Origin of the sequence: Chitinibacter sp. FCG-7 (assembly GCF_040047665.1) — a bacterium.
Lineage (GTDB): Bacteria > Pseudomonadota > Gammaproteobacteria > Burkholderiales > Chitinibacteraceae > Chitinibacter > Chitinibacter mangrovi.
On the sequence record NZ_CP157355.1, the window covers coordinates 3,375,365 to 3,490,707 of the forward strand.

The following is a 115,343-nucleotide window of genomic DNA, read 5'->3' on the forward strand; positions in this document are numbered from 1 at the left end:
AAATACAGGATTTCAATGGCGCAAAAGAGCATCGAGCTGATTAACAGCAGCCAGCCGATATTGATCAGGGTGGCAAAGAGCTGCCGGATGCCTATTTGCTGTGCCGTCGGCATGCTGCCAATGATCTGCTCCAGCTCACCTTGTGCCCAGTACAGGCTAAAAAGTGCAGTCAGCGGGAAAAGGCACAAAATACCGATAAACGCATATTTGCGCCCCAGCGTAGGGATAAAATTTCGCTCAAACGAGCGATGAAAGTCGGCTAGCCATGTCATTGTTATTTTTTCCGCGCGATGACTGCGCTGTAAACGTCAGGTGAATCAGGTTCAGTGGTCAAATGCCAGTTGCAGATCATCCAGAGACAGATGCCATTTTTTCAGCATGCGGCTAAATACGGCCAGCTCGGCGTCGTTGATTTCTTGATCCGATTTGGCCAGATCAAGCGAGAGCGCAGCCAGTTGCAGGCGTTTTTTCGGGTCGTCAACGGTTTCCAGCAATTGGTCAATATGTTCTTTGTTAACCAGATGCACTGTGCCTTGTTCATCGGCTTCGTCGCCAATATCGTTGCAGTAATCCTGCAAGACCTGAATAAAGCCTTTGCGGGTAATGCCAAGCACGTCGTACACGTGCAGGTGTTCCAGCTCGTCGATTTCTTCCGGGTCAAAATTGCCATCACAAATCATTTGCAAGACAAGCAGGCGAGCCATGGCTTCGGGGCTGTTTACTGGGTATTTTTTCATTTTTCTAGTCCTTGTCGTTCAAGAGCGGTGCGTAATGCAGGCGGCAGGCTACAAATTTGCTGCCGCTGGTAGTCATAAGCAACCATCGTGGTTTTGGCTTGCGCAATCGTGCGCGTTTGCTGGCTGACATCATAGTAAAGTTCAAAGCTGGCACGGCTGATTTCTGCTGCGCCTAAACGAATACGCAACACATCGCCATAAAAAGCCTCGTTGCCAAAAACAATCGCCGCGTCGGCCATAATCAGCCCTTTATCACCAATACGCAGTTCAGATTCAAAGCCTTGCGACTGCAGCCATTGCATTCTGGCTTCATGCAGCATGGCCATTAAAGCGTCATTGCTCAGGTGCTGGCCATAGTTGATATCGCGTATCCGCACTGGCAATTCGGTGCTGAATAAATTGCAGTCAGGTAATGTAAGCGCCAAACGTGCCATGGTGTTTAAATAAGCTAATTCTTAAATGGTTAAGCTGAGTGTATGCTCGTCGGGGCTGATGCTGCAATAGCCCGGGGGTGGATTAGCCTGCTAGACTGGGTAATGTATTTACCGTACAGGGAGATGAAAATGTATACGCGCATTTTGGTTCCGGTCGATCATAGCGATACCAGCGCAGCTGCGCTGGTGGAGGCCGCACGTTTGGCTACGGAGCAGCACGCCGTGATTCGATTGGTTCATGTCATTGATTTGGCTCAGTTTGCCTGGAGTGCCAACGAGTTTCTGGATGTGCCGCAGCTGCAAGCGTCATTGAAAGAGGGCGGTCATAGTTTGTTGCTTGAGCGTGCTGCGGTTTTGCGTGAGCAGGGCATCGAGGTGGAAACAGATTTGCTGGAAATCTGGGGTGGCCAGATTGCCAAAGTATTGGTTGAAGACGCCACCCGCTGGCAGGCGCATCTGCTGGTGATGGGTACGCACGGTTATGGCGGCTTGACGCATTTATTGCTCGGTAGTGTGGCCGAGGGCGTAATGCAGCACACCCGTATCCCGGTTTTGCTGGTCAAGGCTCCGGTCAAATAAGTCGCTAGTTTTAGTATTAATTCATCTTCAGGTAGTCAGTTGCATGAGTATTAAAGCAGTAGCACCGTTGAGTGTGAACGACCATAGCCGCGATATTGCCGGGCTGAAATACGTTTACCCCGTTATCTCGCGCCGCGCGGGAGGGGTTTCCATCGGGATCAATCTGAATCCGAATAATGCCTGCAACTGGCGTTGTGTTTATTGTCAGGTGCCGGATTTGCAGCGCGGCCCGGCACCCGAGACGGATTTGCCACTGCTCGAACAGGAGCTGGACATCATGTTGCAGCAGATTGTCCATGGCTCATTCATGGAAACCTCAGTGCCCGAGCAGGCCAGGCGCATCAATGACATTGCTTTTTCCGGCAATGGTGAGCCGACGACGTCGGCGCAATTTCTGCAGGCCATCGAGATTGTTGCCGCAGCCCGGCAGCGGTATCAGCTGGATTTGAAAACCGTGCTGATCAGCAATGGTAGCCAGCTTGATAAAGATTATGTGCAAGAAGGTTTGCGCCGCATGGCCAGTATGCGTGGCGAGGTGTGGTTCAAGCTCGATCGCGCTCCACGCGATGGCTTTGAATTTGTGAATCAGATTGCACTCAAACGCTCGCAAGTGGCAAGGCGCCTAGCGCTGGCGGCTCAGGCCTGTCCAACCTGGATCCAGACCTGCATGTTTGCCACCGATGGGATCTTGCCCAGCGAGGCCGAAACTGATGCCTACACAGCGTTTCTGGCCGAACAACTGGCGCAAGGCGTCAAGCTCGAAGGTGTGCTTCTGTATGGTCTGGCACGGCCATCGCTGCAGGTCGAGGCCCCCAGGCTGAGTGCCGCACCCGAAGCATGGATGATGGCGCTCAAGGCCAAGTTGGAGCGGCTGGGGCTCGTCGTCAAACTGAGTGTTTAAACCCGTTCTGGCTCGTTGATACTGGCTTTCTTGATCAGTTCGGCCAGCATCTGTGGCTGCTGCTCGCGCAGATAATCGAGCGCGCGAATTTCTTCGCGTTTCAGGGTGGTCAGGTCTATCCCTTCCACGTGCACCACCCTGAGCAATTCCTGCACCGGCTTGGGCATATTGCGGCCGCTTTCGTAACGTGAGCCGCCGCTTTGGGTGACGCCAATCTGGCTCCAGAATTCTTGCTGGTTCATGCCCAGCTTTTTGCGGATCAGTTTGGGGTTTAAATGATTCATGATCAATTCTCCTTGGTGGCGAAATAAGGCGCTCGCGGTGGCGGAGCAATGTTGATGTCATGATAAGAATTCTGCGTCATGCATACACGGCACTATTTCACTTTCCGGATGTTGAATATTGACAATCAAATGGCTCTGCCAAGCGCTTGTATTTTGTGCTGCGATGGCTTGAGTGATTATCCAGGGGTATTGCCTTGCAAGTTAATTAATGAATGGGTTTTGACTATATACCCGTCGACTCGTTAAGGCGTGAATCTAGACCGCTTTGCTTGCAACTGTGATCAATTATGCTGCTGTGTCGTCAAGCAATTCATGATCTGGGCCAAAGATAGCCCTACTTGAGGCGTAAATAGTCTGCCCATGATCGGGGCTGCTGAAATTAAGCTGGTGAGTAAACTTCAATTTGCTGTGCAGGCCAAACCTGGCTGCATGGCCGAAAGGCTGATTTAAACATCAACAGACCTAAGGGTCTGTTGATGTTTGGTTTGCCGTCGCGCTGGCGCGAGTTTTTCGATGAGGCAAGGCGTAGATCGCGCCACATAGTCATTCTATGTCAGCGGTCTACAACGCAGCATCATCGAAAAAATCGCCCAGCCCGGAGGGTTTGGCTGCTTTTGAGCTGACCCTGCGTTGCAAAAACCTTGCATAGAGTGACTATGCTTCGGTTTTTGCGCCTAGCTTCAGCTCAAAATCAGCACAAACGCGATCTGCAAACCAAACGTCAACAGGCCCTGGCCATTTCCTTGTCGCAAAGGGGCGAATCCGCTACTATCGGGGGTTTCCCGATTGTCCCGAATGGCGATCCCTGATATGGCCCAAATCCTGTCCGCTAAAACTCTGTATGACAAACTCTGGCATTCGCATGTGGTTCGCGAAGAAGCCGACGGCACTTGCCTGATTTATATTGACCGCCATCTGGTTCACGAAGTGACCAGTCCGCAAGCTTTTGAAGGCTTGAAGCTGGCCAATCGTCAGCCATGGCGAAAATCTTCCGTGGTTGCCACGGCCGACCACAATACGCCAACCAATGAGTGGGAAAAGGGCATTCAAGACCCGATTTCCCGCCTGCAGGTTGAAACGCTGGACGCCAATATCAAAGAATTTGGCGCGCTAGCTTACTTCCCGTTCAAAGATCAACGTCAAGGTATTGTGCATGTCGTTGGCCCGGAAAATGGTGCGACTTTGCCCGGTATGACGGTGGTTTGTGGCGATAGCCACACCTCAACGCATGGTGCTTTTGCTGCGTTGGCGCATGGTATTGGCACTTCTGAAGTTGAGCACGTACTGGCGACGCAAACGCTGGTGGCAAAAAAATCCAAAGCGATGCTGGTGCGTGTTGACGGCAAACTTGGCACGGGTGTGACTGCCAAAGACGTCGCGCTGGCGATCATCGGCAAAATCGGTACTGCAGGTGGTACCGGCTACGCGATCGAATTTGGTGGCGAAGCGATCCGTAGTCTGAGCATGGAAGGCCGGATGACCTTGTGCAATATGGCGATCGAAGGCGGCGCGCGCGCAGGTATGGTTGCAGTTGACGACAAAACCATCGAATACCTGAAAGGCCGTCCATTCTCGCCAAGCGCCGAGCAATGGGATGCTGCCGTAGCCTCATGGCGCGAACTAGTGTCGGACGAAGGCGCAGTGTTTGACGCCGTGGTTGAATTGCGCGCCGAAGACATCGAGCCGCAAGTGACCTGGGGTACTTCACCTGAGCAAGTGCTGGGCGTATCGGGCAAAGTGCCTAATCCAGCTAATGAAGCTGATCCGGTGAAGCGTGGCAGCTACGAGCGTGCCCTGCAATACATGGGTCTGAACGCTGATACTCCGCTGACTGAAATCGCGATTGATAAAGTCTTTATTGGTTCCTGTACCAATAGCCGGATCGAAGACTTGCGCGCTGCAGCCAGCGTGATCAAGGGCAAAAAGAAAGCCGCTAGCGTTAAACTGGTATTGATCGTGCCGGGTTCCGGTTTGGTTAAAGCGCAAGCTGAGGCTGAAGGCCTGGATCAGATCTTTATTGAAGCCGGTTTTGAATGGCGTGAGCCAGGCTGTTCGATGTGTCTGGCGATGAATGCCGACCGCTTATCGCCGGGCGAGCGCTGCGCGTCGACGTCGAACCGTAATTTTGAAGGTCGTCAGGGGCAGGGTGGGCGTACTCACCTGGTTAGCCCAGAAATGGCCGCGGCAGCAGCGATTGCCGGCCATTTTGTTGATGTGCGTCACTTTAACTAATCTGGAGGTCACTCAAATGCGTGCATTCATGCTTTCTTGTTTGGTTCTGGCGCTAACAGCCTGCAATACCGTATCAGGGATAGGGCAAGACATTAAAAAGGGTGGCGAAGCCATTGAAAAGGCGGCGAAATGAAACCTTTTGTGCAACTGGATGGCTTGGTTTGCGCGATGGATCGCGCCAATGTGGATACTGATGCGATTATCCCCAAGCAGTTTTTGAAATCGATCAAGCGCTCCGGCTTTGGCCCGAACCTGTTTGACGAATGGCGCTACCTCGATCAGGGCGAGCCGGGCATGGATAACAGCACCCGCCCATTAAACCCTGGTTTCGAATTGAATTTGCCGCGCAATCAGGGCGCGCAAGTGCTATTGGCGCGGGATAATTTCGGTTGCGGTAGCTCGCGTGAGCACGCGCCGTGGGCGATTGAAGACTTTGGTTTCCGCGCGCTGATTGCGCCGAGCTTTGCCGATATTTTCTTTAATAACTGTTTCAAAAATGGCCTGCTGCCGATTGTGCAGCCCGCAGCCGTGGTTGATCAGCTATTTAATGAAGCCAAAGCCGAAGGCTATCGCCTTTATATCGATCTGCAAGCGCAAACGATTACCACACCAGCTGGTCAGGTATTTAGCTTCGAAATTACCGAACACCGCAAACACTGTCTGCTCAATGGTCTGGACGAAATTGGCCTGACTTTGGCGCACCGCGATGAAATTGCGGCATTTGAAGCCAAGCGCCAGACTGAGCAGCCTTGGCTGTTTGCAAAATAAATCAGGAATGCAGCCCTTTTTGCCAAAATCGGGCTCATTTTTTAGGCTTTATCAATATTATTCTTGGAATTTTGCCGTATTCTTTGACGGTCGAATTCATATTTTGGAAAGTAACCGATGATCCTGCATAAATTCAAAAATCAAAGCGATCTAGATCGTGCCGCCGCTGACCTGATTATTTCCATGGTTCGCAGCAAACCCAATGCCATTCTGGGGATGGCCACAGGCGGTACACCGGTGGGCCTGTATCAGGAAATCGTTAAAACGTATAAGGCAGGTCTGGTGAGCTTTGCCCACGCCAAAACGTTCAATCTGGATGAATACGTCGGCTTGCCAGTGACACATCAGGAAAGCTATCGCAATTTCATGCAGCGCAATCTGTTTGACCACATTGACATCAAACGCGAAAACACGCATGTGCCTGATGGCAATGCCGCTGACGTCGATGCAGAATGCCGCAGCTACGACAAAATGATGTTCGAGCAAGGCCCGGTTGACCTGCAATTGCTCGGTATTGGCGGTAACGGCCATATCGGTTTTAATGAGCCGGATGAGCATTTGTCACGTGGTACTTACAAAGTGACTTTGAAACAAGAAACGCGCGAAGCCAATAAACGCTTCTTCAACCACATCGACGAAGTGCCAACGCATGCCGTAACGATGGGCATGGGAACGATTATGCAGGCGCGTGCGATTTTGCTGGTGGTTAAAGGTGCTGAAAAAGCCGAGATCTTGGATCGCACGCTAAACGGCCCGATCACCACGCAAGTGCCAGCGTCATTGCTGCAAACGCACCCGCGCGTGATTGTGATGACCGATTGCGACGTGAACTACAAAGTATCGTTCTAAGCGAGCGAACTAGGCAAAAAGAGGGGCTTGCCCCTCTTTTTCTATGTATATCAGCAGTAATTAATTGTACGTTGCTGGTGGGTATTGCTCTGTAGCTCTTGGCTGGATTGCTCTACAGGCATATACCCATGTATTGTCAATGAAATTGCAATTAATGACCATCTAATAAGACCACGAGATAAAAATGAAAGTATTGATTCTGCCCGGTGATGGCATTGGCCCTGAAATCGTAGCGCAAGCGCGCAAAGTCCTCGACGTATTGAAAGCCGATGGCCTTGATCTGGAACTGCAGGAAGCACCATTGGGCGGTGCGGCTTACGATCAGTACGGCGCGCCGTATCCTGAATTCACGCAAAACCTGGCGCGTGAAGCCGACGCAATTTTGCTCGGCGCTGTGGGTGGCCCGCAGTACGACAAACTCGATCGCCCGTTGCGCCCAGAGCGTGGCCTGCTGGCAATCCGCAAAGATTTGAACCTGTTTGCCAATCTGCGTCCGGCGATTTTGTACCCGGAATTGGCCAATGCGTCGACGCTGAAGCCAGAAGTGGTTTCCGGGCTGGATATCTTAATCGTTCGTGAATTAACTGGCGACATCTATTTCGGCCAGCCACGCGGCATTCGCACCAATGAAGCGGGCGAGCGCGAAGGCTTTAATACCATGCTGTACGCCGAGAGCGAAATTCGTCGCATCGGCCACGTGGCTTTCCAGGCAGCGCAAAAACGCGGCAAGAAACTGTGTTCGGTCGACAAAGCCAATGTGCTGGAAACGACCGAATTCTGGAAAGAAATCATGACCGATCTGGCCAAGGAATATCCAGACGTTGAACTGAGCCATATGCTGGTCGACAACGCCGCCATGCAATTGGTAAAAGCGCCGAAGCAGTTCGATGTGGTCGTGACTGGCAATATTTTCGGCGATATTCTGTCTGACGAAGCATCGATGCTGACTGGCTCTATTGGTATGCTGCCATCGGCTTCGCTCGATGCGAACAATAAGGGCCTATACGAGCCTAGCCACGGCTCGGCGCCGGATATTGCGGGCAAAGATGTGGCCAATCCTTTGGCGACGATTCTGTCTGTTGCGATGATGTTGCGTTACACCTTCAATAATGAAGCGGCTGCACAGCGCGTTGAAAATGCGGTGAAGAAAGTGCTGGCGCAAGGCTTGCGCACCGCCGACATTTACGAAGCTGGCACAACTAAAGTCGGCTGCTCGGCGATGGGCGACGCAGTGGTTGCTGCGCTGTAATTGATCGTTTGCCGCCAATGCAGAAAGAGCCCGTTTGGGCTCTTTTTTATTGCTGCTCGCATGTTTCAAGCCGTGTTGATGCCGCCTGTCTGGCGCTGTATCAGCGTTGTTTGTCCGTATTCACAAGCCAGTAAGAGCGAGACAAGGTCTGCTGATAAGCGGTTGACGATAAAGAGAATTTGCTAAGGATCGATAAATTTTTTTCATGTCTTGGCTACCCTTTATTGGGCTGTAGGAACTAAAGTACAGCAAGCACCCCCTCTATTTAAGGAGCTGGAGATGACGCATTATGTAGACGGTTTTTTGTTGCCAATCGCCCTAGAGAAACTGGCGGATTACCAAAAGATGGCCAATACCGCCGGTGCGGTCTGGAAGGAGCACGGTGCCATCGCCTACTGGGAATGTGTGGGCGATGAACTGGAGATCCCGGATATGCTGTCTTTTCGTGCTGTTGCAGGCTGCCGGGACAATGAAACCGTTGTGATGGCCTGGATTATTTATCCCTCGCGTGAAGAGCGTGATCGTATTAATGCCTTGGTGATGGCTGATCCACGCTTAAGCGGGATGTGCGATCAGGAAAATCCACCTTTTGATTTTAAACGCATGGCCTATGGTGGTTTTAAATCGATCGTTCGCTATGAATAGCTTGTTGGAAAAATACCTTGCAGGAGTCATCATCATGCGTAAACCGGCTTCCCTGATGCTTGCTTTGATGCTTAGCGCTGGTATGGCGCAGGCCGAAACGATTTTGCTCACCTTGCAGGAGTATCCGCCCTATATGGGCGAAAAACTGCCTTATCAGGGCTTGCTGACGCGGGTGGTGGTGGCGGCTTTTGCCCAGCAGAAAATTAATGTGAAGCTTGAGTCGGTGCCGAATCGGCGGGCCATTGATGGTGTGCGTATGGGCTTGTATCCCGGCGGTTTTGGCTGGGCGAAAAACCCTGAGCGGGAAAAGGATTTGCTCTATACCGATCCCGTGTTGTCGTTGCGCATGGTTTTTTGCCAGCAAAAAGGGCGTGAAATCGCCTGGAAAAAACTGGAGGATCTGGCGGGCTACAGCATCGGCATTACTTCCGGCAATTTTTACTCCGAAGAATTTGACAAGCTCAGCAAGGCCGGTGTGCTGCAAATTGATACCAGCAATAGCGATGTGAGTAATTTCAAAAAATTGCACGCCGGTTATATCGATTTATTGCCGATTGATATTGAAGTGGGTCCCTATGTGCTGGCCAAGAATCTGAGTGCAGCCGAGCGCGATAAAATCTTCTGTCAAAATCAGGCGTACTGGACCGCGCCTTTGCATGTGGTGTTTAGCCGCAAAAACCCGAATTCTCCGCGCTGGGTGAAAAGCTTTAATCAGGGCTTGCGCGCATTGAACGAGAGCGGGCAACTGAGCAGCCTGATTGAAAATACCCGGCGCGAAATCAATCAGGCCAATTAATTGCACGATTCACGCCGCCTTTGGCTCGTGTTATCCGCGCCGACCGAGTAAAATATTCATTCCGCCGCAGCATGTTTGCTGCGGTTGTTTTTATTGATACATGGAGTGAGTATATGTCTAAAGCCCTTTCTGTTGCGCTAGTAGGTGCAGATACCCCCGCAGCACAAACCGTATTAGATGTATTGGGCGAAATGCTGGCTGATATGTCCTTCGCCATCGCTGCGCTGTATCCGCTTTCTGACGACGAAGACGCGGGCACGGTTGAGCTTCGCGACCATGTTTTACCGGTGATCGACGTTGAAGTATTTGACTGGAGCACGGTTGAGGCGGCGGTGTTTGTTGGCGTGCCCGAGCTGGCGGCCAAATACGCTGCGCAAGCCGCGCAAGCCAATGTGGCGGTGATCGACCTGACCGGCGCTACGCAAAGCAAAGTGGGGCAGCCGCGTCGTGGCCAGATTGTCAGCTTGCCGCATGTGCTGACCTCCATGATCTCCGCCACGCTGGCGGCATTTAAAACGCTGGGGCAGCTCGATTTTGCTGCGGCAACGGCCATGGTGTCGGTGTCGGAAGACGGCAAATCGGCGATTGAGGCGCTGTCGATGCAGACTCGCCAGCTGTTTGCACAGCAAGAAGTCGAGCTGGCGGGTTACCCCAAGCGGTTGGCGTTCAATGTTTTGCCAACGGCGCAGCGCGGTGAAGAGGCGCGTATTCACGCCGAATTGGCTGCAGCAGGGCATGCTGTTAATAGCTTAACCGTGAGCCGCGTACCAGTATTTTTTGGACATGCTGTGAGTGTGACGGCGCATTTTGCTGCGGCACAAACATTGGCAGCGCTGGAAGAGGCGATCCATGGCGCACCAGCACTGTATTTGCTGCAAGGTACAGGCGCAGCAGGCGTGGCCACGCCACAGGACGCGATAGGTGGCGACAAGGTGTGGGCAAATCAGTTGCAATTGTCAGAAGATGGCCGCACTGCGACGGTCTGGCTGGTGGCCGATAATGCGCGTCTGCCAGCACGTGCTGCAGCTTTGTTGCTGGCTCTGGTGTAAGGGTCGTGCTTTTGAGTTAATGCAACGCGGACTGAACGGACCAAAAAGCCCCGATTGAGGGGCTGCAGGCTGCAGAGCAAAGTGATTGCAATATTTTTCAAGTCTCGGCAAAGCCGAGCCTGGGAAATCAGGCGTTGAATTCGCAGCCTTTATGCTTTATTCCCACCCCTCCCGTCCCCTCCTTGAGTGGAGCCTCGCTTTGCGAGTGGGGGCTAAGCCCCGATTTCGGGGCTTTTTTTATGGTTTAGATTGTGTGCGATTCAAGGGTATATCGCGCTCCGCTATCCAGGCCAAGGTGTTTGACCAGATACGGCATCAGGGTATTGAGGTCTTGTTCCAGTGTCCACGATGGATTGAACACAAACATCCCCGAGCCATGCATGCCAAATCCATCGGCGCTGGGCGTTTGTACCGTCAGGCTGACGTGTAGCCATCCTTTGCATGGAATTTTTTTCAGTTTTTCAAGCATTTCTTTCACTTCAACTCGTGCCAATTGCGGATACCAGATCGCGTAAACGCCAGTGGCAAAGCGCTCCAGCGCCAGCTTCATGGTGTCGGCGACGCGCACATAATCGTGTTTGTCTTCATATGGCGGGTCAATCAGCATCAGTGAGCGGCGCGGCGGCGGCGGTAATACACCTTTGATGCTGGCAAAACCATCGGCGTGGATTACCTGTGCGCGTTTGCCTGCCGAAGCGAAATTATCGGCCAGCAATTTCGCGTCACTGGTGTGCAATTCAAACAGGCGCAATTTATCGTCAAAGCGCTGCAAGGCCTGTGCCACAAAAGGCGAGCCAGGGTAAAACATCAGATGATCTTGCCCTGCATTGAGTGTTTTAACGATTTGCACGTATTTTTTCAGCGCTTCGGGTAGATCGTTGCGCTGCCAGATTCGCGCAATGCCGGTTTCAAATTCGGCATTTTTGGTCGCGTAGCCTTCGGTGAGCGAGTAAACGCCAGCACCCGCGTGCGTGTCGATATACCACCATGGTTTTTCTTTTTGATTGAGGTAATCAAGGAGCAAAACTTCAACGGCGTGTTTAAGGACGTCGGCATGATTGCCGGCATGAAAGGCGTGGCGATAACTGAGCATGGCGCATTTTCCAGTCAACAGAGGTTTTTGTTCGCAGGCAAGGTGTGCCGCTGATTGGTGGTGCAAGATCCAGAATTCGGGCGTGTTGCGAAGGCTGAATCCGAAAAAAGGCAGCCTAAGCTGCCTTTTTGCATATTAATGGTGTGGCTTAGCTGAAACGGCCGCCACCACGGTTGCCGCCAGCAGGTTTGCCACCGTAGCTGCCGCGATCACCGCCGCGGTCGCCGCGTGGTGCGCCACCGTCACGGTTTCCTGCGTAGCCGCCACGTGAGCCGCCTTCACGACCACCGCCGAAGCCACCTTCACGCGGCGCGCCGTCGCGTTGGCCGCCGTAACCGCTGCTGCGTGGTGCGCCATCACGATTGCCGCCAAAATTGCCGCGTGGTGCTGCATCGCGGTTGTAGCCGCCAGTGCGATCGCCTGCGTTGTCACGCGATTGGCCTGAGCCAAAGCTGCGTTGTTCACGCGGTGCGCGCTCGCCGTAGCCGCCACGGCTTTCATTGTGGTGTGAGCGCTCACCGAAATTGCCGCGTGATGCTTCGCTGCGATGGCCTTCAGGGCGATCGCCGCGTGGTGCGCGATCACCATAGCTGCCACCTTCACGGTTGCCTTGGTAGCCGCCGCTGCGCGGTGCGCCGCCATCACGATTCCCTGCGTAGCCACCACGACCACCACCGCCGTTGCCTGCACCGTAACCGCCGCGACCACGACCGCCACCGTTGCCAGGACGGCCACGATCACCACCGTGACCACCGCGGCCTGGCTGGAAGCGCGCTTCCAGACCTTCGATTTCTTGCGTGCCAAATTCGATATTGTATTGACGACGGATTTTGGTCAGCAAAGTGAAGTCGCTCTTGGTCACCAGAGAAACGGCTTCGCCTGAGCGGCCAGCACGGCCGGTACGACCGATACGGTGGATGTAGTCTTCCGAGAAGCGTGGCAAGTCAAAGTTGATGACCAAGCTGATGCCGGCAACGTCGATACCACGGGCAGCAACGTCAGTGGCAACGAGCATATCGATGTCGCTGCGACGCAGGCGATCTAGCGTGCGGCGACGGTCGCGCTGTGCCAGGTCGCCGTGCATTGCGGCGGCTTTAAAGCCTTCCATTTTCAGCCATTCAGCCACTTCATCGGCAGAGATTTTGGTTGCCGTGAAAATGATCGATTGCTGGCCTTCGTTTTTCTTTAGCAGCGCAGCAACGAGCTTCTGTTTGTGTTCGTAGCCGTCAGCGTAGTGTACTGACTGCTCGATTTGCGCTTGCATTTTTGCTTCTTGTGCCATTTCCACTAGCTTGGGTGAACGCAACATCGGGCCAGCAAAGCGCTGAACTGACTCAGTCAGTGTCGCAGAGAACAGCGCGGTTTGGCGCTCTTTTGGCAGCTGGTCAACAATCGCTTCAACTTCGTCGATAAAGCCCATGTCCAGCATGCGGTCAGCTTCGTCCAGCACCAGCAATTCGAGGCGACGGAAGTCGATGCGGCCGCTGCGCAGCAAGTCGGTCAAACGGCCTGGTGTGGCAACCAGTACTTCGTACGGTTGCGCCAGCATTTTGTTTTGTACTGGGTAAGGTACGCCACCGACAACGGTCACCACTTTGCAGCGTGGAATCTTGCGGCAAAATTCAGTTGCTACTTTAGAAACCTGTTCGGCCAGCTCGCGAGTCGGTGTCAACACCAGAATGCGCGGGCCACGAGCGTGGTGAGTCGATTCTTTGGTTAGCTTGTGCAGTGCAGGCAACAGGAAGGCGGCAGTTTTACCGGTACCGGTTTGCGCAGATGCCATGATGTCGTTGCCAGCGAGCAATTCGGGAATCGCTGCAGCTTGAATGGGGGTTGGCTTGTTGAAGCCCTGAGCTTCCAGAATCTCGGTAATTTGCGAAGCCAGACCCAGTGTTACGAATTCGTTAGGCGTGTCTGTAGCGGTAGCAGCGGTATGCGGCATGTTGGCAGTCCTTGTGGTATGGCTGGGAAAACTCACCAGCACAACATCGACGCCAACCAGGAACAACCGCTAATCACAATGGCTTGGTTCTTGCAGAACCGGGTGCGGGAATAAGGTCAGAGGCGATGAGATCGATAGAAAGTGGCTGTGTCGTCAAGTAATGATCGTCACACAACCGAAGGGGGCGAATTATGCCTAGGTGTTGCGGATAATGCAACAGCTGTAGTGAGAAAATTTGAAATTACATTCGCTTGCTGCTAGATGGTGTGCCGTTTTTGACTTTTATTTTGTAAATCAGACTCTTAATCGGATTTTGGGTGCGGCCTGGTCAACGGTTTGCTGGCAGTTTTGCGAAGCGCTTCATTTCTGATCGTCTGCGCATCCGTGTAGAATTGCGCTTTATGAAGACTGAAAACCACCAAAATCATCTCGAACTGATTATTCCAGCCAGCATCTGGCCCGATGCCCATAGCCGCCAGGCGATCTGGCACGATTTGCCTATGCCGTCGCTGGCGCTGCTGGCGGGGAAAGGAAAAAAAACCACGCTGGCGCAAGCCGATCATGAAGCCTATCTGGCTGCTTTATTCGGTGTAGATACCTTGCCGGTGGCGCCATTGCTGTTGGCCAATCAGCCCGATTTGCCAGCTGGCTACTGGCTGTGCGCCGATCCGGTCACCTTGCGCGTTGATCGTGACCACCTCACTGTGCTGGGCGAGCCTTATCTGGAAGTGACGCAGGCCGAGGCTGACGCGCTGGTTGCGGCGCTCAATGCGCTGTATCGCGCCGACGGCTTTGAATTTATTGCCCCCACGTCGCAGCGCTGGTTTGTTCGTCTGCCTGCCGATCCGGAGCTGCGCTTTACGCCAATTTATCGTGCGCTGGGGCAAAACCTGAACGATGTTTTGCCGCAAGGCGCTGGGGCTTTGAAATTTAACGCGCTATTAAATGAAATGCAGATGCTGCTGTATTCGCACGGGGTGAACGATGCGCGAGACGCGGCAGGGCAATTACTAATCAATAGTATATGGCTGTGGGGTAATGGTAATCTGCCTTGTGGCGATATACCCCAGCTAGGGCGACCATTGTTCGCCAATGATCCAGTGTTGGCGGCATTGTCGGCCAGTGCGCTGCCGACGGGCTATTCAGACACCCAGGCGCGAAACGCAGTGATCGTCCTTGATCAATTGCGCCTGCACGCGCTGTATGGTGCGGGTTATGACTGGCAGCAAGTCTGGCTGGGCTGGGAGCAGCAATGGTTTGCACCTGCGCTGGCCGCGCTGCGCAACGGCGAATTAAGCAGCTTAACGCTGTCGTTTAGCGACGCGGCGCAGCAGATTACCGTGACCCGTGCCGATTTGTGGCGCTTCTGGCGTCGCAGCGCTTTGCCTGCCCATTTCACTGCCGTGGAGTCCGCTGATGTCGCTGATTAAAAAGCGTGCCGTACCGGCCGCGCTGGAAAAAAACTTGCTGGCGGCGGGCTTTAATCCGCTGCAGGCTCGACTCTACGCGGCGCGCGGCATTGCCAGCCCGACCGAGCTCGAGCACGAGCTCAAACACCTGCTGCCGTTTACGCTGCTGAAAAACGCGCCCGAAATGGGTGCACGGCTCGCTGATGCGATTGAACAAGGCAAGCGCCTGCTCATCGTTGGCGATTACGACGCCGATGGCGCAACCGCGACGACGCTGGCGATGAAAGGGCTGGCAGCCTTCGGAGGAAAAGTCGATTTCATCGTGCCGAATCGCTTTGAATATGGTTATGGCTTAACGCCTGAAATCGTCGAGCTGGCGCGCAGCAAATCACCCGACATTATTATCACCGTCGATAACGGCATCGCCAGCCACGCTGGGGTTGAGGCGGCCAAAGCGCATGGCATTGAGGTGCTGATTACCGATCACCACTTGCCCGCTGACACGCTGCCCAACGCGCTCATCGTCAACCCGAATCAGGGCGATTGCCTGTTTCCGAGCAAGAATCTGGCCGGTGTTGGCGTGATGTTTTATGTGCTGATGGCACTGCGTGCAGTCATGCGTGAACGAGGCGCTTTTGCTAATCAACCCGAACCCAATCTGGCGCAGTGGCTCGATATTGTCGCGCTCGGCACGGTGGCCGATGTGGTCAAGCTCGACGCGAATAACCGCATTCTGGTCGAGCAAGGTTTGAAGCGCATGCGCGCAGGCCGCGCTTGCCCCGGCATCATGGCGCTGTTTACCGCCGCCGGACGTTTTTATGGCCGCGCCAGTTGCTTTGATCTGGGCTTTACGCTGGGGCCGCGCCTGAATGCGGCTGGGCGGCTTGATGATATGAGCTTTGGTATCAATACCTTGCTGGCGACGAGCGAAGATGTCGCGCTGCCGCAGGCCAGAGAGCTCGATCAGCTTAATCGCTCGCGCCGAGAAATCGAGCAGGGCATGCGCGAAGAGGCCGAGCGGGCACTGATCAATGTTGACGTGGCTGATCGCTACAGCATCAGTCTCTATCAGGCCGACTGGCATCAGGGCGTCGTCGGGATTGTTGCGTCGAGGGTCAAAGATCAGTTCCACCGCCCGACCTTGGTCTTTGCAGACGGCAGCAATGGAACGGGTAGCGATGACGACGAAATCAAAGGCTCGGGCCGCTCGATCCCTAGCCTGCATTTGCGTGACGCGCTCGATCTGGTGTCCAAGCGCCATCCGAGCTTAATCAAAAAGTTCGGCGGCCACGCGATGGCGGCGGGGCTAACTTTGCTGCGCAAGGATTTTGCCGCGTTTGAAGCGGCGTTTGAAGCCGTCTGCCGCGAGCTGCTCGATGAGGCGCAATTGACGCGCGTGATTGAAACCGACGGCGAATTACCCAGCCGCGATTTGCAGATTGCCACTGCCGAATTGCTCGACAAGCAGGTCTGGGGGCAGGGCTTTCCCGCGCCGGTGTTTAGCGGGCAGTTTCGCGTCGTTGAGCAGCGGATTGTGGGCGAAAAACACAGCAAGTTAAAATTAAGTAACACTGACGGTATCGTGCTGGAGGCCATGCGGTTTAACTGGTCTGAGCCTATACCCCGTGATATTCATGCTGTGTATAAAATCAGTGTGAATGAATTTCGCGGCGAGCGGATATTGCAGTTACAGTTAGATTATTGCGAAGCCATTTAGTCGGTTTCATCGGCCAAATATGCAATAGCCTTGTCAAAACCCTTTGATGGCAAAGTGCGCAGACATCAGAAGACATCCGTTGATGCCGATACCCCGGAAGGAAAGCCCGAATGCGTTTATTACCTTGGTGTTTCGCCTTGCTCTGTGTGCAGTCGCAGGCCGGAATTTTACTGTCCGCCAGCGAAGCGGCGCGGCGCGAGCAACTGGCCTGCTTGCCGACGGCAATTCTGGGGGTACTGGAGTGCGAGCAGCTGGCAGCACCCGCGCCCGCGCCGGGCAATGATCCGCAAATCAAACCCGCCGAATTTGTCGCCAATAGCGGTGAGAGCATTCCGGCGCAGCAAGTCGAGCAGCCCATGCTGCCTGCACTCGACCCCATCCCGCCCCGGATGAAAGCCGGGCGGCTCACTTTGGCGTGGGATATCTGGTTTGGCACGGCCGCGCAGTGGTGGGAGGTGTGGGATAACGATCAGTTGCGCTACCGTGGCCGCGATTTCTCGCGCCGCATCAAAGCCATGCAAGCCGATGCAATGAATGTGTCTGGTGAGCCGGTAAGTAGCAACCAGATGGTCGATGGAGGCCTGCAAGCTGTGCAAAGCGGCAGCTTCCAGATCGCCAGGCTGACACCCGGCGAGCATCGCTTTGTGATCAAGCTATGCAATGGCACGCTGGAAGCGCCGGTGTGCAATCAAGCCAGCGCCAGCACTTGGGCCGACGCGGCTCGCGATGGCGACGATGAAGTGCAGGCCGGCGAGCCCGGCGCGCCGTCGCTCTCCTGGATTCCGCAGGTCACCACCGACGGTAAGGTGACGGTGGCGTGGAATCTGTGGTGGGGAACAACGGGCACACACTGGGAAGTACTGAACGGCAGCAAAGTGATTTATCGGTCCGACAAATTTAGCGACGAGACTGAAAACAGCCAGGCTGGCACGGTGGACGTGCCGCTGGCCAATGGCGAGCATCAGCTGGCGGTGCGCCTATGCCGTCAGATGCAGTGTACGCGCTCGGATGTGCTCAAAGTTGATGCCATGCTCGGCCCTGAGCTAACGCCCGCCAAGCCCGCGCTGGCGCTCTACACGCCGGACGATCCCGAGCTGGGCGAGGGGTTATTGCCCACGCAGGTTTTGCTGAGCTGGAAAACAGAGCAGCCCGGCATCACGCCGGATCGCTGGTTATTGCTCGATGAAACCACGCGCGAAGTGCTCGCCAGTCAGTTGATCAAAGCCGATTGCGGCAACGGCGTCTGGTGCGGCAGCTGGCAAGGCGTGCCCGCCACGCGACCGGCAACCTGGCGGGTCAAGCTGTGTCAGGCCAAGCGCTGTACCGATAGCGACACCATCGACGTCCCCGGCATCGAGCTTGAGGCGCGCTGATGGATTTGGCGTTGCAGCGTGAGATATCGCAAGAAGGCGAGGTTTATCTGTTTGTGTACGGCACGCTCAAGCGTGGCATGAGCAATCATCACTGGCTGGGTGATGCTGGGTATATCGCTGAAGCCCACACAACGGCTGACTTTGCGCTCTATACCATTGAATATCCCTTCCTAGCCAAAACCCCGGCGCTGTATCCGGTGCACGGCGAGCTCTATCTGATCAGCCCGGCCGATCTGGCGCGGGTCGATCAGCTGGAGCAGCACCCCGACGATTACTGCCGCGAGCAAATCGAAGTGCTCACCAGCCAGGGCGAGCGTATGATGGCGTGGACTTATTTTCACCCGCAACCTCGCGGCATCTTGTTGCCCGACGGGGTGTTTAGCGAAAAAGGTTGCTCAAACCTACAGCCGTCGCAACCGGATTAAATCGCAAATCTCCGGCTTGTGGTTGCAGGGGTATTTCTCTGTATATGTTGCTGCGTTTATGTTCTGGGCGCATACCTACCTAGAGTGCACTGAGCGATAGCGAATTGTGCCATGTCGCGACGTACCCCAAGTGTGCTGGTGTCGCTGCATTATTCGCTGCACTCAGTATGCCCGACAACTTAACAAAAATAATTCAACACGCCTTCCATGCCCACGGTATTGATCACATACGGTGCTTCGGCCTGAACTTTCGGTTTGGCGTGCAGCGCTACGCCAAAACCGGCTTCGTGCAGCATGGGTAGATCGTTGGCCCCGTCGCCCATGGCCACCACCTGATCGCGGCGCAGACCGAGCATTTCGCGGTGGGCGATCAGCTCGCTGCGTTTGCGTTCGGCATTGATAATATCGCCAACCACACGGCCGGTGAGCTTGCCGTCTTCCACTTCAAGTACATTCGCAATCGCGTAATCCAGCCCCAGCCGTGCTTTGAGTTTTTCGGTGAAGAAAGTAAAGCCGCCCGAAATTAGTAGTGATTTGGCACCGGCTTGTTTAAACCCGGCCAGCATCACTTCGGCCCCCGGCATCAGTGCCAAGCGTTCTTCATAAACACGATTCAGTGCCGATTCTTCCAGCCCGGCCAGCAGCGCGACGCGGCGCGTCAGGCTTTCGTTGAAATCGAGTTCGCCACGCATGGCGGCGGCGGTGATTTCGGCCACTTGTGGCTTGATGCCGAACATATCGGCGATTTCGTCGATGCACTCGATGGTAATTAGCGTTGAATCCATGTCCATCACGATCAGGCCAATATCACGCACGCCAAGGTCTTCGGGGATAAAGGCGTAATCGAGCTGGTTGGATTCGCAAAAGTCGGCGACGGCTTCGTCGTTTTCAATTTCTGCACCGTGCAGCTTGAAGGCGTGCTGCGAGTTTTGCTGCACGGTTTCGATGCTGTGCGCGCCAGCGAGGCGGGCGAGCTGTTTCAGATGCTGGGTTTCAATATGCGGGGCTTGGATAACAAGACGGTACATGCGGTGCTCTCGTAAAGGCTAGTGAGGATGTTGAGGTTGAGTGGTCAGTATGTCGTACACCATGGCAAAGCTGGCGGCAATCAATGCGCCAAGCAGCGTTTCAATAATGCGCATTTCGGCAAAGTGCCGCGCCGTTTGCCCGCTGACGCCCAGTAGCGCCAGGATCAGATACATGGTGAAGGTCATTTGTGCGGCGACATACAGCAGGCCGTTGGCAAATGCTACCGGCAGCAGCGAGCCCGCCACAACGGTGAGCAGTAGCAATTGCCAGTTGGAATGATTTGGAAAAACCAGCAGCCAGGCCAGCGCCGAGGCGAGCAGGACGCCCAGTAGCCGCAGCCAGATGGTTGATTCGGTGCGATTGGGCTCGGGGCGGAAAACCATCAGCGTGGTCACTGCTGCCAGATTGGGTGCATACAAGTTGAAGGCGTGCGCTGCGAAAAAACTGCTCGCGCAGGCCAGCGCAAGAAAAACGCCAAAAGTCAGCCCCGCTGTTTCGCCAGCGCGCAGCTTAAGCCAGTCCTGTCGCCAGTGTGGCGGCAAAGGCAGCGCGACGGGGTTGTTGATGCGCGGCGCAAAAAGTGTGCTCAGCGTCATTGTGGCTGCTGCGCCCAGCAGATAAAGCGGCAGCATGTCGCCACTGATCATGGTGCCGGGATAGCCAACCAGATAAGCCGCAGCAAGCATGCGCAGCTTCATATCAAGGGCAAAACCGGCGGCCAGCTTGCTGCCGATCAGGCTAAACAGCAGCACCACGCCGCCCAGCCACAGCAGCCAGCTGCCATTGAGCGCCAGACTCAGGCAGGCCGCGCCCAGAATCAGCGTATTGCCCAATAACATGCTTTCCAGCCGCAGGCGGCGCGTGCTGCCCATGTCCATAAACAGCGTCACAATCACGCCAAAGCCGGTGTAGGCCGCGTGGCTATGCTGTCCGTTCAGCACAAACCAGCCCATCGGCAAGCCAAACGCGAGCGCGCCCAGCAGCATGCGCGAGGCATGAAACGGGTTGCGCGCGGGTTTGATCAGTTGGCGCCAATCGGGCATGGTCGGGGTTCTGCGAGAAGGCGATAAAGCGATTAAGCGCCGTGGCACTTTTTGAATTTTTTGCCCGAGCCGCAATGGCAAGGGTCATTCCGACCCACTTTGGGCTCTTCGCGCACTACTTGCTCGACCTTGCCGAATTTCTCTTCCAGCACGTAATACATCACGTCTTCGATATGCCATGGCAGCTCGGCGACGCGCTCCTGACGCTCTTTGATGCTGAGCAGTTTCAGCGGCTCGGCACCGACTTCATCGCTAGGAGATTGGTCGCCATCATCGCCGTCGCTGGCCGCCAGCGCGAGGATTTTCTCCACTGCGCTATCGAGCTCGTCATTGGCTTCGAGCAATGCATCCCACGCCTGGGCGCGCGCTTCGATCCCGGCGTAAAAGCCTGAAGCCCAGTACACGCCCGAGGTTTCCTGCCATTTTTCGTCCTGATCTTCATCCGACAAAATCACCGGCACATACAGCGGGTTTTCGCCCGGATTATCGCGGCGATTCACTGAAAAAGCCGCTTTGATGCTGGCGGCGTGCTGGCGGATCAGGCCGAAAATTTCATCGGCTTCAGCGTGGTCTTCAAATTCGGGCGGCGTGCCGGCAAAAATCGCCGGTAGCCATTCTTCTTCGGGGACGTCTTCCGGGCCGATGGCCAGCGCCACCAGAAAGCCATCGAGCATTTCGATGTCCATGGTTTCGCCGGGTGTGCGCGGTGACATCAGAAAGCCATCAAGTTGTTCCAGCTGATCGTCAGTGAGTAGTTTGCTGTTCATATTTAATTTTCCATTTGGTCAGATCGGCGACCAGCCAGTCGCTAAAGTCGTGTTGTTCGGCGTGGAAACCATGTTCAAGAAAGAAAAGCCGCGCATTGTTGCTACTATAAATTTGCAGGGAGTTGATATTCATACACTGCGCATTGAGCGCCAGCTCGGCCAGTAGCGCACGGCCAATGCCGCGCCGCTGCCAGCGCGGTGTGACATAAAACAGCTTGATTTCGCCATCCTGATTGAGCTGCACCACGGCAACCACTTCGTCGCCCATCTGGGCCACCAGCGTAATGGCGTGATTGGGCTCGGGCTCGTGCAACAGGCTGTTGGCGGTTTCATTCCAGCTGGCCAGAAATTCGGCGACATCGGTCTGATCCAGCGCGGTGCAAGCTTGCGTGGCTTCGCTAATCGCCAGGCTGGCGCTGGCGAGGTCTTTGTTTTGTATGGGGCGGATAATCATGGGCATGGCGCGATTATACCGTGTTGTTTCCGGCGCTGCTGCGCACTCAGGCAGAAGATGGCTGGCGGGGTCTGCCTCAGATTGTTGTACTGATCGCGTTCGCCATTAAAACGGGTCACAAACTGTGGTATTGATTACGTATTGCTTTCATGTGTTCGTGGGTGGATTTCAAATGGTGGCATATTGACTGACCTGCACTGATTGATCGGTATATTTCGCCCGGAGGATAGGCCTATGTTTGCCCGCTGCTTGCTAGTTTTCGCCCTGTGTCTGTCGGTTTTGTCCGTGCAGGCGGTAGAGCAGGCCGAAATCAGTGCGCTAGAGCAATACGCCCAGTCGCTGGCCCATGCCAGCGCAGATGCGCCTGCCACGCAGGTCAGTGCACAGCGGGCGCTGCGCCGGGGCAGCAAGGGGGTGGACGTTGCGCTAGTGCGCCAGCGGCTGAACGAACTGGGTTTTGCGCTGGCCAATAGCACCGAGTTTGACGCCGAGCTGGATGCTACCGTGCGCGAATACCAGCTGGGCTTGCAGATGAAAGAAGACGGCATTATTGACAAGCAGACCCGCTTTAATCTCAACCTCACCGACGCGCGCAAGCGCGAGCTATTGCAGTGGCAGCTGCCGCAAATGCACAGCCTGCGTGAGCAAGCGCCAGCGCGCTATGTGGTGATCAATATTCCGGCCTACACGCTGGCTGCATATGAAAATGGCCGGGCCGTGATCCGCTCGCGGATTGTGATCGGCAAAAACGACAGACCCACACCGCTGCTGCGCACGCAAATTGCCGCGATTAAATACAACCCCAACTGGAGTGTGCCGCCGGTGGTGATCAAAAATGATCTCACCAAGGATGGCACGCTCAATCTGGCCAAGGTGCAAAAGCACCGCCTGCGCATGCTCGATACTGAGGGCAATGAAGTTGACCCGGCCGCCGTGGCGGCGGCAGGTGAAACCGATCTGGGTCGCTATCGCTATGTGCAGGACCCCGGCGCGAAAAATGCGCTGGGGCGGCTTAAATTCGAGCTCACGGCCAGCAATGGCATTTATCTGCACGACACGCCGAGCAAGGGGCTGTTTGGCAAGGAAAATCGCGCCGCCTCGTCCGGCTGTGTGCGGGTGCAGGAATGGCAGGCGCTGGCATCGTGGGCGCTGGGCGTGAGCGAGCAGCAAATCGGCCGCCGCATCGCCAGCAAGAAAACCTATACCGAAGCGCTGGCCGAGCCAGTGCGCGTGTATTTTGTCTACTGGCCCGCCCAGATCGAGGGCGAGGGCATCCGCTGGTACGATGACATCTACCGCAGCTATTTAAGCCCGCGCGGCGTCAATAGCGCGCTGCACACTCCGGGGCCACAACCCACCGTTAGCGAGTAAAAAGAATCGGCGGGGTATATCATGCCCGCTCTTTGCTACTAACGCTGATGGAGCCATACCGTGCAGGGTATGGTTGATGCTATGTCCAACGATTACTCCCGCCGCATTCATCTGGCACAAGACTATATCCGCCGCCACTGTGAAGAAGACATTAGTCTGGCCGATGTCGCCAAGGCCGCGCATCTGTCCGCCTTTCATTTTCATCGGATATTTACCGCTTTCACACATGAAACGCCGAATGATTTTTTGCGCCGCATCCGGGTCGAGCGCGCGGCGCATCTATTGTTTGTCCGGCCAGCGATCCCGATGCTGGAGATTGCCGTGCAATGCGGCTTTAAATCGCAGGCGCTGCTGGCGCGCTCTTTTCGCGCGCACTTTGGCATGACCGCCAGCGAATGGCGAAAAGGCGATTTCTGGCAGCATGACGGACAATTCTGGCGCTGGCGCGACAGCTCGGAGCAAAAAGACAGCAAGAATTGCAAAACGAAGGAGGCTGCCCCTCAGCTACTATCGGGCCTGTATTTGCAGCGCAGCGAAGAATTTGTCGCTGTGCGGCAAGGGCAGCGCCCAAGCTATATCCGCGATTTGCGCATTGAACACAAGCCCGCATTTCGCCGTGCCTATATCTGGCGGCAAGGCGTGCAGGGCGAGCAAATACTTGATCTGTGGCGCGAGCTCTTGCAGTGGGCGGTGATGCAAGGCTTGATGCGGCCCGATTTAATGGGCTCTGATTTGCTGGGGATCGCACGCAGTGTCGACAACCCCAATATCACCGACGTGGCCTTGTGCCGCTACGAAGCGGGCTTTGTGGTCGATGAAAATCGGGTGCTGAGCGCCGAGCAGCGCAAAGCTGGTCAATACGACATACTTTTTGACGAGATTGCGGGTGGGCAATTTGTGGTGATTGATTTTGCCGGAACACTGGCCGATGAGGCGCTGGTGGTTGAGTATTTTTACAACTACTGGCTACCCACGAGTGAGTGGGAGTTCGCTGATCGGGCTGGCTATCTGGAAGTGCCAATGAGCAATTCGCAGCAAAGCTTGCACACCGAAATGCAAATCCACACCCGCTGGTATTTGCCGGTGCGCAAGCGGCGCAGATTAAAAACATAAACATATGGTAAGCCGAACGGGGGAGTGCATGAACGAAATCAGCAAAATCATCAACCCATACTCTCCCTCGGTGCTGCCGCTCTTGATGGTTTTGCTGGCCTGCCCCGCATTGGCCGTAACCAAAACCACGCACGGCCCACGGCGCGACTATTGCCGCGTGGCGTGCGAACAGCCGAGTTTATCCGGCAGCCGCCGCGATCACTTCAAACCCATCCGCTGCACACCCTGCGCAGAGTGAGATATGTGCTTGATAAGGGTATATGTCTGCAGGTCAATACAAATAGTACTTATGGATTAATACGGAGGGGAGTATGTATAAAATAATCGCAATTGCCTTGGCCATCTCGGCCAGCGTGCACGCCGCCGAGTTGCCCAGCGCCAGCCCGGAATCGCAGGGCATTGATTCTGCGCAGCTAGATGCTGCACTCAAAGACATTAAATCCAGCGGCGCTGCAGTTGATAGTGTGCTGATTATGCGCAATGGCAAGGTGGTACTGGAGAGCTATTTCTACCCGTATCAGCCCGAGATGCTGCACCCGCAGATGTCTGTTACCAAAAGCGTGACTTCAACTTTGTTGGGGATCTCGCTGCATCAGCAAAAACTCAAAAGCCTGAATCAGCCGATACAGCCATTTTTTGCCGATAAGATCAAACCAAACACCGACAAAGCGGCAATCACGATTGGCAATCTGGTCGACATGCACTCAGGGCTGGCCTGGTATCCATTAACGCCCAGCGATCCTGAGTCCAATAATTATCAGCTACGCCAAAGTAAAAATTGGCAGCAGTATGTTTTGCAGCAGCCGATGGACGATGAACCAGGGCGTACGTTTAGCTACAACAACGGCAATTATGTCTTGCTCTCTGGCCTGATTGAGCAGGCTTGGGGCGCGACATTGCAAGAAATCGCGCAGCAGCAACTATTTAATCGTCTTGGCATTACGCGCAGCACCTGGCAGAAAGATCCGCAGGGGCACAGCATCGGTGAAACCGGGCTGGCGTTGACGACGCGGGATATGGCGCGCCTGGGGCAGCTGTGGTTACAGGATGGCGTTTGGGAGCAGCAGCGATTGTTACCTGTTGGCTGGACTGCGCAATTACTGGCCGATACCCAAGCCGCACAAAGCGCAGGCTATAAGCGCGGCTTTTGGGTCAACCTAGGTGGGCAGTATTTCGATGCGGCGGGATCGATGGATCAATTTATCCGCGTTGATCCACAGCATCAGCTGGTGATCGTGATGACGGGCAAAGTGCGAGAGCAAGAGAGTGATCTATCAGTCTTGAATAAACTGCATCGCCTTGCCAAAGGTGGCGATCCTCTAGCCAGTAATGCGCAAGCGCAGGCGCAATTGGCCCAAACGGTGCAATCGGTCGCCAAACCGTACCGCGCTGACAAATAGCCGTGAGTTAGGCCTGCAATGGTACGACCGGACTTGGCGCTTTGCTGATAAGCCTTGGGGTATTCATGCGGTGCGTTTCAAGCCCGATCCCAAAGACCCTGCCGCGATGATTTGGGAAGTGGATGCCGGCTGGCTGGTAAAAAATGAATGGCCAGTTGGGCTAGACGGGCGCTTTCTGAGTAAGTTGGATCGTAATGATCAAACCCTGCAGGTGAGTGGCCGCTGGATTAATGAAAATACGCTCGAAATAAAAACCCAATATGCCGAGGATATCTGGCGCTGGAAATACCGCTTCGTCTTTGGCAAGGACAACGTTCAAATGCATTATTCAGACAATACTTATGATGAAGCCAGGATGGCTATCGGTCACTAGTGTGGGCAAGCTGGTCATGGCCTCTGGGGTATGGCTCTCAAGATCAATAATTAAAATGATTGTGGCTCAATACTGAGGGGAGTATGTATAAAATAATCGCAATCGCCTTGGCCATCTCGGCCTGCGTACACGCCGCCGAGTTGCCCACTGCCAGCGCGGAATCGCAGGGTTTTGATTCCAATAAGCTCGCCAGCTTGCTGAAAATGATAGCGAGCGAAGGCTGGGCGGTGGATAGCCTGCTGCTGATGCGCAATGGCAAGGTCGTCCTCGATAGCTATTTTTATCCCTACGCGCCCGAGCAATTGCACGATATGCGCTCGGTGACCAAATCGGTGGTCTCGACGCTATTGGGTATCAGCCTGCAGCAGAACAAACTGAGAAGTTTGAAACAGCCCGTACTGCCGTTTTACCCGGCGCAGGCGCGCAAAGAGCGTGATGCGGCCAAGAAAAAGCTGACGCTGGCGCATCTGCTCGATATGCGCTCTGGCCTGCAGTGGAATGAATGGCCATACACCCCTGACTCAACGATTTACCAGATGTATCGCAGCGCCAATCAGCAGCAATTTGTGATTGGCCAGCCACTGACCAGCAAGCCAGGTAGTGAATTTAGCTATAACGGCGGCAATACCAACTTGCTCTCGGGCGTGATAGAGCAAGCCTGGGGGACGCCGATGGCTCAAGTGGCTGAGAAGCAGCTGTTTGGCAAGCTGGGTATTAAAGAATATCGTTGGGCTAGTGATGCACAGGGGCATACCATCGGCGAGGCTACGCTTCGGCTAAAGCCCCACGATATGGCGCGCTTAGGGCATCTGGCTGGATGACGGGGTGATCGCAGACGAGCGTTTGCTGCCCGTTGGCTGGACGAAGCAATTACTCGCCGAAGGATTGCGCGCCGCCTTCGGAATGCAATACCGCCGTGGATTCTGGATCAACCCTCAGCAAGGTATTTTTCAGGCGCAAGGGCGGCATGGACAGATGATTATTGTCTCGCCGAAAGATCGGGTGGTGATGGTGGCCACCGGCAAATTCAATGAGCAAACCACGGAGTGGTACGAGCTCTACCCATTGCTGACACGCTCAATGAATGAAACTCCGCTAGCGGACAACCCGACTGCGCAACACAAACTGAACACCGTGCTTGCCTCAATAGCCCGCGCCAAGCCGGAGCCTAACTCCATCCAGATCGGCCAGCAGTGGCACGGTAAAAAATGGCAGCTGGACGACAATCCAGTTGGAATGAGTTCGATCGAACTCACGCCCGATTCAGGCGACGCAGGTGCTATGAATTGCCGCGTGGAATGGTCAAATCAAGCAGCTTGGCGTCCTCAGTCAGCGGGCAGTGAGTGGAAAGTCGGTTTTGATGGCGCGTACCGGCTGCAGAGCGATCCGCAGCAAAATGGCGAGATTCTGGCTTTGCGTGGCCGCTGGCTGGATGCCAATACTTTGCAGTTGCAAGCTCAGTATCCTTCGGGTGGCATGAAGTGGGAGTACGAAATGCGCTTTGAAGGAGAGTCCGTTGCCGTGAGTTTGACGGATAACGAGGTGCTTGATGTGCAATTTGCGGGTCATCTCAATCAATAGGGGCGGGTTATGGAGTTTTTTTACAGCTCTATTTTTCCGACGAGTGTCGTATTTATTCTGATTGGCATCAATTCAGTAGGCCAATAATATGAGTACTTTGCAAAATGCATGATATTTTCCTTGCCTATATTCTGCCTGTATTAATTTGTGGTTCTTTCTTCGGTTCTGTTCTGTATCTTTTTCTCGCACAATACATTCATGATTATTTGCAAGAGAATTACCATGACGCTTTGCCTCCTCCGCTTAATAATGAATACGGCGATGGCACTGATTTTAGCTATTTATTCGAAGTGTGGCATGCTTGGCGGATAGGAACATTACAGCGAATGGAATCTTGCTTTTGGCGAGGATTCTTTAGAGTCACGGTTGCTACTGGGGGTATGGAATTGCTATCAATGTTTGTCTTGTTTAGTTGTTTTCTATTCAAAATTTTTTATTTAAAATAAGTAAATATCACTCAGTTCAAATAAATTAGCAGCCTTATCGTACGAAACACGCTTTGAAAAAAGTTCATTGCCGTGAGCTTGGTGGATAAGGGGGGTTGATGCGAAAGTTGCGGGTTATCTCAATCAATAGGGGCGGGTTATGGAGTTTTTCTATAGCTATGTTTTCCCAACGCTGATTCTAGGCTCGTTTATTGGCTCTTTGCTGTATCTGATTTGTGCGCGTCTGGTGTATGACTATTTAAAAGATCACTACCACGATGCGCTACCAGCAAAAAACGAGATTGCGTTTGGTGATGCCGATGACGGGATGGGGGTGTATATCGCTGCGGTGTGGTATGCGTCCAGAACCGGCGGCTATAAACGCATTCAGAGCAATACCTGGCTTTATTTTTATCAGGCCACGCGGGTACTGGGCGCGTTGACCGGCTTGTGCTTGCTCTTGCTGGCGGGCTCTTTTTTTCTGTGGCAGGAGCTCAAGGCCTTGCTGATGGCCTAGGGTTTGTTGGCGTTTGGTTTGCAGATCGCGTTTGTGCTTACTTCGCTCTTTCACCGGATGAGTTGTTTCCCCAACAGGCTGCCGCCTGATTTTCCCCTACACTGCGCCCCTGTCTGCGTTTGCGCGATGCTGTAAGTCATTGGCCAAAAAGCAGCTACATTAATAGAACCGTGGCAAAAACAAGGGGAAAATGATGATCAAAACGCTCTGGGGCATGGTGCTGGCCTTGATGATCAACGCCGTGCACGCGGCTTCGCTGGAGTCGATCCAGCGCAATGGCCTGATCGTGATTGGCGTGCGTGATTCTTCGCCGCCATTTTCACAGCTGGACCCGCAAACGCGCATTCTGAAAGGCTATGACATTGAATTTGCGCAAGGCATTGCCAAGCGTTTGAACGTGAAGCCCGTGTTTAAAACGCTGGAGTCGAACGACAGGTTGCCATGGTTGCAACAGGGCAAGGTCGATATCGTCGTGGCGGTGCTCTCGCGTACGCCCGAGCGCGAAAAGCTGGTTGATTTTAGCGTGGGCTATTTTGTGACCGATACGCGCGTTCTGGCCAAAAAAGGGCGCTTCAAGTCCGAGCAGGATCTGGCTGGTGCTTATCTGGCGGCGGTGAACGCCTCTACGGGTGCCAAGCTGATTCGCCAATCGTTTGCCAAAACCAAGCTGGCCGAATTTGACGATGTACCGGAAACGATCAAAGCGTTGAATGCTGATATTGTCGAAGGCGTGGTTGACGATGCGCCGGTGCTGGCGATGACGCTCAATAAAATGCCCGAAGCGCAGCGTCAGCGCTACGCCATTAGCGATTTTGCGCTGGCGCTGGAAGTGTATGCTGTGGGCATCCCTAAGGGTGAAAAAACCCTGCAGGCGGCCATCAATCGCGCGCTGGTCGAGATGGAAACCTCAGGCGAAGCGGCGGCCATTTTCAACCGCTGGTTTGGCCCGCAAAGCAGCGCGCCCATTGCCCGTATTTTCAAAATCAGCCCCAGCCGGAATTAATCAATACCTACACTTAGCGGCCAGCCACATCGCTCGCGTTTGAGCCTTGAGCTGGCCGATTCACGCCGATTCAAGCCGACTCAAGCTAAATCGAGCCGATTCAACAGCGCATCGGCAATCAATCAGGTTCACGGTTGCCGGGCCCGCCAAAACCGCAGGTGGGCTGATCCGCTCTTGCTGCAGAAGTCTTTGCTGCTATTGACTTCAGGCTGACAGCAAAGTCTGATAAAGTGGTCGGCATTCTCCTTCGCTCATATTTCCCATCTTCCCCATGCGCCAGCCTGCCATTGCTCCTTTCTGGGAGCGTTTTCCTTTCTTGTTTGCCTACCCATTCAGATTTGATTCGCTGCTAAGCCTTTGCTTGCTGTCGATGGCTTTCTGGCTACTTAATTTCGTAGTCGATAGCGGCATTATTTTTTTCATACTGAGCGGTTTGTTGTTCGTCGCGCTGCTGCGGCATGCGTTCAAAGTCTTGGAGCGTATTGCACTGGGTAAGGCGGATGAGCAGGCCTGGCTGGAAAACACGCAGGCGCACCCCCATCGGCCGTACAAGCAGTTTCTGGTGCTGATCATCGGTGCTGCGCTGATTCCCTTGCTGGCGGGGCTGGTCGGTAGTGCCTTTGGCGAATTGATGGCGCAGGTTGCGCTGATTGTTGTTTCACTGGGCTTGCTGCTGCTGATTCCGGCCAGCATCATGGTGCTGGCTTTGACCGATGATCTTGCCGAATCGATGAATCCGGACGAGTTATGGCGGATTATGCGAACGATAGGCTTGCCCTATCTGGGCATGTGGGCTTGCCTGAGTCTGCTGACGGGCAGTGGCGCAGCGGCTTCTTCCTTGCTGCTGCCGCGCTTGCCCGAGGCGATCACGCCGCTGTTATTCTTTTTTATCAATATGTACTTCGTGATCGTGATGTACGCCTTGATGGGCTATGTGCTGCACCAGTATCACGAGGCGCTCGGCATCGAGCAGGCTGGCGGCACGCAGGCGCAAAATACGAAGAGTGAAAAATCCGACGCTCGCAGCCAGCTTGCCCAAGCCGGTGAGCTGGTGCGCTCAGGGCAGGTCGGCGAGGCCATCCGTTTACTGGCCGCTGCTGCGCAGGCCAATCCGCAGGATCTGAGCTTGCGCGAAGGCCATTTCAAGTTGTTGCTGGCATCCGAGCCACATCGAGCTGAGTTGCCGCGCGAAGCGGATCGCTATTTGTCGATTCTCCTGCAGCAAAAGCGCGACGACCTTGGTTTGCGCGCCCTCGAATCCGTTCGCCGCCTTCATCCAGCCTATTTGCCAGCGGATGGGTACGTGCGCGCCGCGCTCGGTCGGGCTGCGCTCAATACACACCGGCACGATCTGACGCTGGCGCTGGTTAAAGGATTTGATCAACAGTTTGGCAACCATGCCGCCTTGCCTGAAATACTGCTGCTGGGCGCACGGCTCGCCTCCGAGCATCTGCGCAACGATGCGCAGGCGCTCAAAATCCTCGACATGCTGCTGCAGCGTTTTCCAGACCACGCCGTTCGCGATGAAGCGCTGCAATTGCAAACGGTGATCCAGCGCTTGCAGCAGGCTTGATGGGGTATTGGCTTGCAGGCTTTTTTGGTAAAGGGCTACAAGGTAATACCCATTGATTTAGGTTTGTGTCTCAATACGTGTTGATCCAAACCTCGCTGGTGGATCTAGGGCTTTTTTAAATCCCCTGTCGCCCATCGCCGAGGAAGTGGTGCGAGACAAACAGCTGTATCGTTTGGCTCGCGACCGACTGAGGCGTGGCGTAGCTTTTCTATTCAACGCGGCCATTCGCGATATGGCGTACTGATCGCCCCCTACTGAGGTTTGCGCACTAGCCTGGCTTCGGGCGAATCTGGGTATTGGCGGATCAGTGTGCGCCAGCAGGATAGTGCGCCCTCTGTGTTGCCAGCGCGCTGGAAAGCCTGACCCAGCCGGTAGAGCTGTGCCGATAGGCCGACGTGATGGCTGGCTTTGCGGATCAGCATGGATAGCAGCGTTTCTGCGGGGTGGAGCAGGCCCGCGTCGATCCAGCTCACCGCAAGGCGCATCCAGTCGCTGGTGGACAGCTGCGGCAATGGCGCTTTCAGGTCACGAAGCTGTTGCCAGGCCTCGGCGGTGAGCGCAGCGCCCGGATTCTGGCGCAAGACCAGATGACAGGCGCGCTGACGCAGCCCAGTATCGGCCTGCATTTTCGCCGTTCGGTAAAAATCCGTGAGCAATTGATGATCGGCCGGTTCGCCTTCCGCCAGCTTGGCCAGTAGCCGAGCCGCAGGTTCAAACTGCAATTGCGCGAGCAGCTTTTCAGCTTGCGCTTGCTGTTTGCGTCGCTCAATGTTGTTTTCTTCGGCAATCACATGATCGGCGGTCTGCCAGCCACGCTGCCAGCGGAAAAGTGTGGCGAGCAGGGCGCCGGTCAATAGCCCGCAGAAGTGGGCGTAGTAGTTCACATTGCTGTCGGGGTTCATCGCTTTTTGCAGCAACTCCTTGCCCAGCCAGACCAGCAAGATCAAGAGCGCTGAAGCTTGCAGCGTGCCCATGTAGAAGATCACGTAATAGAAAAAGCGGATTTTGCGCAGGCCGTAAATCACGACGAACATCGCCATCACACCGGCGATCGCCCCCGATGCGCCGAGCGAGCCGATAAAGCTATCCGAGGTCAGGACAAGATCGGCACTGGTCGCGCCGAGCCCGGCAAGCATATAAAAGGCCAGATAGCGCCATCCACCCAATGCGGCCTCGACGGTATAGCCAACGATAAAAAGCACGATCATATTGCCGAGCAGGTGGTCGATGCTGCCATGCATAAACATATGCATCAGCAGGCTGTACCAGGTCGGGTTGGCGGGCTTGAGAATAAAGCGATCGGTGAAGCTTTGGGCGAGGATGTCTTCGAATTCAGTGCGCTGATTTTTCCAGTTCGCCCAATGCGCTTCATCGCGTTTGACGATTTCGTCATTGTGCAGACGGCGCATAAAGTCTTCGTCGGCCTGCATGCTCAACAAAGTGAAATGTTTTCCCGCTTTATGTGTCTTGAGCTCTTCTGCCTGCGCTGATCTGCCAGTCTGGTTTAAATGCTCAAGGTAGCGCGGCAGCTCGAGTTGATCGAGTTTTTGCGAATAATACAGGGTGTAGGCTTTGTCTTCGATTGGCTCGTCGCTCAGCTGCAAGAAGAGGTAAATAAAGCAGCACAGCGTAATGATGCCCAGCGTCACCCAGGGTGGGCGACGCCAGTCGGGCGCTGAGGGTAAGGGCAGAATCAGCACGAGGCTTCCCTTATTCTTCGGCAGCAGCTTGGCTAGCAAGCAGCGTTTGGGTGACTACTTCCTTCTCTATCCATTGCGGATCAAAGGTGTTGTGCTGCTGGTTGCCGACTACCACCAGTGGTACGACAGAATCGCCGATGCGACCAAATTCGCTGCGGCAAGCCTGCGATGTCTCGATATTGCAGTCGTGATAGGCGTAGTCCGGATTATTGCTAAACCAGTCGCGCGCCTCCACGCAGGGCTCGTCATTGCTGGTGCAATACAGGGTGATCATGGCGTGCTGCGCCGCCTGCTGCTCATTGGGTAGACCCGGCAGACGATTTTGCTTGGCACCGATGCCGCCACTAATCAGCGACAAGGAGAACAGCACCGCACCGAAATAGCCTAGGCCGGTGTTGCGTTCATTCGGAAAACCAAAGCCGTTGCCCTTTCTGTCGCCGGGCCAGAGGATTAGCCACAGCGTAAAGAGCATCGTGAGCAGACTGCTCAGGTTGAACAGCAGCGAGGAGCCGGATGTGCCCAGCTTGTACGCGCCAAAACCCTGTAACAGAACAATCGGGATCAGGATCAGCTGCCACCAGCCGCTGCGATCCATGTCGTGCAAACGCAGCGTGCTCAGGCGAATCAGATAGCCGAGAAACAGCACGCCAAAAAATCCAACGCCGACCCAGTTGCGAATCATCCCCAGCGGAATCATCAGGCCAAAAACCAGACCGGCAATTAGCATGGCACCCACGGCGTACGCCATATAACGAATCCGGCAAAGGCGGCCTTCGAAGCTCACCCCGCGAAACGGTGGCGTGTCTTCGGCGTAGTCTTCCTGATTGATGTCCGGCGCAATCTGGCTGGCGTGGATAGGCTGGCCATTTGGCGAGCTGGTGATTGCCGCCGGTTCAGCGCTCACTTGTGCCTGTGCTGCGGCAAAACGCGGCATATCCACGCTGCACTCCCGGCAAAGCGTGCGCTTGGGCTGCAATGTGCCGCATTTGGGGCAATTGATCTGCTCGACCTCGGCCACCAAAGCTAGGGGCGCAGCGGCAGTTGCTACGGTATCGACGGGCACGAGAGGCGGGCTGGGCGCTGCATTGGGCTCTGAACTGGGGGCTGTGCCAAACAGCGAAGGAAACAGCAGATTTTCGTCATCGGCTGGCGCGGACTGAGTCGCTGGCGGCGGGGTCGGTGTGCTTGGCTCAGCTTTGACCGGCGCAGGCGCAGTAGGCGGTGCCGACGCAGCTACTTCATCTTCCATCTCAACGACAATACCGATACGCGACAGATTCTGGGCGTAGCGCGGGAAGTCGGCGCGGGGCAGATTGCGTTTGAGGATGACCGGCGAGCCGGAAAACAGCGCCTGTGCCTGTGAGAGCGGAATATTCAACGCCGCAGCAAGACGTGGTGCCACTTCCTCGCGGTGTTGGCCAGCCTGTAACTCGCCTCTGAAAACAATCCGGATCATATCGTTCATTGAATGGGGAAACAAAACGAATGATGATCCTGATAATTGTTGGAGCAGTCAAACTAATGCAAGGTTTTCTGCGTTTGGTGCGTCAGCTGCTTGCGTCACTTGTTAACATTGCCGGATCGTGAATTGCTGTGCCTGTGTGCAGAGATACAAATGAGATCAACACTGTAGCCTGCGTTGATAGCGTGGCCGTTAATCACCCGCGCTGATCGGGACGAGTACAATGGCTGCTGTGATGGCGGCTGCGCCATGTTCTCTGGAGTTACTGATGATACGCCTGGCTGTGGTTGGCACTAACTGGATTACCCAACGTTTTGTCGATGCCGCACATGAAACGGGGCGGATACAACTGACCGGAGTGTATTCGCGTACGCTGCAGAAAGCCGAGGCATTTGGAGCGCAATATTCACAATCTGGAGCGCAGGTAGCGCATTATTTCGATTCTCTGGAGGCGCTCGCCCAATCAGACCTGATAGACGCCGTGTATATCGCCAGCCCCAATTCATTGCATGCGCAGCAGACTTTATTGTTTCTGAATCATCAAAAACACGTGATCTGTGAAAAACCGCTGGCGTCCAATCTGCGCGAGGCGCAAGCGGTGCTCGATTGTGCGCGCAAAAACCGGGTAGTCTTGCTCGAAGCCTTTATGGGCGCGCATCTACCCAACTTTTTAGCAATCCAGCAGGCTTTGCCCCGGCTTGGGCGGCTGCAGAAAGTGTTTTTCAACTACTGCCAGTATTCGTCCCGCTACCCGGCTTACCTGGCGGGCGAAAACCCCAATACATTCAATCCGGCATTTTCCAATGGCTCGATCATGGATATCGGCTATTACTGCCTCGCCACGGCCGTGGCCTTGTGGGGCGAACCAAGGTCAGTCTTTGCCACGGCGAGCTTGCTGGACAGTGGCGTTGATGGTCATGGCACGGTTTGCCTTGATTATGGCGATTTTGCCGCGGTGCTGGTGCATTCAAAAGTATCGGATTCGCTGATCCCCAGCGAAATTCAGGGCGAAGAGGGCACGCTGACCATCGGCAAAATCTCTCAATGTCTGGATGTGAAATTCACCCCGCGTGGCGGGGTAGAACAGCAAATCAATCAGGTGCAATCGAGCAATACCATGCGCTATGAGGCTGAAACCTTTGCCGATCTGATCGCCGCTGGGCAAGTGGAACATCGCGGGCTGGAAACTTCGCTGATTGTGGCCAGATTGCTCACCGAAATTCGCAGGCAGACTGGCGTGGTTTTTCCGGCAGACCTTAATTGAAACCAAGGCGAAAGGGTTTTGTAGGTTGCTGAGCTTGCGAAGCCCAGCAGGTAAACGTTGGGCTGCATTTCATTTAGCCTATACGCTCAACTTACCGAGTTAAATCGACTCATCCCACAGCGATAGACCGTGAGCATCAAACTCAACCATTTCCCCTTTGCTCAGACTTAAGCTACCAGTCTCAGCCAAGGTTAGGGCAAATGCAGCATCCCCAGCAACAACGTAAGTAGTGCGACTTCCTGCTGGTTCGACGTGATAGTTTATAGCCTGCACCTCTCCTCGAACGTGATAACTGAACTCCTCGGCGAGCGGTATTACTTGAGGGTGTCGATTATTACTCTCACATAACCCTTTTATACACTCATGGGCAATTTCAACGTCGATCTCATAATTAAGGTAGGCCTCAGGGTTTTCACCAGCCGGAACAAACCTTGCTAAAGCAGCAAACGTAGCACATTTGAAATGCACTGGATAACTATTCAGATTTGTGTAGCCAATAGGCTTAACCATTAACGTATCAATTTTATCTATGAATATTTTCATAATGTCATCCCCATCTATTTATTTAATGGTTCAAAGATTTCATTTCGCTGACCAATGGGCATCGGAAGAGTTGGGAGTAACTACGTTACCAAAAATATCAGCTTGGGATGTTTCGGGCATGTTCAGATTTGGTGTTGATCATGCGTAGGGTGGGTTAGGCCGCCACGATCTTGCCTAAAACTACAAAGGTATTTCGGCCGTAACCCACCATGACGCGTCTCTTATTAAATATCGCGTCCCGGTGGGTTACGGCATAAAACCGCCTAACCCACCCTACGAATACCGCTTTTCATCATCAAATCACAATATCCGGCCAGATCAACACAGAATCTGAATATTGCCGATGTTTCGGGGATGTTCTGATCACGTGTTGATCACATCAAACTACCGTTCGTCCTGAGCTTGTCGAGGGATAATCGATAATTTTTGTGTGGAAAAGTATTCGAAAAACACCGTTCATGGTTCAACAAGCTCATCAAGAACGGTGTTTTTCCTACTGCTCAGTGACATCAACACAAAATCTGAACATGCCCGATGTTTCATAGGTATTGCTAGCTAACCATTAACCTGTATGCCTTGCAAGGAAATACCCCGTTACCTTGATCTCTTCAATAAACCCAACAAAGCCTCCGCATCCAGTTTGCCGCTAGTGTCTCCGCCTTCGAGCAATGAATCGGCCAAATCGCGCTTATTGTGGTGCAGGGCGACGATTTGCTCTTCGATGGTGCCTTCTGCCACCAGCCGGTAAATCGTCACTGGGCGTTGCTGGCCCATCCGGTGGGCGCGATCGGACGCCTGATCTTCTACCGCCGGATTCCACCACGGATCGAGGTGAATCACATAGTCCGCTGCGGTCAGGTTCAGGCCTGAGCCGCCCGCTTTCAGGCTGATCAGGAAAATATCGCCAACGCCCGCCTGAAAATCATTCACCGCCTTTTGGCGTTGCTTGATGCTGGTGCTGCCATCGAGATATTGGTAGCTAATGCCTTTGCTATCGAGCCAGTCGCGCACAATCGCCAGATGATCGACAAACTGGCTAAATACCAAGGCTTTGTGATTGTTGTCGAGCAATTCTTCGGCGATTTCAGCGAAGGCGATCAGCTTGCTACCGGCCATCTGGCTTTCGGGCATCACTAGGCGCGGGTTGCAGCAGAAGCGGCGCAGTTTGGTGATTTCGGTCAGCACTTGCAGCGGTTTATTGCCCTCTTGCGGCTTCATGCTGTCGAGCTTTTCCACCGCTTGCTGGCGTAGCGCTTCGTACAAATGCATCTCTTCGCTGGAGAGCGGTACTTTGTGCGTAATCTCGGTGCGGGCGGGTAGCTCAGTCAGTACCTGCGTTTTGGTTCGACGCAGCATAAATGGTGCGATCAGTTTCTTGAGCGCCAGTTTGGCGTGCTTGGCGTCGCTTTGCCCGTCTTCAATCGGCTGCGCGAAGCGCTTTTTAAAGCGCTCTTGCGAGCCGAGCAGGGCGGGGTTGATAAAGCGGAACAGATTCCACAACTCGCCCAGATGGTTTTCCATCGGCGTGCCGGTGGCGATCATTTTGAAGTCGGCATTCAGATTCATCGCCGCCTGGCTGCGGCGGGTTTGGCCGTTTTTAATCGCTTGGGCTTCGTCCAGTACGACAGTATGCCAGTGCGGCGCGGCAAAAGCGTCGGCCTCGATCTGGAATAACCCATAGCTGACGATCACCAGATCAAAAGGTGACAAGTCACTCAAAGAGCGCTCGCTTTGGTAATTGCGAATCTTCAGCGTAGGCGCAAATTTGGCGGCCTCGGCCTGCCAGTTAATCGCCACCGATGTCGGCGCAACGACCAGCGCTGGGCCATTGGGTGCGCGCTCAAGCAGCAGGGCGAGTGTTTGTACCGTTTTGCCCAGACCCATATCGTCGGCCAGACACGCGCCAACGCCCCAGTGCGCCAGCCGTGATAACCACTGGAAGCCTTCGAGCTGATAGTCGCGCAGCGTGGCTTGCAGGGTTGACGGTACTTTAGGCTGGTGCTGCGCCAGCGTGTCGAGCTTGGCCAGATGCGCCTGCCACTCTTTATCGGCTTGCACCTCGCCCGCTTCGGCGCTGAGCTCGGCCAGCGCGCTGCTGGCGAGCAGATTGATTCGCAAGCCATCTTTGCTGTCTTCCGACAAGGCGCGCAATTCTTCCAGCCTGCGGCGCAGATTGTCGGTGAGCGCCAGATAATCGTGCTCGCCCAGCTGAATAAAGCGCCCTGGCGAGCCATCGAGCAAGGAGAGCAATTGGCGCAATTGCAGCACTTTGCCGTCGTCCAGCGTGATTTCGCCGTTCACCACAAACCAGTCGCCTTGCTGCTTGATGCCCATTTTCAGCTGGCTCATTGCGCGCGAGGCCTTGAGCCTAAATCGCTCGCCTTCGGGCCAGACCAGCTCGACTTGCCCGGCGGGCAGCTCGCGCAATTGGGCAAGCAATTCCAGGCACAGCTCGGGCGTATCGAGCTGCCAGTCATTGCCATCCGATTCTGCCTCAGCTAAAGCGGTGCAATGGCCCAGGATGACTTGATGGGCTTTTTTCTCGGCTTTCAGGTCGCGCTGCGCCTGGACTGTTTTGCCGTCCAGCTCGCCCAGTACATTGGCCGCGCCTTTGCCGGGGATAAACCAGCCACTCTCGGGCAGCGGGCGCACCAGAAATTGCAGCCGCAAGCCGCTTTCAATCGGCAGCAAATGCGCGTAAATCAACGGATTGGCGGCCACGCTATCAATGTGCGCCGATAATTCGGGCAGGTCGGAATGAATGGTGATGTGCGGCGCAATCGCCGTGATCGCCTCGACCAGCTGTGGCTTGGCCTCGGACGGCACCGTCAGCCCCTTGCCCAGAATACCGGCAATTTGCGTGATGTCGGGTGTAATGCGATACACCGCCAGCCGCGTTGGCGTTTCCTTGCGCCAAAGGGTGCTCTGACCGGCCGTAATGGCGGGATCGAGCTTGAGCGAGATTTTGCCCGTTGCTTCTTTCAGATTGAGCGTCACTTCGCCCGCTACCACGTCGATGCGCACATCGGGCGAATCGCTCCAGAATACGTAGGGGTGCTTGATCAGCTCAGGCAATGCCGCTTCGCCATCAAGGGTATAGCCCGCATCACCATAGTAGCTATAGTCTGTAGAGATATACCTACTGATATTGCGATCCGCATCGCTCAGGTAATTGAGCGCTGGATCACCTTGCAGCAGGCGTTTGAGCGCCACGGCACGACCCTTGCTCCAGACGCCTTTTGCATTGACCTTTTGCTCGCGTGGCTCAAGCAGCACGCCGCTGCGCCCGGCCGTGACCAGCCACGCCAGCCGCATGCTCGCTGCGGGCGCCGCCGCGGGGGATTTATTAAATTGGCTCAGCGCAGTGAGCGCACGCTGCCAGACGGGCTCCAGCTTGACGATGTCGACCAGCGGCTTGATGCCGTGCTCGGCGTGCCAGCCTGGCGTGGCCCAGCGGGTATCGAAGCTGCGATCGAGCAGCAGCGCCAGCTCTTCGCGCACCCAGCTATACGCTTGCCATTGCGCCAGCCGCGCTTCCAGCTCGTGCTGCCATTCTCGATCTAGCTCTTGTACCTGCCAATACAAGAGCAACAAATCAAACAGTCCATCCAGCCCCAAGGTGGCAGCGGGCAGGTGGTGTGCTTGCGGCGAGGCTGGAGTATGGCTGGCCAGTTGCTTGATCCACGGCAGATGGATGTCGTACACCGCTGAGTAGCGCGCCTTGTCGCCCACTTCAAACTGGGTTTGCAGCGCAGCCAGATATTCGCCATTGCGTGGCTCGGAAAACAGCGCGGCGCTGTAGAACAGCCCGGCCGGGCCGCCGATGGCCGCTTTGCGCTTATTGCTCATTTTCTTGATGGCCGCCAGCAGCTCAAAGCCAAACCTGACGCCACGGCTGTAATCGCCCTTGAGCACCATCAGCATAATGCCGATTTCGGCCTGCGTGGGCACTTCCAGCTCTTCATGAAATAAGGCAATCCGCGCCAGATCGCCGCGCAATATCGCTTGCCAGCTCAGGTATTCGGCCAGCTCGCTATTACCGGCGAAACGTGCGGTGAAATGCGCGCAGGCAAAATGGTATTGCGCCGTGGCGGGCAACAGGGCACGGCAGGCAAAGTGGAAATAATCGGTCAGCAGCGCCGCCTGCGTGGCTGCGCTGCACTGGTGAAACAGGTCTTTGGCCGCAGGCTCGAATAAAAGCTGAGTCGGGTGGCGTTGCAGCGCCTCGGCGCTCATGCCGTTGGCACCCATCTGGTACAGCGCCTGACCGCAAGCCAGCGCATCGTCGCTCAGCGCCGCCTGCAAGGCTCGCTGCGCCCATGCGCGCTGGCTGCCTGCTTCCCACGGCTGAATGGTGGGCTGGTGTTTGCGCGTGATATTGAGCCAGTTTTGCAAGCTGCCTTGCGCCTGCAAGGCGTGCAATATTGGCCATTGCCACTGGCTATCGAGCTCAAAGCCCTGAAATTGCGCCGACTTGATCATGCGTTTGAGCATCAGCCGCGCCAGCGCGGCTTTCAGGCTTTCCAGCGTAAAGTGAATGCCGCTTGGTGCTTGCGCATCGTTCACGATGCTGAACAAGCGATTTTGCGCCAGCCCCGCGCCATAGCAGGCAAATGCGGCGAGTAGCGGCCAATCATTCGCCTCCAGGCTACTTAAATCCATCTGGCTTGAGTTCTGGTTTGGAGAAGTTTGGCTGGTTTTCTGATTGCTTGGGCTTGTTTTCATTAATGCAGCTCGTTAATCAGTTCTTTAACGCGCACCGCACGCAGCACGCTCTCTGGCCAATTGCCTTCCACGCGCAGCTTGTCCTGGCCCGCCAGTTTATAGTTTTTCTTGGTCTGGATTAGCGAAATGATCTTCATCGGATCAACCGTAGTTTTGGGCAGGAAATGAATAATGATCGCAGTATCGGCCGCGTCGATTTTGCTAATGCCCAGCGGGCCCGCCAGCATGCGCAGGCGGTGGCAGTCGAGCAACACTTTGGCCGGGTCGGGCAACAGGCCAAAGCGGTCGATCATTTCCTGATGGATGTCGTTGAGCTCATCATTGTTTTCCACGCTGGCCAGGCGCTTGTAGAGTGACAAACGCTCGTTCACATCGGGGCAATATTCGTTCGGTAGCAGCGCTGGCGCGTGTAGATTGATCTCGGTCGTTACGCCCAGCGGCTGGCTCAAATCAGGTTCTTTACCGGCTTTCAGGGCCTTGACCGCCTGCTTGAGCATTTGCGAATACAGCGCAAAGCCGATTTCCTGCATTTCACCCGATTGCGAATCGCCCAGCACTTCACCTGCTCCACGAATTTCCAAATCGTGCATCGCCAGATAGAAGCCGGAGCCTAGCTCTTCCATCATCTGAATCGCTTCAAGGCGCTTTTTGGCGTCTTTTGAAATGCCATCAACGTCAGGCACCAGCAGGTAGGCGTAGGCTTGGTGATGGCTACGACCAACGCGGCCGCGCATCTGGTGCAATTGCGACAGGCCGAATTTGTCGGCGCGATTCATCAAAATGGTATTGGCGTTCGGAATGTCGATGCCGTTTTCGATAATCGTCGTACACAGCAGCACATTGAAACGCATCTGGTTAAAGTCGCGCATCACGTGTTCCAGATCAGTCGGGCGCATCTGGCCGTGCGCAACGCCAATCCGGGCTTCGGGTAACAGTAGCGCTAATTTTTCGCGCATGTTTTCAATGGTTTCCACTTCGTTATGCAGGAAGAAAACCTGCCCGCCGCGTTTGAGTTCGCGCAGCACCGCTTCGCGGATAATGCCATCGCTAAACTTGGCGACAAAGGTTTTAACCGCCAGCCGTTTATTCGGCGCGGTGGCAATCACCGAGAAGTCGCGCAAGCCTTCCAGACTCATCGCCAAGGTACGCGGAATCGGCGTGGCGGTGAGCGTCAGCACATCCACATTGGCGCGCAGCGCCTTGAGTTGCTCTTTCTGGCGCACGCCAAAGCGATGCTCTTCGTCGATGATGACAAGGCCGAGCTTGGCAAATTCAACGTCGGGTTGAACGAGTTTATGCGTGCCGATCACAATATCGACCGAGCCATCGGCCAAGCCTTTGATCGCTGCAGCGGTTTCTTTGCCCGAACGGAAACGGCTCAACTCGGCGACTTTGATTGGCCAATCGGCAAAGCGGTCAGCAAAATTCTGATAATGCTGCTCGGCCAGCAAGGTCGTCGGCACTAGGACTGCGACCTGCTTGCCGCCCGCGACGGCGCAGAATGCCGCGCGCAGCGCCACTTCGGTTTTACCAAAGCCCACATCGCCACACACCAGCCTATCCATCGGCTGCGTGGTGCGCATATCGACCAGCACCGCTTCAATCGCGGCGGCCTGATCGGCGGTTTCTTCAAAGCCAAAGCCTGCGGCAAAGGCTTGATAATCGTGTGGGCTCCATTCAAAGGCATGGCCTTGACGCGCAGCGCGGCGGGCGTAGAGATTGAGCAATTCAGCGGCGGTATCGCGCACTTGTTCGGCGGCTTTGCGTTTGGCCTTTTCCCATGTGCCTGAGCCGAGCTTATGGACATTCACATTTTCAGTCGAGCCGCCCGAGTAGCGCGAAATCACGTGCAGCTGGCTCACCGGCACATACAATTTATCGCCGCCAGCGTATTCGATCAGCAGCAATTCGGTATCGCCATCGCCCAAATCCATCGACGTTAGCCCCATATACAGGCCAATGCCGTGCGCTTCATGCACGACCGGGTCGCCGATTTTGAGCTCGGATAGATCGCGCAGCATGGCGTCGGTATTGCTGCGTTTTTGCTGCTTTTTGCCGCGTGATTGAATCACGGCCGGATACAGATCGGCCTCGGTAATCACCGCCAGTGATTCAGCCTGCCAAACAAACCCCCGGAAGATCGGCGCGGCGATCAGCTGGATTTTATGCTTGCTGGCTTTGGCCTCAATCCAGTTATCGACCAGCTCAGGTTTAAAGCCATATTCGGCGAAGAATTGCGCCATCGTCTCGCGGCGGCCTAGGCTTTCGGCGACGAGCAAAATCCGGCCCGGATAGTGCGCGGCAAAATCGGTGAGCTTGGAAATCGGGTTCGCGCTGCGGCGGTCAACATCGAGCGCTGGTAGCGGCTGCGTGATGCTGGTTGTGGGCTGATTTAACCGCGCCGACGGCGATCTTTCTCTCTCTCCTCCTTCGGATGAGAGAAGAGGGGTCAACTCAATGCGGCGATATTTTTTGATCTGACCAAGCAGCAGGTCGGGCGCAACAAATAAATCACGCGGTGGCAGCAGCGGGCGATCTTTATCGCCGATATTGAGCTTGTGCCGCTCGGCAATATCCTGCCAGTATTGCTCTGCAGAGCCCGTCAAATCTCCGTGCAGGGCCAATACCCCCTCGGCGGGCAGGTAATCGAATAGCGTCGCAGTGGTGTCGAAAAACAGCGGCAGGTAATACTCGATCCCGGCGGGGATAATGCCATTGCTCACGTCTTTATACAGGCGCGCATTGGTCGGCGCGCCTTCAAATACTTCACGGAAACGCTGGCGGAATTTGGTTTTACCCGCGTCGTCGGTCGGGAATTCGCGCGCGGGCAGCAGGCGGATTTCCGGCACCGGATACAGGCTGCGCTGCGTATCGACGTCAAAAGTGCGGATGGTTTCGATTTGATCGTCGAATAAATCAATCCGGAACGGCAGCGTGCTGCCCATCGGGAATAAATCGATCAGCCCGCCACGAATCGAAAATTCGCCCGGCCCATACACCTGCGTGACATGGTTGTAGCCAGCAAACGCCATATCGGCGCGCAATTTTTCGGCGTCGAGTTTTTCGCCTTTTTTCAGGAAAAAAGTCGTGCCAGTCAGAAACTCCACCGGCGCAAACACGCCCATCGCCGTTTGCAGCGGCACCACCAGCACATCGGCCGCGCCTTGGCGCACCTGCCATAGCGCCGCGAGCCGCTCGCTGATCAAATCCGAATGCGGCGAGAAATGATCGTAAGGCAGCGTTTCCCAGTCGGGCAGCTGCACGATGTTTTTTTCGGGCAGGAAAAACGCCATTTCATCTTTAATACGCGCCGCTTCCTGCGCGCTGGCAGTGATCACCACCAGTAATTTCACCTCGCCCACATATTCAGCCAGCAAGCGCGCATCTCCCGAGCCATGCGGCATGGCAATTTGCAGGCGTTGCACAATATTGGAAACCGGGGGCAGGGCAGGAAGCGTCATGGTCGTGGCACTACGAGAAAAGTTGCCACGATTATATCAGGCTACGCACTGCGGCTGGCTGCCGCTCTGCACGCTGGGCGCGGATGAAGCGGCTGGTGGTCTTGCCCCTAGGGCCTTGCTGAGCGGCATACTCCAGCGCGGCTTTGTTAATGGAATGGACGTCCCTTCCTAAACCGGCAACACCAGTGCCAGACTGAGAATGTCAACGTACAACTCTCGAGAGGCGTTACCATGAGCATAGCTACAATCGGTTTGGATCTCGCCAAACAAGTTCTTCAACTTCACAGTGTGGATTCACAGGGTAAAAAAGTTCTCCATAAACTAACTATCCCTACAACAACTCGCTCCATTCTTCGCCAACATGCCGCCTTGTTTAATAGGGATGGAAACCTGTGGCAGTGCGCACTTCTGGGCAAGAAAGCTAGAGTCGTTTGGCCATATAGTGAAACTGATGACCTCTCAGTTCGTGAAGCCCTGTGTGAAAGGCAGCAAAACGGATATGGCCGATGCTGAAGCGATTTGCGAGGAGGTGACTCGACCAAATATGGGTTTTGTGGCAATCAAACTGCCTGAGCAACAAACCATGCTCGCAGTACATCGTGCGCGGGCCAGTTTTGTCAAAGCCGGCACTGCTCAAGCCAATCAAATGCGCGGCTTATTGGCGGAATTTGGTATTGTCATGCCTCAGGGCTTAGCCAGACTGCGCCACCGTATTCCCGAAATACTTGAGGGCGCCGGCAACGGCTTACCTATTATGATGCGCGATTTAATCCAGTGACTTTTGAGATAACCTGAATGAATTTCATTAGCAAGTAATTGAATTTAAAGTGGAATTCATTCAGAGCGGGGTGGTCATGAAGCAACTTAGCTTTGTCAAACGCAGCAATGGCAGCCATTGGGTCGGTGATGGCTTTCCGGTGCAAAGTATTTTCTCCTACCACGACATTCACGAGACGATGTCGCCCTTTTTGTTAATGGACTATGCCGGTCCCACGCACTTTGAGCCCACGACGCAGCAACGCGGCGTCGGCCAACATCCGCACCGTGGCTTTGAAACGGTGACGATCGTGTATGAGGGCGAAGTGTCACACCGCGATTCAGCGGGCGGTGGTGGCACCATCGGCCCGGGCGATGTGCAATGGATGACGGCGGCCTCAGGTTTATTGCACGAAGAATTTCACAGCCCGGCGTATGCGCAGCGCGGCGGGCCATTTGAAATGATACAGCTCTGGGTGAATTTACCGGCCAAAGACAAAATGAGCGAGCCAGCGTACCAAGGCATACGCGATGAGCAAATACCGCGCGTCGCACTGCCTGATGATGCCGGAACAATACGCGTCATTGCCGGGCAATACGCCGACATAGCAGGTGTGGCAAGCACGTTTAGCCCGATGAATGTGTGGGATATGCAAGTCAAAGCCCAGCAAACAGTCCGTCTTGATTTACCTGCGGGCCACACCACGGCGCTCTTTGTGCTGCATGGTGCGATCCGGATTGGTGATAACCCGCAAATCGTTCGTTCAGCCGAATTGGCGGTACTGGAGCGCGAAGGCAGCGAGCTGGTATTTAGCACCGAGGAAGATACGGTTTTATTGCTGCTGAACGGTCAAGCGCTGAACGAGCCGATTGTCGGTCACGGGCCGTTTGTCATGAACACCCGTGAAGAAATCATCCAAGCCATTAATGATTTTAATGCCGGTCAATTTGGCCGCATGGCCGCGAAGGTCTAGGTAGCGATACTTAGGTTGGAAATATGAAAGGCCGCAGACCAACAGGTCGCGGCCTTGGTTTTTTAATCAAATTTCGTGCAGCTTGGCCAAAGCAGATTTTATTTCACTGCTGTTCAAAATAGTGAATGTGTCAATTAAACCTTAAGCGATTCAATTTGGCGTTCCGATCACCGCTAAAAGTCTATCCCTGATGTGCCATCCATTGAAAGTGATTGCAAGATTGGGCAGTGTGGGTCTTCGCTGGCAGGGCATTTCTCGACCAGCGCTTCTAAGGTGAGCTTCATCTTTTGCATTGATTCTATTTTGCGATCCAGTGCTTTGATGTGCTGCTCTGCTAGCAATTTCACATCAATACTGGCACGGTCTTCCTGTTTCCATAGTTGCAGTAATTGTCCAATTTGCTCCAATGAAAAGCCCAGCATACGTGCTTGATAGATAAATTGCAGCTGGCTTAGATCGAAATCATTGAAGATTCGATACCCAGCTGCACTTCTCCCTTTGGGCTTAATCAGCCCCAAGCTTTCGTAGTGGCGAATCATTTTGCTGCTAAGCCCGCTAAGTTTGGCTACCTGCCCGATGTTCATTGCATATTCCTTCGACGAATAGGGGGTTAAGTAGCCATGCAAAAATTTTGGCCTCAGGCCAAAACTTTTGCTGGTTTACTTAAGCCGCCTGACGGTTGGCTCTAGGCTTCCAGCGCCTTAATAGTAGAGCATTGGATACTACGCTAACACTAGAGAAGGCCATCGCCCCACCTGCAATCATCGGATTGAGTAATCCAAATGCCGCCAGCGGAATACCAATTGCATTAAAGATAAATGCCCAGAACAGATTTTGACGGATCTTTCGGTAGGTTCGCCGTGAGACTTCAATCGTCTGGCTCACCAGTTGTGGGTCCCCTCGCATTAGTGTGATACCTGCCACATGCATCGCCACATCAGCACCGGTGCCCATTGCAATTCCAACATCGGCTGCTGCCAGTGCAGGCGCATCGTTCACACCATCACCGACCATCGCCACCACTTTACCTTGCGATCGAATTGCTGTGATATGGGCCGCTTTTTCATGTGGCAAGACTTCGGCGATGACTTCATCAAGGTTCAATTGTTCAGCAACCCGCTGTGCTGCGGCGCGGTTATCACCCGACAACATCACCGTTTTTACTCCTAAGGCTCGCAGGTGAGAAATCGCATCTTTGGCAGTGGCTTTGATGCCATCACTAAAGGCCAACATACCGATTACGCTGAAGTCTTGTTCACGCGCTAACCATGACACTGTATAGCCTTGGCTAAGTGCTTGATCATGAGCCAATTGCATGCTGCTCAGATCAATCCCTTTTTCCTGCATCAGGCGCTGGTTGCCCAATAAGTAGCGAATACCTGCAATATCACCAGTAATGCCACGTCCAGGTAATGCTTGCAGATTTTCGGCTTGGAATGGCTGAGCGTTATCCGCTTTGGCAAGTACCGCTTTAGCTAATGGGTGCTCACTACCGCGTTGCAATGCGGCGGCTAGTTCTAATAGTTCGGCTTGCTCGTTATGATTAGCAATGAGTTCGGCAAGGTGGGGTTTACCTTCGGTCAAAGTACCCGTTTTGTCAAAAACCACCACTTGTACTTTATGAGTCAGTTCTAACGCTTCGGCGTCTTTGATCAAGATTCCGAATTTGGCTGCCACTCCGGTGCCCGCCATAATCGCAGTCGGCGTAGCCAAACCCAGCGCACAAGGACATGCAATCACCAGTACCGCCACTGCATACAAGATGCCGCTTTCAATACTACCAGTCCAGTACCACCAACCCAGCAAGGTCAACAGTGCAATCACTAAAACGACTGGGACAAAAACCGCGCTCACTTGATCAACCAGACGCTGAATCGCTGCTTTGCCCGCTTGTGCATCCTCCACCATGCGAATAATGCGAGAGAGCGTACTTTCAGCGCTTAAAGCACTGGTTTCAACCAATAGCACACCATCATGGTTAATCGCTCCACCAGTGACCTTGCTACCAGCTTCCTTCGAAACCAGTACACTTTCACCTGTGAGCATTGATTCGTCGTGCTGGCTTTCGCCTTCAAGCACCACACCATCAACAGGTACTTGTTCACCCGGCAGGATCACCACCCGATCACCCAACTGAACATGTTCCAGCGGGACTTCTATATCTCGCCCATTTTTACGTACTCGGGCAAAGGATGGGCGTAAGGCCTGCAATGCTTTAATCGCTGCCGTAGTTTCTTGTTTGGCACGCGCTTCCAACCATTTGCCGAGTAATACCAGCGTGACGATGACCGCACCGGCTTCAAAATACAAAGCACCTTGGCTAGCATCGAATAACCAGTGATACAAAGACAAGCCGTACGCAGCCGTGGTCCCCAGTGATACCAGTAAATCCATATTGCCGCGCAGATTGCGAACTGCATGCCAGGCTGAGCGATAAAAGCGTGCACCTAGCCAAAACTGCACTGGGGTTGCGAGCAGGAATTGCAACCAAGTAGGCAACATCCAGTGCACACCAAAGGGCTCAGCCAACATCGGCAAGACCAATGGCAAAGACAGCAAAGCCCCTAAGGCGATCGGCCAAAAAGGAGAAGGCTTTGTGTGTGACGATACCTTCTTCGTCTCATCTGTGATCAAACTGGCTTCATACCCAGCTGCAGCGATGGCATCGAGCAACACACTGGGATCAGAGCCTGATTGAAGTACCACTTGGGCGGTTTCAGTCGCCAGATTGACTGATGCTGAAACCACGCCATGCGTGGCCAACAAAGCTTGTTCTATCCGGCTCACGCAACTGGCACAGGTCATGCCACTGATATTTAGCTTGATCGTCTGTTCAGCTTCGAGCTTCGGCGCATTGGCCAATTTAGCCGAATAACCCGCTTTCACCACCGCCTCAAGTACACGCGCCTCATCAAGACCCGCTTTAAATTGAACCTGCGCCGTTTCCATGGCCAGATTAACAGCTGCACTGGTCACGCCAGGGGTTGCAAGTAACGCTTCTTCAATATGAGCCACACAACTTGCACAGCTCATGCCCGCAATGTTGAGCCTTAATTCTCGATCTGCGTTTAACGCTAAAGTAGAGCTTGTCATGATGAGACTCCTTGTTTGTTATTGATGAATGCAGTTTCAGCTTTCCCATCATGGGAAGGTCAAGCCCTATTTTTAGAACTCATAACAAATATTCATTGCTAATTGACCGCTAGAAAAAGAAAAGCCCCGTGCATGCACAGGGCTAAGAAAACATCGCAAATCACAAGATTGTTCGACCTTAGTGCAGCCAATTCGCCATGGCCTCAAGCGATTGGTGGGGCAAATTGGATGAGTGGATGTGTCGTGATCAGCTGTGCCTGTGTTTTCTGACGACGTATGGCCCAGAGCAGAATTTGATTGAATTGGACTGCGGAGCAACTTGTTAATGAAGTAGTTACGCTGCTTGATAGGGTCAGCGGCGCATTCAAGCATAGTTATGCTTAGCTACTTAAAAAGCATTGATCGCGAGCAATTGCAGGAAATTTGGAATAACGATCTGGAGGCTCATCGACCCGGTTTTTGCCTTGGCGATAAGGAAGTGGCTAAAATTCTATGGTGACTGTAGATGGCCGCTCAAGGTTAAATGCAACAAAGGCGAAGTGGTGGGCTATGTGGTGGGTCGTGGAAAAAAATATCAAGCTAAGTTGTTGATTTTAAGGGGTGTTTTGGCGGAGAGAGGGGGATTCGAACCCCCGATAGGCTATTAACCTATACACGCTTTCCAGGCGTGCGACTTAAACCACTCATCCATCTCTCCGCGAAGGGAGGTCGCATGATACGCAGCGCGGGCTGTTTTTACAAGCCCTGCGCCGCAGGCCCGTGGCCTAATAAATAAAGCGCGGCTGCATTTCTGCGAGCTGTAGCTCAGCCAGGATGTGCTCCATGCGCTCTTTGGCCTGCTTGCGCGGGGCGTTCGGGCTTTTGCTGGCGATGATCAGCTCGTTCTTCATCGAATGCTCCCAGCCGACCAGCTCGGTGACGGTGACCTGATAGCCTTTCGATTGCAGCAGCAGGCAGCGCAGGACATTGGTGATCTGGCTGCCAAATTCGCGGGTGTGGATGGGGTGGCGCCAGATTTCGGCCAGTGGCGTTTGTGCCAGCGATTTGGCCTTGTGTTTGCGCAGCACGCTCGCCACTTCGGCCTGACAGCAAGGCACCAGTACCATATGGCGGGCGTCTTTTTCCAGCCCGAAGCGGATGGCGTCGTCGGTGGCGGTGTCGCAAGCGTGCAGGGCGGTCACAATATCAATCTGTGCGGGCATTTCGCGCGCTGCGGCGGCGTTTTCAACCAGCATGTCCAGAAAAGTCATCCGCTCGAAGCCGCATTGCTGCGCCAGCTCGCGCGATTTTTGCACCAGCTCGGCGCGAAATTCGGTGCCGTAGATATGCCCGGCGCTGCGGGCTTTGAAAAACAGATCGTAAATAATAAAGCCCAGATACGATTTGCCCGCGCCGTGATCGACCAGTGTGATGTGCTCGTGCTGGGTGAGCACTTCATTGAGCAGCGGCTCGATAAAGTTGAACAGGTGATACACCTGCTTGAGCTTGCGGCGGCTGTCCTGATTGAGTTTGCCGTCGCGCGTCAGGATGTGCAGGGCTTTAAGGAGCTCGATAGATTGGCCGGGGCGGATGTCTGGAATCGTTGTCATGGTGTTGATGTCAGGTATCTGCTCCTAGATTAATTGACGTATGGTCTGTGGGCAGATACCTGGCTATGTATCCTGTGTTGAGAAAATTCTGCGCAGTTTTTTGCTCTTCGCGCTGTGCGTCGTAAATATTGCCAATCGGCCGCGTGATCTGGAACTTGCGCCGCGCAGATCCGGTCTGCTGGCAAGGTATTTTGCCGCGCCAGCTGTGCAGACACGCCAGTGTGAACTGGATTACAATTGCAGCCCTGTTGTTCGCCCGGCAAAAATACTGAATAGCTCAGTAAGTGTTTGTTGGGTAAGGGAAATTCGCGTTTCCCGCCAACTCTGTTAGTCTACCGCAAAGTTGTAATCGAGAACCTGCATGACGCCTATTTTACCGCAAAGCGCCGCATCCCACGCCCGGGATTTGTCTTCTGTTTCACGCCCGCGCCGTTTCGCCGCCTGGCAGCGTCAGCATTTGCAATGGCTGGCTGCTGCGCTGATTTTGCCGCTGGGCATGACGCTAACGGCCTATGGCGTCGTTGAGTTTGGCCCGCAAACGCAGGCCAATGTCAGCGTCGTGAGTGAAACGCTGGCTACGCCGGTGTTGAGCACCCAGGCCGAAACAATCAGCCCGCGCAGCCATCTGGAAGTGATTCGCAGCGGTGACACCATTGGTCGGGTGCTGGCGCGAATGGGCGTGGTCGATAGCCAGTTGCAGCAATTTATCAAAAGCGACGAGACTGCGCGCAAGCTGTTCGAGCTCAGCCCGGGGCGCATTTTGCACGCCAGCAGCAATGCGGTGGGCGATGTGAGCCAGCTGAGCTATGTCACCAATAACGGCGAAGAAGTGCAGATCGTTCGTGAGGGTAATTATCTAAGCGCCAGCAGTGGCCCGGTGAGCACGCAAACGCAAACGGTGATGAAGTCAGGCCGGATTAATAGCTCCTTCTTTGCCGCGACCGATGCCGCCGATATTCCCGATGCCATTACGCAGCAGCTGATTGATCTGTTTGCCAGCCGGGTTGATTTTCACCACACCTTGCAAAAGGGCGATCAGTTTTCGGTGATTTACGAGACCGAAGTGCATCAGGGCAGCATGATCAAGCCGGGGCGGATTATCGCTGCGCAGTTTATCAATAAGGGCAATGTGCACGAGGCAATGTGGTTTGCCGATGGCAAGGGCGGCGGTGATTATTACGCGCTCGATGGCAGCAGCCTTAAGCAGGGCTTTATCAGCACGCCGGTTAAGTTTTCGCGCATCAGCTCGGGCTTTGCCATGCGCTTTCATCCGGTGCTCTTTACGTGGAAGCAGCATCGTGGCGTGGATTATGCCGCGCCCACCGGCACCGAAGTGCAGGCCACTGCCGATGGTGTGATTACCCGCCTGGCCACTGACGCGGGCTATGGCAACTTTATCGAGATCAAGCACGACGGCAAGTACAGTACGCTGTACGCCCATTTGTCGGCCTTTGCCAAAGGCTTGAAAGAAGGTCAGACCGTCAGCCAGGGGCAGGTAATTGGCGCGGTAGGGCAAACTGGCCGCGTAACCGGCCCGCATCTGCATTACGAATTCAAAATCAATGGCGAGCAGGTCGACCCGCTTACCGTGGCGCTGCCGCAAGGCAAAAAACTCTCGGTACCCGAATTGCAAGCCTTTGCGCCGCTGGCGCGCAGCATGAAACGTCAACTTTCTCTGGCAGGACAGGTAGAATTAGCGCAACTTGAATAAGGCCATTCGGCCAAGGCGCACCATGACGATTGCAAAGCAGCCCAGCTATTTTATCGGCTTGATGACTGGCACCAGCCTGGATGGCATTGATGCGGTGCTGGTCGATTTTTCTGCGCAGCCAGCGCGGCTGATTGCCAGCCACAGTATGCCGATGCCGATCGATTTGCGCGCCAGTCTGTTGCAATTGCAATCGGCCTCGCCCAATGAGCTGCATCTGGCCCAGCTGGCGGCCAACGCGCACAGCGCTGCGAGTGCCGAAGTGGTGGCCCGTTTGCTTGATCAGTGCGGCGTGTCGGCCGCCGAAGTGCAGGCGATCGGCAATCATGGCCAGACGATTCGTCACCGACCCGAGCAGGGGTATACGCTGCAAATCGGCAACCACGCTTTGCTGGCGGAATATACCGGCATAGAGGTGGTCGGTGATTTTCGCAGCCGCGATGTGGCCGCTGGCGGGCAGGGCGCGCCGCTGGTGCCCGCATTTCATGCCGACCTGTTCGCTGCGCCTGCCATCAACCGGGTGGTGCTCAATATTGGCGGCATTGCCAATCTAAGCTGGCTGGGCGCTGATGGTCTGGTTAGCGGCTTTGATAGTGGTCCGGGCAATGTATTGCTCGATCTGTGGATCGACCGCCATCAATCCCGCCCCTACGACGCGCTGGGGGCGTGGGCGCAGTCGGGCAAAGTGCATACGCCTTTGCTGGCGCAATTTTTATCCGAACCCTACTTTGCACTGCCAGCACCCAAATCAACCGGGCGCGATCTGTTTCACGCGCAATGGCTGGATGCGCAGCTTGCGCACATGGGCGCAGTGCTTGATCCGGCCGATGTGCAGGCTACTTTGTGCGAGCTGACCGCAATCAGCATTGCCCGCGCTATCGCGCAGTTGGGCAAGGCCGACGAGGTCTTTGTCTGCGGTGGCGGTGCCTACAATCTGCACCTGATGCAGCGGCTGAATGTGCATCTGTCTTGCCGGGCGCAAAGCACGGCGATGCTGGGGCTGGACCCTTCCTGGGTGGAAGCGTTTGCCTTTGCCTGGCTGGCAATGCGCTGCAAGGCGGGTCTGAGCGGCAATCTGCCCGCTGTCACCGGCGCACGCGGCGAGCGCGTGCTCGGTGCCATCTATCCGCGTTAACTGGCTTGCCGCCGGATGCGGATACTTCTCTCCAGGCAATACGCCAGCGCCAGCGCGTAGATCATCAGCATCAGAGGTATTGCCTTGAAGCTAGTGCTGGATAAAGGCCACAATACAATACCCATCAAAAACACCCCATAGCTCAGTCTGCGCAGCCAGCGCTCGGGAAACAGCTGCCCCATATGCCGCAAGCGGCCACCGCTGGGCTGTTCAAGCCGATAATCCATCCACAGCAGAAAAGGGATAATTTTGGCCAGCATGGCGGTGATGATGGGCAGCACCCCAGCCAGCAGCCAGTAGGCCGCCAGCAAAACGGGCGTCGCTGCTGGCCAGTGAGCGCTGCCGTGCTCCAGCCATGGCACACACATCAAGGGTAGCAATAGATTGATTCCGCCCCAGGCCCAGAGTGCGCGGGTGGGGTCGGCGCGGCGCTGGCTTTGGTGCAGTACACGCAGCAAGCCTGCATACCACAGCACTACCGGCAAACCCAGTAAGTACAAGGCTCGCGCGTCAATCGCGCTGGCGAAGGCGAGCGCAAAAATAAGACCGGGCAGGATTTGCACCAGCCATCGTGGCCAGGCCGGGGCGACCAGAAACATCGGGATCACCGTAAAGCCGACGACGATAATCAGCCCGCTCAGCCAGGCTGTGCTGCCCAGCACAATATGCGCGCGCAGCAAATCGTTCAGCGCCAGCGCGGGCTGGCCGGTGCTGAGTAGGCTCACCAGTAGGCCGCCGCTGAGCGCCAGCAGTAATAAGCCCAGAATTGGCCAGAGCAGCGGGCTGTGTTGCTGCAACGCCGAGCGCAGCAGCAGTGACGCCAGCAGCCAGAGCGTGAGCCCCAGTAAAGCCGCCAGCAAAATCAGCGCAGCCAGCTGCAAAACAATCATCTGCATATGCCACAAGCCCCAGGCGAGCAAGCCGGTGCCGGTTTGTAGCGCCAGCCAGAGCACGATTGCACTGGTGGGGTGAGCGCGTACGCCCGTCAGCACGGCGCAGACTTGCAGCAAAGCCCCCAGCATGATGTTGCCAGCAAAACCGAGCATCAGCAGATGGGTCAAGGCCAGCATGGCGGGCGAGAAGCGCGCTTGCCACGCCTCGGGCGGCAATCCTAGCGCGACTAGCGACGCCAGTAGCAGCCAGCAAGGCGCAGCGCGAAAAAAACGCAAAGGGGTGCTCAATGGCAGGCTGAATTCGGGCTGGAACATGGCGGCGTGTGATTGAGCGTTTCCTGAGTGCTTATTGGTTTATTGGTCGCGAACGAGTTGCAGAATCGCCGAGCCATCGGCCTGTTTGTCACATTCCCAGTGGCAAGGGCGCATATGCAAATGCTCGTACAGCGGGTAGGGCACATGCGGCAAATGGAATAAGCCGATTTGCCCCGGCTCGGCGGTATCGAGCCAGTGCAAAATACGCTCGATCGGTTCGGGTGGCGCCAGCTGGCGCAAGTCAATCAGGGCATGCATGACGGACTATCCAAGTTGGGCAGCAAAGTCGGGAATGCTGCGATCACACATCGGGTACAGAATGTTTTCCTCTTTCATATTGTGTTGCTGCAGCAGTAACAGCAAGGTCTCGGCGCAGCCAAGGTAGTCATCGGTATCCTGCCGGACGGCGGCCTCTTGCAGTGCGCGCATCAATTCGCGCGCCTGGGCGTGCTCCTGCCGCATGACCTGAGTTGGCCCGCCAATGAGGCCGCTGGCTTGCTCAAACGCAGGAAACAGTGCGTCTTCTTCCAGCGCAAAATGCGCCTCGGTCGCTTGAATAAATTCTGCGCTGGCCTCGCGGCAGCGCGCCCATTGCGCCGCTCGCGCCGCTGATTCGGCCTGTGCCAGATATTGGTCACAGTGGCGGTGCTGATTCTGCAGTGTGCTGGTAATGCTCATGGGGGGCCTCTTGCGGGTGTGTGCAGGCAATTTTGCGTCTGTACAGGCTAAAGCGGGCTGGCGCACACGATATTGATCTGCGTCAGTGAGCTACTTTGGAGGTAGGCTTTGGAGGTAGGGCGCCCATCTTGTTCCGTTTCGCTCGCTAGCTAAGGCGCACGATTGCCAGCGCCGCAGGACGGCAATTGCAGTAATATGTATCCTAAATATGACTTCATTGGCGAGAATGTGATGCGGCTGAATGTTTTTACCGATTATTGCCTGCGCACCTTGATTTATGTGGCGATCAAGGACGGTGGGGTGGTGACGCGTGGCGAGATTGCCCAGGCCTATGCCATCTCGGACAATCATCTGATGAAAGTAGTCAATTATCTGTCCCGGCAGGGGTTTATTGACACCATGCGCGGCAAAGGCGGCGGCATGCGGCTGGCGCGCCCGGCAGCGCAAATCGGCGTGGGCGCGCTGGTGCGCCTGTGCGAGGCCGATAGCCCGATGGTCGAGTGTTTTGACCGCGAGCACAATCATTGCAATATCGTCAGCGTTTGCAGGCTCAAGCATGTTTTGCATGAAGCACTGCAAGCCATGTATGCGGTACTTGATCGCTACACGCTGGCCGATCTGATCAACAAGCCGGATGAACTCAACGCCATTTTTGTCATTACGCTGCGTCCGGCTGGCGTTGCGATTGCAGAGCAATAAGTCCGCTCTGGCTGCTAGCAATCACCACTCGTTTTTATTCAGTTTCATCCATGACGCTGAACGCAGCGAAACCGCTTAGCGTCGACTATTGGTGTGGGCTTTATTGATTTCGTTTCAGTTTGCGTTTCTGCTGTATTTCTTTAGAGGTAGACGGGCTTTGCATCTGGTTTTTAATATGTATTTTATTTGCATATTATTAAAACATGCATGTAATATGCACATTAACAGCTGTGCTGCTTTTTTCACCTTCACGGAGAATCATCATGCAAAAAACGCGCAACCTCTGGCGCTGGCTTGCGATTGTGTTTTTCCTGTCTTTTGCCGCTTTGGGCTGGCTGGGCAGGGAAATCTACCTCGACAAACCACCGATTCCGCAACACATCATCGCCAGCAATGGGCAACTGCTTTACACCGGCGAGCAAATCCAGCGTGGTCAGCAAGCCTGGCTGTCTGCAGGTGGCCAGCAAGTCGGTTCAGTCTGGGGGCATGGCAGCTATCTGGCACCGGATTGGTCAGCCGACTGGTTGCATCGTGAAGTGCTGGCGCTGCGCAATATCTGGGCGCAGCAGCAGTACAAAAAAGATTACGAACAATTAAGCCGCGAAGAGCAGGCACCGATTGACGTGCGCGTGGTATCGGTGATGCGGACCAATACCTACGATGCGGCCAAAGATACGGTGACAATACAGGCTGAGCGTGCCTTGGCGATGCAGCAGGTGGCGCAGCATTATGAAAGCCTGTTTGGCACCGATCCGGCGCAGGATAAATTGCGCGAGCAATACGCAATGATTGCTGGTTCGATTAAAGACGCCGACGATCTGAAAGCGCTACCGGCATTCTTCTTCTGGTCAGCGTGGGCGGCGGCGGCCAATCGCCCGGGTGAAAGCCATATTTCGTACACCAGCAACTGGCCGCACGAGCCTCTGGTCGACAACACGCCAACGACCGAGACTGGCCTATGGTCGATTGCCAGTGTGATTCTGCTGATTGCCGGGATTGCGGCGATGGTGCTGTTTCACAATATGCAACGCAGCGAAGAGCCCGCCGTTTGTCCGGATAAAGACCCATTGATTGCCTTGCAACTCACGCCGTCGATGAAGGCCACGTTCAAGTATTTCTATGTCGTGATCGGTTTGCTGTTGGCGCAGGTCGGCATGGGGATTGTTTCGGCGCATTATCAGGTGGAAGGCGGCAGTTTCTTTGGTATCCCACTGGCTGAAGCCCTGCCGTTTACCGTGAGCCGCACAATTCATACGCAGCTGGGTGTGTTGTGGATTGCAACGGCCTGGCTGGCAACGGGCTTGTTTTTGGCGCCGGTACTGGGCGGCAAAGAGCCGAAATTTCAGAAGCTGGGCACCGATGCACTGTTTTATGCCTTGCTACTGATTGTGGTCGGCTCGATTGCCACCGGTTGGATCGGTACGCTGCAACGCCTGGGCACTGAATACAGCTTCTGGCTGGGTAATCAGGGTCTGGAGTACACCAGTATGGGTCGCGTATGGCAGATTCTGCTGTTTGTCGGTCTGTTGATCTGGGCCACCTTGCTGGGGCGTGGTCTGTGGCCTGCGCTGCGTAAACCGTCCGAGTCTCAGGGCTTGATCGCGATGGTGTTTATTTCTGCGGTCTGTATTGGCCTGTTCTACGCATCTTCGCTAGTTTGGGGGCAAAAAACGCACTACGCGATGATCGAATACTGGCGCTGGTGGCTGGTGCACCTGTGGGTTGAAGGTTTCTTCGAAGTATTCGCCACTGCCGTGATTGCCTTGCTGCTGAGCCGTCTGGGGCTAGTGCGTACTGCGTCGGCCAATCGTGCGATTGTGCTGGAAACGATAGTGTTCCTGTTTGGCGGCATCTTGGGCACTTTGCATCATCTGTATTTCACCGGTTCACCGACTTCGGTCATTGCAGTTGGCGCGATGTTCTCGGCGCTCGAAGTTGTACCGCTGGCGCTGATTGCCGCCGAGGCGTATCACACTTATCGCCATACCCGCGCAACGCCATGGGTGGAGAAATATCGTTGGGCCATTATGTGCTTTGTTGCGGTGGGCTTCTGGAATTGCGTCGGTGCTGGCCTGCTCGGCTTTGCCATTAATCCGCCGATTGCGTTGTACTACGTGCAAGGGCTGAATATGACTGCGGCGCACGGCCACGCTGCGCTGTTCGGGGTGTACGGCATGTTGGGGATCGGCTTGATGCTGTTCTGCCTGCGTGGCCTGGCACCAGCGGCGAAATGGAACGATGGCCTGCTCAAGCCCGCGTTCTGGAGCATGAATATCGGCCTCTTTATGATGGTGTTTATGTCGCTGCTGCCAGCCGGGATTTATCAGGCCGCGGCGAGTGTTGAGCATGGATTGTGGTATGCGCGCTCGGCTGAAATCATCCATTCGTCCGTCATGGAAACGCTGGTGTGGTTGCGCGTACCGGGTGACATCGTATTTGCAGTGGGTGTGTTGTATCTGGCGCTGTTTGCGATTCGTCTGCTGGGCAAAGACCGCAGCCAAACCGTGGCTGTTCCTGATGCTCGCTTGGCTAAAAATCAGGTTTGATTAATCTATAGGGTATATGGCTGAAGATACTTTCATCATTGATCTGCAGCGATATACCCGCCAATAAAAGGAAATAAGTATGTCTTCATGTGCAAGCTCTCACGTCACTCTGGATGGTGTCTATGGTTTTGATGCGCGTGGCGTTGCTAAACGCTTTCGTCATGCGGCGATTTTCGGCGCGCTTGAGTCGCTTTCTGAGGGTGAAACGATGCGCTTTGTGAACGATCACGACCCCTTGCCGCTGCTGGCGCAAATCGAGCAGCGCTACGCGGGCCAGGTGAAGGCGACGTATTTGCAGCGTGACGCGCAGGCGGTGGTGATTGATTTTTCCATCCATCCTGCACAGGCTGCGGCGGGTGAAGGTTGCGGCAGCGGAGGTTGCGGTTGTAGCGGCCAGTAACGCGGTCGATTGGCCGCGCAACAGCGTTCCAGTCAATAGCGATCCAGTCATTCACTTTGCTGGATGATTACGCAACAACGGCGCCTTGGGCGCCGTTGTTGTTTTCTCGACTTTGGTCAGATCAATTACTCGGTAAGCGTGCTTTCGGTATCACGGGCGGCATATTGAGCCAGCACGGCAATCATGTCCGATTGGGCAATCATGCCGACCAGCTCGCCGTCTGCCACCACCGGCAGATGATGCACGCCGCCGTCGGAAAACAGCGGAACCAGTTCGAGCAAGGCCTGCTGGGGCGCAGCGGTGTGGACTGCGCGAGTCATCAGCTTGGCCAAAGGCTGGCTCATTTGTTGGCTGGAGCGCGCCTGCTGGGTGTGCGGGTCTACCATCAGGTTGTGCAAAGTGACGATCCCGACCAGTTTTTCTGCGCTGCCTACAACCGGCAGCGCCTGCACGCGATGAAAAGCCAGCTTCTGCCAGGCGTCGCTGCCGCTGTTTTGGACATCGATGCTGATGATGGAGCGGGACATGACATCGGCGCAGCGCAGCTCTCTCAAATTCTGTTGCCGGGCGTGGCGTTGTGCGTCCTGCAGGATGTGCTGCAAGTCTTGCGGGCTGATATCGAGTAACTGTTCCTGTTGTTCAAGCGCGTAGGCAATATCTTCCTCGCTCGTGCCCACCCGCTGGCTGGGTAGTGGATCGCTGGTATGGTGCGGCGCTGGTGGCGGGGTGTAATTTGGGTAGCGTCGCCCAGCCAGCCGGCTATACAGCAATGCAATCAGCAGCAGCAGGGCAGAATTGATCGCTACCGGTGCCAGTACATACTGAAAGGCCAGCGAGCTGATCTCGGGGCCGCCAATGACCGCGCTCAAGGCCACCGCGCCGCCGGGCGGGTGCAGGCTGCGTGTTAGCAACATCAGGGCAATCGCCAGCATGACGGCCACGCCCGAGGCCAGCGCCATATTGTCGATCAGCATCGCACAACTAACGCCAACCAGCGCAGACAATAGATTGCCGACAATCAGCGACCAGGGTTGCGCCAGGGGGCTGGCGGGCGCAGCAAAGAGCAGCACGGCCGATGCGCCCATCGGGGCAATCAGCCAGTGCGGTCGCACGCCTAGCAACCATTGGCACAGTAGCTCGGTGCCGATCAGCCCCAGTGCGGCACCTAGCGCGCCAAGCAGGCATTCTTTGCGGTGAGTTGGGGGTAAGGCAGGTAGAAAGGCTTTGGGGGACATCAGCTTGGGCCGAGGATAAAACCATTATCTTACAAGGCTGGCCGGTTTTTGCGCAGCGCATTGTGGGTAGCTGCGGCGCAGCGCTTTGCACAAGCGGGGGCTATGGCCTGTTCGTTTGTCCGGCTGTGCTGCTGCGGGTAGGGATACGGATCACGGTCAATGCACCAATTAAGGCGACGGCCAGGATGGAGACCTGAGCCAGTGGCTGACTCGATAGTTGCCAGATCGACAGGCCGGACATCAGCAGCATCAGGCCGATGGCCAAATATTTCAGCCGCAGCGGCAGGCTGCGGTGTTGCTCCCAGTCGCGGATCAGTGCGCCGCACCAAGGGTGATCGAGCAGGCGTTGATGCAGACGTTGCGAGCCTTTGGCAAAACAATACGCCGCCAGCAAAATAAAAGGCGTCGTCGGCAGCCCCGGCAACACAATGCCAATCAAGCCCAGTAGCAGCGCCAGCACGCCGCCGAGTGTAAACAGGATTTTATAGATCGGTTTCATAGCCCTGACCCGTTCCCGAAAGGGGTTGATGGCTAAAGCATAGCGCAAGCAGCACGGCGATGGCATGGATTTACGCGTGGAGTGACTGTTGGTGGTAGGGTATTTTGTTGCAGCAACTGATTCAATTGAGTTATGGGCATATACCCTTGATCTCTATTTGGGATCGTTGCGTGCAGTCTTGCCTTAAAACACGGCCCAGGGTGTGGAGGCAGATCCTCGCTATTTGCCAGTCTGGAATGGGGTTTTTATGCCTTGGATCAAATTAATTAACCTGATTGTCAGCAAAGGCTGTGTTCATGTGCCTAAATAACTTTCGTGCGGCAATAAATATTGCACGCGGGGAAGCGGGTTTTTTCGTCGGGCTATCTTGGAGGTGTGCAATGTCTGGCACTCGGTCTATGAAGGTGTCAACCCAGCTGGGGCTGGGTTTTGGTGTGGTGATTGTATTGCTTTTACTGATCGGGCTGATGTCGATCAACCGGCTCAATACACTCAATACGACGGTCGACAAGCTGGTGCATGAGCGCTACCCCAAGGTGGTGGCGACCTATGAATTGATCAACACCCTGAGTCAGGTCGCCATCAGCAATCGCAATATGCTGATTATGGGTAACGAACGTGATGTGCAGCAGCAGCTGGATAACGTCACGCAATACCGTGCCAAACTGAGCGCCGGTTATGCAGAGCTGGAAAAAAACGCCAGCAATGAGCAGGAAAAAGCCATGATCGCCAGTGTCCTTGAGATACGCGCTGCCTATGTCAAAAACCTGGAGCGCTATCTGGAGATGATCAAAGCAGGGGAGAAAGAGCAGGCGGGGGCATTTATTACCGCTGATCTGGCGACCAGCTTTAAGGCTTATGTTGAAGCCTTGCATGAGTTGATTAGCTTTCAGTCCAAGGCCATGAATACGGCTGGCGAAGAAACCGAAAAAGTAGGTGAGGCGGCCAAATGGCAGATTATGGCGCTGGGTTTGGTGGCCGTCCTGTTGTCGGTGCTGGTCGCCTGGCTGATTGTACGCGCCTTGATGAAGCAACTGGGCGGCGAGCCAGCTCAGGCCGCTGCGGTGGCGCTGGCGGTGGCCAATGGCCGCGTAGACAATCAGATTTCGCTGCAGGAGCATGATAAAGCCAGTGTGATGTATGCGATGAAGCAAATGCAGGACACCATTCGCGCCTTTATTGTCGAGCAACAATTGATGGCCGATCAGCACGAGCAAGGCTGGATCAAGGTGCAGATGGATGCTGGCAAATTTAATGGCCAGTTTGCCATGATGGCCGAGCAGATCAACAAGCTGGTTAATGCGCATATCGCGGTCAAAATGAAAGTCGTCCAGATCATCGGCGAGTACGCGCGTGGCAATTTCCAGCCGGATATGGATAGATTGCCTGGCGATAAAGCACAGATTACAGCCGCGATTGATCAGGTTAAAGCATCGCTGCTGGCCATTAGCAGCGATGTGAAGCTGCTGGCTGAGTCAGGCTCGCGCGGTGATTTCAGCCCGCGGGCCGACGCCAACAAATATCAGTTCATGTTCAAAGCCATGATTGATGATCTGAACCAGCTGATTAGCACTTGCGATCTGGGTTTCAACGACGTCTTGCGGGTGTCCAATGCGCTGGCAGCGGGCGATCTGAGCCAGTCGATTACCAAAGAATACCCCGGTTTGTTCGGTGAGACCCGTCATGGGGTGAATGCAACCGTTGAGGCTTTACGCAAAGTGGTGGCGCAAATCGAGCAAGTCGTCGAAGCCGCCGCCATGCAGGGGGACTTCAGCCGCAAAATCGATTTGAGCGATAAACAAGGCTATACACGGCGTTTGTCCGAGCTGCTTAACCAGCTCTCCGAAGTTACCGATACCGGTTTGCGCGATGTGATGCGGATCGCCAATGCTTTGGCCGCTGGTGATTTGACACAGACCATCAACAAGGATTATCCGGGACTGTTTGGCGAAACCAAGCAAGGGGTCAATGCCACGGTAGAAAACCTGCAGCGTTTAGTGAGCGAGATTCAGGCGTCCGGTGCGTCGATTAATGCGGCGGCCAAAGAAATTTCACTTGGAAATAGTGACTTGTCACGTAGGACGGAAGCGCAGGCGGCCAGCCTTGAAGAAACGGCTTCCAGCATGGAAGAGCTGACCAGCACCGTGAAGCAGAATGCGGAAAACGCCATTGTAGCCAGCCAGCTGGCGCGTACTTCTTCTGATGTAGCGACCAAGGGTGGCGAGGTAGTGAGCAAGGTGGTGGAAACCATGAGCTCGATTAATGATTCCTCACGCAAGATTGTCGACATTATTAGCGTGATCGACGGCATCGCCTTTCAAACCAATATTCTGGCGCTCAATGCCGCAGTCGAGGCCGCACGCGCAGGTGAGCAAGGTCGCGGTTTTGCGGTGGTGGCGGCTGAGGTCAGAAATCTGGCGCAACGCTCGGCGCTAGCGGCCAAAGAAATTAAAAATCTGATTGGCGATTCGGTTTCCAAGGTAGAAGGTGGCGCCAAACTGGTTGCCGAGGCCGGAAGCACCATGAGCGAGATCGAGAGCAGTATCAAGCGCGTGACCGACATCATGGGCGAGATTTCTGCTGCGTCGGCCGAGCAAAGCGCAGGTATCGGCCAGATCAATCAGGCGATTATCCAGATGGACGAGGTGACACAGCAAAATGCGGCGCTGGTGGAAGAAGCTTCTGCCGCAGCCGAGTCGCTGGAAGAGCAGGCACAACTGCTGGCCGAGGCAGTCAGTGTCTTTAAATTAAACCACGCTCAGTCGATTGCTTTGCCAGGGGCTCGACCTGCCGTTGTAGCTAGGCGCAACGTCGCTCGGCTTGCGCCATCAAGCCAATCGAAGTCCCCTGCAAGCAAGAGAGATTCGGCAGCACGCCCTGTGTCCTCGCAAGGTGCACTGGCGCATCATTCGGCTCAGGACGAACATTGGGAAGAGTTCTGATTGCCCAGTACAGGGTAGGTCTGGCCTAGGCTGACCTACCCCGTTGATTTATTGGCCGCTATCGATAACGGCCCGTTCAAACAAACTTTGCAAGGGGCGGGCATTCATTGCAAATTCCCGCTTGAAGCGGCTGATTTGCTGGGCTGACAGATGAATGGGCTGCTTTAAAACAAACCAGCGTACGCCTTCAGTGCACGGCGGGGTGGTTAATGAACCCATGAAGGTCCAGTAGGCCTGATTGCCCGGCAGCAGATTGGCCGCACTGTACTTGTTCTGGTCAAAAATCCGCGTTTCATAGTGCTCACCTGGCAATTTGGCCCAGAATTGTCGAATCAGCGCATGCTCGCTCTTGCCCTGATTGATCAGTACGGCGACCACGGCCAATTGGCCCGCATCATTCCTGTGCACCATATGCGCAACCATAGGATAACGCTTGCCGCCTACGGCCTCTTCGCTTGGCGTGTGAAAGTGAAATTGCAGCAGCTGATATTTATCCTGGCCCACCATCAAAAAACTGCCCGGATCGTAATTGAGCTGAATCGTGTGCCCATTGTTTTGGATATTCAGTTTGCTGGGCTGGTAGTCAAACTGCAGCTTATCGAGTGACTGCGAATACACTTCGCTGATATTGATGGGTGATTGCTGGGTGCCCGATTTGCACAGAGCAAATTCAGGTTTCATATTGCCCCAGTGCTCGGCCCCTGTGCTGCCTTCGTAGCCCCAGTGTGATGGATCATGCGGTGCGGCATGCTTGGTCTTGCCGTGATTGGTGGTGCTGGCGCTGCTGGCCAGTGATATACCGGGGAATAAAAACACGCTGCTACAGAGCAGTGCGGCAAGGCGGAAGGTTGGCATAATTATTGGACTCGGTTGTGTTGGTATTGCATTTTAGTCATAACATCAGTGCTGTGAACTATTTCAGGTTCGCTCTTCGCATTTACTCGTTGAATCCGCCCCCGAAAGCACTTTTTCAACGATATAATCGCCCAAAACTATTGAGGTCTGTTTGCGTGTGATCAATCCCATCTCAGGTCCGGCATTTTCCGCAAGCTTGCCTTTTTGCTGGCAGGCGCAAGACGGCGGCGTACATGATTGTGGTAGTGATGAATGGGAAGCCATTCGTTACTTGCTGGTGCTGGCTGATTTTGAGCAAAACAGCGAATCGATTGAGCTGGCGCAAGCGAGGCAGGATTTGCTCTTGCTCTGGCTGGCCAGAAGCCAGACTATGCAACTGCCAGCAGCGCAGGCGCTGACGGTTGGTTTATCCCGGCTGGCCTGGCAGACCTGCACTGCACCGCAGCTGGGTGAACAAGGGCTGATCCGCCTGGCGTTTTCTACCCGTTTTCCGCTGGTGCTGGGCATTCAGGCCCGAATCTGTGCGGTGCAGCCTGATGAGCAGGGGGCTTTGTGCGTGGCCGAGCTGATCTTCAATAGCCCGCAGTTGCAAGACCAGTTTGAACAAACGGTATTCCGCTATCACCGGCGTGCCATTCAATTAGCGAAACAGACCCAACCATGAATTTGTCGTCATTGATTCCTGCTGACTGGCAGGCGCCACTCGCTCAAGCATTATCCCACCCCAAAATCGCCAGTCTGGAGCGCTATCTGGCGCAGGAAATCACTGAGCAGCAGATTTTCCCTCCGCGTGAGTGCTGGTTTAATGCGCTGGCGACCTTGTCTCCAGCGCAGGTGAAAGTGGTCATTCTGGGGCAAGACCCTTATCACGGCGCAGGCGAAGCGCACGGGCTGGCTTTTTCTGTGCCGCATGGCGTGAAAACGCCGCCATCTTTGCGCAATATCTGGCAGGAACTGGCGCGCGATTTTGGCCTGACGCCGCCGCAGCATGGCAATCTGGCTGGCTGGGCAGAGCAGGGCGTTTTATTGCTTAATACCTCGCTGACTGTGCGTGCTGATTGTGCCGGATCGCACGGCAAGCTGGGTTGGGAGGTGATTACCAATGCGGTCATCGAGCATCTGGCACACACGCAGCGCAATCTTGTTTTTGTATTATGGGGCGCGCATGCGCAGAAGCGGGTAGCCCTGATTGATGAATCACAGCATTGCGTGCTCAAATCGGCGCATCCATCGCCCTTGTCGGCGTATCGGGGTTTTCTGGGCTGCGGCCATTTTTCTGCCGCAAATGCCTATCTGGCCGAACACAATAAAACGCCGATTGACTGGGCTCGTGCTCACGTTATCGGGCAGGTTTGAGGTAAAAGATGAATCTAATTGCTTTTGATATTGGCGGTACGCAAATCAAATACGGCATCGTGGATGAAACCGGGCAGGTATTGTCTGCCGAGCTATGTGACACGCCCAAGCTGGACGGTGGCGCGGGTCTGCTCAAGGTGCTGATTGCGCTGGCCGAGCCACTCAAGGCGGCCTATCAGCCCGCCGGGATAGCGATCAGCAGTTTTGGGCTGATTGACGCTAAAAACGGCGCTGTACTTGGCGCAGCCGAAGCGATTGATGGCTACACCGGCACGCAAGTCAAAGCCGAGCTGGAAGCGGCCTTGCAATTGCCTGTGGCGATTGATAATGACGTTAATTGCGTTGCGATTGCTGAAGGTTGGCGCGGCGCGGCACAAGGCGTGGAAAACTATATTGCCGTTGCCATCGGCACCGGCATCGGCGGCGGCATTGTCATTAATGACCGCATTTACCGAGGTCACCGTGCAGCCGCAGGCGAATGGGGCTATATGCTGGTCGATGGCCTGATCTGGGAAGACTACGCGTCCATGCGCGGCTTGCAGCATCGGGTGCAGGCGCTGGATACGGGCCGCTCGCTCGATGGTCGCGCCATTTTTGCCCTGTACGATCAGGGTGACGCGCAAATTAGCCAGGTCGTTGATCAATGGTTTGCCTTTCTGGCGACAGGGCTGGCCAATTTGATCTATGCACTCAACCCGGAGCGGCTGGTGATTGGCGGTGGCATCACCGCGCGTGGCCCGGTGTTTCTGGCCGAGCTGTGCGCTGCGGTGGATAAGGTTTTGCTACCCGATTTTAAAAACATGAGCCAGATCGTGCTCGCCAGTGCGGGCAATCATGCCGGCATGATTGGTGCGGTGAAAAACTGGCTCAATACCTATCCCGTAGCGGTACGTTAAGCGGGTGCGTACCAGCAATTTTATTGATTGAAATTATCTAGTGAGTCAATTTTGAAAATCATTCTAAATCACCTCGGTTTCGAACCGCGTGGCCGTAAAGCCGCCATTATTGATGCGCCTGCTGATGTACTCAATGGTAAATCCTTTACCGTATATGATGCTAGCACGCGTCTGGCTGTTCATCGTGGCTCAATACTCCCGCAGGGTACTGTGGCCAACTGGACGCATGATGGCAAGAAACGCCATTACTGGCAGGCTGATTTTTCCGCACTCGATACCGTGGGCGAATATTTTATTGCGGTTGACGAAATGCAGCCGCCACTGGTGTCGAATACATTCAAAATCGCAGCGCACCTGTTGGGCGAGTTGCTGATTTCCGACATCGTGCACTACATCAAAGGCCAGCGTTGCACCGGCATTTTTGACGTCGCTGACCGGGCTGCGCCGGTGGTCGAGTCGGACAAAGTACGCGATGTGCACGGTGGCTGGTACGACGCTTCGGGCGATACCTCAAAATACATGTCGCATCTATCCTTTGCGCAGTACATGAATCCGCAGCAAACACCGCAAGTTGTCTGGAATCTGATCGACGGTTTGCAGCAATTTCCTGCGTGCCCGGTGTGGATTGAAGACCATATCAAACTGGATTTAATCCCCGACGACGCGGAAAAAATCGCCTTTTTTAATAAATGGTTTTACGAGCGTATTACCGACGAAGCCTGCCACGGTGCCGATTTCCTGCTGCGTATGCAGGACGAAACGGGCTTTTTCTATATGACGCAGTTCGACCAGTGGAGCAAAGATCCGGCTCGCCGCTCGCTGTGCGAATACAAAACCAATAAGGGCGATAAATACGCCACGTATCAATCGGCGTATCGTCAGGGCGGCGGCGCGGCAATTGCTGCGCTGGCGCGCGCTTCAAGCTTGGATCGTGACGGCGACTTTAGCCGCGCGGATTATCTGGCGGGCGCGAAAAAAGCTTTTGCCGATCTGGAAAAAAATAACCTCGCTTACCTTGAGGACGGCGTTGAAAATATCATCGATGACTACTGCGCTTTGCTCGCAGCCAGTGAGCTATTGGCCGCCAGCGGCGATGCGCAATACCAGACCACTGCCGAGTTGCGGGTAAACAAGCTGCTGGCCCGCCAGCAGGCTGAGGGCTGGTTTGTTGCCGATCATGCCGGCCAGCGCAGCTTCTTCCACGCCGCTGAAGCGGGCTTGCCGTATATCGCGCTGATGCGCTTTATCGAAGTTTGCCCAACCAGCGCCCTAGTCGAGCAAATCAAGTCGGCGCTGCGCAAAGCGTATCAGTATGAATTCAAGATTACCTTTGCTGAAGTAAATAACCCCTTCGGGTATCCGCGTCAATACGTTATGCAGCAAGGTGTACAGGGCAATACCCAGTTTTTTATTCCGCATGACAATGGTACGGGCTACTGGTGGCAGGGCGAGAATGCGCGGCTGGGATCGATTGCCGCTGCGGCTGCGCGTGCACAAGTGCTGTTTGCCAATGAAACCGAGCTTGTTCAGCAGTTAGCTCGCTATGAGCAAGCAGTGCTCGATTGGGTGCTGGGGAATAATCCGTTTGATGCCTGCATGCTGCAAGGCTGGGGCCGCAATAATCCGCGTTACGAGCCGGGCTTCTTTAATGCGCCGGGTGGTGTTTGCAACGGGATTACCAGCGGGCTGGATGATGAAACCGACATCGATTTCCGTCCAAGCGAGATCGCGACCATGGCCAATAGCTGGCGCTGGACCGAGCAATGGATGCCGCACGCAGCGTGGCTGTACCTCGCCCTATGTACGCGGATTAAAACGACAGCAACTCTTTAAATAACCATCCAAAAGTTCTCACGCAAGGCACGAAGTCGAAGACAGTACAATCGTACGGCGAGACGAAGTAACGATGCGTGAGGACTTTTGTCTTGCTACTTAGCAATAAGGATAAATCATGGCGATCATCGTTACCGGCGCAGCCGGTTTTATCGGCTCGAACATCATCAAGGCGCTCAATGAGCGCGGCGAAACCGACATTATTGCCGTCGACAACCTGACTCGCGGTGATAAATTCCGCAATCTGGCCGATCTGCAAATTGCGCATTACCTCGACAAGCACGACTTTATCGAAGAGCTCGCCACTGGCACATTCGATGGCATGGTCAGCGCGGTGCTGCATCAGGGCGCTTGCTCGGATACGATGGAGCACAACGGCAAGTACATGATGGACAACAACTATCAGTACACGCTGAGCCTATTTGAATGGTGTCAGGCCGAAGAGGTGCAGTTTCTCTATGCGTCGTCGGCAGCGACCTATGGCAATGGCGAAAACGGCTTTATCGAAACCCCTGATTGTGAGCAGCCACTGAATGTTTATGGCTACTCCAAGCTGCTCTTCGATCAGGTGTTGCGTCAGCGCATTGCGGCGGGTGAGATTACCGCGCAAGTGGCCGGTTTCCGTTATTTCAACGTCTACGGTCCGCGTGAATGGCATAAAGAACGCATGGCGTCGGTCGCTTTCCACCATTTCAACCAGTATCGTGCCAATGGCAAAGTCAAACTGTTTGGCGAATACGGTGGTTATCCGGCTGGCGGCCACACGCGCGATTTCGTGTCGGTTGAAGACATTGTCAAAGTGAACCTGTGGTTTCTGGAAAACCCGGAAGTGTGCGGCATTTACAATGTCGGCACCGGCCGTTCGCAGCCGTTTAACGATATTGCGATTACCGCAGTCAATACTTGCCGTGCGTTTGAGGGCAAGCCAGCGCTCTCGCTTGACGAAATGCTGGCGCAAGGGATTTTGGAATACACCGAGTTTCCCGAGGCGCTGAAAGGCAAATATCAGTGCTTTACCGAAGCCGATCTGACCTTGCTGCGCGAGGCCGGTTATCAGGACAAATTCCTGACGGTTGAAGAGGGCGTCAAACGCTACGTTGAAAGCCTGCTGGGTTTGCGCTAGAACGGTATTTTTGCGGCACCGCTCAGGCGCTGAGAAATACCTCATCGTGCCGGCCTAGGGTCTGTGTTAATGTCGGCGCATCTTAGTGCGCAATTTGGGAGTTAATCGCATGCGTATGACTACATGGCTTTTGCTGGCGGCCAGCCTTGGCACCATTTTGAGTGCGCAGGCTCAGGTGTATAAATGGGTCGATGCCAATGGGCGCGTTATTTATTCGGATCAGCCTCCGCCTGCTGGTGTGGCCAAGGCCAAGACGGTGAATGTCAAAGATACCGCGGTGACCAGTGTGGCGGCGCCCAAAAAGGCCGATGCTTCGGCAGTGCAAGCCTCTGCACCGCAAACTGCAAGCGCGCCAGCGCCTAGCCCAAAACCCGTGCGCGATGAAGCAGCGTGCTCGCAGGCACAGAAAAGGCTGAGCTTTTTGAATAATGCAAAACTGTTTAAAGAGCGTAACGAGAAAGGCCAGCTGGAGTTTCTGGATGCCGAGCGGAAAAAACAGGAAATAGCCGAAAAGCAGGCGTTTATCGAGAAAAACTGTCGATAAGCAGCAGGTCAACAAAAAGGGTGCTTTCAGCACCCTTTTTATTTGCATTGATTAAATAAATTGATTAAATTAAATCATTGCTGCTCGCCGCGTAGCCGCCGAACCTGATCTTCCAGCGTTTGCCGATCGGCCTGCTCTGCTGCAATCGGCGTATCGATCACCAATCCAATCCGCGCAAACAGCCGCCGTGGAATCTTCATCATCGCCGCGCCATCTTTGCGACTGAAAAAGCTGCCCCACAAACCTTGCAGCGCCATCGGAATGACCGGTACGGGTGACTCTTTCAAAATGCGCTCAATGCCCGGCATAAAGCGGTACATCTCGCCGTTGTTCGTAATCCTTCCTTCGGGGAAAATAGCGACCAGATCACCGGCCGCCAGCGCATCGGCAATCGCGGTAAAGGCCGCTTCCTTGATCTCCGGATTCTCTTTAGCGGTGCCGATCGGGATAGTGCCCGCAGTGCGGAAAATGAAATTGAACAGCGGAATTTTGTAGATCTGATAATCCATCACAAAGCGCACCGGGCGGCGGATTGATCCGGCAATCACCAAAGCATCCATATAGCTGACATGATTGCACACCAGTACAGCCGCACCTTGCTGTGGAATGTGCTCCAGCCCGGTTTTGCGTACCCGATACAGCGTATGCGTGAGCATCCAGATCAAGAAACGCATCAAGAATTCCGGAATCAGCGTGTAGATATACACCGCAACGATGATATTGAGGATCGCGACGATCAGCAGCAGCTCGCGCAAGCTAAACCCCGCGCTGAGCAAGGCGATGCTCATCAGCGAAGCAATCACCATAAAGAGCGAGTTCAGGATGTTATTGGCTGCAATGGCGCGTGAAGTGAATTCGCGTTCGGTGCGCGTTTGAATCAGTGCGTACAGCGGTACAATAAAAAAGCCGCCAAAAACACCGATCAGCAGTATATCGCCCAACACCCGCCAATGCGCCCAGTACGAGACAAACCCCTCCAGGGTATATTGGTTTGGCAGTAAATTGGCCGTGGCAAAATACAAATCAATGCCAAATAGCGACAAGCCAATCGAGCCAAACGGCACCAGCCCCAGCTCAATCTGGCGGCCTGAGAGTTTTTCACACAATACCGAGCCCAGCCCCACACCCAGCGAGAAAACCGCCATCAGCAAGGTATACACATCGGCATTGCCGTGCAGTACCGATTTGGCAAAATCTGGAAATTGCGTCAGGTAAACGGCGCCAAAAAACCAGAACCAGGAAATGCCCAGCAGTGAATTGAAAACGGTTTTGTTTTGCTTGACATGCCGGACGATTGCGACCGTTTCACTGAAAATATTCCAGTTAATTTTCAGCTCTGGCGCGGTGGGGGGGGCAGAGGGCATGGCGCGGCTGGTGAAGTAGCCGACGATGGCCACGCCGACGCAGGCAAAGACAATCATGGCTTCGCCGGTACTGCCCGAATCAGCTGAGCCACCGGATTGCACAATCATTGTGCCGGCAATCTGGCCGAGCAAAATGGCAATAAAAGTGCCCATTTCAATCAGGCCATTGCCACCCAGTAGCTCCTGCTCTTTGAGGTATTGCGGCAACACCGAATACTTGAGTGGACCAAACAGCGCGGAATGGATGCCCATCAGAAACAGGCAGAACATCAGCAATGAGGCGTTATGCCAGATAAAGCCAGCGCCAGCGGCCAGCATAATCCAGATTTCCAGCGCCTTGATCCAGCGTGCCAACACCGCCTTGTCGTATTTCTCGGCCAGTTGGCCTGCCAGCGCGGAAAACAGAAAAAACGGCAGCATGAAAATACCAGCGCTCAGATTCACAATCGTTTGCGCATTCATGCCCATCATGGCCAGGCCGTGAAATGTCACCAGTACCAGAAATGCATTTTTAAACAGATTGTCGTTAAACGCGCCCAGAAACTGGGTCAGAAACAAGGGCAGGAAACACCGCTGACGGAGTAGATCAAACTGGTTGTCCTGATGCTGGGGCTGGCTCATTCGATGTGCTCTGTGCTAATTGGGTGGCTAAAGTCTAATTGAAAGTGCTGGCTTCGGCATATTTTTCCGGCGTGTCATTTTCTATTCAATCGGCTTCACTTAATGCTTGCCTTGATGGCACCGTCTGCGATGCCGCTAGTCGGGATGTTGCAGTCGCACACGGAGTTTGCTGACTATCTTGGCAGCAAGTGATGGCGACAGGGGAAAGCCAATGTCAACGAGCACATTTTTTGCCGCGCTATGGGCAGACTATCTGGCGCTGGCACCGCAGGCCGCCGATATTCGCCAGCTATTTGGCGGCGAACACGTCATCAACGATCATGTGGCTTTTCGCACTTTTGATCACTCGGCCATTTGCCTCACTGTACTCGAGCAGCCTTTGCTTGAGCTGGGGTATCGACGCGATGCGCATTACGAGTTTCCCGATAAGCATTTGTCGGCTTGGGGCTATATTCCTGCCAGCGCTGATGATCCGCTGATTTTTCTGAGTCAATTGCATCTGGCGCAATTATCGGCCGCTGCACAGGCAATCATCGCGCCCTTACTGGCCCACCTACCAGTGCCATGTGTGACAGGAGCTGACTTTTTCTACTCGGGCCGGCACTGGCCAGCACTCAGCTGGGCACAATATCAGGCACTGGCTGCCGAGAGTGAATACGCGGCCTGGCTGGCCTTGCATGGTTTTCACGCCAATCATTTCACTATTGCAGTGCACCGCCTAGGGGTATCGCTCGCTGAGGTAGTGGATAAAATAGCTGCAGCTGGATACCCTATGAATACGGCTGGCGGCGTGATTAAAGGCAGCGAAGACGTGCTGCTAATGCAAGCCGCCACGCTGGCCCAGCCGGTGTCATTTGATTTTGCCGATGCGCCCGGCCAGTTGGTGCCGGGTTGTTATTACGAATTTGCGCAGCGTTTTGCCGATGAGTCGGGCCAGCTGTATCAAGGCTTTGTGGCGGCCAGCGCCAGCCGCATTTTTGAATCAACGCACTTGCAACGCGAGTGGGGTGCGACATGAGTGCGCCCACCCCAGCCATTCCCGTTCCCATCCCGGTCACCATTGTGGGCGCAGGCAAAATTGGCAGCAGTATCGCCAAGCTGTTGGCTTTGAGTGGTGACTACCAGCTTCGCGTGCTCGATCCCAATGCCGATGCGCTCAAGGCGCTGCACAGCAAAGTGCCGCTAGAGACGCGGCAAATCAAGGCCGATGAGCCTTTGCTGCCCCATCTGGAGCAGCAGGCCGCCGTGCTTGCCGCCACCGCATTTGATAAAAATCCGGATATTGCCCGAGCCGCGCTGCAAGCCGGGTGCAGCTATTTTGATCTGACCGAAGACACCGCCACCACGCAAATCATCCGTGAGTTGGCGCAACATGCCCGCGCCGGGCAGATTTTCATGCCGCAATGTGGCCTGGCGCCGGGTTTTATCGGCATTCTGGCGCACGATATGGCCAAGCGCTTCGAGCGGGTTGATTCTGTGAAAATGCGCGTTGGTGCGCTGCCGCAATATCCGAGCAATGCCCTGAAATACAATCTGACCTGGTCCACCGACGGCCTGATTAACGAATACTGCAACCCATGTGATGCTATCCGCCACGGCCAGCTGCTTAGCGTTCAGGCGCTGGAAGGGTTGGAGCATTTTGCGCTCGACGGGCTGGAGTACGAGGCCTTCAATACTTCGGGCGGTTTAGGTTCCTTGTGCGAAACCTGGCTGGGGCGTGTGGCCAATATGGATTACAAAACGGTGCGCTACGTCGGGCATCGCGATTTGATGGATTTCGTGATCAATGGGCTGCGGATGGGCGCCAGCCCCGCCAGTCGTCAGCAACTCAAGCAGATTCTGGAGGCGGCTATTCCGCTGACGCTGCAAGACGTTGTGCTGGTCTTTGTCACGGTATCGGGCTATCTCGATGGCCAGTACCGGCAGATTAGCGATGCGCGCAAGGTGTATCACCGCCAGCTGCATGGCGAGGCCTGGAGCGCGATTCAACTCACCACCGCCAGTGCGGCAGCGACGGCGCTGGATCTGCATTTTCAGGGGCAATTGCCCACAAGGGGTTTTGTTAGTCAGGACGCGATTGCGCTTGATCAGTTCCTGGCCAACCGTTTTGGCCAGCATTATGCAATTGATCGCTACGCTGAGGAGATTCCGGTATGAGCGCCCGAAAAACCGGCTATGGCCTGCCTGCCGTGTGTGAAGCGCTGGACATTGCCGTCTGGCAAAAATCCGGACTCTGGCCAGCGGCCATCATTGCGGGCACACCGTGCTATCAGCACACGGCAAGCCGCGAATTATCCAGCCCGATTGATGGCGTCTCGCACGGCAAAATGGCGCTGGCTGAGCCCGACGACGCGGCGCTGGCGATCAGTGAGGCGCAGGATGCTTTTGTGCAGTGGCGCAGCTGGCCGGCACCCCGGCGCGGCTTGGTGATCAAGGCCATTGCCGAGCGGGTCAGCCAGCATAAAACCGCGCTGGCGCGGCTGATTGTGCTTGAAGCCGGGAAAATTGAATCCGAAGCGCTGGGCGAGGTGCAGGAGTGGATCGATCTGTGTGATCTGGCGCTGGGGCAATCGCGCCAGCTCTATGGCCTGGTGATCGCCAGCGAGCGCGCCGAGCACCGGCTGATCGAGCAATGGCATCCGCTGGGCGTCGTTGGTGTGATTACAGCGTTTAATTTTCCGGTAGCAGTCTGGGCGTGGAATGCGATGCTGGCGCTGGTTTGCGGCAATGCCGTGGTCTGGAAGCCATCAGAAAAAACCCCGCTGTGCGCGCTAGCGTGTACCCGGATTGTCGCGACGGTCTTGCAAGAGCAGGGCGCGCCAGCTGGGTTGGTCTCCGTCTTGCAGGGCGATGCGGCGCTGGGGCAAAGCTTGGCGCAGCATCCGGCGATTGCCTTGCTCTCCGCCACCGGCTCGTGCCGGATGGGGCGCGCCGTAGCGCAGCAGGTGGCGGCGCGTTTTGGTCGCAGCCTGCTGGAGCTGGGCGGCAATAATGCCCTGATTGTGACGCCAAGCGCCGATCTGGCGCAGGCGCTGCCCGCCATTGTTTTTTCAGCGGTAGGCACTTGCGGTCAGCGTTGCACCAGCCTGCGGCGGCTGATTGTGCACGAGTCGTTGGCCGATCAGTTGTGCCAGCGTCTGGTCGGTCTGTATGCGCAGCTAAAAATTGGCGACCCGCGCGATCCGGCCACGCTGGTGGGGCCAATTATTGATGGTATTGCCCTGCAGAATATGCGTAACAAAATCTCTGAGGCAATACATGATGGAGGTATCTTGCTGTGTGGCGGCCAGATTGTGGTGGGCGTCCCCACGGGCCATTATGTGCAGCCCGCCATTATCCGCATGCCGCAACAGAGCGCGACGATGATGGACGAGACTTTTGCCCCCATCCTGTTTGTGCTGACGTATACCACGCTGGACGAAGCCATCGCCTTGAATAATGAAGTGCCGCAAGGCCTGTCTTCGGCAATCTTCACCCGCGATCAGCGCGAGGCCGAGCTGTTTATCAGTAGCGCTGGTTCTGATTGCGGACTGGCCAATGTGAACGCGGGCACCAGCGGAGCCGAGATTGGCGGCGCGTTTGGTGGTGAAAAGGCGACAGGTGGAGGGCGGGAATCGGGTTCTGATGCGTGGAAAAATTATATGCGCCGCAGCACCAATACCATTAACTACGGTCAGGGCCTGCCACTGGCACAGGGCGTGAATTTCTCGCTTGATGGCTAATGGACTGGGGTATATTGCTGTATGGTAATTTGCAAATGTCCTGCAGCAATATACCCCTGGTGGCGATAATCAGGTCTTAGGCAGGGTCACGCCATGTTGGCCCTGATATTTTCCGCCGCGATCACGGTAGCTGGTTTCGCAGATGTCGTCCTGATCGGCTTCAAAAAACAGCACTTGCGCTACGCCTTCGTTGGCGTAAATTTTGGCTGGCAGCGGCGTGGTGTTGGAAAATTCCAATGTCACATAGCCTTCCCATTCGGGCTCGAACGGCGTCACATTGACGATAATACCGCAGCGCGCATACGTTGATTTACCCAGACAAACCGTCAGCGCGTTGCGCGGGATGCGGAAATATTCGACGGTACGTGCAAGTGCGAATGAATTGGGTGGAATGATGCAATAACCTTTGCCAGACACATCAACAAAGCTGTTTTCATCAAAGTTTTTCGGGTCAACAATCGTTGAATTCAGATTGGTAAACACTTTGAATTCATCTGCACAGCGAATGTCGTAGCCATAGCTGGATGTGCCGTAAGACACAATGCGCTCGCCATTCACTTCCTTGACCTGCCCGGGAATAAACGGCTCGATCATCCCATGCTCTTGCGCCATGCGGCGAATCCACTTATCTGACTTAATGCTCATGCTGTCACACGCCTGTAAATATTTTGCCCGTATTGTACTCGCAAAGCGTGTTCAGGCTAAAGAGAGTTGCAGTGGACTGATTGCAGCTTGATTCGCCGTTCACAATTGCCGACAATAAAGCAAGGCATTCACGCTGTAAGCATTTTGGAGAATTCATGAGCTCTGCCCTTTGTATGGCACTTCAACAACCCACCACCAACGCTGGCCACTTCGATTTATCCCAACTGGCCACGCCCTACGCAGTGATTTATTTTTACCCTAAAGACAATACGCCGGGCTGCACGACGGAATCTGCCGATTTTCGCGACCAGCACGCACGATTTTTAGCTGCGGGCGCTTCGGTATTTGGAGTGTCTCGCGACAGCATGAAAAGCCATGAAAACTTCAAAGCCAAATTGGGGCTGGAGTTCGAGCTGATTTCCGACCCAAATGAGGCCGCTTGCGAAGCGTTTGGCGTGATGAAGCTGAAAAATATGTATGGCAAGCAGGTCAGGGGTATCGAGCGCAGCACCTTTGTGATCAATAAATCTGGCGAGATACTCCGTGAGTGGCGCGGTGTGAAAGTACCGAATCATGTGGCCGAAGTGCTCGGCTTTGTTGAGAGTTTGCAGTAAATATCAGCGGCCATTGAGCCGCTTTTTGTTGTCCAATCAAGTGGAGGAACGCATCATGGCTGCCAAAAAAGCACAGAAAGTCAGCAAACTATTCGTACTTGATACCAATGTTCTGATGCATGACCCTACCTCGCTCTATCGTTTTCAGGAGCACGATTTATTTGTGCCGATGATGACGCTTGAAGAGCTCGATTCCAACAAAAAGGGCATGACCGAAGTTGCCCGCAATGCGCGGCAAGCCAGCCGTTTTATGGAAGAGCTGGTCGCCGGGATGGAGCACAATCTGTATGACGGTGTTTCACTCGAAGAAGCCAGCAAGGGGCAGGCGAGCGGGCGGCTTTTTCTGCAAACCGAGGCGATCACCAGCGTTTTGCCATCGCAATTACCGATGGGCAAAGCCGATAACCAGATTCTGGGGGTAGTCCATCACCTGCAGGCGATGCAGCCCAAGCGCGAAGTGATTCTGGTTTCCAAAGACATTAATATGCGCATCAAGGCGCGCACGCTGGGCTTGGCGGCGGAAGATTATTTCAACGACAAGGTGCTGGAAGACACTGATCTCTTGTACAACGGCATGCGTGAGATCGATCAGAAATTCTGGGAGCGCAATAGCAAGGATCTGGAGAGCTGGCAGGAGAGCGGGCGCAGCTACTGGCGCATCAAGGGGCCCGATGTGGCCGAATTGTATGTTAATCAAATGCTGTACCAAACCGGCGATACGCCGCTGCAGGCGCGGGTGCTCAGCATTGACGGCAAATCGGCGGTGATCGAAAGCCTGAAAGATTACAGCCATCACAAAAATGCCATCTGGGGCATTACCGCGCGCAACCGCGAACAGAATTTTGCCCTTAATCTGCTGATGAATCCGGATGTCGATTTTGTCTCATTATTGGGGCAGGCCGGTACCGGCAAAACGTTGCTGACGCTAGCGGCGTGTCTGGCGCAGACGCTGGAATCGAAAATCTACACCGAAATCATTATGACCCGCGTCACGGTGCCAGTGGGCGAAGACATTGGTTTCCTGCCGGGGACTGAGGAAGAAAAAATGCTGCCGTGGATGGGCGCGCTGGAAGACAATCTCGACGTGCTCAATCAAACTGACGCCGAAGCGGGCGACTGGGGCAGGGCGGCGACGCGCGATTTGATCCGCAGCCGGATCAAGGTCAAATCGTTGAACTTCATGCGCGGCCGCACGTTCCTCAATAAATTCCTGATTATCGACGAGGCGCAAAATCTGACGTCCAAGCAGATGAAAACGCTGATTACCCGCGCTGGGCCTGGCACCAAAGTGGTTTGTCTCGGTAATATCAGCCAGATTGACACGCCATATTTAACTGAGGGCTCATCCGGTTTGACCTATGTGGTGGATCGCTTCAAAGGTTGGGATCACTCTGGGCATATTACGCTAACGCGCGGCGAGCGCTCGCGTCTGGCTGATTACGCGGCTGAGGTGTTGTAACACTGAAATGCTGTGTCTGTTGCTGCGACTTTTAACCGCGCTATTTCCGCAGTGAATGGCGCGGTTTTGTTTTTGCTCAAAGCGGCGCTTTACAATTAATAGTATATTTATTTGTATATTATTGATTGGCAAGGAGTTAAAAATGAGCGGGCAATATCACCAAATCGTACGCGACATTACCGGCAAGCTGCGCGAGTTTCACCAGGAAATCCCCGACACCGCGCAGGCGTTTACCGCGATGGCCAAGGCCACGCACGGCGACGGCGCATTAAGCAAGAAACAGAAAGAACTGATGGCGATGGCCATTGCCATTGCTGCACGCTGTGAAGGCTGCTTGGGCTTTCATGCTCAGGCCTGCGTCAAGCTGGGCGTCACACGCGCCGAATTTCTGGAAATGATCCAGGTGGCGGTTTATATGGGCGGCGGCCCCAGCATGATGACCAGTGCCGAGGCGCTGATGGCTTATGAGGAATATGGCGGCGAGAAAGTGTCAGAGTGATTTCAGGGGTATGTGTCTGTAGATTATGCTGAATATAAACTGTATACATATACCCCTATATTGATCCTGGAGCAGAATAATGCTGCTCACACCTCACACCTCACACCTCACACCTCACACCTCACACCTCACACCTCACACCTCACACCTCACACCTCACACCTCACACCTCACACCTCACACCTCACACCTCACACCTCACCTCAAGGCTTCCGATCAAACTCGGTGGTGGCTTTCAGAATGCCGCGCAGAATATCGACTTCTTCGCGTTCCAGCTCGGCGCGTACATACAGTCGGCGCAGGCGCGGCATCAGGCGTTTTGGCGCGTGCGGGCGCAAAAAGCCGATTTTCAGTAACACTTCTTCCATATGCTCGAACAACTTTTCCAGCGATTCATGCGTCGCCAGTTCGCGCTCTTCCTGCAAATGCTGCACATCAACCAAATCGGTCTCGTAGCAGCTGGTGCGCAGCTCGTAGCACAGCACCTGCACCGCTTGCGAGAGATTCAGGCTGGAATACTCCGGATTGGTTGGAATCGTCACGCGATCGCTGCATAGCGATAGCTCGTCGATGGTCAGCCCGCTGGTTTCGGCGCCAAACACCAGCGCGACTTCTTTGTCGGCGCGTGCGGTGGCGATTACTTCGGGGGCGATCTGGCGCGGTGTTTGCAGGGGCTGTGATAGCTCGCGGCGACGTGCAGTGAGCGCCACTTGCATGGTGGTTCCGGCCAAGGCTTCGGCCATGCTGCTGACCACTTTGGCGTTCTGCAAAATATCGTCAGCGCTGGAGGCCAGCGCGGTCGCCACTTCGGATGGAAATTCTTTCGGATTGATCAAATACAGCTCGGTCAGCCCCATGGTTTTCATCGCACGCGCGGTTGAGCCAATATTGCCGGGGTGGCTGGTGTGCGATAAAACCACGCGAATTCGCGGTAAACACTCGGTTTCGCTACCTTGATAGAGATTTTTCTTGATTTCTTTATTCATTGTCGGGTTTATTCTGGAGCCAGAGGCGGGTAGAATACGTGCTTAATTACGTTCTTTCAAATTGAGAAACCATGCATCCAATGCTCAACACCGCGGTGCGCGCTGCGCGCCGTGCTGCGACTGTTATCCAGCGTGCCTCCAATAACCTGGATTTGATCACCCCCGAGAAAAAAGGCCACAACGATTTTGTGTCCGAAGTGGATCGCGCTGCCGAGCAGGCGATTATCGACACCATCCTTGAGGCTTATCCGAATCACGCGATTCTGGCTGAAGAATCCGGCTCGCGCGGCAACTCGGAATACGTGTGGATTATTGACCCATTGGATGGCACGACCAACTTCTTGCATGGTTTCCCGCAATACGCGATCTCGATTGCACTTGAGTACAAAGGCGTGATCACGCAAGCCGTGGTTTACGATCCAAACCGCAATGACTTGTTCACCGCCACCCGTGGCGTCGGCGCTTTCCTGAACGATCGTCGTATTCGTGTTTCTAAAGTGCGTGAACTATCTGACGCGCTGGTGGGCACCGGTTTCCCGTACACCAAGTTCGACAACCTTGAAACCTATCTGAATATTTTCCGCGACATGGCGCAAAAATCAGCAGGCGTTCGCCGCCCTGGCGCTGCTGCACTTGATCTGGCTTATGTTGCTTGCGGCCGTTTTGATGGCTTCTTCGAGTTTGATCTGAAACTGGTTGATATTGCCGCCGGTACGCTGCTGGTGCAGGAAGCGGGCGGTCTGGTGACCGACATGAACGGCGAAGAGAAATTCCTTGAGTCTGGCGACGTGCTCTGCGGTACGCCACGTGTTTTTGGTCAGATGTTGTCGGTGATTCGTCAGCATTTGAAATAAGTAGGCAAATAGGCGGCGATGGTTTCGCATTTTGCGTATCTGCCGACTTTTCGGAATCTAAACCGGCCTTAGGGTCGGTTTTTTTACGCCCATTGCAGGATGGCGACTTGGTGCCTATTGATTATCGCTATCTGGTTTGCGCACTTGATTTGCATTCTGAATCTGGCCTTACTAAAGTAATGAATGTTTAAATTGTGCCACATTGCTGGTGGAGATTTTTTATGTTGGGAAGTATTTTGCGATGGTTATCGGCTCGCGATGTTGTTAAGGCAATTAACAGTGCGCAGGCCGTGATTCAATTTCGCGCCGATGGTGTTATTGAAGACGCCAACCCTATTTTCCTGCAATTAATGAATTACACGCTCTCCGAAATTAAAGGTCAGCACCATAGGATCTTTGTCGATCCAGCCGAGGCGAGCCAGTCTGATTATCAGGCGTTCTGGAATCGCTTGCGTGCCGGTACAGCGCAGACCGCCCAATTCAAACGGCTGGCCAAGGGCGGCAAGGAAGTCTGGATTCAAGCCTCTTATGTACCGGTAGTTTCGCAAGGCAAGGTGTGTCGGATTATTAAATTTGCCACTGATGTCACTGCGCAAGTCATGGCGCAAGCGGATATGCAAGGGCAGATCGAAGCGATTAGCCGCGCGCAGGCCGTCATTGAATTTGATCTGGATGGACGGATTTTGACGGCCAATGATAATTTTCTGCGTTTAATGGATTATCGGCTGGCGGAAGTGCAGGGGCAGCAGCATCGAATGTTTGTTGCTGCAAGCGAGGCATCCAGCACGCAGTACGCGGCATTTTGGGAGGCGCTGCGCCGTGGCGAATATCAAACCGCCGAATTTCGCCGGCTAGCCAAAGGCGGGCGTGAAGTCTGGATTCATGCAACCTACAACCCGATTTGCACGCCGGATGGTCGAGTTATTAAGGTGATTAAATACGCCAGCGATATTACTGAAGAAGTTGCACAACGCGCCCAGTTTAAGCTGCTGTCGCTGGTGGTAGATCAAACAGATAATGCGGTGCTCGTTTGCGGTGCTGATCAGCGGGTTTTGTATGTGAATCACGGGTTTGAGCGACTGACTGCTTATCGTCAAGCCGATGTGCTGGGGAAGGACGTTGCCACTTTGTTGTCGGGCAAGCAAACTGACCCGGTCGAGTTGAAGTCCTTGCAAGATGCCATGCGCAAGCAGCAGGCATATGTGGGTGAGCTGTTGAATACATCGCGCGATGGGCGAGACTATTGGGTTTCGGTGGCCATCAATCCGGTGCTTTCTGCGTCGGGCGGTTTGACGCATCAGGTGGTGGTGCTAAGCGATATTTCGCATACCAAAGCGCGTGAACAGGAATTTGCCAAGCGTTTTGTGGCGATTGGCCGCACCAATGCGGTGTGCGAATGGGACTTGGCGGGCCGCCTTGTCGAGGCCAATGCCTATCTGATAGAGCATTTGCAAGAGTCGGATTTTAAAACTCTGCAGGCCAGAAGTCGCTTGCTGCCAGAGATCATTGGCGCAGACCTGTTTGCACGTCTCTTGGCTGGCGAGCAGATCAACGGCGAATTCCGGATGTATCGCTCGGATGGTACTGAGGTATTGATGAATGGCACGGCTTGCCCTATCACCGATGCGGTGGGAGAGATTAAGCATATTGTCAGTTATGGTGTTGACGTCACGTCCAAAATCGAAGCCGAAAGGGTGACGGATCAGGAAATGAGTCAGGTGATTGCTTCAAGCGAGAAAATTCGCGTGATTATTGAGGTGATCAACCAGATTTCATCGCAAACCAATTTGCTGGCGCTCAATGCGGCGATAGAGGCGGCCAGGGCTGGCGAGCAAGGGCGTGGTTTTGCGGTTGTGGCCGATGAGGTGCGCAAGCTGGCCTTGCAGTCATCGGAATCAGCCACCGAGATTTCTGCGTTGGTGGCCGAGTCGATTGAGCGTATTCACAATCTGGAAACCTCGCTGCGTCGGCTGAGTGGTAGCGATTAAAACTTTTGCAGCTCGATTTTGCTTCGATGGGTATATTGCTCTGGCCTTTGTTGGGTGTGAGCTGTAGCCGTATACCCTGTGGAGCTAACGAGTAAGTAATTGCTGGTAAACTTCGGGCTTGAAGCCGACCTGAACCTGCTGCCCGCTCATCAGTACTGGGCGCTTGATGATCGAAGGGTTGGCAAGCATCAGCCGGATTGCGCTATCGGCATCAACCACACTTTGCTTGCTTACCTCGTCGAGTTTTCGCCAGGTGGTGCCTTGTTTATTGATCAGTGCCTCCCAGCCGATTGCATTAATCCAGGTCTGGATTTGTTCGGTGCTCAGGCCTTGTTTTTTAAAATCGTGCCACTCGTATTCAAAGCTATTTTCATTAAGCCAGCTGCGGGCTTTTTTTACGGTGTCGCAATTGGGGATGCCAAATAATTTAATCATCGATGGTCTTGCTCGCTAAAAATAAAACGGCGCGAGACGATCTGAACGCCTCACGCCTAGTGCAGCGGCATATCGAAACTCAGATCGGGCTCGGGGGTATTTTCTTTGGCTTTGCTGATTTTGCTGGCCTCCTGCTCATCAATACTTTGCGCATTATTGACCATCCATGAAAGGTTGGTGGCCGAATCGGCATTGCGCAATGCTTCGTCAAGCTCGATTTCGCCGGCGCGATACATGCGATACAGCGATTGCTCGAATGTTTGCGATCCTTCTGCCAGTGATTGCTCCATTGCGTCCTTGATGTCGGCCAGATCACCACTACGAATCAGCTCGGCGATCCGGTTGGTGTTCAGCATGACTTCGACCGCAGGTTTGAGTTTGCCGGTTTTGGTTTTAACCAGGCGCTGCGACACGATGGCCTTGAGTGATGTTGACATATCGTAAAGCAGCGATTCACGCGCATCTTGCGGGAAGAAGTTCACAATCCGGCTCAAGGAGTGATAGCTGTTGTTGGCGTGCAGGGTTGAAATACACAGATGCCCGGCCTGCGCGTACTGCATGGCGTAGGTCATCGTTTCCTGGTCACGAATTTCACCCAGCATCAGCACATTCGGCGCTTCGCGCATGGCATTACGCAGTGCGTCGTGATAGCTGTGCGTGTCTGTGCCTACTTCACGTTGGCTGACGATGGATTTTTTGTGTGAATAAATAAATTCAATCGGGTCTTCAATCGTCAGGATGTGGCCGCTATGGTGTTCGTTGCGATGTTCCAGCATGGCCGAGACGGTGGACGATTTGCCCGAGCCGGTGGCACCGACCAGAAGAATAATCCCGCGTTTCTCCATGATCAGGTCTTTCAGCAGCTCCGGCATGAATAACTCTTCCAGCGTGGCTGCTTTGGGCTTGATGTAGCGGGCAACCAGTGCCACCGAGCCGCGACTTTTGTATACATTGATCCGGAAGTTGCCGAGCTCAGGGACTGGATAAGCCATATTGAGTTCCAGATCTCGCTCAAAGGTGGCTACCCGCTCGGGGCCCATGAGTTGATAGGCCAGTTGTTTAACGTGCTCGGCGCTTAAAACCTGATTATTGACCGGATGGCAGACGCCTTGAAGCTTGATCACAATCGGAGAGCCTGCCGCCAGGAATAGATCGGAGGCGCTGCGCTCGGCCATGAGTTTGAAAAAGGGTAATAAATTCATCTCGGGCTCACTGTTTTATTATGTTCGCAGCTCTCTGCGTAGTATTTTGCCGACATTGGACTTGGGTAAGCTATCGCGAAACTCTATCACGCGCGGTATTTTATAGTTGGTTAAATGTGTGCGGCAATGCTGCAAGACAGCCTCGCTGGTCAGTGATGGGTCTTTTTTAACAATAATCACTTTCACCGCCTCACCGGTTTTTTCATCCGGAACACCAATGCAGGCCACTTCCAGTACGCCATCGAGTTCGGCGACCACATTTTCGATTTCATTCGGATAAACATTAAAGCCGGACACTAGTACCATGTCTTTTTTGCGATCAACAATCTGGAAGTAGCCGCTAGGCTGCATGATGGCGATATCGCCTGTCGCCAGAAAGCCATCTTCACCCAAGACTTCTTTGGTTTCTTCGGGGCGTTGCCAGTACCCTTGCATGACTTGTGGGCCGCGAATAAAAAGCTCGCCGGTTTGTCCTGGTGCAAGCACGTTTCCATCGCTGTCGCGGATTTGTGCATCAGTGTGTGAAATAGGCAGGCCGATCATGCCGTTGTATTCTTTGATATTGATCGGATTGATGATCGCGGCGGGTGAGGTTTCGGTTAAGCCATAAGCTTCGGCCAGTGCGACGCCAGTCACTTTTTTCCAGCGGTCGGCCACCGCGTGCTGAACCGCCATGCCACCACCCAGCGCCAGCTTCCATTTGGAGAAATCCAGCTTGGCAAAATCGGCATTATTTAATAGCGCGTTAAAGAGCGTGTTGACGCCGGTCATGCACGTCACCGGATAGGCTGCGATGGTTTTAACGAAATCAGGAATGTCGCGCGGATTGGTGATCAGCAAGTTGGTCGCGCCGATTTTGCTAAAGACCATGCAATTGGCGGTGAGTGAGAAGATATGATAGAGCGGCAGTGCGGTCACAATCAGCTCTTTGCCTTCCTCGACGGCAGGTTTGATCCATGCGTGCGCTTGCTGCATATTGGCGACAATATTGCCGTGGCTGAGCATGGCCCCTTTGGCGAGGCCTGTTGTGCCGCCTGTGTATTGCAAGAACGCTAGGCTACTATGATCTAACTTAGGTTTGTTGAGGGTATATTGCTGGCCGTAGCTTATAGCTTGATTGAATTTAATATGCCCTGGTAGGGTATATGCTGGCACCATTTTCTTGATGTATTTGACGACGGTGTTAACAATCCAGCCTTTGGGCTGCCCTAGTAGATCGCCGATCTGGCATAGCACAATGTGCTGAATGTCGGTCTGCTTGATGATCTGTTCGAGTGTGTGAGCAAAGTTGGCCAGAATAACGATGGTCGTTGCGCCAGAATCTTTGAGCTGATGTTGCAATTCGCGCGGGGTATAAAGCGGATTAACATTGACGACCACGTAGCCTGCACGCAGGATGCCGAAAATGGCGACGGGGTATTGCAGCAAGTTGGGAAGCATAACCGCAACGCGGCTGCCGGCAGGAAGTTTCAGATGTTGTTGCAAGTAGCAGGCAAATTGCAAAGAAAGGCGGTCAAGCTCTTGGTAGTTGATTGCTTTGCCCATATTAATAAAGGCCGCCCGCTCGGAGTATTTTTTGACACTTTGCTCGATGACTTCGGGAATTGAGGCAAATTCATCAAGATTAATTTCTGCAGGTACGCCTGTTTGATAATTGGCCAGCCATGCTTTTTCAGTGCTATTCATAACCACTCTCCGTTGCGACTTTTTCTAATGTAGGGTGAAACGGTGTTTGAATTCAACTGATTTGCGCGCCAGTGGTGTTTCGTTGACAGCAAGTTTCTGTTAGAATCAGCAAAAATCTCGTAGTTCCAACAAAGGTGGGCACATTAATGGTGCGCTCGCCGAGGGATTCGGGAGTGCTTACAAATGGGCGCAGGTATTGCAGCCCATTTTTTGTTTCTGGAGTTTACATAGAAGCCATGGCGGTTAATTTACAGTCTGTTTTGGATAACACTTTGCCCGGTTTGGGCTACGAGCTGGTCGATTTTGAGCTGGGCGGTAACGGCTTGATGCGGATTTTTATCGACAAGGAAGGCGGCGTCACGATTGACGACTGTGTGGCGGTGAGTAATCACCTTACACGCTTGTTTATGGTTGAGGAAATTCCGTATGACCGCTTGGAAGTGTCATCGCCAGGCTTGGATCGCTTGATTAAAAAGCCGGCTGATTTTGAGCGATTTGCCGGTCAGATGGTGAAAGTAAAGCTGCGCTTGCCGTTGCCGGATCGTCGGCGCAATTTTGTTGGTCAGCTCAAAGGGCTGGTTAATGATTGTGTGGTGGTTGAGGTGAATGGCGAGGTGTTGAACCTGCCATTGTCGCAAGTGGATCGTGTTCGCATAGAGCCTCAGTTTTAAAGCTCAGATTAAACCGTTTGCCGCAGTTTTAATGCCGCAGTATTTACAGTTTGCCCGACTATAGGCATAGCATGACGCCGGAGGAAAATATCAATGAATCGTGAAATTCTGGTGCTGGTTGAAGCACTTGCACACGAAAAAAATGTTGCTAAAGAAGTGGTGTTTGGTGCGCTGGAAATGGCGCTCGCTTCTGCTACTAAAAAACGTTACGAAGAAGAAGTTGAAGTTCGCGTTTCGATTGATCGTGTAACCGGCGAACATCGCAGTTTTCGTGTTTGGGAAGTGGTTGAAGACAACGATCACGAAGAGCCTTCGCGCCAGATCGCCATCACTGACGCGCCTGACTATAGCGCTGACTTGAAAGTGGGCGATGTGTGGGAAGTTGAGCTTGAGCCTATCGAGTTCGGCCGTATTGGTGCACAAGCCGCGAAACAAGTAATTTTGCAAAAAATCCGCGATGCCGAGCGTGAGCAAAACCTGAATGATTTCTTGCAGCGTCGCGAGCATATTATTTCCGGCAGCATCAAGCGCATTGAGCGTGGCAATGCCATTATCGAAATGGGTAAGCTCGAAGCAGTGCTGCCGCGCGACCAGATGATTCCAAAAGAAAATCTGCGCGTGGGTGATCGTATCAAGGCTTTCCTGTTGCGTATCGATCGTATGGGCCGTGGCCCGCAACTGGTGCTTAGTCGTGTTGCACCAGAATTCATGGCCAAATTGTTTGAATTGGAAGTGCCTGAAATCGAAAACAGCCTGATCGAATTGAAAGGCGTTGCCCGTGACCCTGGTATGCGAGCCAAGATTGCAGTTAAGTCAAACGATCAGCGTGTTGACCCGCAGGGTACTTGTATCGGCGTGCGTGGTACCCGTGTCAACGCCGTAAGTAACGAGCTGGCTGGCGAACGCGTAGATATCGTGTTGTGGTCGAGCGATGCGGCTCAATTTGCGATTAATGCGCTGTCACCCGCTGAAGTGAACTCGATCATCGTTGACGAAGATAATCACAGCATGGATGTCGTGGTTGATGAAGACAATCTGGCGATGGCCATTGGCCGTGGCGGTCAGAATGTGAAGCTGGCTGCCGAGTTGACGGGCTGGAAGCTCAATATCATGACTGTTGATCAGGCAGAGCAAAAGCACGAAGAAGAGTTCACCAAAGTGCGCGCCTTGTTTGTCCAGGCGCTTGATATTGATGAAGATGTGGCCAATGTTCTGGTTCAGGAAGGTTTTAATACGCTGGAAGAAGTAGCGTATGTGCCTTTGAACGAGATGTTGGAAATTGAAGCGTTTGATGAAGAAACCGTAAACGAGCTGCGTTCCCGTGCTCGCGATGCCTTGCTTACGCAAGCTATCGTGCGTGAAGAGAAACTGGAGCACCAGTCGGAAGACCTGAAAACGCTGGAAGGTATGACGCCAGACTTGGCTGCAGTATTGGCCGAGAAAGACATACATACCCGTGATGATTTGGCAGAGTTGGCTGTCGATGAATTGACCGAAATGACCGGTATCGACACGGAAGCTGCCAAACAACTAATCATGAAAGCGCGCGAACATTGGTTCGCTTAAGGCGCGGGAGAGTAATCTATGAGTGAACCCAAAGTCAGCCAATTTGCTGCTGAATTAAAAATGCCAACGCAAGAGCTGATCGAGCAATTGCGTGCGGCTGGCGTTGAGAAACGCACTGCTGAAGATACATTGACTGCCGATGACAAAGCGCGTTTGCTGGATCATTTGAAGCAAAAGCATGGTCAGGCGGGCGATAAGCCAAAAATTGTGATCGCGCGCAAAGAAACCACTGAAATTCGCAAAACAGATGCTACGGGTAAGGCCAAAACCATCCAGGTTGAAGTGCGTAAAAAGCGTGTTGTTGCGCCTGAAATGATTGCTGCTGCGCCAGTTGCTGCGCCTACACAAGAAGCTGTTGCGGCCACGGCGGCTGCGCCCGTGATTGATGAGGCAGAACGTCAAGCCCGTGAAGCTCAAGCCAAGCGTCAGAACGAGCTAGCAGAGCGTCAGGCCGCTGAGATGCGTGCCAAACAGAATCGTGAAGCCAAGCCTGCAGAAGTTGTCAAAGTTGAGGCTACCGCCCCTGTTGAAGCTAAAGCAGAAGTTGCTGCTGTGGCGGTTGAGGCCGTAGCTGCTGTCGAGCCTAAGATCGAGGCGAAATCTGAGGTGGCCGCTCCTGCGCAAAAACCAGCGGTGAAGCCACATGTCAAGCCAGGCCACGAAGCGGACCGTCCGCGTATCGGTGCGCGGGTAGACTTCCGTCGCCCTAAAGATACGCCGATGCAGGCGCCAGAAAAAGCTGCGCCAGCGCCTGTTGCTGCCAAGCCCGCTGATAAAAAACCAAGCGCGCCAAAGAAGGACGAAAAAGGTGGCTGGAATGATGGCCGCAATAAAAAAGGTATTAAAACCCGTGGTGGCGATGCCGGTAATGACTGGAAAAGCAAAAAGGGTGGCAAAAAGCAATCGCATCAGCAGGACAACAATGCGCACGCCTTCCAGACGCCAACCGAACCTGTAACGCATGAAGTTGATGTGCCTGAGACGATTTCGGTTGCTGACTTGGCGCACAAAATGGCCGTTAAAGGCGTTGAAGTTGTAAAAGCGCTAATGAAAATGGGTATGATGGTGACGATCAATCAGGTGCTGGATCAAGAAACCGCCATGATTGTCGTGGAAGAAATGGGTCATATTCCAAAAGCGGCCAAGCTGGATGATCCGGAAACGTATTTGGGCGATGAAGAAAAATCCGATCACACCCAGGTTTCACGCGCTCCGGTTGTCACGGTGATGGGTCACGTTGACCACGGTAAAACTTCGCTACTCGATTACATTCGTCGCGCCAAAGTGGCTGCAGGCGAGGCGGGTGGTATTACCCAGCACATCGGTGCCTACCACGTTGAAACTGGCAAGGGCATGATTACCTTCCTGGATACCCCAGGTCACGAGGCGTTTACCGCGATGCGTGCCCGTGGTGCCAAGTTGACGGATATCGTGGTGCTGGTCGTTGCTGCCGATGATGGCGTAATGCCGCAAACGATTGAGGCGATCCACCATGCGAAAGCCGCAGGTGTGCCGATTGTTGTTGCGGTTAATAAAATTGATAAGCCAGAAGCCAACCTTGAGCGTATTCAGCAAGAGCTGGTTGCGCAGGAAGTGGTTCCAGAAGAGTGGGGTGGTGACACCCAGTTCATTCCGGTATCGGCCAAAAAAGGCATGGGTATCGATGAGTTGCTGGATGCGATTCTGTTGCAAGCCGAGGTTCTTGAGTTGACTGCACCGGTTGATGGTCCAGCTAAGGGTATCGTGATCGAGGCTCGTCTGGATAAAGGCCGCGGTCCTGTGGCTTCGATGCTGGTTCAATCGGGCACGCTGCGCAAAGGCGACACCGTCTTGGCGGGGCAGGTTTATGGCCGCATCCGTGCGATGCTGGACGAAAATGGTAAACAGATTAACGAAGCGGGTCCGTCGATTCCGGTCGAGATCTTGGGCTTGTCGGAAGTGCCAGCCGCAGGTGAAGACGCGATGGTTCTGGCTGACGAGAAGAAAGCCCGTGAAATCGCCTTGTTCCGTCAAGGTAAATTCCGTGATGTGAAGTTTGCCCGCCAGCAAGCTTCGAAGCTGGAAAACATGTTTGCCCAGATGGCCGAAGGCGAAGTACAAAACTTGCCTATCATCATCAAGGCCGACGTTCAGGGCTCAAGCGAGGCTCTGGCGCAAAGCTTGCAAAAACTGTCGACCAGCGAAGTTCGTGTTCAGGTTCTGCATTGTGCGGTGGGTGGTATTTCCGAGTCCGATGTCAATCTGGCCTTGGCATCAAAAGCCGTGGTCATCGGCTTTAATGTGCGTGCCGATGCTGCTGCGCGCAAATTGGCAGAAACCGAAGGCGTTGATCTGCGTTACTACAACATCATCTACGATGCGGTCGATGAAGTGAAAGCAGCCTTGTCCGGCATGTTGGCGCCTGAGCGTCGCGAACAGATTCTGGGTATGGTTGAGATCCGTCAGGTCTTCACTGTGTCGAAAGTGGGCACGATTGCCGGTTGCTTGGTGATGGAAGGTCTGGTGAAGCGCTCGGCAGGTGTACGTTTGGTGCGTAATAACACTGTGATTCATACTGGCGAGCTGGAAAATCTGAAGCGCTTTAAAGATGAGGCGAAAGAAGTGAAAGCCGGTTTCGAATGTGGTTTGCAGCTCAAAAACTACAACGATTTGCAAGTGGGCGACCAACTGGAAATCTTCGAGGTTATCGAAGTGGCCCGTACGCTGTAATGCATGGAATGTGAGGAGGGAGGTGTGAGGTGTAATACCTTCCTTTCGCACGCAGGCGCAGATTTTTCTGCGCCTTTTCCTTTTTGTAGTTTTTATCAACACCAGGGTGGTGGTAGATGCACCTCACGCCACACCCTTACTCCTCACAGAGAAAATGGCTAATAAACAATTTACCCGTGCAGATCGTGTGGCACAGCAAATCCAGCGCGATTTGGCGCAAGTGATTCGTGCCGAGCTCGATCATCCGCAAGCGTCGCTGATCACGATTACCGACGTTGAAGTGACGCGTGATTATTCGCACGCCAAGATTTTCTACACCTTCATGGGTGATGAAGCGTTGCGCAAAGAAATCGCCGCCTTGTTGTTGCGTGCAAAAGGCTTTTTGCGGGCGCAAATTTCTCGCGGCATCTCGCTTTATAAAATGCCCGAACTGCATTTTGAATATGATGTTTCAATTGAATATGGTGTGAATCTGGCCAGGAAGATCCAGGAGGCCAATGCTTTGCCCAAAGCCGTTGACGATGGCGAAGACGATGGCCAAGCGTAAACTCAATGGCGTATTGCTGCTTGATAAGCCGTTTGGCATCAGCAGTACCTCGGCACTGAATAAATGCCGCTGGCTGTTTCAGGCGGAGAAAGGTGGCCACACTGGCGTGCTTGATCCATACGCAACGGGTTTGCTGCCTTTGTGCTTTGGCGAGGCGACCAAATTTGCCCAGCGTATGCTCGATGCTGATAAGGCTTATCGTGCGCATGTGCGCTTTGGTGAAACCTCAACAACGCTGGATGCCGAGGGTGAAATTACCGTCACTGGTACGGCACCTGAATCAATTGAAGCGGTAAAAGCGGCGATTGCCCGATTTATCGGCCCCATTATGCAAACCCCTCCGATGTATTCAGCGCTAAAGGTTGCGGGCAAACCGATGTACGAATATGCCCGTGAGGGCATTGAGCTGGAGCGTAAGGCGCGGCCGATTACGATTTACGCTATCGAACTCATTTCCTATGATGCTCCCGAGCTGGTGATTGATGTGCGTTGCTCCAAAGGAACCTACATCAGGGTATTGGCTCAGGACTTAGGTGAGACTTTGGGTTGCGGCGCATACCTGACTGGTTTACGTCGTACTTTAACGGGTGGCTTCAGGCTTGAAGATGCGATCTCGCTCGATGAGTTTATTGCTCTGGATCTTGAAGCGCGCGATGCTTTATTATTGCCTGAAGAGTCTTTGTTAAGTAATTTGCCCGTACTCCAGTTAACTGGAGCGCAGGCAAAGCTTATTTGCAATGGTATGCCAGTGCGCGATATTGAAAGCGGGGTTGTTGGTGAAGTTAAACTTTACGCTGCCCTTGAAAATCAGGATAATGCTCGTTTTGTCGGTTTGGGTGAAGTGGGCGCTGATGGCGTGCTGCGATCCAAACGTCTGCTGGCGACCGCTTAACTGGCGTCGGTTAATGGAGCCACACCGGGCGCAAGCTCAGGTCTGGCTTGTCTAGTGGCCTAGCCACTTCTTATGGAGTAGTAAAATGACTGTAACAGTTGCACAAAAAGCTGACATCGTTAAAGAGTTCCAACACGCCCCAGGCGATACCGGCTCTTCTGAAGTTCAAATCGCATTGTTGACTGCCCGCATCAACGATCTGACACCTCACTTCAAAGAACACAAGAAAGATCACCACTCACGTCGTGGTCTGTTGAAACTGGTTTCTCGTCGTCGTCGTTTGCTGGACTACCTCAAACGCACTAACGTAGACAGCTACCGCAATGTGATTGCTAAGCTGGGTCTGCGCAAGTAATCAGCCCCAAAGTCGCAGCCGCAAGCTGCGACTTTTTCATTTCTAGTCTTTCCCAGTTTCTCTCCAGATTTCTCATTCTTTGCTTCTACCCAATAGCGATTCCGGCGGTAGAGCAAGGATCAGTTGTGCCGGAATCGGCCTTGGGCAAATCACCGCATTTTCCACTGATTTGGCTGACCCCCATCGCAGCAATAAACCATTATCCAGGTCGCGGATATATTGAAAAAGGACAGAACGTGTTCAATAAAATCAGCAAATCTTTTGCCTTTGGCAAACATAACGTCACCATTGAAACTGGTGAAATCGCACGTCAAGCTACTGGCGCTGTGATGGTTAATATGGACGATACTTGCGTCCTGGTAACTGTCGTTGCTGCTCGTGATGTAAAACCGGGCCAAGATTTTTTCCCGCTGACTGTTGATTACCAAGAGCGTACTTATGCTGCTGGTAAAATTCCAGGTGGCTTCTTCAAGCGTGAAGGCAAGCCAAGTGAAAAAGAAGTACTGACTAGCCGCCTGATCGATCGTCCGATCCGTCCGCTGTTCCCTGAAGGTTTTTATAACGACATCCAGATTATTGCGACAGTAATGTCGATTAATCCGGAGGTTGACTCTGATATCCCTGCAATGATCGGTGCTTCTGCGGCGCTGATGATTTCTGGCGTGCCATTCGACGGCCCAATCGGCGCAGCGCGCGTGGGTTACATCAATGGCGAATACGTATTGTGTCCAGACCTGTCAGAAATGAAAGGCAGCGAAATGGATCTGGTTGTTGCTGGTACTAGTCAAGCTGTGCTGATGGTTGAGTCTGAAGCCAATGAGTTGTCAGAAAGTGTGATGCTTGGTGCCGTGGTCTTTGGTCACGAACAGATGCAAGCAGCGATTAATGCAATCAATGAATTGGCCGATGAAGTGAATCCAGAATTGATGGATTGGTCTGCGCCAGTGAAAAACGAAGAATTGATCGCAAAAGTACGCGCTATTGCTGCCGAAGGCGTTGCGCAAGCGTTTAAGCTGCGTCACAAACAAGTTCGTACGCAAAAAATCAATGAAACTTGGGCTTTGGTCAAAGCTGCGTTGATTACTGAAGAAACTGGCACGCTGGAAGCCAATGAAATCAAATCGATTTTCAAAGGTCTGGAAGCTGAAATCGTTCGCGGTCAGATTCTGGCCGGTGAGCCACGTATTGATGGTCGCGATACTCGTACCGTGCGTCCAATTTCGATCCGTACTGGCGTCCTGCCTCGCGCACACGGCTCTGTCTTGTTTACTCGTGGCGAAACGCAAGCGATTGCTGCTGCAACCTTGGGTACCAAGCTTGATGAGCAAAAAATCGATGCATTGCATGGCGGCTACACTGATAACTTCATGCTGCATTACAACTTCCCGCCGTATTCAACTGGCGAAACTGGTCGCGTAGGTGTGCCAAAACGCCGCGAAATTGGCCATGGTCGTTTGGCTAAGCGTGCTCTGGTGGCGATGTTGCCGAGCAAAGAAGACTTTGCTTACTCAATGCGCGTCGTGTCTGAAATTACCGAATCAAATGGTTCGTCTTCAATGGCGTCGGTTTGCGGTGGTTGCCTGGCACTGATGGATGCAGGTGTACCGATGAAAAATCACGTTGCGGGTATCGCAATGGGTTTGATCAAAGAAGGCAACGCTTTCGCGGTATTGTCGGACATCTTGGGCGACGAAGATCACCTCGGCGATATGGACTTTAAAGTGGCGGGTACTGAAAACGGTATCACTGCACTGCAGATGGACATCAAGATCACCGGCATTACCAAAGAAATTATGTCGGTTGCGCTGGATCAGGCCAAAGAAGGCCGCGTTCATATCATCGGCATTATGAAAGGTGCTCTGGATGGCGCGCGTGAAGAAGTGAGCGAGCACGCGCCACGTCTTTACACGATGAAAATCAATCCGGAGAAAATCCGTGATGTGATTGGTAAAGGCGGCTCGGTGATTCGTTCATTGACCGAAGAAACCGGCACGCAAATCGACATCAGCGAAGATGGCACCATTACCATTGCATCAACTTCATCGGAAGGTGCGTCTGAGGCGCGTCGTCGCATCGAAGAAATCACTGCTGAAGTTGAAATCGGCCGTATCTACGAAGGCCCGGTCGTGAAGATTCTCGACAAGAACGTCGGCGCAATCGTTTCAATCATGCCTGGTAAAGATGGTCTGGTGCACATTAGCCAAATCGCGAATGAACGTATTGCTAATGTGGCTGATCACCTGCAAGAAGGTCAGATCGTGCGCGTGAAAGTGATTGAGCAGGACGAGAAAGGTCGTATTCGTTTGTCGATCAAAGCCGTTCTGAATGATGAGGCTCCGGCAGCTGCGCCAGCAGAAGAAGTGCCTGCAGCTGAGTAATTGTTGGTCAAGGGCGCTCAGAGCGCCCTAAATAAAAAAGGCACCTAAAGGTGCCTTTTTTATTGCCCGTTGCTGTCTGTGCTAATTAATTGCTGCCATTGGCTGTGCTGGCTTTTTTTGCGGCCGTTTTTACTGCATCAGCAGTCGCAGTTGATGCCGCTTTTACCGAAGCATCAGCAAACTCGGCAACCTGTTTGGCCGCTTTGGTCATGCTGTCAACGGCTGCGGCAGTGGCTTGTACCGTTGATTTTACGGCGGCAACTGCAGCATCGGCGCCAGCTGGTGCGTTTTTAACGAAGCGATCCAGGCCCGATACGACGTTTTTGTTGAAGTCAACATTGCGCTCGTCGATCAGTTTTGAGTATTCGGCCTGAGCTTGAGAAGAGATTTCGTACAGGCTGCGTGAGTACGCAGTCGCTTGCTCAATTGCGGCGTCAGCAATTTTCTGACGTGCAGCCAGGGCTTCTTGAACATCTTTGACTGCACTCAGTTGTTTCAGTGTTTTGGCGCTTTCTTCGAGTGAGGTTTTAGCTGTTTCTACTTGCAGTTTCGCTAGGCGATCAAGTGAATCCAATGAAATGCGTGCAAAGCGCAGCGCTGTTTCTACTTGCTCGGTGGCAAAGTTGGTGTACTGTTGTTGTGCTGTGGTCATGTCGAAATCTCCAAGGATAGGTTTATCTGTAAAGCTAACCGGAAGACCCGGTTGTATGGTGCGATGCACAATGCAAACCTATTCTGGTACAGCTTGCCGGTGTTGTCAAATGTATTTTGCTGCGTTGCAGCATGTGTTTGTACTGGCATTGCGCGGCTTATCGCTAGATAATAGAAGCCTGCATAAAATCGGCGAAAAGGATAGATGAGTATGGAAAAGCGGGTCATTAAGAAATACCCAAATCGTCGTCTCTACGATACGACAACAAGCTGTTATATCACTTTGGCTGATGTTAAACAGTTGGTGCTGGATGGTATCGATATTGCGATTCAGGACGCCAAAACGAACGAGGATTTGACCCGCAGTGTTTTGTTGCAAATCATTCTGGAGGAGGAGGCCGGTGGTATGCCGATGTTCTCTTATGATGTGCTGACGCAAATTATCCGTTTTTACGGCCACGCCATGCAGGGCTTGATGGGCAACTACCTTGAGAAAAATATGCAGCTGTTCGCCGAGATGCAATCAAGGCTGCAAGATCAGACTAAATCCACGTTGGGCGCTGATAATCCGATGTTCAGTAATGCCAATTTGTGGGGAGAATTTATGAAATTCCAGGGGCCTGCCATCCAGAATATGATGGGAAATTACCTGGAGAGCAGTACCAATATGTTTGTTGAAATGCAGCAACAATTGCAAGAGCGTGCCAAGCATCTGTTTACGGGCTTTGGGATGCCTGGTGGGCCAAAATCAGCGCCTGCTGGTGACGATGCCTTGCACCCCACTGCGCCGCCCCCGGCAATGCCGGATGAGCCCGCTGCTGCCAAGCCTGCTGCGCGAAAACGGACGGTAAAAAAAGCAGTTGAGTAGGGTATTGCCGTGAGAGTTATGGCCTAGCTGCTCTTTGGATCAATACACCGTTGGAGTATGTTCAGCCCCGTGTGGGGCTGATTTGTTTTGAAGGAAATAAAGTGAGTTTGGAAGGTGATTATCAGCGGCGTTTTGCCGGTATTGCCCGTCTGTATGGCGTGCAGGCTTTATCCCGCTTTGCGGTGGCTAAAATCTGTGTCATCGGGATTGGTGGTGTGGGATCGTGGGTGGCCGAGGGCTTGGCGCGCTCTGGAATTGGTGCGCTGACTTTGATTGATCTGGATGATGTGTGTATTTCCAATACCAATCGCCAACTGCCAGCGCTGGAAGGGCAAATTGGTCGAATGAAAGTGCATGCAGTGGGTGAGCGCATGCGGGCGATTAACCCGGAAATTGAAGTTAATGCGATTGAAGATTTTGTTGCTGAAGATAATTTTGCGCAATATTTGGCGGGTCACGATTATGTGATCGACTGTATTGATAGTGTTAAAACCAAGGCCGCTTTAATCGCGTATTGCCGGCGAAATAAAATCAAAATTATTACGGTAGGTGGTGCTGGTGGGCAAATTGATCCGACACAAATTAAAGTGGATGATTTAAGTAAAACGATACAGGATCCGCTGGCAGCCAAATTGCGTAATATTTTGCGGCGCGATTTTGGTTTTGCGAAAAATGGTAAAAAAATGGGCGTTGAATGCGTTTATTCAACCGAGCAGCTGGTTTATCCTCAAGCGGACGGTTCGGTTTGCGTGGCCAAGCCGTCTGTGGGCGAGGGTGTACGCCTTGATTGTGCGGGTGGTTTTGGTGCAGTGATGACGGTAACGGCCACATTTGGTCTGGTGGCGGTATCGCGGGTTTTAAAATACTTGCAAACAAAAGCGCTAACACAATAAAGGCATTGATTGTCGCCAAATAAAAAGCCACGAATTAATCGTGGCTTTTTATTTGGCGTTTGCTTAATAAATTAAGCAGCTGCGCCTACAACTTGCAATTTGATAGTGCTAACTACGTCGTGGTGCAGAGCCAAAGCAACTTCGTATTCGCCGATTGCTTTGAAAGGACCATTTGGCAGGCGCACTTCAAATTTTTGAACCGCAACACCAGAAGCAGTGATTGCTTCAGCGATGTCGTGGTTCGTTACTGAGCCAAACAGACGGCCATCAACACCCGCTTTTTGAGCGATAGTGATTTCAGCGCCTTCCAGTTTAGCAGCGCGCTCTTGCGCTTCAGCCAAGATTTCAGCTTGTTTCGCTTCCAGTTCCGCACGGCTAGCTTCAAATGCAGCCATATTGGCTTCATTTGCACGTTTAGCTTTACCTTGTGGGATCAAGAAGTTACGAGCGTAACCATCTTTAACTTTAACGATATCGCCCAATTGACCCAGATTCGCTACTTTCTCGAGCAGGATAATTTGCATGATTAGTTTCTCCCGTTCGTCTTAGTGTTGATCAGTGTAAGGCAACAAGGCCAAGAAGCGAGCCAATTTAATGGCAGTCGACAATTGACGCTGATATTTGGCTTTAGTGCCAGTGATACGTGCAGGAATGATCTTGCCGTTTTCAGAGATGAAATCTTTCAGGATGGCTACGTCTTTGTAGTCAACTTGAGCGATACCTTCGGTTGTGAAGCGGCAGAATTTTCTGCGCTTGAAGAGTTGGCGAGACATTGTCTAATCCTCAATTCAAATATTCAAAAGCGGTAATGTGTAAAACCATGCTTTGTCGATACTTGCTGCTGCGAGCGGCGAAAAAACCTTTGCATTTAATTGCTTGTTGCGTGGGCGTTTTGATCAATTGATGACAAATATCGCCAAGCGCAACAAAAGGTATTTCACAATCCACTTTGCGCTGCGCGCCAGCTTCGCTTTGTTCTGATTGATGAATAATCCATCCTTCAATCATTGCAATGCCCGCTGGTGTGCGCCGTATCGCGTCTCTGATCAGTAAATGACCTTCGACTAAAGCCTGATTTCGTAGATTCAATTTTTCCGAATTAAGCAGCTTGTACTTCAGCGCCTTGAGTCAGAGATTTTGATTTCTCTTCTTTCATCATCGGAGATGCTTCAGTTACGGCGCCGTCTGTTTTCAAAGTCAGGTGGCGAAGAACTGCATCGTTGAATTTGAATGCGTGTTCGATTTCTTCCAAAGTTTCTTGGCTGCATTCAATGTTCATCAACACATAGTGTGCTTTGTGGATTTTTTGAATTGGGTAAGCCAATTGACGACGGCCCCAATCTTCCAAGCGGTGGATAGAGCCAGCACCAGTAGTGATTAGTGATTTGTAGCGCTCGATCATTGCTGGAACTTGTTCGCTTTGATCTGGGTGCACGATAAACACGATTTCATAATGTCGCATGTATTGCTCCTTGTGGTTTGCAGCCTGCCGTTAGCGACCACGGTCAGGCAAGGGTTGGAAGTCCGCGATAATAGTCGCTTTTAGTTGCCAAATCAAGGTTTTGACGAATTAGCGCTCAATTTGGTCTATTTTTCCTTGAACCGCTGCCCATTCCGCATGCTCTGGCAATGGGGGCTTTTTCTGGATGATGATGGGCCATTCTTTGGCTAGGGTAGCATTGAGATTGATGTATTCCTGCATCTCTGCCGGTACGTCGTCTTCTGCGTAGATGGCCTCTACAGGGCATTCGGCAACACAGAGCGTACAGTCAATGCATTCGTCAGGGTCAATAACCAGAAAATTGGGGCCTTCCCGAAAGCAATCAACTGGGCAGACATCTACGCAGTCAGTGTATTTGCATTTCACGCAAGCGTCGGTCACAACGTAAGTCATTGCTTGTCCTTGTGCTTAAAAAAAGTAAAATCGGTGCCGTCTATTCTAACAGAGCATCGGTCCGGGCATGTCCTGCTTGATCGAGATGAACGGGGATGTGGTGATTAAGTCTGCGTATGTGGGGCGTTTTGCCCCTAGTCCAACAGGTTTGTTGCATATGGGTTCACTCATGGCGGCTGTAGCGAGCTATCTGGACGCTAGAGTTGCTGGCGGGCGGTGGTTGTTAAGAATTGAAGATCTTGACCCTCCGCGTGAATTTTCAGGCGCGTCGAACTCGTTTATTGAGACGCTACTTCGTTTTGGCTTTGAATGGGATGGCGAGATTGTTTGGCAGAGCCAGCGAGGTGCGCGTTACCAACAGGTTCTGGACTCCTTGCTTGAGCGCGGTTTGGCCTACCCCTGTTCTTGCACAAGAAAAATGCTACAAGCGGCGGGGCGGCGTGGGGTTGATGGCTTGGTCTATTCGGGGCTCTGTCGCTCGGGTGTCTCTTCTTGCGCTAGCCAGCTGGCTTATCGTCTGAAGGTGCCCGATGAAGTGATTGCTGTTGTTGACCGGGTTCAGCAAGTCACCGCACACAACCTGTGTTGCGATGTTGGTGATTTTATTCTTAGGCGGGCAGATCAACTCTGGGCCTATCAGCTAGCGGTCGTGGTGGATGATGCCGATGCAGGTGTGACCGATGTTGTGCGCGGTGCAGATCTGCTGGATTCGACGCCCAGGCAGGTGTATCTGCAGCAAGTGCTGGGCTTCTCCACCGTTCGTTATTTGCATATTCCGGTCATTACCAATATGCGGGGGGAGAAATTGAGTAAGCAAACCTGTGCGCCCGCCTTGCGGGATGGCCAGGAGGTTGAGCAGTTATGGTTTGCCTTGAGTCTGTTGTATCAAAATCCGCCCTTATCGCTGCGCCGCGCTTCGTTGGCCGAGTTGTGGTGTTGGGCTATTGATGCGTGGGATGTTGCGAAATTCCCGCAAAAACGTAGCGTAGCTGTGACGATTGATGACAATTTTGAATTTAAATTTCAGCTCTAGATTGAAATGTCCGTATTATTGGCTTTATTCTTAAATAACTGTGCATTTAAAATGCGTGTGCAGGTTATTGCTTTCCCACTGCGAAAGATCATCGTTTGTGGTAAATAAAAGTATGTGCGTGTGCGCCTACTGATTGATGAAAGCGCTGCCTCATTTCGGAGATTGCTCGTGCAAAAAACACCTCGATTTAAAGCTTGTGTTCTGGCTGTTGCCATGGCGGCACTACCCTTGTTTGGGCATGCTGCCGGATTGGGGCGATTGAATGTTTTATCGGGTTTGGGGCAGCCGTTTCGTGGCGAGATAGATCTTGTTTCCGTACAGCCCAATGAGGCTGATTCTCTGGTTGTTAGCTTGGCACCACCAGAAAGTTACAGCAATGCACGCATCGAATACCCTCCTGCGTCATTAGGCTTGCGCTTTAATATCGAAAAGCGCCCGAATGGACAATATTATGTTGTCGTCAATTCCTCTCTGCCTATCGCAGAACCTTTCCTTGATTTGCTGGTTGAGCTCAACTGGGCGACTGGTCGCATCCAGCGCGAATACACTGCGTTGATTGATCCTGCTGATTATGCCGGTGGCGTCAATTCAAGCGACAAAACCCGATATGCCAGCTCGGATCTTCCTGGTACGCAAACGCGGGGAGGGATCAAAGGTGCAAAACCAAAGCGGACCAAACCTGTTGTCAGCAATCAGACTCCAGTAAATCCAAGTCGTGACGAAGTGGCTTCGTCAAGCGATGCAGCCAGCGCCTCGACTGCGACAGATTCGCATCGCGTTCGATCTGGGGAGACTCTGGGCTCGATTGCCCGTCAAGTTCAGCCATCTGGCGTAAGTCTGGAGCAGGTGCTGGTGGGTCTATACAAGGCCAATCCATCGGCCTTCGATGGCAATATGAATCGCTTGAAGAGTGGAAAAATTCTGAATGTGCCAAGTGCGGCCCAGTTGCAGCAAACTTCAAAGTCCGAGGCCGCCAAAGAGATCCAGGTTCAGGCTGCGGATTGGAGTGCTTATCGTGGCAAATTGGCTGAGTCCGTGTCGAAAGGCCCTGCCAAGGTATTGAGTGAGCAGTCTGGTGCCGGCAAGATTACCGCCAAAGTTCAGGATCAGGGCGCGAACACCAGCGATGCAAATAAAGATGTTCTTAAGTTGTCAAAAGCTGCTGATGCAGCCAAAAAATCTGGCGACCAGGCCAAGCTGAAGGCTCTGGAGGAGGAAATCGCGACGCGACAAAAAGCGCTTGATGAAGCCAATCAGCGCGTGGCCGCTTTGCAGAAAAATGTCAGTGACATGGAAAAGCTCGCGACTTTGAAGGCTGGAGCGACGGCATCACCTGTGGCAACTGCGCAAGCTACTTCTGACCCCGCGCTGGTTGCCAGTGCTGCCAGCGAAGTGGCAAGCGAAGCAAGTTCGGAGGTGGTTGCAAGTGCTGTGGCTACTGCCAAACCTAAGCGCAGAGTGCAAGTAGAGGCTCCAGTGGCTGAAGAGCCGGGCTTGTTTGATGGTCTGCTTGATAATTCGCTTGCCTTGGGTGGTGGTGCTTTGGCGCTGGTTCTCGGCGGAGCGGGTTTGTTGTGGGCGCGTCGTCGGCAAAATCCTGGTGTGTTTGAGGACAGTATTATCACGGGCGGCGATCTAAAGGCGAATACAGTGCTTGGAAGTACTGGCGGTGGCGTAATCAGTACGCAAGCGACTGAAAATTCGTTCTTGACCGACTTTAGCCGTCAAGGTCTGGGCACGATCGATACCGATGAAGTTGATCCGATTGCCGAAGCGGAAGTTTATATGGCTTACGGTCGCGATGCGCAAGCCGAAGAAATTTTGAAAGACGCCTTGCATAAAGATCCTTCCCGTCATGAAATCCGGATGAAGCTGCTGGATATTTACGCCGCAAGACGTGATGCTACTTCATATGAAGAGCATGCTTCTTCATTGTTTGCGGTGACTAACGGCCAAGGTGATTTGTGGCGCGAGGCGGCTGCCAATGGCCGCGCTATCGATCCAGAAAACCCTTTGTATCGCAAGGAGCCTGCTGGTGTGGTCGATACCAGTTTGGCTGCGCCTGCTGTTGTGGTGGGGGCGTCCGCACTTGAGGAAGTCACTGCGCCGGATTTGAGTGCCGTAGCAAGCAATGAGCTGGACTTTGAGTTGGATTTTGATGCCGAGCAAGGGGCTGCGCCAGAGGCGCTGGATTTGTCTGTGTCGCCTGTCGATCTCGATCTTGCTGTTGAAGCGTCGCCTAGTCCTGCTGAAGCTACGCTAGATGCAGGCGACGATTTGGCATTGGATGCAGCCTTGGATCTGGATGTTGTCGAGCCTGAAAACGCGCCTATCGAGTTGGCTGCAAGTGCAGATGATGCACTGTTGTCTCTGGATCTGCCAATTGATACGGGGTCTGCGGCTGAAGAACTTTCGGCAATTGATCAGTTGCTTGATCTGGATCTGGATGCCGAATTGAATATGAGTGCCCCAGAGGCTTCGGCGATTACTGCTGCGAATGATTTGACTGAAGATTTTGCCGCAACAACCGAGCTTGATGCTTTCGGGGGCTTTGAACTAGGCGCGGATAAAGAGGCCGCCCAATTGGCAGAGCTGCCTGCGGAGTCCTTGCCGATTGCTGAAGATTTGGCAGCTGAAGAGGACGATCTGAAGCTTGATTTTAATTTCGATCTGGAATCGGCAGAAGAAGTGTCAGCATTCGATGTGGCTAGCGCCAGTGAAGCTCCAGCTCTGGATTTGGATAGTACGGGTGTGGATAGCACCTTTGGCGATATCAGCCTTGATCTGAGTGAAGCCGCGGCTGCCGGTGATCTGGATTTTGCTGCTGACGATCCTGTGCAGACCAAGATTGATCTGGCCAAGGCCTATATCGACATGGGTGATGTCGAAGGTGCGCGCGAGATCTTGCAAGAGGCACTGCAGGAAGGTTCGGATGCGCAGCAGCAACTGGCAAAAACACTGCTGGCTGATCTCTGATAATTGAAATTACACGCTGTTAATATTCTGGCGCTCTGGTTTTGGCTGCTTTCTCTGCTGCCATGGCTTGAGCGCCTTTCTCTTTTTCTGCTTGCTGCGTTGCTGTTCTGTATGGCGCTGTTTTTTGCGGGTACGCGGCTAAGCAAAAGCTTGCCTAGAATGCGCTGGCTGTTGCTGGCCGTCTTTATGATTTATGCCTGGTCAACGCCGGGTGTCTATCTATGGCCGCACGCACTTTCCCCTACTGTAAATGGCATCAGTCTGGCTATCGAGCAGCTTGCTCGTCTGGTTTGTGTAGTAGCCAGTTTGCAAATCATGCTGACGTTTTTGTCGAAGAGCGCTATAGTCGCGGGTCTGTATTATTTGCTTTTGCCGCTGGATTGGATTGGATTTCGTCCTGAGCGGATGGCGGTGCGCCTGAGCTTGACGCTGGACTATGCAGAACAATTGCTTGAGCAGAAAAACCGCTTTGCCGATGTGCTTGGCGACTTGATGCGAGCCCCGGAGCCATCTGGCGAGCAGCTGGCCATTGAGTTTAATGGTTTGTCTCTGACGCAAGCCGTGTTTCTGGTGGTGCAGCTGGGGGCAATTGCACTCACTATTTTGATTGGGAATGCCGCACTTTGGAATTGAAACGCTACGCTTTAGCTGTTGAGTATGATGGCAGGGCTTTTAATGGCTGGCAAATTCAGCCTGATGTTGCAACAGTGCAAGGTGAAATGGAGCGCGCCATTGGCCAAATGGCTGGGCACGCCTTACGCGTCCATGCTGCAGGGCGGACCGATGCCGGGGTGCATGCCACGCGGCAGATTGTCCATTTTGACACTGCAGTTAACCGGCCGATTACTGCGTGGGTGCGCGGGGTGAATAGCTTTTTGCCGTCGGGCATCGCCGTCCTTTGGGCTCAGCAGGTGTCGGACGATTTTCATTCGCGTTTTGTCGCAACAGCGAGGCATTACCGCTATCTATTGTTGCAGCATCCGGTGCGACCCAGCCTGCTGGCTGGGCAGGTAGGCTGGATTCACAATTCGCTGGATCTGGAAAAAATCTCGGCAGCCAGCCGCTTTTTGCTGGGCGAGCACGATTTCAGTAGTTTTCGTGCCGCTGAGTGTCAGGCACTCTCGCCGGTGAAGCAAATGCTGAAAATTAATATTGGTCAGCAAGGCGATCTGATTTATTTTGATTTTTCGGCCACCGCTTTTCTGCATCATATGGTTAGAAATATCATGGGTGCCTTATTGCATATTGGTAAAGGCAATGAGTCGCCAGAGTGGATGCAGTGGCTCATTGCACAGCAAAACCGCAGTGTGGCACCGCCGACGTTTATGCCGGATGGTTTATATCTGACCGGGGTGAGTTATCCCGAGAAATACGGTTTGGCGACTGAGCCGATCCAGCGTTTTGGTCTGATTTGAGGTTTTCCATGGCTATTCCCCGTATTAAGGTTTGCGGTCTGCGTGATCGCGAGACGCTGCTACAAACTATTGCATTGGGTGCCGATGCGATTGGTCTTGTTTTTTATCCACCCAGCCCACGCTATGTCACCATAGAGCAAGCCAAAGAGCTGGCGGCGGCTTTGCCTGCCTTTACAACGGCGGTGGCGTTGTTTGTGAATGCAGAGGCTGATTTTGTCAGCGCCGTGTTGGAAAACGTCCCGATCGACTTACTGCAGTTCCACGGCGATGAGAGTTTGGCCGATTGTGTGCAATTTGGTCGCCCATTTATCAAGGTGCTCAGGGTAAAACCTGACATAAATTTGGTAGAATACGCGCAAAGTTATGTTCATCCTTTGTGTCGTGGCATTATGCTCGACGCTTGGGTTGATGGCGTTCCCGGCGGCACTGGTGAAGCGTTTGATTGGCAAATTTTGCCCGAAAGTTTGCCGCTGCCGCTGATTTTGTCGGGTGGTTTGCACGCTGATAATGTGGCCAATGCAGTGCGGCAAGTGAAGCCCTGGGCTGTTGACGTCTCTAGTGGCGTTGAGAGCAGCAAGGGGGTTAAAGATTTAGAGCGGGTTTGTGCATTTATTAATGCTGTACACAGTGTGAGATAAAGATGAACGATAAATATCAGCAACCGGATCAGCGTGGACACTTTGGTCAGCATGGCGGCATTTATGTCGCTGAAACTTTGATGCCTGCGCTGGACGAACTCAAGCAAGAGTTTGAGGCCGCAATCAAAGACCCGGTATTTATGGCCGAATATCGCCACGATCTGAAACATTACGTTGGCCGTCCTAGCCCGATTTATCATGCCGAGCGGTGGTCAAAGGCTATCGGTGGCGCGCAAATTTATCTCAAGCGCGAAGATTTGAATCACACTGGCGCACACAAAGTCAACAACACCATCGGTCAAGCCTTATTGGCGCGTCGGATGGGTAAAAAACGCGTGATTGCCGAAACCGGCGCAGGTCAGCATGGCGTGGCTTCAGCGACCGTCGCTGCGCGTTATGGCATGGAATGTGTCGTGTATATGGGCGCAGAAGACGTTGCGCGCCAGGCGCCGAATGTATTCCGTATGAAATTGCTCGGCGCGACCGTTGTTGCCGTTGAATCCGGCACGCGGACGTTGAAAGACGCAATGAACGAAGCCATGCGTGACTGGGTCACCAATGTGGACTCGACGTATTACATCATCGGTACTGCGGCAGGCCCGCACCCGTATCCGCAATTGGTGCGCGATTTTCAGGTCGTGATCGGCGAAGAATGTAAAGCGCAAATGCAGGAAATGCTAGGCCGTCAGCCTGATGCGGTGATTGCCTGTGTCGGCGGTGGCTCGAACGCGATTGGTATTTTCCACCCTTATATCGAAGTGCCTGGCGTGCGCCTGATCGGCGTTGAAGCCGGTGGTGACGGTGTAGAAACCGGCCGTCACGCCGCACCGCTGACGTCGAACGCTAAAGCCGGCGTGCTGCACGGCCAGCGCTCTTACCTGATGCACGACGAAAATGGCCAGATTTCCGAGACGCATTCGATGTCGGCGGGTCTGGATTATCCGGGCGTTGGTCCGGAACATAGCTATCTGAAAGACATTGGCCGCGCAGAATATGTGGCGATCAATGACGATGAAGCGATGCAGGCTTTCCACGATTTGTGCAAATACGAGGGGATTATCCCGGCGCTTGAGTCCAGTCATGCGCTGGCCCAAGCAGCGAAAATGGCCGCCACCATGCGCCCGGATGAAATCCTGCTGGTGAATTTGTCGGGGCGTGGTGATAAAGATATTCCGACGATTGCGAAAAAACTCGGCATTCAACTCTAAATGTGATCTAGGGGTATCTGCCCCTAGCTCAGTCTCAGTATAGCTTTGGTAGATATACCCTATGTCACGTATTGAATCGGTAATGCAAAACCTCAAGGCGGCCAATCGCCAGGCCTTGATTCCGTTTATTACTGCGGGCGATCCTGCGCCTGCCAGTACCGTGGGTCTGATGCATGCGCTGGTCGCTGGCGGCGCAGATATTCTGGAATTGGGCGTGCCGTTCTCTGATCCGATGGCCGACGGCCCGGTGATTCAGCGCGCGTCCGAGCGTGCCTTAAAGCACAATGTTTCGCTACGCGATGTGTTGGCTTATGTGGCCGAATTTCGCCAAACCAATGCCAGCACACCGGTGGTGCTGATGGGTTATGCCAATCCGGTTGAAGCGATGGGTTATGAAGCTTTCGCAACTGCCGCCGTTGCTGCGGGTGTTGACGGTGTTCTCACGGTTGATATGCCGCCCGAAGAGGCCGAAGAGTCCGTCTCCGTCTATAAAAAACACGGCCTTGATCCAATTTTCCTCTTGGCGCCGACAACGCCGGAATCGCGCGTCAAGGAAGTGGCACGAATGGCCAGCGGCTATGTGTATTACGTTTCATTGAAAGGCGTCACCGGCTCGGCCAATCTGGACGTTGCCAATGTGGCCGAAAAGCTTGATTTCCTAAAGCAATATCTAAATATTCCAATTGGTGTCGGTTTTGGCATTCGCGATGCCGAATCGGCCAAAAATGTCGCCAAAATTGCCGATGCCGTCGTGATCGGTTCGCGTTTGGTGCAAGAAGTTGAGCAGGGTGAAGCAGGGCTTGCAAGCCGCCTCACCGAGTTCCTGTCTGGCGTACGCGCTGCAATGGATACAGCCCGCGTCTGATCAGACCGTAGAGGATAAAAAATGAGCTGGTTACAAAAACTATTACCCCCAAAAATCAAAAGCCGCACCACACCGAATACCTCGGCCGTGCCGGAAGGCTTGTGGAGCAAGTGTTCGGCGTGCAGTGCGGTGCTGTATCGCTCCGATCTGGAAAACAATCTGGAAGTCTGCCCAAAATGCAATTTCCATAATGCCGTTCCGGCGCGTGCGCGCTTGAACCAGTTGCTGGATGTAGAAGGGCGTTATGAAATCGGCTCCGAAGTCAAACCAGTCGACGTGCTCAAGTTCAAAGCCAATAAACGCTACAGTGACCAATTAACTGCATCAGCCGCTGCAACTGGCGAAGATGATGCGATGGTTGTGATGCAAGGCAGTATTTTGTCGGTGCCTGTGGTGGTGGCGGCGTTTGAGTACAAATTCATCGGTGGCTCAATGGGCTCGGTGGTGGGCGAGCGTTTTGTGCGCGGCGTGAAAGTGGCGATTGAAAATGATTTGCCCTTTATTTGCGTTTCGGCTTCAGGCGGCGCGCGAATGATGGAAGGCCTGAATTCCTTGATGCAGATGGCTAAAACCAATGCCATCCTGACCAAGCTGGCCGACAAGAAGCTGCCGTTTATTTCCTTGCTGACCGACCCGACCATGGGCGGTGTTTCGGCTTCGTTTGCCTTTATTGGCGACGTTGTCATGGCCGAGCCAGGTGCACTCATCGGTTTTGCTGGCCCGCGTGTGATCGAGCAGACCGTACGTGAAACGCTGCCGGAAGGCTTCCAGCGTTCGGAATTCTTGCTGGAAAAAGGCGCGATTGACATGATTGTCGATCGCCGCGAATTGCGTCAGCGTCTGGCTGATGTACTGACCTTGCTCAATAATCAGGCAGCCGTGAATTAATGAATGTAGCAACTGGGGCTGGTCTGGGCCGTGACGCCACCTTGGCCGAATGGCTCAATTATCTGGAACAACTGCATCCTGTCGCCATTGATATGGGCTTGAGCCGGGTCAAGACGGTGCAGGAGCGCATGGCGCTTTTTCCGTACTGCCCGGTGATCACCGTGGCCGGAACCAATGGCAAAGGCTCGGTTTGCGCGATGTTGACGCGCATACTGACCATCGCCGGTTATAAAGTGGGTACTTACACCTCGCCGCATCTCTTGCATTACAACGAGCGCATTGCCATCAATGGCGTGCCGGTGGGTGATGCGGCGATTGTGGACAGCTTTGCGGCCATTCAGGCCGCGCGTGGCGATATTTCCCTAAGCTACTTTGAATTTGGCACGCTGGCCGCCGTGCATCAATTTATCGCGCAGCAAGTTGACGTGATGGTGCTTGAGGTGGGGCTGGGTGGTCGGCTCGATGCGGTGAATATTTTCGAGCCAACCGCTTCTGGCGTGGTCAGCATCGGGATTGATCATCAGGCCTATCTGGGTGATACCCGTGAAGCAATTGGTGCCGAAAAGGCGGGTATCTATCGCCAAGGCAAGCCAGCCTTGTGCTCTGACCCTATACCCCCACAAACACTGATTGATGTCGCACATGCTGTTGGTGCAGACTTGCAATTGATCGGTCAGCACTTCGGCTTTGAAATGCAGGCCGAAGGTCAGCAATGGGTGTGGTGGCATCGCAATGGATTACGCAAAAATGCCCTGCCGATTCCGGCGCTGCGCGGCAAATACCAGATGAGCAATGCGGCGATGGCGCTGGGTTTGCTCGAAGCGGTGAAAGAGCAGCTGCCCGTCTGCCTGGGCGACATCAAGCGCGGCCTGCTGGAAGTGGAATGGCCGGCGCGTTTCCAGGTATTGCCCGGCAGACCCATCGTGGTGCTCGATGTGGCGCATAACCCCCATGCAGCCGCGGTATTTCGCGCCTCGCTCGATAATATGGGCTTTCATCCGGTGACGCATGCCGTGCTCGGCATGATGCAGGACAAGGACATCGACGGCGTGATCAAGCTGGTGGCCGACCGGATCGACGTCTGGCATCTGGCCGCTCCCCAATTGCCACGTGCGGCCACTGCGGCGTCTTTGGCGCAAACCGTGCTGGCGATCTCGCCGCGCGCCAAGGTGCTCGAGCACGAAAGCGTAGAAAAAGCCTACCGTGCAGCCTGTGAGGCAGCGAACGAAGCTGATAGAATTCTGGTCTTTGGCTCTTTCTTCACCGTGGCCGAAGTCATGCAGGCACGTGGACAGTAAAAAATATGGCGAATGTTAGCGACGAGTTGTTGCAGTTAAGAAAACGCGCGCGCCGCCGCCTGCTCGGTGCCATTGCGCTGGTGGTGTTTGCACTGACAGTGCTATGGACTGCGCTGGATGGTGAGCCGCCCAAGTCGCTGCTGGAAAACCAGTCTGTCGAAATTATTTCCAGCGCACCTGCGCTGTCATCCGTGGTTTCGCTCGATCAGCCGCAAGTGGCGAGTGCCGTAGCGCCCGCCGCATCCGAGTCGGCTGCGCAGGAAGTGCTGCCGGTGGCTGCTGTTGACGCTTCCCGAATTGCTCCCGTTGCGCTGCCAGGCAAACTGGTCACGCATCAGGAGTCCGCCCCGCAGGTGGTCGCCGCTAATGAATCGATCAATGCCGAATCGGTCAATGCCGCCCAGCGCGCCGCCACCAATGAAGCCGCTAAGCCTACGGCCAGACCCGACATTGTGGCCACCGCCAAACCGAGCGCACGCCCCACCGCTGCGGTTAAAGCCAGCCCTAAACCCAGCCCGAAGCCAACGGCCAAGCCCGCTCTGGACCCCAAGGCCATTCTGGAAGGCGCGCTGGATAAAACCGCCGAACCCAAAACCGGCAAAATCTATTACATCCAGATTGGCGCTTACGCCGACCCGGATAAAGCCGCACAAACACTTAAAAAACTGAAAGACGCCGGCATTCCGGCGCGTAGCGAGCAAGTGTCAACGCCCAAGGGCGAGCTGACCCGCGTACGCATTGGTCCGGGTAATGACGAAGCCAAGGCCAAGGCCTGGATGCAGCGTCTGGATTCGCTGGGCGTACCGGGTACGCTGGTAGTCAAGGCCGCGCAATGACGCAGTTTGACTATATCGCGCTGGGCATTCTGGGTTTGTCGATGCTGCTCTCGGTGATGCGCGGGCTCACGCAGGAAGTGCTGGCATTGGCAGCCTGGGTGCTGGCTTTTTGGACTGCGACGCAATTTGCTGACGATGCTGCTGGCATGATGCCATCGGCGTTGTCATCCGACAGCTTGCGCTATGTCGCCGGTTTTATCGTGGTGTTCTTTGTAACCTGGCTTTTATCTGCCATTGTTCGCATTACCCTCAACCAATTTCTGAAAGCCAGCGGCCTTAAGCCGGTAGACCGGTTTCTGGGTGCGTTTTTTGGCGTGGTACGTGGTTTTTTGCTGATGTTGACGCTGGTGGTCTTGTCCGGTTTAACCAGTTTCCCCAGTACGGCGGTTTGGCGTGATGCCATGTTTAGTCCGCTGTTCGAGCAAAGCGCGGAATTTGTAAAACCGTGGTTGCCCGAAGTGCTGGCGTCGCGGATTAAGTTTGAATAATTTTTGTAAGTCTAAGGGTCTGAGCTAATGTGTGGCATTCTAGGTGTGGTCGCCAAAACGCCGGTTAATCAAATGTTGTACGACGGTCTGCTGGTGCTTCAGCATCGCGGCCAGGATGCAGCCGGTATCGTTACAGCCGAGCAACAGGTGTTGCATATGCATAAAGGGCAGGGGCTGGTGCGCGATGTATTTCGCACCCGCAATATGCGCTCTTTGCAAGGCAATGTCGGCATTGGTCATGTGCGCTACCCGACTGCCGGATCGGCGTCGAGTCTGGCTGAAGCGCAGCCGTTTTATGTCAATAGTCCGTTTGGTATCGTGCTGGCGCACAATGGCAATCTGACCAACGACAAACAGCTTAAAGAAGATATGTACCGCACCGACCTGCGCCATATCAACACCAATTCGGATTCCGAAGCGCTGTGTAATGTGTTTGCCCATGAACTGTCGCGCCGTGTGTCAGGCCCGCAGCTCGATGCTCAAACGGTATTTGACGCGGTCAAAGCCGTGCATCGCCGTGTGAAGGGGGCCTACGCGGTGGTGGCGATCATTGCCGGTTTTGGCATGGTGGCTTTCCGTGATCCGCACGGCATCCGTCCACTGTCGCTCGGCGTGCACGACACGGCTGATGGCCGTGAATACATTGTGGCCAGCGAATCGGTTGTGCACGATGTGCTGGGCTTTAAATTCGAGCGTGATATTGCACCGGGTGAAGCGGTTTATGTCACTTTTGACGGTGAATTCTCTAGCCAGCAATGCCATTCATCACCAACGCTGATTCCCTGTATTTTCGAGCATGTGTATTTTGCCCGCCCTGATACCGTCATCGACGGCATTTCGGTGCACGAAGCCCGCCTGAAAATGGGTGAGCAGCTGGCAGAAAAAGTGCGCAAGCAAGTGCCTGCGCTGGATATTGACGTGGTGATTCCAATTCCCGATACCAGCCGCGATTCGGCGCTGCAACTGGCCGATGCACTGGGCCTGCCGTATCGCGAAGGCTTTATGAAAAACCGCTATATTGGCCGCACCTTTATCATGCCGGGCCAGGCCAGCCGGAAAAAATCGGTACGCCAGAAGCTGAACCCGATTGCCGTTGAGTTCCGTGGCAAAAACGTCATGCTGGTTGACGACTCGATTGTGCGTGGCACGACTTCCAAAGAAATCGTGCAGATGGTGCGCGATTCGGGCGCGAAAAAAGTCTATCTGGCTTCAGCTGCACCGCCGGTTAAATTTCCGCACGTTTACGGCATTGATATGCCAACGCGCAATGAATTGATCGCAACAGGCCGTGACGCGGCGCAAATTGCCGCTGAAATTGGTGCCGATGGCGTGATCTATCAGGATCTCTCCGCGCTGATCCAAGCATGTACCGATGCCAGTGGTGGCAAAATCACGCAATTTGAAACCTCGTGTTTTGATGGCCACTACATCACCGGCGACATTACCGACGCTTATCTGGACGAGCTGGAAGCCAAGCGCCTCTCACCATTGTCGACCAAGGCAGACAATGTGGGCTCGGTAGTCGATCTCAATATTGGCGTTGCCGAACAAAATTTGATTTAATTGTGCAAAGCACACAAAAACGGGAGCTACGGCTCCCGTTTTTATTTAAGTACCAAGCCAGAAGTTTTCCCTTGGCGCCTCGAAGTACAGTGAGTACAAGCAAGTACAACGGTATGACGAGGCGGCAAAGCGTGAACACTTTTGTCTACTGACAAGGAAAAAACATGCTCGATTTTGACGATCTTCATCCCGAAACCCTCGCCGTACGTGCCGGTACGATGCGTTCCGAATTTGGCGAACATTCGGATGCCATGCATTTAACGTCGAGCTTTGTCGTTGGGTCGGCCGAAGAAGCCGCGCTGAAATTCACCGGCCAAGTGCCCGGTTATATCTATTCGCGCTTTACCAACCCGACGGTGAGCGCTTTCGAGCAACGTCTGGCGGCGTTGGAAGGCGGCGAGCGTTGTGTGGCCACGGCATCGGGGATGAGCGCGATTTTGTCCTTGTGCATGGGCTTGCTCAAATCGGGCGACCATATCGTGTCGTCGAACAGCCTGTTTGGCGCGACGATCCAGCTGTTTAACGCCTACCTAGGCAAATTTGGTGTCACTGTGACGTATGTCTCGCCAACCGACGTCAATGCTTGGGCGCAGGCCGTTACCCCCGCAACAAAATTATTTTTCCTTGAAACACCGTCCAATCCGCTGACCGAAATTGCCGACGTGGCCGCGATTGCTGCTGTTGCGCATCAACACAATGCCTTGCTGGTGGTTGATAACTGCTTCTGCTCGCCAGCGCTGCAGCAGCCGCTTAAACTCGGCGCCGACATCGTTGTGCATTCAGCGACCAAATACATCGACGGTCAGGGGCGGGTGCTCGGTGGTGCAGTAGTCGGCAATCACGCGACGCTGGAGCCCATCTATTTATTCCTGCGCACGGCAGGCCCGACGCTGTCGCCATTCAATGCCTGGGTGATGCTCAAGGGCTTGGAGACGCTGGGTATCCGCATGAAAGCGCATTGCGAGAAAGCGCTGGAATTGGCCACTTGGCTCGAAGCGCAGCCGCAAGTCGCCAAAGTCTATTACCCTGGACTGAAATCTCACCCGCAGTACGAGCTGGCACAGCAGCAACAAACCGGCGGCGGCGGCGTGGTGTCGTTTGATCTGGTTGGCGGCAAAGACGCCGCCTGGGCCCTGATCGACAAAGTCGAGCTAATGAGCCGCACGGCTAATCTAGGCGATACGCGAACAACGATCACGCACCCAGCCACCACCTCGCACGGCCGTCTGACGCCAGAAGCCCGCGCAGCGGCAGGGATTGGTGATGGTCTGGTGCGGATTTCAGTGGGGCTGGAGCATGTTGGGGATTTGATTAAGGATATTCAGCAGGGGTTTTGATTGAGCTTTTGATTCAAATAAATAATGGCGCTGTGGCGCCATTATTTATTTGAAAAGAAAAATTATTTTTTCTCTAGATTGTTCGTTGCGCTAGGTTTTGGAATGTCAGTGTTTCCTTTGAAAATAACGTTTGAGGGCCCTGTCGGTTTTGTGCTTGGTATTGGAGCTTGTAAAGGTGCTGTTGTAGGCGTGTTGGTATTGGAGTTGTTTGAGTTGTTCGACACGTTTTTTTCCTTTGCTGATTGATTCGTTGGTTGAATAAGTTGTACTTGGTATGTTTTTTCTTCCGATGTAGCTTTGTTGTGAATATAGAGTAAACCCGATGGAGCTAACATTAAGATTGAAATTGCAACTGCGGCAGTCGAACGATGTAAGTAGTTTCCTCTAATTATATTGTTTTGGCTATTCCAGTCGGCTGCATCGGCTAGCAGATTGTTTAAATAGTTTGAGAAATCAAAGTTTGTGCTTTCTTCTGCGGTTGCAGTTGAGTTTGATGTTGGGTTTTTTGTGTGCCATTCAAGTAGATCGGCGCGATATAGTAAAAGTGATGCTGAGTTAGGTAGTTTTTTGTATTCATAATCTAAGAATGATTTAAATGTAAAGAAAACTGATCGTGCAATAAATATTGCTGTGAGAGTTATGAAGAATAAGAAGATGTATGTCTTGATGCTTGAGTTGTACTGATAGTCAATTGATATTATTGATGCAGCACTTGAAACAACAGTTACTGCAACGATAGGTATGTTGATTGCAGATGCAATGGAGTTTCTTTGTTCTAGCTCAAAGTCATATTGTTTTTGAAGAAGTTCGTTGTGCATCTTATTTGAGATATCTTTTTGGGATGATTTTATTTCAAATATTGTAATGGTTTTATGTGCCTTCGGCACAATGTTTTCAATGCGCGTTCCGCCGCGCGCACGGGTTCATTTCTTTTGCTTCGCCAA

Annotated in this window: 105 protein-coding genes, 1 tRNA gene and 3 pseudogenes (1 of these 109 cut by a window edge); 71 read left to right on the forward strand and 38 right to left on the reverse strand. The window is 53.9% G+C overall.

What is annotated here, in order from left to right; genetic code table 11:
- The 3 genes in view from ABHF33_RS15900 to ABHF33_RS15910 are tightly spaced (at most 51 nt apart) and all read right to left on the reverse strand, a layout consistent with a single transcriptional unit that may run on beyond the window.
- A protein-coding gene (locus ABHF33_RS15900; RefSeq protein WP_348944864.1) for a methyl-accepting chemotaxis protein crosses the window boundary here: on the reverse strand, positions 1–272 show its start. It extends 1,519 nt beyond the left edge of the window; only the first 272 of its 1,791 coding nucleotides appear in the window; the start codon lies at positions 270–272; its stop codon lies off the left edge, out of view.
- Between the two features lie 51 nt (positions 273–323).
- Positions 324–737: a hypothetical protein gene (locus ABHF33_RS15905; protein ID WP_348944866.1), complete on the reverse strand. Its 414-nt coding sequence runs from the start codon at positions 735–737 to the stop codon at positions 324–326.
- The gene (locus tag ABHF33_RS15910; protein ID WP_348944867.1) at positions 734–1,171 is read right to left on the reverse strand and encodes an acyl-CoA thioesterase; all 438 of its coding nucleotides are present in this window, start codon (positions 1,169–1,171) and stop codon (positions 734–736) included. Before ABHF33_RS15910 ends, ABHF33_RS15905 begins: the two co-directional genes overlap by 4 nt.
- 129 nt (positions 1,172–1,300) lie before the next feature.
- On the opposite strand from ABHF33_RS15910, the gene ABHF33_RS15915 reads away from it, so the two are divergent.
- The gene (locus ABHF33_RS15915) at positions 1,301–1,750 is read left to right on the forward strand and encodes a universal stress protein (RefSeq protein ID WP_348944868.1); all 450 of its coding nucleotides are present in this window, start codon (positions 1,301–1,303) and stop codon (positions 1,748–1,750) included.
- A 43-nt stretch (positions 1,751–1,793) separates the two neighbouring features.
- Complete coding sequence (locus ABHF33_RS15920; protein WP_348944869.1) at positions 1,794–2,651, forward strand: radical SAM protein; 858 nt, start codon at positions 1,794–1,796, stop codon at positions 2,649–2,651.
- Here the strand turns inward: ABHF33_RS15920 and ABHF33_RS15925 are convergent.
- A complete protein-coding gene (locus ABHF33_RS15925) occupies positions 2,648–2,935 on the reverse strand; it encodes a helix-turn-helix domain-containing protein (protein ID WP_348944870.1) in 288 nt (95 codons plus the stop codon). The two genes, ABHF33_RS15920 and ABHF33_RS15925, sit on opposite strands and share 4 nt — an antisense overlap.
- A gap of 822 nt (positions 2,936–3,757) precedes the next feature.
- Here ABHF33_RS15925 and leuC point away from each other — a divergent pair.
- From leuC to ABHF33_RS15965, 8 genes are all read left to right on the forward strand, one after another.
- The gene (gene leuC / locus ABHF33_RS15930; RefSeq protein ID WP_348946649.1) at positions 3,758–5,167 is read left to right on the forward strand and encodes a 3-isopropylmalate dehydratase large subunit; all 1,410 of its coding nucleotides are present in this window, start codon (positions 3,758–3,760) and stop codon (positions 5,165–5,167) included.
- Positions 5,168–5,195: 28 nt separating this feature from the next.
- A complete protein-coding gene (locus ABHF33_RS15935) occupies positions 5,196–5,300 on the forward strand; it encodes an entericidin A/B family lipoprotein (RefSeq protein WP_348946651.1) in 105 nt (34 codons plus the stop codon).
- Positions 5,297–5,935, forward strand: coding sequence for a 3-isopropylmalate dehydratase small subunit (gene leuD, locus ABHF33_RS15940; RefSeq protein ID WP_348944871.1), 639 nt, complete (start codon positions 5,297–5,299; stop codon positions 5,933–5,935). Before ABHF33_RS15935 ends, leuD begins: the two co-directional genes overlap by 4 nt.
- Before the next feature lie 117 nt (positions 5,936–6,052).
- Positions 6,053–6,784 carry a glucosamine-6-phosphate deaminase gene (gene nagB, locus ABHF33_RS15945; RefSeq protein ID WP_348944872.1) on the forward strand — a complete coding sequence of 244 codons (732 nt, stop codon included), beginning with the start codon at positions 6,053–6,055 and terminating at the stop codon, positions 6,782–6,784.
- A 184-nt stretch (positions 6,785–6,968) separates the two neighbouring features.
- The gene (gene leuB, locus ABHF33_RS15950; RefSeq protein ID WP_432803943.1) at positions 6,969–8,033 is read left to right on the forward strand and encodes a 3-isopropylmalate dehydrogenase; all 1,065 of its coding nucleotides are present in this window, start codon (positions 6,969–6,971) and stop codon (positions 8,031–8,033) included.
- Positions 8,034–8,312: 279 nt separating this feature from the next.
- Complete coding sequence (locus ABHF33_RS15955) at positions 8,313–8,678, forward strand: DUF1428 domain-containing protein (protein WP_348944873.1); 366 nt, start codon at positions 8,313–8,315, stop codon at positions 8,676–8,678.
- Positions 8,679–8,712: 34 nt separating this feature from the next.
- Positions 8,713–9,474 (forward strand): substrate-binding periplasmic protein, encoded by a 762-nt coding sequence (locus tag ABHF33_RS15960; protein ID WP_348944874.1) that lies wholly within the window; start codon positions 8,713–8,715, stop codon positions 9,472–9,474.
- A gap of 113 nt (positions 9,475–9,587) precedes the next feature.
- Positions 9,588–10,523: an Asd/ArgC dimerization domain-containing protein gene (locus tag ABHF33_RS15965; RefSeq protein WP_348944875.1), complete on the forward strand. Its 936-nt coding sequence runs from the start codon at positions 9,588–9,590 to the stop codon at positions 10,521–10,523.
- A gap of 244 nt (positions 10,524–10,767) precedes the next feature.
- Here the strand turns inward: ABHF33_RS15965 and ABHF33_RS15970 are convergent, their stop codons facing one another.
- Both ABHF33_RS15970 and ABHF33_RS15975 read right to left on the reverse strand, forming a co-directional pair.
- Entirely contained in the window at positions 10,768–11,616 is an 849-nt protein-coding gene (locus ABHF33_RS15970) for a 23S rRNA (adenine(2030)-N(6))-methyltransferase RlmJ (protein WP_348944876.1), read from the reverse strand.
- Between the two features lie 148 nt (positions 11,617–11,764).
- A complete protein-coding gene (locus ABHF33_RS15975; RefSeq protein WP_348944877.1) occupies positions 11,765–13,558 on the reverse strand; it encodes a DEAD/DEAH box helicase in 1,794 nt (597 codons plus the stop codon).
- A gap of 401 nt (positions 13,559–13,959) precedes the next feature.
- Between ABHF33_RS15975 and ABHF33_RS15980 the strand changes: the two genes are divergently transcribed.
- The 4 genes from ABHF33_RS15980 (at position 13,960) to ABHF33_RS15995 (ending at position 18,482) form a co-directional block, all read left to right on the forward strand.
- Positions 13,960–14,988, forward strand: coding sequence for a hypothetical protein (locus tag ABHF33_RS15980; RefSeq protein ID WP_348944878.1), 1,029 nt, complete (start codon positions 13,960–13,962; stop codon positions 14,986–14,988).
- The gene (gene recJ / locus ABHF33_RS15985; RefSeq protein ID WP_348944879.1) at positions 14,975–16,684 is read left to right on the forward strand and encodes a single-stranded-DNA-specific exonuclease RecJ; all 1,710 of its coding nucleotides are present in this window, start codon (positions 14,975–14,977) and stop codon (positions 16,682–16,684) included. Before ABHF33_RS15980 ends, recJ begins: the two co-directional genes overlap by 14 nt.
- Positions 16,685–16,794: 110 nt before the next feature.
- Complete coding sequence (locus tag ABHF33_RS15990; RefSeq protein WP_348944880.1) at positions 16,795–18,057, forward strand: chitinase N-terminal domain-containing protein; 1,263 nt, start codon at positions 16,795–16,797, stop codon at positions 18,055–18,057.
- Positions 18,057–18,482: a gamma-glutamylcyclotransferase family protein gene (locus tag ABHF33_RS15995; RefSeq protein WP_348944881.1), complete on the forward strand. Its 426-nt coding sequence runs from the start codon at positions 18,057–18,059 to the stop codon at positions 18,480–18,482. The genes ABHF33_RS15990 and ABHF33_RS15995 overlap by 1 nt, the downstream gene beginning before the upstream one ends.
- Positions 18,483–18,661: 179 nt before the next feature.
- On the opposite strand, the gene serB is transcribed toward ABHF33_RS15995, so the two are convergent.
- The 4 genes from serB to ABHF33_RS16015 are packed head-to-tail and all read right to left on the reverse strand — an operon-like array spanning position 18,662 to position 21,781.
- Positions 18,662–19,510 carry a phosphoserine phosphatase SerB gene (gene serB, locus ABHF33_RS16000; RefSeq protein WP_348944882.1) on the reverse strand — a complete coding sequence of 283 codons (849 nt, stop codon included), beginning with the start codon at positions 19,508–19,510 and terminating at the stop codon, positions 18,662–18,664.
- Positions 19,511–19,528: 18 nt separating this feature from the next.
- Positions 19,529–20,554, reverse strand: a complete 1,026-nt coding sequence (locus ABHF33_RS16005) for an FUSC family protein (RefSeq protein ID WP_348944883.1) — start codon at positions 20,552–20,554, stop codon at positions 19,529–19,531.
- Positions 20,555–20,586: 32 nt separating this feature from the next.
- Complete coding sequence (locus ABHF33_RS16010; protein WP_348944884.1) at positions 20,587–21,321, reverse strand: UPF0149 family protein; 735 nt, start codon at positions 21,319–21,321, stop codon at positions 20,587–20,589.
- Complete coding sequence (locus tag ABHF33_RS16015; protein ID WP_348944885.1) at positions 21,299–21,781, reverse strand: GNAT family N-acetyltransferase; 483 nt, start codon at positions 21,779–21,781, stop codon at positions 21,299–21,301. The genes ABHF33_RS16010 and ABHF33_RS16015 overlap by 23 nt, the downstream gene beginning before the upstream one ends.
- Before the next feature lie 228 nt (positions 21,782–22,009).
- On the opposite strand from ABHF33_RS16015, the gene ABHF33_RS16020 reads away from it, so the two are divergent.
- From ABHF33_RS16020 to ABHF33_RS16070, 11 genes are all read left to right on the forward strand, one after another.
- On the forward strand, positions 22,010–23,146 hold the full coding sequence (locus ABHF33_RS16020; RefSeq protein ID WP_348944886.1) for a L,D-transpeptidase family protein: 1,137 nt from the start codon (positions 22,010–22,012) through the stop codon (positions 23,144–23,146).
- 81 nt (positions 23,147–23,227) lie between these two features.
- A complete protein-coding gene (locus tag ABHF33_RS16025; protein ID WP_348944887.1) occupies positions 23,228–24,259 on the forward strand; it encodes an AraC family transcriptional regulator in 1,032 nt (343 codons plus the stop codon).
- Between the two features lie 28 nt (positions 24,260–24,287).
- Positions 24,288–24,497: a hypothetical protein gene (locus ABHF33_RS16030; RefSeq protein WP_348944888.1), complete on the forward strand. Its 210-nt coding sequence runs from the start codon at positions 24,288–24,290 to the stop codon at positions 24,495–24,497.
- 73 nt (positions 24,498–24,570) lie between these two features.
- A complete protein-coding gene (locus tag ABHF33_RS16035) occupies positions 24,571–25,659 on the forward strand; it encodes a serine hydrolase domain-containing protein (protein WP_348944889.1) in 1,089 nt (362 codons plus the stop codon).
- A 70-nt stretch (positions 25,660–25,729) separates the two neighbouring features.
- Positions 25,730–26,032, forward strand: a complete 303-nt coding sequence (locus ABHF33_RS16040; RefSeq protein WP_348944890.1) for a hypothetical protein — start codon at positions 25,730–25,732, stop codon at positions 26,030–26,032.
- Between the two features lie 83 nt (positions 26,033–26,115).
- Entirely contained in the window at positions 26,116–26,853 is a 738-nt protein-coding gene (locus ABHF33_RS16045) for a serine hydrolase domain-containing protein (protein WP_348944891.1), read from the forward strand.
- Positions 26,854–26,857: 4 nt separating this feature from the next.
- The gene (locus tag ABHF33_RS16050) at positions 26,858–27,613 is read left to right on the forward strand and encodes a hypothetical protein (protein WP_348944892.1); all 756 of its coding nucleotides are present in this window, start codon (positions 26,858–26,860) and stop codon (positions 27,611–27,613) included.
- Between the two features lie 104 nt (positions 27,614–27,717).
- The gene (locus ABHF33_RS16055) at positions 27,718–28,059 is read left to right on the forward strand and encodes a hypothetical protein (RefSeq protein WP_348944893.1); all 342 of its coding nucleotides are present in this window, start codon (positions 27,718–27,720) and stop codon (positions 28,057–28,059) included.
- Between the two features lie 139 nt (positions 28,060–28,198).
- The gene (locus ABHF33_RS16060) at positions 28,199–28,555 is read left to right on the forward strand and encodes a hypothetical protein (protein ID WP_348944894.1); all 357 of its coding nucleotides are present in this window, start codon (positions 28,199–28,201) and stop codon (positions 28,553–28,555) included.
- A gap of 190 nt (positions 28,556–28,745) precedes the next feature.
- Positions 28,746–29,558 (forward strand): transporter substrate-binding domain-containing protein, encoded by an 813-nt coding sequence (locus ABHF33_RS16065; protein ID WP_348944895.1) that lies wholly within the window; start codon positions 28,746–28,748, stop codon positions 29,556–29,558.
- 370 nt (positions 29,559–29,928) lie between these two features.
- Positions 29,929–31,131, forward strand: coding sequence for a hypothetical protein (locus ABHF33_RS16070; RefSeq protein WP_348944896.1), 1,203 nt, complete (start codon positions 29,929–29,931; stop codon positions 31,129–31,131).
- A 251-nt stretch (positions 31,132–31,382) separates the two neighbouring features.
- Here ABHF33_RS16070 and ABHF33_RS16075 read toward each other — a convergent pair whose 3' ends face one another.
- The gene (locus ABHF33_RS16075; protein ID WP_348944897.1) at positions 31,383–32,831 is read right to left on the reverse strand and encodes a rhomboid family intramembrane serine protease; all 1,449 of its coding nucleotides are present in this window, start codon (positions 32,829–32,831) and stop codon (positions 31,383–31,385) included.
- 10 nt (positions 32,832–32,841) lie between these two features.
- On the reverse strand, positions 32,842–34,296 hold the full coding sequence (locus ABHF33_RS16080; protein WP_348944898.1) for a DUF805 domain-containing protein: 1,455 nt from the start codon (positions 34,294–34,296) through the stop codon (positions 32,842–32,844).
- A gap of 265 nt (positions 34,297–34,561) precedes the next feature.
- On the opposite strand from ABHF33_RS16080, the gene ABHF33_RS16085 reads away from it, so the two are divergent.
- The gene (locus ABHF33_RS16085; protein ID WP_348944899.1) at positions 34,562–35,557 is read left to right on the forward strand and encodes a Gfo/Idh/MocA family protein; all 996 of its coding nucleotides are present in this window, start codon (positions 34,562–34,564) and stop codon (positions 35,555–35,557) included.
- 99 nt (positions 35,558–35,656) lie between these two features.
- Here ABHF33_RS16085 and ABHF33_RS16090 read toward each other — a convergent pair whose 3' ends face one another.
- The 3 genes from ABHF33_RS16090 to mfd all read right to left on the reverse strand — a co-directional run bounded on the left by ABHF33_RS16090 (position 35,657) and on the right by mfd (position 44,229).
- Positions 35,657–36,100 (reverse strand): hypothetical protein, encoded by a 444-nt coding sequence (locus tag ABHF33_RS16090; protein ID WP_348944900.1) that lies wholly within the window; start codon positions 36,098–36,100, stop codon positions 35,657–35,659.
- A 594-nt stretch (positions 36,101–36,694) separates the two neighbouring features.
- Complete coding sequence (locus ABHF33_RS16095) at positions 36,695–40,825, reverse strand: DEAD/DEAH box helicase (protein ID WP_348944901.1); 4,131 nt, start codon at positions 40,823–40,825, stop codon at positions 36,695–36,697.
- Positions 40,825–44,229 carry a transcription-repair coupling factor gene (gene mfd, locus ABHF33_RS16100; RefSeq protein ID WP_348946655.1) on the reverse strand — a complete coding sequence of 1,135 codons (3,405 nt, stop codon included), beginning with the start codon at positions 44,227–44,229 and terminating at the stop codon, positions 40,825–40,827. Before mfd ends, ABHF33_RS16095 begins: the two co-directional genes overlap by 1 nt.
- Positions 44,230–44,517: 288 nt before the next feature.
- On the opposite strand from mfd, the pseudogene ABHF33_RS16105 reads away from it, so the two are divergent.
- Together ABHF33_RS16105 and ABHF33_RS16110 are read left to right on the forward strand one after the other, a co-directional pair.
- A pseudogene (locus ABHF33_RS16105) lies at positions 44,518–45,058 on the forward strand (IS110 family transposase); the annotation flags it as partial.
- An 82-nt stretch (positions 45,059–45,140) separates the two neighbouring features.
- Positions 45,141–46,016 (forward strand): pirin family protein, encoded by an 876-nt coding sequence (locus tag ABHF33_RS16110; protein ID WP_348944902.1) that lies wholly within the window; start codon positions 45,141–45,143, stop codon positions 46,014–46,016.
- A gap of 173 nt (positions 46,017–46,189) precedes the next feature.
- Here ABHF33_RS16110 and cueR read toward each other — a convergent pair whose 3' ends face one another.
- From cueR to ABHF33_RS16130, 4 genes are all read right to left on the reverse strand, one after another.
- Complete coding sequence (gene cueR, locus ABHF33_RS16115) at positions 46,190–46,600, reverse strand: Cu(I)-responsive transcriptional regulator (RefSeq protein WP_348944903.1); 411 nt, start codon at positions 46,598–46,600, stop codon at positions 46,190–46,192.
- 79 nt (positions 46,601–46,679) lie between these two features.
- On the reverse strand, positions 46,680–49,109 hold the full coding sequence (locus ABHF33_RS16120) for a heavy metal translocating P-type ATPase (RefSeq protein ID WP_348944904.1): 2,430 nt from the start codon (positions 49,107–49,109) through the stop codon (positions 46,680–46,682).
- A gap of 606 nt (positions 49,110–49,715) precedes the next feature.
- A tRNA-Ser gene (locus ABHF33_RS16125) sits at positions 49,716–49,806 on the reverse strand.
- 67 nt (positions 49,807–49,873) lie between these two features.
- The gene (locus ABHF33_RS16130; protein ID WP_157669274.1) at positions 49,874–50,698 is read right to left on the reverse strand and encodes a class I SAM-dependent methyltransferase; all 825 of its coding nucleotides are present in this window, start codon (positions 50,696–50,698) and stop codon (positions 49,874–49,876) included.
- A gap of 361 nt (positions 50,699–51,059) precedes the next feature.
- On the opposite strand from ABHF33_RS16130, the gene ABHF33_RS16135 reads away from it, so the two are divergent.
- Both ABHF33_RS16135 and ABHF33_RS16140 read left to right on the forward strand, forming a co-directional pair.
- Positions 51,060–52,409 (forward strand): M23 family metallopeptidase, encoded by a 1,350-nt coding sequence (locus ABHF33_RS16135; protein WP_348944905.1) that lies wholly within the window; start codon positions 51,060–51,062, stop codon positions 52,407–52,409.
- A 22-nt stretch (positions 52,410–52,431) separates the two neighbouring features.
- The gene (locus ABHF33_RS16140; RefSeq protein ID WP_348944906.1) at positions 52,432–53,541 is read left to right on the forward strand and encodes an anhydro-N-acetylmuramic acid kinase; all 1,110 of its coding nucleotides are present in this window, start codon (positions 52,432–52,434) and stop codon (positions 53,539–53,541) included.
- On the opposite strand, the gene ABHF33_RS16145 is transcribed toward ABHF33_RS16140, so the two are convergent.
- The 3 genes from ABHF33_RS16145 to ABHF33_RS16155 are packed head-to-tail and all read right to left on the reverse strand — an operon-like array spanning position 53,538 to position 55,427.
- Positions 53,538–54,749 carry a hypothetical protein gene (locus ABHF33_RS16145; RefSeq protein WP_348944907.1) on the reverse strand — a complete coding sequence of 404 codons (1,212 nt, stop codon included), beginning with the start codon at positions 54,747–54,749 and terminating at the stop codon, positions 53,538–53,540. The two genes, ABHF33_RS16140 and ABHF33_RS16145, sit on opposite strands and share 4 nt — an antisense overlap.
- 39 nt (positions 54,750–54,788) lie before the next feature.
- Positions 54,789–55,007 (reverse strand): DUF2249 domain-containing protein, encoded by a 219-nt coding sequence (locus tag ABHF33_RS16150; RefSeq protein WP_348944908.1) that lies wholly within the window; start codon positions 55,005–55,007, stop codon positions 54,789–54,791.
- 6 nt (positions 55,008–55,013) lie between these two features.
- Positions 55,014–55,427, reverse strand: a complete 414-nt coding sequence (locus ABHF33_RS16155; protein WP_348944909.1) for a hemerythrin domain-containing protein — start codon at positions 55,425–55,427, stop codon at positions 55,014–55,016.
- Positions 55,428–55,622: 195 nt separating this feature from the next.
- On the opposite strand from ABHF33_RS16155, the gene ABHF33_RS16160 reads away from it, so the two are divergent.
- The 3 genes from ABHF33_RS16160 (at position 55,623) to ABHF33_RS16170 (ending at position 59,072) form a co-directional block, all read left to right on the forward strand.
- Positions 55,623–56,126, forward strand: a complete 504-nt coding sequence (locus tag ABHF33_RS16160; protein ID WP_348944910.1) for an RrF2 family transcriptional regulator — start codon at positions 55,623–55,625, stop codon at positions 56,124–56,126.
- A 263-nt stretch (positions 56,127–56,389) separates the two neighbouring features.
- A complete protein-coding gene (locus tag ABHF33_RS16165; RefSeq protein ID WP_348944911.1) occupies positions 56,390–58,672 on the forward strand; it encodes a nitric-oxide reductase large subunit in 2,283 nt (760 codons plus the stop codon).
- Positions 58,673–58,751: 79 nt separating this feature from the next.
- A complete protein-coding gene (locus tag ABHF33_RS16170) occupies positions 58,752–59,072 on the forward strand; it encodes a DUF2249 domain-containing protein (RefSeq protein ID WP_348944912.1) in 321 nt (106 codons plus the stop codon).
- A gap of 125 nt (positions 59,073–59,197) precedes the next feature.
- Here the strand turns inward: ABHF33_RS16170 and ABHF33_RS16175 are convergent, their stop codons facing one another.
- On the reverse strand, positions 59,198–60,307 hold the full coding sequence (locus ABHF33_RS16175) for an HPP family protein (RefSeq protein ID WP_348944913.1): 1,110 nt from the start codon (positions 60,305–60,307) through the stop codon (positions 59,198–59,200).
- Between the two features lie 100 nt (positions 60,308–60,407).
- Positions 60,408–60,806 (reverse strand): YbaN family protein, encoded by a 399-nt coding sequence (locus ABHF33_RS16180; protein WP_348944914.1) that lies wholly within the window; start codon positions 60,804–60,806, stop codon positions 60,408–60,410.
- A 380-nt stretch (positions 60,807–61,186) separates the two neighbouring features.
- Here ABHF33_RS16180 and ABHF33_RS16185 point away from each other — a divergent pair, with 380 nt between their 5' ends.
- The gene (locus tag ABHF33_RS16185) at positions 61,187–63,748 is read left to right on the forward strand and encodes a methyl-accepting chemotaxis protein (protein ID WP_348944915.1); all 2,562 of its coding nucleotides are present in this window, start codon (positions 61,187–61,189) and stop codon (positions 63,746–63,748) included.
- 48 nt (positions 63,749–63,796) lie between these two features.
- On the opposite strand, the gene ABHF33_RS16190 is transcribed toward ABHF33_RS16185, so the two are convergent.
- A complete protein-coding gene (locus ABHF33_RS16190; RefSeq protein WP_348944916.1) occupies positions 63,797–64,603 on the reverse strand; it encodes a carbonic anhydrase in 807 nt (268 codons plus the stop codon).
- A 157-nt stretch (positions 64,604–64,760) separates the two neighbouring features.
- On the opposite strand from ABHF33_RS16190, the gene ABHF33_RS16195 reads away from it, so the two are divergent.
- The 6 genes from ABHF33_RS16195 to ABHF33_RS16220 all read left to right on the forward strand — a co-directional run bounded on the left by ABHF33_RS16195 (position 64,761) and on the right by ABHF33_RS16220 (position 70,355).
- Positions 64,761–65,267, forward strand: coding sequence for a hypothetical protein (locus ABHF33_RS16195; RefSeq protein ID WP_348944917.1), 507 nt, complete (start codon positions 64,761–64,763; stop codon positions 65,265–65,267).
- A complete protein-coding gene (gene ung / locus ABHF33_RS16200; RefSeq protein WP_348944918.1) occupies positions 65,264–65,959 on the forward strand; it encodes a uracil-DNA glycosylase in 696 nt (231 codons plus the stop codon). The genes ABHF33_RS16195 and ung overlap by 4 nt, the downstream gene beginning before the upstream one ends.
- Positions 65,960–65,967: 8 nt before the next feature.
- Positions 65,968–66,855: an ROK family protein gene (locus ABHF33_RS16205; protein WP_348944919.1), complete on the forward strand. Its 888-nt coding sequence runs from the start codon at positions 65,968–65,970 to the stop codon at positions 66,853–66,855.
- Positions 66,856–66,906: 51 nt separating this feature from the next.
- Entirely contained in the window at positions 66,907–68,688 is a 1,782-nt protein-coding gene (locus ABHF33_RS16210; RefSeq protein ID WP_348944920.1) for a glycoside hydrolase family 9 protein, read from the forward strand.
- A gap of 118 nt (positions 68,689–68,806) precedes the next feature.
- Positions 68,807–69,811: an ADP-glyceromanno-heptose 6-epimerase gene (gene rfaD / locus ABHF33_RS16215; RefSeq protein WP_348944921.1), complete on the forward strand. Its 1,005-nt coding sequence runs from the start codon at positions 68,807–68,809 to the stop codon at positions 69,809–69,811.
- Between the two features lie 109 nt (positions 69,812–69,920).
- Positions 69,921–70,355 carry a DUF4124 domain-containing protein gene (locus ABHF33_RS16220; RefSeq protein WP_348944922.1) on the forward strand — a complete coding sequence of 145 codons (435 nt, stop codon included), beginning with the start codon at positions 69,921–69,923 and terminating at the stop codon, positions 70,353–70,355.
- 74 nt (positions 70,356–70,429) lie between these two features.
- On the opposite strand, the gene ABHF33_RS16225 is transcribed toward ABHF33_RS16220, so the two are convergent.
- Positions 70,430–72,340, reverse strand: coding sequence for an MFS transporter (locus ABHF33_RS16225; RefSeq protein ID WP_348944924.1), 1,911 nt, complete (start codon positions 72,338–72,340; stop codon positions 70,430–70,432).
- A 211-nt stretch (positions 72,341–72,551) separates the two neighbouring features.
- Here ABHF33_RS16225 and ABHF33_RS16230 point away from each other — a divergent pair, with 211 nt between their 5' ends.
- Genes ABHF33_RS16230 through amaB form a run of 3 tightly spaced genes read left to right on the forward strand, consistent with a single transcriptional unit; the run spans position 72,552 to position 76,062 of the window.
- A complete protein-coding gene (locus tag ABHF33_RS16230) occupies positions 72,552–73,358 on the forward strand; it encodes a DUF1338 domain-containing protein (RefSeq protein ID WP_348944925.1) in 807 nt (268 codons plus the stop codon).
- Positions 73,355–74,497, forward strand: coding sequence for a saccharopine dehydrogenase C-terminal domain-containing protein (locus ABHF33_RS16235; protein WP_348944926.1), 1,143 nt, complete (start codon positions 73,355–73,357; stop codon positions 74,495–74,497). The genes ABHF33_RS16230 and ABHF33_RS16235 overlap by 4 nt, the downstream gene beginning before the upstream one ends.
- Positions 74,494–76,062 (forward strand): L-piperidine-6-carboxylate dehydrogenase, encoded by a 1,569-nt coding sequence (gene amaB, locus ABHF33_RS16240; RefSeq protein ID WP_348944927.1) that lies wholly within the window; start codon positions 74,494–74,496, stop codon positions 76,060–76,062. The genes ABHF33_RS16235 and amaB overlap by 4 nt, the downstream gene beginning before the upstream one ends.
- Positions 76,063–76,131: 69 nt before the next feature.
- Here the strand turns inward: amaB and dcd are convergent, their stop codons facing one another.
- Positions 76,132–76,707: a dCTP deaminase gene (dcd, locus tag ABHF33_RS16245; RefSeq protein WP_348944928.1), complete on the reverse strand. Its 576-nt coding sequence runs from the start codon at positions 76,705–76,707 to the stop codon at positions 76,132–76,134.
- 155 nt (positions 76,708–76,862) lie between these two features.
- Here dcd and ABHF33_RS16250 point away from each other — a divergent pair, with 155 nt between their 5' ends.
- From ABHF33_RS16250 to ABHF33_RS16260, 3 genes are all read left to right on the forward strand, one after another.
- Complete coding sequence (locus tag ABHF33_RS16250) at positions 76,863–77,321, forward strand: peroxiredoxin (protein ID WP_348944929.1); 459 nt, start codon at positions 76,863–76,865, stop codon at positions 77,319–77,321.
- A gap of 55 nt (positions 77,322–77,376) precedes the next feature.
- Positions 77,377–78,780, forward strand: a complete 1,404-nt coding sequence (locus ABHF33_RS16255) for a PhoH family protein (protein ID WP_348944930.1) — start codon at positions 77,377–77,379, stop codon at positions 78,778–78,780.
- A gap of 142 nt (positions 78,781–78,922) precedes the next feature.
- Complete coding sequence (locus ABHF33_RS16260) at positions 78,923–79,279, forward strand: carboxymuconolactone decarboxylase family protein (protein WP_348944931.1); 357 nt, start codon at positions 78,923–78,925, stop codon at positions 79,277–79,279.
- A 203-nt stretch (positions 79,280–79,482) separates the two neighbouring features.
- Here the strand turns inward: ABHF33_RS16260 and ABHF33_RS16265 are convergent, their stop codons facing one another.
- Positions 79,483–80,265, reverse strand: coding sequence for an RNA methyltransferase (locus ABHF33_RS16265; RefSeq protein ID WP_348944932.1), 783 nt, complete (start codon positions 80,263–80,265; stop codon positions 79,483–79,485).
- Between the two features lie 71 nt (positions 80,266–80,336).
- On the opposite strand from ABHF33_RS16265, the gene ABHF33_RS16270 reads away from it, so the two are divergent.
- From ABHF33_RS16270 to ABHF33_RS17055, 3 genes and pseudogenes are all read left to right on the forward strand, one after another.
- On the forward strand, positions 80,337–81,119 hold the full coding sequence (locus tag ABHF33_RS16270; protein WP_157669252.1) for an inositol monophosphatase family protein: 783 nt from the start codon (positions 80,337–80,339) through the stop codon (positions 81,117–81,119).
- 221 nt (positions 81,120–81,340) lie between these two features.
- A pseudogene (locus tag ABHF33_RS16275) lies at positions 81,341–82,780 on the forward strand (PAS domain S-box protein); the annotation flags it as partial.
- A gap of 87 nt (positions 82,781–82,867) precedes the next feature.
- Positions 82,868–83,047, forward strand: a pseudogene (locus ABHF33_RS17055) (methyl-accepting chemotaxis protein); the annotation flags it as partial.
- 144 nt (positions 83,048–83,191) lie between these two features.
- Here ABHF33_RS17055 and ABHF33_RS16280 read toward each other — a convergent pair.
- Genes ABHF33_RS16280 through ABHF33_RS16290 form a run of 3 tightly spaced genes read right to left on the reverse strand, consistent with a single transcriptional unit; the run spans position 83,192 to position 86,430 of the window.
- Positions 83,192–83,542 (reverse strand): ArsC family reductase, encoded by a 351-nt coding sequence (locus tag ABHF33_RS16280; protein WP_348944934.1) that lies wholly within the window; start codon positions 83,540–83,542, stop codon positions 83,192–83,194.
- 56 nt (positions 83,543–83,598) lie between these two features.
- Positions 83,599–84,744 carry a PilT/PilU family type 4a pilus ATPase gene (locus tag ABHF33_RS16285; RefSeq protein ID WP_348944935.1) on the reverse strand — a complete coding sequence of 382 codons (1,146 nt, stop codon included), beginning with the start codon at positions 84,742–84,744 and terminating at the stop codon, positions 83,599–83,601.
- A gap of 18 nt (positions 84,745–84,762) precedes the next feature.
- Positions 84,763–86,430 carry an AMP-binding protein gene (locus ABHF33_RS16290; RefSeq protein ID WP_348944936.1) on the reverse strand — a complete coding sequence of 556 codons (1,668 nt, stop codon included), beginning with the start codon at positions 86,428–86,430 and terminating at the stop codon, positions 84,763–84,765.
- 236 nt (positions 86,431–86,666) lie between these two features.
- Here ABHF33_RS16290 and rimP point away from each other — a divergent pair, with 236 nt between their 5' ends.
- From rimP to pnp, 7 genes are all read left to right on the forward strand, one after another.
- Positions 86,667–87,101: a ribosome maturation factor RimP gene (gene rimP / locus ABHF33_RS16295; RefSeq protein WP_157669247.1), complete on the forward strand. Its 435-nt coding sequence runs from the start codon at positions 86,667–86,669 to the stop codon at positions 87,099–87,101.
- Between the two features lie 93 nt (positions 87,102–87,194).
- The gene (gene nusA, locus ABHF33_RS16300) at positions 87,195–88,667 is read left to right on the forward strand and encodes a transcription termination factor NusA (protein WP_348944937.1); all 1,473 of its coding nucleotides are present in this window, start codon (positions 87,195–87,197) and stop codon (positions 88,665–88,667) included.
- An 18-nt stretch (positions 88,668–88,685) separates the two neighbouring features.
- Entirely contained in the window at positions 88,686–91,376 is a 2,691-nt protein-coding gene (infB, locus tag ABHF33_RS16305; RefSeq protein WP_348944938.1) for a translation initiation factor IF-2, read from the forward strand.
- A 154-nt stretch (positions 91,377–91,530) separates the two neighbouring features.
- Positions 91,531–91,923 carry a 30S ribosome-binding factor RbfA gene (gene rbfA / locus ABHF33_RS16310; protein ID WP_348944939.1) on the forward strand — a complete coding sequence of 131 codons (393 nt, stop codon included), beginning with the start codon at positions 91,531–91,533 and terminating at the stop codon, positions 91,921–91,923.
- Positions 91,910–92,815, forward strand: coding sequence for a tRNA pseudouridine(55) synthase TruB (gene truB / locus ABHF33_RS16315; RefSeq protein ID WP_348944940.1), 906 nt, complete (start codon positions 91,910–91,912; stop codon positions 92,813–92,815). The genes rbfA and truB overlap by 14 nt, the downstream gene beginning before the upstream one ends.
- A gap of 85 nt (positions 92,816–92,900) precedes the next feature.
- Positions 92,901–93,170: a 30S ribosomal protein S15 gene (gene rpsO / locus ABHF33_RS16320; RefSeq protein ID WP_028449406.1), complete on the forward strand. Its 270-nt coding sequence runs from the start codon at positions 92,901–92,903 to the stop codon at positions 93,168–93,170.
- A gap of 236 nt (positions 93,171–93,406) precedes the next feature.
- Positions 93,407–95,548: a polyribonucleotide nucleotidyltransferase gene (pnp, locus tag ABHF33_RS16325; protein ID WP_348944941.1), complete on the forward strand. Its 2,142-nt coding sequence runs from the start codon at positions 93,407–93,409 to the stop codon at positions 95,546–95,548.
- Positions 95,549–95,633: 85 nt separating this feature from the next.
- Here pnp and ABHF33_RS16330 read toward each other — a convergent pair whose 3' ends face one another.
- The gene (locus tag ABHF33_RS16330; protein ID WP_348944942.1) at positions 95,634–96,200 is read right to left on the reverse strand and encodes a phasin family protein; all 567 of its coding nucleotides are present in this window, start codon (positions 96,198–96,200) and stop codon (positions 95,634–95,636) included.
- Between the two features lie 210 nt (positions 96,201–96,410).
- On the opposite strand from ABHF33_RS16330, the gene phaR reads away from it, so the two are divergent.
- Positions 96,411–97,067 carry a polyhydroxyalkanoate synthesis repressor PhaR gene (gene phaR, locus ABHF33_RS16335; RefSeq protein WP_348944943.1) on the forward strand — a complete coding sequence of 219 codons (657 nt, stop codon included), beginning with the start codon at positions 96,411–96,413 and terminating at the stop codon, positions 97,065–97,067.
- Positions 97,068–97,174: 107 nt separating this feature from the next.
- Positions 97,175–97,960: a tRNA cyclic N6-threonylcarbamoyladenosine(37) synthase TcdA gene (tcdA, locus tag ABHF33_RS16340; protein ID WP_432803988.1), complete on the forward strand. Its 786-nt coding sequence runs from the start codon at positions 97,175–97,177 to the stop codon at positions 97,958–97,960.
- Positions 97,961–98,031: 71 nt separating this feature from the next.
- Here tcdA and rplI read toward each other — a convergent pair whose 3' ends face one another.
- From rplI to fdxA, 5 genes are all read right to left on the reverse strand, one after another.
- Positions 98,032–98,484, reverse strand: a complete 453-nt coding sequence (gene rplI / locus ABHF33_RS16345; protein ID WP_348944945.1) for a 50S ribosomal protein L9 — start codon at positions 98,482–98,484, stop codon at positions 98,032–98,034.
- Between the two features lie 21 nt (positions 98,485–98,505).
- On the reverse strand, positions 98,506–98,733 hold the full coding sequence (gene rpsR / locus ABHF33_RS16350; protein WP_157315514.1) for a 30S ribosomal protein S18: 228 nt from the start codon (positions 98,731–98,733) through the stop codon (positions 98,506–98,508).
- A gap of 10 nt (positions 98,734–98,743) precedes the next feature.
- Positions 98,744–99,049 (reverse strand): primosomal replication protein N, encoded by a 306-nt coding sequence (gene priB / locus ABHF33_RS16355; protein ID WP_348944946.1) that lies wholly within the window; start codon positions 99,047–99,049, stop codon positions 98,744–98,746.
- Positions 99,050–99,059: 10 nt separating this feature from the next.
- Positions 99,060–99,422: a 30S ribosomal protein S6 gene (rpsF, locus tag ABHF33_RS16360; protein WP_348944947.1), complete on the reverse strand. Its 363-nt coding sequence runs from the start codon at positions 99,420–99,422 to the stop codon at positions 99,060–99,062.
- Between the two features lie 108 nt (positions 99,423–99,530).
- On the reverse strand, positions 99,531–99,854 hold the full coding sequence (fdxA, locus tag ABHF33_RS16365) for a ferredoxin FdxA (RefSeq protein WP_348944948.1): 324 nt from the start codon (positions 99,852–99,854) through the stop codon (positions 99,531–99,533).
- Positions 99,855–99,921: 67 nt separating this feature from the next.
- Here fdxA and gluQRS point away from each other — a divergent pair, with 67 nt between their 5' ends.
- From gluQRS to ABHF33_RS16430, 13 genes are all read left to right on the forward strand, one after another.
- Positions 99,922–100,887, forward strand: a complete 966-nt coding sequence (gene gluQRS / locus ABHF33_RS16370) for a tRNA glutamyl-Q(34) synthetase GluQRS (RefSeq protein ID WP_348944949.1) — start codon at positions 99,922–99,924, stop codon at positions 100,885–100,887.
- Between the two features lie 168 nt (positions 100,888–101,055).
- Positions 101,056–103,863: a FimV/HubP family polar landmark protein gene (locus ABHF33_RS16375; RefSeq protein ID WP_348944950.1), complete on the forward strand. Its 2,808-nt coding sequence runs from the start codon at positions 101,056–101,058 to the stop codon at positions 103,861–103,863.
- Positions 103,864–103,866: 3 nt separating this feature from the next.
- Entirely contained in the window at positions 103,867–104,496 is a 630-nt protein-coding gene (locus ABHF33_RS16380) for a hypothetical protein (protein WP_348944951.1), read from the forward strand.
- Complete coding sequence (truA, locus tag ABHF33_RS16385; RefSeq protein ID WP_348944952.1) at positions 104,487–105,278, forward strand: tRNA pseudouridine(38-40) synthase TruA; 792 nt, start codon at positions 104,487–104,489, stop codon at positions 105,276–105,278. The genes ABHF33_RS16380 and truA overlap by 10 nt, the downstream gene beginning before the upstream one ends.
- An 8-nt stretch (positions 105,279–105,286) precedes the next feature.
- The gene (locus ABHF33_RS16390) at positions 105,287–105,916 is read left to right on the forward strand and encodes a phosphoribosylanthranilate isomerase (RefSeq protein WP_348944953.1); all 630 of its coding nucleotides are present in this window, start codon (positions 105,287–105,289) and stop codon (positions 105,914–105,916) included.
- Between the two features lie 2 nt (positions 105,917–105,918).
- Positions 105,919–107,124: a tryptophan synthase subunit beta gene (gene trpB / locus ABHF33_RS16395; RefSeq protein ID WP_348944954.1), complete on the forward strand. Its 1,206-nt coding sequence runs from the start codon at positions 105,919–105,921 to the stop codon at positions 107,122–107,124.
- 61 nt (positions 107,125–107,185) lie between these two features.
- On the forward strand, positions 107,186–107,989 hold the full coding sequence (trpA, locus tag ABHF33_RS16400; RefSeq protein ID WP_348944955.1) for a tryptophan synthase subunit alpha: 804 nt from the start codon (positions 107,186–107,188) through the stop codon (positions 107,987–107,989).
- A 21-nt stretch (positions 107,990–108,010) separates the two neighbouring features.
- Positions 108,011–108,877, forward strand: coding sequence for an acetyl-CoA carboxylase, carboxyltransferase subunit beta (accD, locus tag ABHF33_RS16405; RefSeq protein WP_348944956.1), 867 nt, complete (start codon positions 108,011–108,013; stop codon positions 108,875–108,877).
- Complete coding sequence (folC, locus tag ABHF33_RS16410) at positions 108,877–110,175, forward strand: bifunctional tetrahydrofolate synthase/dihydrofolate synthase (RefSeq protein WP_348944957.1); 1,299 nt, start codon at positions 108,877–108,879, stop codon at positions 110,173–110,175. The genes accD and folC overlap by 1 nt, the downstream gene beginning before the upstream one ends.
- A 5-nt stretch (positions 110,176–110,180) precedes the next feature.
- Positions 110,181–111,011, forward strand: a complete 831-nt coding sequence (locus ABHF33_RS16415) for an SPOR domain-containing protein (RefSeq protein WP_348944958.1) — start codon at positions 110,181–110,183, stop codon at positions 111,009–111,011.
- Entirely contained in the window at positions 111,008–111,499 is a 492-nt protein-coding gene (locus ABHF33_RS16420) for a CvpA family protein (RefSeq protein ID WP_348944960.1), read from the forward strand. The genes ABHF33_RS16415 and ABHF33_RS16420 overlap by 4 nt, the downstream gene beginning before the upstream one ends.
- Before the next feature lie 27 nt (positions 111,500–111,526).
- Positions 111,527–113,062, forward strand: coding sequence for an amidophosphoribosyltransferase (purF, locus tag ABHF33_RS16425; RefSeq protein ID WP_348944961.1), 1,536 nt, complete (start codon positions 111,527–111,529; stop codon positions 113,060–113,062).
- 164 nt (positions 113,063–113,226) lie between these two features.
- Positions 113,227–114,399: an O-succinylhomoserine sulfhydrylase gene (locus tag ABHF33_RS16430; protein WP_348944962.1), complete on the forward strand. Its 1,173-nt coding sequence runs from the start codon at positions 113,227–113,229 to the stop codon at positions 114,397–114,399.
- 62 nt (positions 114,400–114,461) lie between these two features.
- Here the strand turns inward: ABHF33_RS16430 and ABHF33_RS16435 are convergent, their stop codons facing one another.
- A complete protein-coding gene (locus ABHF33_RS16435; protein WP_348944963.1) occupies positions 114,462–115,286 on the reverse strand; it encodes a hypothetical protein in 825 nt (274 codons plus the stop codon).
- Between the last annotated feature and the right edge of the window lie 57 nt (positions 115,287–115,343).

Coding starts and splice junctions, on each gene's coding strand:
- ABHF33_RS15905 (WP_348944866.1), bottom strand. CDS start 737: ATGAAAAAATACCCAGTAAACAGCCCCGAAGCCATGGCTCGCCTGCTT.
- ABHF33_RS15910 (WP_348944867.1), bottom strand. CDS start 1,171: ATGGCACGTTTGGCGCTTACATTACCTGACTGCAATTTATTCAGCACC.
- ABHF33_RS15915 (WP_348944868.1), top strand. CDS start 1,301: ATGTATACGCGCATTTTGGTTCCGGTCGATCATAGCGATACCAGCGCA.
- ABHF33_RS15920 (WP_348944869.1), top strand. CDS start 1,794: ATGAGTATTAAAGCAGTAGCACCGTTGAGTGTGAACGACCATAGCCGC.
- ABHF33_RS15925 (WP_348944870.1), bottom strand. CDS start 2,935: ATGAATCATTTAAACCCCAAACTGATCCGCAAAAAGCTGGGCATGAAC.
- ABHF33_RS15935 (WP_348946651.1), top strand. CDS start 5,196: ATGCTTTCTTGTTTGGTTCTGGCGCTAACAGCCTGCAATACCGTATCA.
- leuD (WP_348944871.1), top strand. CDS start 5,297: ATGAAACCTTTTGTGCAACTGGATGGCTTGGTTTGCGCGATGGATCGC.
- nagB (WP_348944872.1), top strand. CDS start 6,053: ATGATCCTGCATAAATTCAAAAATCAAAGCGATCTAGATCGTGCCGCC.
- leuB (WP_432803943.1), top strand. CDS start 6,969: ATGAAAGTATTGATTCTGCCCGGTGATGGCATTGGCCCTGAAATCGTA.
- ABHF33_RS15955 (WP_348944873.1), top strand. CDS start 8,313: ATGACGCATTATGTAGACGGTTTTTTGTTGCCAATCGCCCTAGAGAAA.
- ABHF33_RS15960 (WP_348944874.1), top strand. CDS start 8,713: ATGCGTAAACCGGCTTCCCTGATGCTTGCTTTGATGCTTAGCGCTGGT.
- ABHF33_RS15965 (WP_348944875.1), top strand. CDS start 9,588: ATGTCTAAAGCCCTTTCTGTTGCGCTAGTAGGTGCAGATACCCCCGCA.
- ABHF33_RS15970 (WP_348944876.1), bottom strand. CDS start 11,616: ATGCTCAGTTATCGCCACGCCTTTCATGCCGGCAATCATGCCGACGTC.
- ABHF33_RS15975 (WP_348944877.1), bottom strand. CDS start 13,558: ATGCCGCATACCGCTGCTACCGCTACAGACACGCCTAACGAATTCGTA.
- ABHF33_RS15980 (WP_348944878.1), top strand. CDS start 13,960: ATGAAGACTGAAAACCACCAAAATCATCTCGAACTGATTATTCCAGCC.
- recJ (WP_348944879.1), top strand. CDS start 14,975: ATGTCGCTGATTAAAAAGCGTGCCGTACCGGCCGCGCTGGAAAAAAAC.
- ABHF33_RS15990 (WP_348944880.1), top strand. CDS start 16,795: ATGCGTTTATTACCTTGGTGTTTCGCCTTGCTCTGTGTGCAGTCGCAG.
- ABHF33_RS15995 (WP_348944881.1), top strand. CDS start 18,057: ATGGATTTGGCGTTGCAGCGTGAGATATCGCAAGAAGGCGAGGTTTAT.
- serB (WP_348944882.1), bottom strand. CDS start 19,510: ATGTACCGTCTTGTTATCCAAGCCCCGCATATTGAAACCCAGCATCTG.
- ABHF33_RS16005 (WP_348944883.1), bottom strand. CDS start 20,554: ATGCCCGATTGGCGCCAACTGATCAAACCCGCGCGCAACCCGTTTCAT.
- ABHF33_RS16010 (WP_348944884.1), bottom strand. CDS start 21,321: ATGAACAGCAAACTACTCACTGACGATCAGCTGGAACAACTTGATGGC.
- ABHF33_RS16015 (WP_348944885.1), bottom strand. CDS start 21,781: ATGCCCATGATTATCCGCCCCATACAAAACAAAGACCTCGCCAGCGCC.
- ABHF33_RS16020 (WP_348944886.1), top strand. CDS start 22,010: ATGTTTGCCCGCTGCTTGCTAGTTTTCGCCCTGTGTCTGTCGGTTTTG.
- ABHF33_RS16025 (WP_348944887.1), top strand. CDS start 23,228: ATGTCCAACGATTACTCCCGCCGCATTCATCTGGCACAAGACTATATC.
- ABHF33_RS16030 (WP_348944888.1), top strand. CDS start 24,288: ATGAACGAAATCAGCAAAATCATCAACCCATACTCTCCCTCGGTGCTG.
- ABHF33_RS16035 (WP_348944889.1), top strand. CDS start 24,571: ATGTATAAAATAATCGCAATTGCCTTGGCCATCTCGGCCAGCGTGCAC.
- ABHF33_RS16045 (WP_348944891.1), top strand. CDS start 26,116: ATGTATAAAATAATCGCAATCGCCTTGGCCATCTCGGCCTGCGTACAC.
- ABHF33_RS16055 (WP_348944893.1), top strand. CDS start 27,718: ATGCATGATATTTTCCTTGCCTATATTCTGCCTGTATTAATTTGTGGT.
- ABHF33_RS16060 (WP_348944894.1), top strand. CDS start 28,199: ATGGAGTTTTTCTATAGCTATGTTTTCCCAACGCTGATTCTAGGCTCG.
- ABHF33_RS16065 (WP_348944895.1), top strand. CDS start 28,746: ATGATGATCAAAACGCTCTGGGGCATGGTGCTGGCCTTGATGATCAAC.
- ABHF33_RS16070 (WP_348944896.1), top strand. CDS start 29,929: ATGGCTTTCTGGCTACTTAATTTCGTAGTCGATAGCGGCATTATTTTT.
- ABHF33_RS16080 (WP_348944898.1), bottom strand. CDS start 34,296: ATGAACGATATGATCCGGATTGTTTTCAGAGGCGAGTTACAGGCTGGC.
- ABHF33_RS16085 (WP_348944899.1), top strand. CDS start 34,562: ATGATACGCCTGGCTGTGGTTGGCACTAACTGGATTACCCAACGTTTT.
- ABHF33_RS16090 (WP_348944900.1), bottom strand. CDS start 36,100: ATGAAAATATTCATAGATAAAATTGATACGTTAATGGTTAAGCCTATT.
- ABHF33_RS16095 (WP_348944901.1), bottom strand. CDS start 40,825: ATGAAAACAAGCCCAAGCAATCAGAAAACCAGCCAAACTTCTCCAAAC.
- mfd (WP_348946655.1), bottom strand. CDS start 44,229: ATGCCGCATGGCTCGGGAGATGCGCGCTTGCTGGCTGAATATGTGGGC.
- ABHF33_RS16110 (WP_348944902.1), top strand. CDS start 45,141: ATGAAGCAACTTAGCTTTGTCAAACGCAGCAATGGCAGCCATTGGGTC.
- cueR (WP_348944903.1), bottom strand. CDS start 46,600: ATGAACATCGGGCAGGTAGCCAAACTTAGCGGGCTTAGCAGCAAAATG.
- ABHF33_RS16120 (WP_348944904.1), bottom strand. CDS start 49,109: ATGACAAGCTCTACTTTAGCGTTAAACGCAGATCGAGAATTAAGGCTC.
- ABHF33_RS16130 (WP_157669274.1), bottom strand. CDS start 50,698: ATGACAACGATTCCAGACATCCGCCCCGGCCAATCTATCGAGCTCCTT.
- ABHF33_RS16135 (WP_348944905.1), top strand. CDS start 51,060: ATGACGCCTATTTTACCGCAAAGCGCCGCATCCCACGCCCGGGATTTG.
- ABHF33_RS16140 (WP_348944906.1), top strand. CDS start 52,432: ATGACGATTGCAAAGCAGCCCAGCTATTTTATCGGCTTGATGACTGGC.
- ABHF33_RS16145 (WP_348944907.1), bottom strand. CDS start 54,749: ATGTTCCAGCCCGAATTCAGCCTGCCATTGAGCACCCCTTTGCGTTTT.
- ABHF33_RS16150 (WP_348944908.1), bottom strand. CDS start 55,007: ATGCATGCCCTGATTGACTTGCGCCAGCTGGCGCCACCCGAACCGATC.
- ABHF33_RS16155 (WP_348944909.1), bottom strand. CDS start 55,427: ATGAGCATTACCAGCACACTGCAGAATCAGCACCGCCACTGTGACCAA.
- ABHF33_RS16160 (WP_348944910.1), top strand. CDS start 55,623: ATGTATCCTAAATATGACTTCATTGGCGAGAATGTGATGCGGCTGAAT.
- ABHF33_RS16165 (WP_348944911.1), top strand. CDS start 56,390: ATGCAAAAAACGCGCAACCTCTGGCGCTGGCTTGCGATTGTGTTTTTC.
- ABHF33_RS16170 (WP_348944912.1), top strand. CDS start 58,752: ATGTCTTCATGTGCAAGCTCTCACGTCACTCTGGATGGTGTCTATGGT.
- ABHF33_RS16175 (WP_348944913.1), bottom strand. CDS start 60,307: ATGTCCCCCAAAGCCTTTCTACCTGCCTTACCCCCAACTCACCGCAAA.
- ABHF33_RS16180 (WP_348944914.1), bottom strand. CDS start 60,806: ATGAAACCGATCTATAAAATCCTGTTTACACTCGGCGGCGTGCTGGCG.
- ABHF33_RS16185 (WP_348944915.1), top strand. CDS start 61,187: ATGTCTGGCACTCGGTCTATGAAGGTGTCAACCCAGCTGGGGCTGGGT.
- ABHF33_RS16190 (WP_348944916.1), bottom strand. CDS start 64,603: ATGCCAACCTTCCGCCTTGCCGCACTGCTCTGTAGCAGCGTGTTTTTA.
- ung (WP_348944918.1), top strand. CDS start 65,264: ATGAATTTGTCGTCATTGATTCCTGCTGACTGGCAGGCGCCACTCGCT.
- ABHF33_RS16205 (WP_348944919.1), top strand. CDS start 65,968: ATGAATCTAATTGCTTTTGATATTGGCGGTACGCAAATCAAATACGGC.
- rfaD (WP_348944921.1), top strand. CDS start 68,807: ATGGCGATCATCGTTACCGGCGCAGCCGGTTTTATCGGCTCGAACATC.
- ABHF33_RS16220 (WP_348944922.1), top strand. CDS start 69,921: ATGCGTATGACTACATGGCTTTTGCTGGCGGCCAGCCTTGGCACCATT.
- ABHF33_RS16225 (WP_348944924.1), bottom strand. CDS start 72,340: ATGAGCCAGCCCCAGCATCAGGACAACCAGTTTGATCTACTCCGTCAG.
- ABHF33_RS16230 (WP_348944925.1), top strand. CDS start 72,552: ATGTCAACGAGCACATTTTTTGCCGCGCTATGGGCAGACTATCTGGCG.
- ABHF33_RS16235 (WP_348944926.1), top strand. CDS start 73,355: ATGAGTGCGCCCACCCCAGCCATTCCCGTTCCCATCCCGGTCACCATT.
- amaB (WP_348944927.1), top strand. CDS start 74,494: ATGAGCGCCCGAAAAACCGGCTATGGCCTGCCTGCCGTGTGTGAAGCG.
- dcd (WP_348944928.1), bottom strand. CDS start 76,707: ATGAGCATTAAGTCAGATAAGTGGATTCGCCGCATGGCGCAAGAGCAT.
- ABHF33_RS16250 (WP_348944929.1), top strand. CDS start 76,863: ATGAGCTCTGCCCTTTGTATGGCACTTCAACAACCCACCACCAACGCT.
- ABHF33_RS16255 (WP_348944930.1), top strand. CDS start 77,377: ATGGCTGCCAAAAAAGCACAGAAAGTCAGCAAACTATTCGTACTTGAT.
- ABHF33_RS16260 (WP_348944931.1), top strand. CDS start 78,923: ATGAGCGGGCAATATCACCAAATCGTACGCGACATTACCGGCAAGCTG.
- ABHF33_RS16265 (WP_348944932.1), bottom strand. CDS start 80,265: ATGAATAAAGAAATCAAGAAAAATCTCTATCAAGGTAGCGAAACCGAG.
- ABHF33_RS16270 (WP_157669252.1), top strand. CDS start 80,337: ATGCATCCAATGCTCAACACCGCGGTGCGCGCTGCGCGCCGTGCTGCG.
- ABHF33_RS16280 (WP_348944934.1), bottom strand. CDS start 83,542: ATGATTAAATTATTTGGCATCCCCAATTGCGACACCGTAAAAAAAGCC.
- ABHF33_RS16285 (WP_348944935.1), bottom strand. CDS start 84,744: ATGAATTTATTACCCTTTTTCAAACTCATGGCCGAGCGCAGCGCCTCC.
- ABHF33_RS16290 (WP_348944936.1), bottom strand. CDS start 86,430: ATGAATAGCACTGAAAAAGCATGGCTGGCCAATTATCAAACAGGCGTA.
- rimP (WP_157669247.1), top strand. CDS start 86,667: ATGGCGGTTAATTTACAGTCTGTTTTGGATAACACTTTGCCCGGTTTG.
- nusA (WP_348944937.1), top strand. CDS start 87,195: ATGAATCGTGAAATTCTGGTGCTGGTTGAAGCACTTGCACACGAAAAA.
- infB (WP_348944938.1), top strand. CDS start 88,686: ATGAGTGAACCCAAAGTCAGCCAATTTGCTGCTGAATTAAAAATGCCA.
- rbfA (WP_348944939.1), top strand. CDS start 91,531: ATGGCTAATAAACAATTTACCCGTGCAGATCGTGTGGCACAGCAAATC.
- truB (WP_348944940.1), top strand. CDS start 91,910: ATGGCCAAGCGTAAACTCAATGGCGTATTGCTGCTTGATAAGCCGTTT.
- rpsO (WP_028449406.1), top strand. CDS start 92,901: ATGACTGTAACAGTTGCACAAAAAGCTGACATCGTTAAAGAGTTCCAA.
- ABHF33_RS16330 (WP_348944942.1), bottom strand. CDS start 96,200: ATGACCACAGCACAACAACAGTACACCAACTTTGCCACCGAGCAAGTA.
- phaR (WP_348944943.1), top strand. CDS start 96,411: ATGGAAAAGCGGGTCATTAAGAAATACCCAAATCGTCGTCTCTACGAT.
- rplI (WP_348944945.1), bottom strand. CDS start 98,484: ATGCAAATTATCCTGCTCGAGAAAGTAGCGAATCTGGGTCAATTGGGC.
- rpsR (WP_157315514.1), bottom strand. CDS start 98,733: ATGTCTCGCCAACTCTTCAAGCGCAGAAAATTCTGCCGCTTCACAACC.
- rpsF (WP_348944947.1), bottom strand. CDS start 99,422: ATGCGACATTATGAAATCGTGTTTATCGTGCACCCAGATCAAAGCGAA.
- fdxA (WP_348944948.1), bottom strand. CDS start 99,854: ATGACTTACGTTGTGACCGACGCTTGCGTGAAATGCAAATACACTGAC.
- gluQRS (WP_348944949.1), top strand. CDS start 99,922: ATGTCCTGCTTGATCGAGATGAACGGGGATGTGGTGATTAAGTCTGCG.
- ABHF33_RS16390 (WP_348944953.1), top strand. CDS start 105,287: ATGGCTATTCCCCGTATTAAGGTTTGCGGTCTGCGTGATCGCGAGACG.
- trpB (WP_348944954.1), top strand. CDS start 105,919: ATGAACGATAAATATCAGCAACCGGATCAGCGTGGACACTTTGGTCAG.
- trpA (WP_348944955.1), top strand. CDS start 107,186: ATGTCACGTATTGAATCGGTAATGCAAAACCTCAAGGCGGCCAATCGC.
- accD (WP_348944956.1), top strand. CDS start 108,011: ATGAGCTGGTTACAAAAACTATTACCCCCAAAAATCAAAAGCCGCACC.
- folC (WP_348944957.1), top strand. CDS start 108,877: ATGAATGTAGCAACTGGGGCTGGTCTGGGCCGTGACGCCACCTTGGCC.
- ABHF33_RS16415 (WP_348944958.1), top strand. CDS start 110,181: ATGGCGAATGTTAGCGACGAGTTGTTGCAGTTAAGAAAACGCGCGCGC.
- ABHF33_RS16420 (WP_348944960.1), top strand. CDS start 111,008: ATGACGCAGTTTGACTATATCGCGCTGGGCATTCTGGGTTTGTCGATG.
- purF (WP_348944961.1), top strand. CDS start 111,527: ATGTGTGGCATTCTAGGTGTGGTCGCCAAAACGCCGGTTAATCAAATG.
- ABHF33_RS16430 (WP_348944962.1), top strand. CDS start 113,227: ATGCTCGATTTTGACGATCTTCATCCCGAAACCCTCGCCGTACGTGCC.